General features: G+C 71.4%; 87 protein-coding genes, 2 tRNA genes and 1 pseudogene. 36 read left to right on the top strand and 54 right to left on the bottom strand.

From position 1 onward, the window contains the following. Nucleotides 1–171 precede the first annotated feature (171 nt). The 4 genes from DEJ25_RS11075 to DEJ25_RS11060 all read left to right on the top strand — a co-directional run bounded on the left by DEJ25_RS11075 (nucleotide 172) and on the right by DEJ25_RS11060 (nucleotide 3,924). A complete protein-coding gene (locus DEJ25_RS11075) occupies nucleotides 172–1,113 on the top strand; it encodes a hypothetical protein (protein ID WP_146240668.1) in 942 nt (313 codons plus the stop codon). 102 nt (nucleotides 1,114–1,215) lie between these two features. Beyond that, nucleotides 1,216–1,776 carry a YceI family protein gene (locus tag DEJ25_RS11070; RefSeq protein WP_110903219.1) on the top strand — a complete coding sequence of 187 codons (561 nt, stop codon included), beginning with the start codon at nucleotides 1,216–1,218 and terminating at the stop codon, nucleotides 1,774–1,776. Between the two features lie 476 nt (nucleotides 1,777–2,252). Beyond that, the gene (locus tag DEJ25_RS11065; protein ID WP_110903220.1) at nucleotides 2,253–2,819 is read left to right on the top strand and encodes a TIGR03086 family metal-binding protein; all 567 of its coding nucleotides are present in this window, start codon (nucleotides 2,253–2,255) and stop codon (nucleotides 2,817–2,819) included. A 103-nt stretch (nucleotides 2,820–2,922) separates the two neighbouring features. Next, nucleotides 2,923–3,924, top strand: a complete 1,002-nt coding sequence (locus tag DEJ25_RS11060; protein ID WP_111044687.1) for an aldo/keto reductase — start codon at nucleotides 2,923–2,925, stop codon at nucleotides 3,922–3,924. A 749-nt stretch (nucleotides 3,925–4,673) separates the two neighbouring features. Here DEJ25_RS11060 and DEJ25_RS11055 read toward each other — a convergent pair. Next, on the bottom strand, nucleotides 4,674–5,624 hold the full coding sequence (locus DEJ25_RS11055) for an oxygenase MpaB family protein (protein WP_111044686.1): 951 nt from the start codon (nucleotides 5,622–5,624) through the stop codon (nucleotides 4,674–4,676). Nucleotides 5,625–5,833: 209 nt separating this feature from the next. Here DEJ25_RS11055 and DEJ25_RS11050 point away from each other — a divergent pair, with 209 nt between their 5' ends. Further along, complete coding sequence (locus DEJ25_RS11050) at nucleotides 5,834–7,519, top strand: long-chain-fatty-acid--CoA ligase (protein ID WP_111044685.1); 1,686 nt, start codon at nucleotides 5,834–5,836, stop codon at nucleotides 7,517–7,519. Between the two features lie 37 nt (nucleotides 7,520–7,556). Here DEJ25_RS11050 and DEJ25_RS11045 read toward each other — a convergent pair whose 3' ends face one another. The 4 genes from DEJ25_RS11045 to DEJ25_RS11030 form a co-directional block, all read right to left on the bottom strand. Then, nucleotides 7,557–8,417 carry an ABC transporter permease gene (locus DEJ25_RS11045; RefSeq protein WP_110903224.1) on the bottom strand — a complete coding sequence of 287 codons (861 nt, stop codon included), beginning with the start codon at nucleotides 8,415–8,417 and terminating at the stop codon, nucleotides 7,557–7,559. Beyond that, nucleotides 8,414–9,460, bottom strand: a complete 1,047-nt coding sequence (locus DEJ25_RS11040; RefSeq protein ID WP_111044684.1) for an ATP-binding cassette domain-containing protein — start codon at nucleotides 9,458–9,460, stop codon at nucleotides 8,414–8,416. The genes DEJ25_RS11045 and DEJ25_RS11040 overlap by 4 nt, the downstream gene beginning before the upstream one ends. Before the next feature lie 86 nt (nucleotides 9,461–9,546). Continuing rightward, a complete protein-coding gene (locus DEJ25_RS11035) occupies nucleotides 9,547–10,335 on the bottom strand; it encodes a hypothetical protein (RefSeq protein WP_110903226.1) in 789 nt (262 codons plus the stop codon). A 124-nt stretch (nucleotides 10,336–10,459) separates the two neighbouring features. Next, nucleotides 10,460–12,046, bottom strand: coding sequence for an inositol monophosphatase family protein (locus DEJ25_RS11030; protein WP_110903227.1), 1,587 nt, complete (start codon nucleotides 12,044–12,046; stop codon nucleotides 10,460–10,462). Between the two features lie 90 nt (nucleotides 12,047–12,136). Between DEJ25_RS11030 and DEJ25_RS11025 the strand changes: the two genes are divergently transcribed. Next, nucleotides 12,137–12,562, top strand: a complete 426-nt coding sequence (locus DEJ25_RS11025) for a DUF3054 domain-containing protein (RefSeq protein ID WP_110903228.1) — start codon at nucleotides 12,137–12,139, stop codon at nucleotides 12,560–12,562. Here the strand turns inward: DEJ25_RS11025 and DEJ25_RS11020 are convergent. After that, nucleotides 12,559–13,212 carry a spermidine/putrescine ABC transporter substrate-binding protein gene (locus tag DEJ25_RS11020; protein ID WP_110903229.1) on the bottom strand — a complete coding sequence of 218 codons (654 nt, stop codon included), beginning with the start codon at nucleotides 13,210–13,212 and terminating at the stop codon, nucleotides 12,559–12,561. The genes DEJ25_RS11025 and DEJ25_RS11020 overlap by 4 nt on opposite strands. Nucleotides 13,213–13,279: 67 nt before the next feature. Further along, nucleotides 13,280–14,224, bottom strand: a complete 945-nt coding sequence (locus tag DEJ25_RS11015) for a DUF3097 domain-containing protein (protein ID WP_110903376.1) — start codon at nucleotides 14,222–14,224, stop codon at nucleotides 13,280–13,282. A 79-nt stretch (nucleotides 14,225–14,303) separates the two neighbouring features. On the opposite strand from DEJ25_RS11015, the gene DEJ25_RS11010 reads away from it, so the two are divergent. Next, nucleotides 14,304–15,356: a zinc-binding dehydrogenase gene (locus DEJ25_RS11010; protein WP_110903230.1), complete on the top strand. Its 1,053-nt coding sequence runs from the start codon at nucleotides 14,304–14,306 to the stop codon at nucleotides 15,354–15,356. Between the two features lie 14 nt (nucleotides 15,357–15,370). On the opposite strand, the gene DEJ25_RS11005 is transcribed toward DEJ25_RS11010, so the two are convergent. From DEJ25_RS11005 to mnmA, 9 genes are all read right to left on the bottom strand, one after another. Continuing rightward, on the bottom strand, nucleotides 15,371–16,060 hold the full coding sequence (locus DEJ25_RS11005; RefSeq protein ID WP_258366121.1) for a methyltransferase domain-containing protein: 690 nt from the start codon (nucleotides 16,058–16,060) through the stop codon (nucleotides 15,371–15,373). After that, nucleotides 16,057–17,226, bottom strand: coding sequence for a type III polyketide synthase (locus DEJ25_RS11000; protein WP_110903231.1), 1,170 nt, complete (start codon nucleotides 17,224–17,226; stop codon nucleotides 16,057–16,059). Before DEJ25_RS11000 ends, DEJ25_RS11005 begins: the two co-directional genes overlap by 4 nt. Before the next feature lie 120 nt (nucleotides 17,227–17,346). Then, complete coding sequence (gene gatB, locus DEJ25_RS10995) at nucleotides 17,347–18,849, bottom strand: Asp-tRNA(Asn)/Glu-tRNA(Gln) amidotransferase subunit GatB (RefSeq protein ID WP_111044682.1); 1,503 nt, start codon at nucleotides 18,847–18,849, stop codon at nucleotides 17,347–17,349. Then, nucleotides 18,849–20,396, bottom strand: coding sequence for an Asp-tRNA(Asn)/Glu-tRNA(Gln) amidotransferase subunit GatA (gatA, locus tag DEJ25_RS10990; RefSeq protein WP_111044681.1), 1,548 nt, complete (start codon nucleotides 20,394–20,396; stop codon nucleotides 18,849–18,851). Before gatA ends, gatB begins: the two co-directional genes overlap by 1 nt. 11 nt (nucleotides 20,397–20,407) lie before the next feature. After that, nucleotides 20,408–20,707, bottom strand: a complete 300-nt coding sequence (gene gatC / locus DEJ25_RS10985; RefSeq protein WP_110903234.1) for an Asp-tRNA(Asn)/Glu-tRNA(Gln) amidotransferase subunit GatC — start codon at nucleotides 20,705–20,707, stop codon at nucleotides 20,408–20,410. Nucleotides 20,708–20,818: 111 nt separating this feature from the next. Then, nucleotides 20,819–23,185: a transglycosylase domain-containing protein gene (locus tag DEJ25_RS10980; protein WP_111044680.1), complete on the bottom strand. Its 2,367-nt coding sequence runs from the start codon at nucleotides 23,183–23,185 to the stop codon at nucleotides 20,819–20,821. A 202-nt stretch (nucleotides 23,186–23,387) separates the two neighbouring features. Further along, nucleotides 23,388–24,731: an alpha/beta hydrolase gene (locus DEJ25_RS10975; protein ID WP_111044679.1), complete on the bottom strand. Its 1,344-nt coding sequence runs from the start codon at nucleotides 24,729–24,731 to the stop codon at nucleotides 23,388–23,390. A 179-nt stretch (nucleotides 24,732–24,910) separates the two neighbouring features. Then, entirely contained in the window at nucleotides 24,911–27,265 is a 2,355-nt protein-coding gene (gene ligA / locus DEJ25_RS10970) for an NAD-dependent DNA ligase LigA (protein WP_111044678.1), read from the bottom strand. 73 nt (nucleotides 27,266–27,338) lie between these two features. Beyond that, nucleotides 27,339–28,445 carry a tRNA 2-thiouridine(34) synthase MnmA gene (mnmA, locus tag DEJ25_RS10965; RefSeq protein ID WP_111044677.1) on the bottom strand — a complete coding sequence of 369 codons (1,107 nt, stop codon included), beginning with the start codon at nucleotides 28,443–28,445 and terminating at the stop codon, nucleotides 27,339–27,341. Nucleotides 28,446–28,486: 41 nt separating this feature from the next. Between mnmA and DEJ25_RS10960 the strand changes: the two genes are divergently transcribed. The 3 genes from DEJ25_RS10960 to DEJ25_RS10950 all read left to right on the top strand — a co-directional run bounded on the left by DEJ25_RS10960 (nucleotide 28,487) and on the right by DEJ25_RS10950 (nucleotide 30,752). Further along, nucleotides 28,487–29,794, top strand: coding sequence for an MFS transporter (locus DEJ25_RS10960; RefSeq protein ID WP_110903239.1), 1,308 nt, complete (start codon nucleotides 28,487–28,489; stop codon nucleotides 29,792–29,794). A gap of 67 nt (nucleotides 29,795–29,861) precedes the next feature. Then, a tRNA-Leu gene (locus DEJ25_RS10955) sits at nucleotides 29,862–29,941 on the top strand. Between the two features lie 133 nt (nucleotides 29,942–30,074). After that, entirely contained in the window at nucleotides 30,075–30,752 is a 678-nt protein-coding gene (locus DEJ25_RS10950) for a DedA family protein (RefSeq protein ID WP_110903240.1), read from the top strand. 134 nt (nucleotides 30,753–30,886) lie between these two features. On the opposite strand, the gene rdgB is transcribed toward DEJ25_RS10950, so the two are convergent. The 3 genes from rdgB to murI all read right to left on the bottom strand — a co-directional run bounded on the left by rdgB (nucleotide 30,887) and on the right by murI (nucleotide 33,182). Beyond that, nucleotides 30,887–31,516, bottom strand: coding sequence for an RdgB/HAM1 family non-canonical purine NTP pyrophosphatase (rdgB, locus tag DEJ25_RS10945; RefSeq protein WP_110903241.1), 630 nt, complete (start codon nucleotides 31,514–31,516; stop codon nucleotides 30,887–30,889). Further along, a complete protein-coding gene (gene rph / locus DEJ25_RS10940; RefSeq protein WP_110903242.1) occupies nucleotides 31,513–32,259 on the bottom strand; it encodes a ribonuclease PH in 747 nt (248 codons plus the stop codon). The genes rdgB and rph overlap by 4 nt, the downstream gene beginning before the upstream one ends. Nucleotides 32,260–32,342: 83 nt before the next feature. After that, nucleotides 32,343–33,182 carry a glutamate racemase gene (gene murI / locus DEJ25_RS10935; RefSeq protein WP_110903243.1) on the bottom strand — a complete coding sequence of 280 codons (840 nt, stop codon included), beginning with the start codon at nucleotides 33,180–33,182 and terminating at the stop codon, nucleotides 32,343–32,345. A gap of 131 nt (nucleotides 33,183–33,313) precedes the next feature. On the opposite strand from murI, the gene DEJ25_RS10930 reads away from it, so the two are divergent. Continuing rightward, on the top strand, nucleotides 33,314–34,600 hold the full coding sequence (locus tag DEJ25_RS10930) for a nicotinate phosphoribosyltransferase (RefSeq protein WP_110903244.1): 1,287 nt from the start codon (nucleotides 33,314–33,316) through the stop codon (nucleotides 34,598–34,600). A 16-nt stretch (nucleotides 34,601–34,616) separates the two neighbouring features. Here the strand turns inward: DEJ25_RS10930 and DEJ25_RS10925 are convergent, their stop codons facing one another. The 3 genes from DEJ25_RS10925 to DEJ25_RS10915 form a co-directional block, all read right to left on the bottom strand. Then, the gene (locus DEJ25_RS10925; protein ID WP_110823714.1) at nucleotides 34,617–34,880 is read right to left on the bottom strand and encodes a DUF3039 domain-containing protein; all 264 of its coding nucleotides are present in this window, start codon (nucleotides 34,878–34,880) and stop codon (nucleotides 34,617–34,619) included. A gap of 96 nt (nucleotides 34,881–34,976) precedes the next feature. After that, nucleotides 34,977–36,548, bottom strand: coding sequence for an ABC transporter permease (locus DEJ25_RS10920; RefSeq protein WP_146236698.1), 1,572 nt, complete (start codon nucleotides 36,546–36,548; stop codon nucleotides 34,977–34,979). After that, nucleotides 36,524–37,747 (bottom strand): ABC transporter ATP-binding protein, encoded by a 1,224-nt coding sequence (locus DEJ25_RS10915; RefSeq protein ID WP_258366125.1) that lies wholly within the window; start codon nucleotides 37,745–37,747, stop codon nucleotides 36,524–36,526. The genes DEJ25_RS10920 and DEJ25_RS10915 overlap by 25 nt, the downstream gene beginning before the upstream one ends. Nucleotides 37,748–38,109: 362 nt before the next feature. Here DEJ25_RS10915 and DEJ25_RS10910 point away from each other — a divergent pair, with 362 nt between their 5' ends. The 4 genes from DEJ25_RS10910 to DEJ25_RS10895 all read left to right on the top strand — a co-directional run bounded on the left by DEJ25_RS10910 (nucleotide 38,110) and on the right by DEJ25_RS10895 (nucleotide 40,889). Beyond that, nucleotides 38,110–38,805, top strand: coding sequence for an NTP transferase domain-containing protein (locus tag DEJ25_RS10910; protein ID WP_110903246.1), 696 nt, complete (start codon nucleotides 38,110–38,112; stop codon nucleotides 38,803–38,805). A gap of 78 nt (nucleotides 38,806–38,883) precedes the next feature. Beyond that, nucleotides 38,884–39,708 carry an ABC transporter permease gene (locus DEJ25_RS10905; RefSeq protein WP_111044676.1) on the top strand — a complete coding sequence of 275 codons (825 nt, stop codon included), beginning with the start codon at nucleotides 38,884–38,886 and terminating at the stop codon, nucleotides 39,706–39,708. After that, the gene (locus DEJ25_RS10900; protein ID WP_110903248.1) at nucleotides 39,708–40,478 is read left to right on the top strand and encodes an ABC transporter ATP-binding protein; all 771 of its coding nucleotides are present in this window, start codon (nucleotides 39,708–39,710) and stop codon (nucleotides 40,476–40,478) included. Before DEJ25_RS10905 ends, DEJ25_RS10900 begins: the two co-directional genes overlap by 1 nt. 108 nt (nucleotides 40,479–40,586) lie before the next feature. Beyond that, complete coding sequence (locus DEJ25_RS10895) at nucleotides 40,587–40,889, top strand: hypothetical protein (RefSeq protein ID WP_110903249.1); 303 nt, start codon at nucleotides 40,587–40,589, stop codon at nucleotides 40,887–40,889. An 87-nt stretch (nucleotides 40,890–40,976) separates the two neighbouring features. On the opposite strand, the gene DEJ25_RS10890 is transcribed toward DEJ25_RS10895, so the two are convergent. The 5 genes from DEJ25_RS10890 to DEJ25_RS10870 all read right to left on the bottom strand — a co-directional run bounded on the left by DEJ25_RS10890 (nucleotide 40,977) and on the right by DEJ25_RS10870 (nucleotide 47,226). Then, nucleotides 40,977–42,209: a CDP-glycerol glycerophosphotransferase family protein gene (locus DEJ25_RS10890; RefSeq protein WP_110903250.1), complete on the bottom strand. Its 1,233-nt coding sequence runs from the start codon at nucleotides 42,207–42,209 to the stop codon at nucleotides 40,977–40,979. A 78-nt stretch (nucleotides 42,210–42,287) separates the two neighbouring features. Continuing rightward, nucleotides 42,288–43,196 carry a glycosyltransferase family 2 protein gene (locus DEJ25_RS10885; RefSeq protein ID WP_258366475.1) on the bottom strand — a complete coding sequence of 303 codons (909 nt, stop codon included), beginning with the start codon at nucleotides 43,194–43,196 and terminating at the stop codon, nucleotides 42,288–42,290. Further along, entirely contained in the window at nucleotides 43,193–44,041 is an 849-nt protein-coding gene (locus DEJ25_RS10880) for a CDP-alcohol phosphatidyltransferase family protein (RefSeq protein ID WP_111044700.1), read from the bottom strand. The genes DEJ25_RS10885 and DEJ25_RS10880 overlap by 4 nt, the downstream gene beginning before the upstream one ends. A gap of 5 nt (nucleotides 44,042–44,046) precedes the next feature. After that, on the bottom strand, nucleotides 44,047–45,090 hold the full coding sequence (locus DEJ25_RS10875) for a glycosyltransferase family 2 protein (protein WP_110903251.1): 1,044 nt from the start codon (nucleotides 45,088–45,090) through the stop codon (nucleotides 44,047–44,049). 231 nt (nucleotides 45,091–45,321) lie between these two features. Further along, the gene (locus DEJ25_RS10870; RefSeq protein WP_111044674.1) at nucleotides 45,322–47,226 is read right to left on the bottom strand and encodes a S1C family serine protease; all 1,905 of its coding nucleotides are present in this window, start codon (nucleotides 47,224–47,226) and stop codon (nucleotides 45,322–45,324) included. Between the two features lie 220 nt (nucleotides 47,227–47,446). On the opposite strand from DEJ25_RS10870, the gene DEJ25_RS10865 reads away from it, so the two are divergent. After that, nucleotides 47,447–48,649: an aminotransferase class I/II-fold pyridoxal phosphate-dependent enzyme gene (locus DEJ25_RS10865; RefSeq protein ID WP_111044673.1), complete on the top strand. Its 1,203-nt coding sequence runs from the start codon at nucleotides 47,447–47,449 to the stop codon at nucleotides 48,647–48,649. A gap of 50 nt (nucleotides 48,650–48,699) precedes the next feature. On the opposite strand, the gene DEJ25_RS10860 is transcribed toward DEJ25_RS10865, so the two are convergent. Continuing rightward, entirely contained in the window at nucleotides 48,700–49,515 is an 816-nt protein-coding gene (locus DEJ25_RS10860; protein ID WP_111044672.1) for a carbon-nitrogen hydrolase family protein, read from the bottom strand. Nucleotides 49,516–49,606: 91 nt separating this feature from the next. After that, nucleotides 49,607–50,203: a TetR family transcriptional regulator gene (locus tag DEJ25_RS10855; protein ID WP_111044671.1), complete on the bottom strand. Its 597-nt coding sequence runs from the start codon at nucleotides 50,201–50,203 to the stop codon at nucleotides 49,607–49,609. A 99-nt stretch (nucleotides 50,204–50,302) separates the two neighbouring features. On the opposite strand from DEJ25_RS10855, the gene DEJ25_RS10850 reads away from it, so the two are divergent. Continuing rightward, nucleotides 50,303–51,244 (top strand): aldo/keto reductase, encoded by a 942-nt coding sequence (locus tag DEJ25_RS10850; RefSeq protein ID WP_111044670.1) that lies wholly within the window; start codon nucleotides 50,303–50,305, stop codon nucleotides 51,242–51,244. A 201-nt stretch (nucleotides 51,245–51,445) separates the two neighbouring features. On the opposite strand, the gene DEJ25_RS10845 is transcribed toward DEJ25_RS10850, so the two are convergent. The 3 genes from DEJ25_RS10845 to DEJ25_RS10835 form a co-directional block, all read right to left on the bottom strand. Then, nucleotides 51,446–51,522 (bottom strand) — tRNA-Met (locus tag DEJ25_RS10845). Nucleotides 51,523–51,585: 63 nt separating this feature from the next. Continuing rightward, nucleotides 51,586–54,642: a UPF0182 family protein gene (locus DEJ25_RS10840; RefSeq protein ID WP_258366127.1), complete on the bottom strand. Its 3,057-nt coding sequence runs from the start codon at nucleotides 54,640–54,642 to the stop codon at nucleotides 51,586–51,588. 163 nt (nucleotides 54,643–54,805) lie between these two features. Further along, nucleotides 54,806–55,915 carry a PDZ domain-containing protein gene (locus tag DEJ25_RS10835; protein ID WP_258366474.1) on the bottom strand — a complete coding sequence of 370 codons (1,110 nt, stop codon included), beginning with the start codon at nucleotides 55,913–55,915 and terminating at the stop codon, nucleotides 54,806–54,808. Between the two features lie 103 nt (nucleotides 55,916–56,018). Here DEJ25_RS10835 and DEJ25_RS10830 point away from each other — a divergent pair, with 103 nt between their 5' ends. After that, a complete protein-coding gene (locus tag DEJ25_RS10830) occupies nucleotides 56,019–57,443 on the top strand; it encodes a zinc-dependent metalloprotease (protein WP_111044668.1) in 1,425 nt (474 codons plus the stop codon). A 117-nt stretch (nucleotides 57,444–57,560) separates the two neighbouring features. Beyond that, nucleotides 57,561–58,358, top strand: a pseudogene (locus tag DEJ25_RS17150) (TOMM precursor leader peptide-binding protein); the annotation flags it as partial. Here DEJ25_RS17150 and DEJ25_RS10820 read toward each other — a convergent pair. Both DEJ25_RS10820 and nudC read right to left on the bottom strand, forming a co-directional pair. Next, a complete protein-coding gene (locus DEJ25_RS10820) occupies nucleotides 58,309–60,054 on the bottom strand; it encodes an ATP-dependent helicase (RefSeq protein ID WP_111044666.1) in 1,746 nt (581 codons plus the stop codon). The pseudogene DEJ25_RS17150 and the gene DEJ25_RS10820 overlap by 50 nt on opposite strands. Further along, nucleotides 60,051–60,986, bottom strand: coding sequence for an NAD(+) diphosphatase (nudC, locus tag DEJ25_RS10815; RefSeq protein ID WP_111044665.1), 936 nt, complete (start codon nucleotides 60,984–60,986; stop codon nucleotides 60,051–60,053). The genes DEJ25_RS10820 and nudC overlap by 4 nt, the downstream gene beginning before the upstream one ends. Before the next feature lie 81 nt (nucleotides 60,987–61,067). On the opposite strand from nudC, the gene DEJ25_RS10810 reads away from it, so the two are divergent. Further along, nucleotides 61,068–62,066: a phosphotransferase gene (locus tag DEJ25_RS10810; protein ID WP_110903384.1), complete on the top strand. Its 999-nt coding sequence runs from the start codon at nucleotides 61,068–61,070 to the stop codon at nucleotides 62,064–62,066. A 51-nt stretch (nucleotides 62,067–62,117) separates the two neighbouring features. On the opposite strand, the gene DEJ25_RS10805 is transcribed toward DEJ25_RS10810, so the two are convergent. Both DEJ25_RS10805 and DEJ25_RS10800 read right to left on the bottom strand, forming a co-directional pair. Further along, complete coding sequence (locus tag DEJ25_RS10805; RefSeq protein ID WP_111044664.1) at nucleotides 62,118–65,453, bottom strand: ATP-dependent DNA helicase; 3,336 nt, start codon at nucleotides 65,451–65,453, stop codon at nucleotides 62,118–62,120. Continuing rightward, on the bottom strand, nucleotides 65,450–68,617 hold the full coding sequence (locus tag DEJ25_RS10800) for a UrvD/REP family ATP-dependent DNA helicase (protein ID WP_146240667.1): 3,168 nt from the start codon (nucleotides 68,615–68,617) through the stop codon (nucleotides 65,450–65,452). The genes DEJ25_RS10805 and DEJ25_RS10800 overlap by 4 nt, the downstream gene beginning before the upstream one ends. Before the next feature lie 141 nt (nucleotides 68,618–68,758). Between DEJ25_RS10800 and DEJ25_RS10795 the strand changes: the two genes are divergently transcribed. Together DEJ25_RS10795 and DEJ25_RS10790 are read left to right on the top strand one after the other, a co-directional pair. Continuing rightward, nucleotides 68,759–68,983 (top strand): DUF3107 domain-containing protein, encoded by a 225-nt coding sequence (locus tag DEJ25_RS10795; RefSeq protein ID WP_110903262.1) that lies wholly within the window; start codon nucleotides 68,759–68,761, stop codon nucleotides 68,981–68,983. Between the two features lie 10 nt (nucleotides 68,984–68,993). Then, entirely contained in the window at nucleotides 68,994–69,290 is a 297-nt protein-coding gene (locus DEJ25_RS10790; protein WP_110903263.1) for a hypothetical protein, read from the top strand. Nucleotides 69,291–69,395: 105 nt separating this feature from the next. Here the strand turns inward: DEJ25_RS10790 and DEJ25_RS10785 are convergent, their stop codons facing one another. Further along, entirely contained in the window at nucleotides 69,396–70,109 is a 714-nt protein-coding gene (locus tag DEJ25_RS10785; protein ID WP_258366129.1) for a ferritin-like domain-containing protein, read from the bottom strand. Between the two features lie 84 nt (nucleotides 70,110–70,193). Here DEJ25_RS10785 and DEJ25_RS10780 point away from each other — a divergent pair, with 84 nt between their 5' ends. After that, nucleotides 70,194–71,762 (top strand): DEAD/DEAH box helicase, encoded by a 1,569-nt coding sequence (locus DEJ25_RS10780; RefSeq protein ID WP_111044699.1) that lies wholly within the window; start codon nucleotides 70,194–70,196, stop codon nucleotides 71,760–71,762. A gap of 212 nt (nucleotides 71,763–71,974) precedes the next feature. Here the strand turns inward: DEJ25_RS10780 and DEJ25_RS10775 are convergent, their stop codons facing one another. After that, complete coding sequence (locus DEJ25_RS10775) at nucleotides 71,975–72,847, bottom strand: PHP domain-containing protein (RefSeq protein WP_110903264.1); 873 nt, start codon at nucleotides 72,845–72,847, stop codon at nucleotides 71,975–71,977. Nucleotides 72,848–73,009: 162 nt separating this feature from the next. Here DEJ25_RS10775 and DEJ25_RS10770 point away from each other — a divergent pair, with 162 nt between their 5' ends. Continuing rightward, complete coding sequence (locus DEJ25_RS10770; protein ID WP_111044698.1) at nucleotides 73,010–74,494, top strand: aminopeptidase P family protein; 1,485 nt, start codon at nucleotides 73,010–73,012, stop codon at nucleotides 74,492–74,494. Nucleotides 74,495–74,504: 10 nt separating this feature from the next. Then, complete coding sequence (locus DEJ25_RS10765; RefSeq protein ID WP_220033207.1) at nucleotides 74,505–74,978, top strand: GNAT family N-acetyltransferase; 474 nt, start codon at nucleotides 74,505–74,507, stop codon at nucleotides 74,976–74,978. 148 nt (nucleotides 74,979–75,126) lie between these two features. On the opposite strand, the gene DEJ25_RS10760 is transcribed toward DEJ25_RS10765, so the two are convergent. Continuing rightward, a complete protein-coding gene (locus DEJ25_RS10760) occupies nucleotides 75,127–76,281 on the bottom strand; it encodes a general stress protein (protein WP_111044662.1) in 1,155 nt (384 codons plus the stop codon). Nucleotides 76,282–76,373: 92 nt separating this feature from the next. On the opposite strand from DEJ25_RS10760, the gene DEJ25_RS10755 reads away from it, so the two are divergent. Genes DEJ25_RS10755 through DEJ25_RS10745 form a run of 3 tightly spaced genes read left to right on the top strand, consistent with a single transcriptional unit; the run spans nucleotide 76,374 to nucleotide 79,453 of the window. Further along, nucleotides 76,374–77,705, top strand: a complete 1,332-nt coding sequence (locus DEJ25_RS10755; RefSeq protein WP_111044661.1) for a magnesium transporter MgtE N-terminal domain-containing protein — start codon at nucleotides 76,374–76,376, stop codon at nucleotides 77,703–77,705. Between the two features lie 46 nt (nucleotides 77,706–77,751). Next, nucleotides 77,752–78,300, top strand: a complete 549-nt coding sequence (locus DEJ25_RS10750) for a DUF1003 domain-containing protein (protein WP_111044697.1) — start codon at nucleotides 77,752–77,754, stop codon at nucleotides 78,298–78,300. Further along, nucleotides 78,293–79,453, top strand: coding sequence for an Mrp/NBP35 family ATP-binding protein (locus DEJ25_RS10745; RefSeq protein ID WP_111044660.1), 1,161 nt, complete (start codon nucleotides 78,293–78,295; stop codon nucleotides 79,451–79,453). Before DEJ25_RS10750 ends, DEJ25_RS10745 begins: the two co-directional genes overlap by 8 nt. A gap of 15 nt (nucleotides 79,454–79,468) precedes the next feature. Here the strand turns inward: DEJ25_RS10745 and DEJ25_RS10740 are convergent, their stop codons facing one another. Continuing rightward, entirely contained in the window at nucleotides 79,469–79,843 is a 375-nt protein-coding gene (locus tag DEJ25_RS10740) for a twin-arginine translocase TatA/TatE family subunit (RefSeq protein ID WP_110903269.1), read from the bottom strand. A gap of 63 nt (nucleotides 79,844–79,906) precedes the next feature. Here DEJ25_RS10740 and DEJ25_RS10735 point away from each other — a divergent pair, with 63 nt between their 5' ends. Next, nucleotides 79,907–80,539, top strand: a complete 633-nt coding sequence (locus DEJ25_RS10735) for an O-methyltransferase (protein ID WP_110903388.1) — start codon at nucleotides 79,907–79,909, stop codon at nucleotides 80,537–80,539. Nucleotides 80,540–80,693: 154 nt separating this feature from the next. Here DEJ25_RS10735 and DEJ25_RS10730 read toward each other — a convergent pair whose 3' ends face one another. The 4 genes from DEJ25_RS10730 to dapE all read right to left on the bottom strand — a co-directional run bounded on the left by DEJ25_RS10730 (nucleotide 80,694) and on the right by dapE (nucleotide 84,194). Beyond that, complete coding sequence (locus DEJ25_RS10730) at nucleotides 80,694–81,365, bottom strand: AAA family ATPase (protein WP_111044696.1); 672 nt, start codon at nucleotides 81,363–81,365, stop codon at nucleotides 80,694–80,696. A 225-nt stretch (nucleotides 81,366–81,590) separates the two neighbouring features. Further along, nucleotides 81,591–81,761, bottom strand: coding sequence for a DUF3117 domain-containing protein (locus DEJ25_RS10725; RefSeq protein ID WP_017887054.1), 171 nt, complete (start codon nucleotides 81,759–81,761; stop codon nucleotides 81,591–81,593). 106 nt (nucleotides 81,762–81,867) lie between these two features. Beyond that, on the bottom strand, nucleotides 81,868–83,115 hold the full coding sequence (locus tag DEJ25_RS10720; protein WP_258366473.1) for a hypothetical protein: 1,248 nt from the start codon (nucleotides 83,113–83,115) through the stop codon (nucleotides 81,868–81,870). Further along, the gene (gene dapE, locus DEJ25_RS10715; protein ID WP_110903271.1) at nucleotides 83,112–84,194 is read right to left on the bottom strand and encodes a succinyl-diaminopimelate desuccinylase; all 1,083 of its coding nucleotides are present in this window, start codon (nucleotides 84,192–84,194) and stop codon (nucleotides 83,112–83,114) included. Before dapE ends, DEJ25_RS10720 begins: the two co-directional genes overlap by 4 nt. Before the next feature lie 96 nt (nucleotides 84,195–84,290). Here dapE and dapD point away from each other — a divergent pair, with 96 nt between their 5' ends. Further along, the gene (gene dapD, locus DEJ25_RS10710; protein ID WP_110903272.1) at nucleotides 84,291–85,274 is read left to right on the top strand and encodes a 2,3,4,5-tetrahydropyridine-2,6-dicarboxylate N-succinyltransferase; all 984 of its coding nucleotides are present in this window, start codon (nucleotides 84,291–84,293) and stop codon (nucleotides 85,272–85,274) included. Nucleotides 85,275–86,301: 1,027 nt separating this feature from the next. Here the strand turns inward: dapD and DEJ25_RS10705 are convergent. The 7 genes from DEJ25_RS10705 to typA form a co-directional block, all read right to left on the bottom strand. Beyond that, nucleotides 86,302–87,600 carry a citrate synthase gene (locus DEJ25_RS10705; RefSeq protein WP_110903273.1) on the bottom strand — a complete coding sequence of 433 codons (1,299 nt, stop codon included), beginning with the start codon at nucleotides 87,598–87,600 and terminating at the stop codon, nucleotides 86,302–86,304. Nucleotides 87,601–87,779: 179 nt separating this feature from the next. Further along, nucleotides 87,780–88,898, bottom strand: a complete 1,119-nt coding sequence (gene dapC, locus DEJ25_RS10700; RefSeq protein WP_111044658.1) for a succinyldiaminopimelate transaminase — start codon at nucleotides 88,896–88,898, stop codon at nucleotides 87,780–87,782. Nucleotides 88,899–88,901: 3 nt separating this feature from the next. Next, the gene (gene fdxA, locus DEJ25_RS10695) at nucleotides 88,902–89,216 is read right to left on the bottom strand and encodes a ferredoxin (protein ID WP_110903275.1); all 315 of its coding nucleotides are present in this window, start codon (nucleotides 89,214–89,216) and stop codon (nucleotides 88,902–88,904) included. A 39-nt stretch (nucleotides 89,217–89,255) separates the two neighbouring features. Continuing rightward, nucleotides 89,256–90,548 carry a PIG-L family deacetylase gene (locus DEJ25_RS10690; protein ID WP_111044657.1) on the bottom strand — a complete coding sequence of 431 codons (1,293 nt, stop codon included), beginning with the start codon at nucleotides 90,546–90,548 and terminating at the stop codon, nucleotides 89,256–89,258. 39 nt (nucleotides 90,549–90,587) lie between these two features. Next, nucleotides 90,588–91,136, bottom strand: coding sequence for a hypothetical protein (locus DEJ25_RS10685; protein WP_111044656.1), 549 nt, complete (start codon nucleotides 91,134–91,136; stop codon nucleotides 90,588–90,590). Between the two features lie 147 nt (nucleotides 91,137–91,283). Then, nucleotides 91,284–92,477 carry an amidohydrolase gene (locus DEJ25_RS10680; RefSeq protein WP_111044655.1) on the bottom strand — a complete coding sequence of 398 codons (1,194 nt, stop codon included), beginning with the start codon at nucleotides 92,475–92,477 and terminating at the stop codon, nucleotides 91,284–91,286. Nucleotides 92,478–92,570: 93 nt separating this feature from the next. After that, complete coding sequence (gene typA / locus DEJ25_RS10675) at nucleotides 92,571–94,493, bottom strand: translational GTPase TypA (protein WP_110903279.1); 1,923 nt, start codon at nucleotides 94,491–94,493, stop codon at nucleotides 92,571–92,573. A gap of 193 nt (nucleotides 94,494–94,686) precedes the next feature. Between typA and DEJ25_RS10670 the strand changes: the two genes are divergently transcribed. From DEJ25_RS10670 to DEJ25_RS10655, 4 genes are all read left to right on the top strand, one after another. After that, the gene (locus DEJ25_RS10670; protein ID WP_111044654.1) at nucleotides 94,687–95,436 is read left to right on the top strand and encodes a CPBP family intramembrane glutamic endopeptidase; all 750 of its coding nucleotides are present in this window, start codon (nucleotides 94,687–94,689) and stop codon (nucleotides 95,434–95,436) included. Between the two features lie 109 nt (nucleotides 95,437–95,545). Beyond that, nucleotides 95,546–97,396 carry an alpha/beta hydrolase gene (locus tag DEJ25_RS10665; RefSeq protein ID WP_181427415.1) on the top strand — a complete coding sequence of 617 codons (1,851 nt, stop codon included), beginning with the start codon at nucleotides 95,546–95,548 and terminating at the stop codon, nucleotides 97,394–97,396. Between the two features lie 86 nt (nucleotides 97,397–97,482). After that, the gene (locus DEJ25_RS10660) at nucleotides 97,483–98,070 is read left to right on the top strand and encodes a hypothetical protein (RefSeq protein ID WP_111044652.1); all 588 of its coding nucleotides are present in this window, start codon (nucleotides 97,483–97,485) and stop codon (nucleotides 98,068–98,070) included. 83 nt (nucleotides 98,071–98,153) lie between these two features. Continuing rightward, nucleotides 98,154–98,741 carry a hypothetical protein gene (locus DEJ25_RS10655; protein ID WP_111044651.1) on the top strand — a complete coding sequence of 196 codons (588 nt, stop codon included), beginning with the start codon at nucleotides 98,154–98,156 and terminating at the stop codon, nucleotides 98,739–98,741. 735 nt (nucleotides 98,742–99,476) lie between these two features. Here the strand turns inward: DEJ25_RS10655 and DEJ25_RS10650 are convergent. Genes DEJ25_RS10650 through DEJ25_RS10640 form a run of 3 tightly spaced genes read right to left on the bottom strand, consistent with a single transcriptional unit; the run spans nucleotide 99,477 to nucleotide 103,747 of the window. Next, the gene (locus tag DEJ25_RS10650; protein WP_111044650.1) at nucleotides 99,477–101,723 is read right to left on the bottom strand and encodes an ABC transporter ATP-binding protein; all 2,247 of its coding nucleotides are present in this window, start codon (nucleotides 101,721–101,723) and stop codon (nucleotides 99,477–99,479) included. 28 nt (nucleotides 101,724–101,751) lie between these two features. Beyond that, nucleotides 101,752–102,762 carry an ABC transporter permease gene (locus tag DEJ25_RS10645; protein WP_110903287.1) on the bottom strand — a complete coding sequence of 337 codons (1,011 nt, stop codon included), beginning with the start codon at nucleotides 102,760–102,762 and terminating at the stop codon, nucleotides 101,752–101,754. 1 nt (nucleotide 102,763) lies between these two features. After that, entirely contained in the window at nucleotides 102,764–103,747 is a 984-nt protein-coding gene (locus DEJ25_RS10640; protein ID WP_110903390.1) for an ABC transporter permease, read from the bottom strand. Nucleotides 103,748–103,891: 144 nt separating this feature from the next. On the opposite strand from DEJ25_RS10640, the gene DEJ25_RS10635 reads away from it, so the two are divergent. Further along, nucleotides 103,892–105,574 (top strand): ABC transporter family substrate-binding protein, encoded by a 1,683-nt coding sequence (locus tag DEJ25_RS10635; RefSeq protein WP_111044649.1) that lies wholly within the window; start codon nucleotides 103,892–103,894, stop codon nucleotides 105,572–105,574. 141 nt (nucleotides 105,575–105,715) lie between these two features. Continuing rightward, nucleotides 105,716–106,195 carry a peroxiredoxin gene (locus DEJ25_RS10630; protein WP_110903289.1) on the top strand — a complete coding sequence of 160 codons (480 nt, stop codon included), beginning with the start codon at nucleotides 105,716–105,718 and terminating at the stop codon, nucleotides 106,193–106,195. Nucleotides 106,196–106,238 lie beyond the last annotated feature (43 nt).

Below are 106,238 nucleotides of genomic sequence, written 5' to 3'. Positions count from 1 at the left end.
CCCCCCCCCCCACGATCGGGCAGAACGCCGGGGCAGCCCATGCCGCACAACCGTGGTTCCGCCCGCTCGCGAGCTGCGTCCCGTCCTGCACATCCGGCCGACGGCCGGTCCTGTCCACACTGGAGCCTCGGTCTGGCCCCGGCGCTCCGGTGCGGCTCGCACCATGGACCCATGTCTCCGAGGACCCCGCTCCCCCCGGCCCTGCGTCAGACGCCGTTCCGAGTGCGTCGCGCGCTCCACATGGGCGTTCCACGCGGGCGGCTCGATGCCCGCGACCTGCGACGTCCGTTCCACGGCGTGCGATGTGCCGAGCAACCGCACACGCCGGACGCCTTCGCGCGGGCACTCGCTCCTCGGCTGCGCCATGACCAGGTCTTCAGCCACACGACCGCCGCGATGCTCCTCGGCGTGCCGTTGCCCCGCCGGATCGAACGTGATCCGCGGTTGCACGTCACCACGATCGGGACGGACCAGGCGCTGCGCGTCCGTGGGTCGGTGGGGCACCGGGCCAAGGCGGGTTCGGTCCGAGTCGTCCAGACCAGGGGTGTCGCGCTGACGCATCCGGCCGACACCTTCACCGCGCTCGCCTCGTTCCTGTCGCTGGACGAACTCATCGTGGCTGGGGACGCCTTGGTGGGATGGCTCGGTTGGTCGACGCTCCCCGAACTGGCCGCGGCCGTGCGTCGGCGGCGAGGCTGTCGCGGCGTCGTGAAGCTCCGGGCAGCCCTCGCCGAGATCCGGGCTGGATCACGGTCGCCTGGGGAGACGCGGATGCGGCTCCTCCTGACCCGCGCAGGTCTCCCGGAACCCGTCCTCAACCACGACGTGGTGGTGGACGGACGGTGGGTCGCCTGCGTCGACCTCGCATACCCCGATGCTCGTGTCGCGATCGAGTACGAGAGCGACCTCCATCGGACCGACCCGGCGACGTTCCGGAAGGACCTGACCAGGGGTGAACTGCTGAAGGACGACGATTGGTGGTTGGTGCGGGCGACCGCGGATGACGTCGGTCCGTCCGCCGACCGTTTCGTCGCGCGGATGCGTCGTCTCCTCATCGCCGGCCGAACGGGCCGGCACCGCCCGAAGAACAACACCTCGGTGAACAATGGTTGACGCTTCAACCAAAGCGGTGCAGAATGGGCTACCATCAGGTTCGATGCAGGTGCATGAAATCTCGCGCCCGCCCATGACTCATCGCTCGAAGAAGGACACACCATGGCTCTCAACGCCTCCGCCATCCCCGGTTACGTCACCGGCACTTGGAAGCTCGACCCGACCCACTCCGAGGTCAGCTTCTCCGTCCGTCACCTCGCGATCAGCAAGGTCAAGGGCAAGTTCGAGAAGTTCGACGCGACCCTCGTGACCGCCGAGAACCCCCTCGACACGACCCTCGAGGCCTCGATCGACGTCTCGAGCATCAACACCAACCAGGCGCAGCGTGACCAGCACCTCGCGACCGGTGACTTCTTCCTGACCGAGGAGCACCCGCACATGACGTTCCGCTCAACGGGTATCCGCGAGGACGGCGACGACATGCTCATCGACGGCGAACTCTCGCTCCGTGGCGTCACCAAGCCCGTCACGCTGAAGACCGAGTTCGGCGGCGTCATCACCGACGGCTACGGTCAGGTCAAGCTCGGTGCCGAGGCGACGACGAAGATCGACCGCACCGAGTTCGGCGTGAACTGGAACGCAGCCCTCGAGGCCGGCGGCTTCACGCTCGGCAACGACGTCACGATCAACCTCGACGTCCAGTTCGTCCTCCAGGCGGCCTGACCTCTCCGCCCTCTCGAAGCCCCGGCGCCCTCGGCGTCGGGGCTTCGTGCTGTCCGGGACCGGCTCGAGCGTTCGCTTTCGTGGTCGTGCCCGTGGGTGGATGGGTGCGTCTTCCCTGCCGACCGGGCGGAACACCAGGGCGTTCTCCCGGATCCAGCGGGGATTCCGCCCGCTCAGCGCTCAGCGCTCAGCGCGCACGCGGAACCGAGCGCTCAGCCGCCCGCTCAGCCGCCGGCTCGCCGCCGACGCGCCCCTCGCCCGCCACACCCGTCGCCCGCGCGCCCATCACGAGCAGGGAGCTCCGCGCCATCCGCCCCAGCGCCTCCCGACCGACCGGAGCGGTACCGTGAGGAACGCTCTGGCCCACCCGGGGGAATCCGCCCCTCGGTCCCAGGGTTGCACGCAACACCGCTGCACACGAAGCACGTCCGACGCGGTCGTCGGAATGTCGCTCGCCGACGAACAGGAGCACCCCGATGTCCACCGACTGGATCACGCTGCAGACACTCGCCGTGGCGGAGTTCGGCCGCCGCGTCGCCGCCGTCACCGACTGGGACGCTCCCACCCCCGACTCCGAGTGGACGACGCGCGATCTCGTCGCACACGTTGTGGATGAACAGCGCTGGATCCCCAAGCTCCTCACCGGTTGTGACTACGCCCAGGCCGAAGCGGACCTGGAGCCGATCGGTGATGACCTCCTCGCTGAGTGGGAACGGCACTCGAGCGCGGCGATCGAAGCCTGGCAGCGCGCACCGAAGGACACGCCCGTGCACCTGTCGACCGACGTGGTGCGGGCCGGCGAGTACCTCGCGGAGCAGACCAGCGACATCACGATCCACACGTGGGACCTGGCCCGCGCGACGGGGAGCGACGAGCGCCTGCCCGACGAGCTCGTCGACGCGGTGTGGACGCACTTCGAACCGCAGATCCAGTCCCTCGCGGCGACCGGGCTGTACGCGGCTCCAGTGCAGGTGGACGACGATGCTCCTCTGCAGGTGCGTCTGCTCGCGGTGACCGGGCGAGATGCCCGGGTCTCCGCCTGACACACCCGTCAGGAAAGCCCGCTCGCGGGCACACACGCATGCGCGCACGCACGCACGCAAGCAGGCACGACCCCACCAGCGCTCCGCTACGGAAGGACCCCGTATGTCCGACACCCCCACCGTCCCCACCGTCCGCCTCGGCAACACCGGCCTCGAGATCTCGAGTGTCATCCTCGGCATGATGTCCTACGGCGACCCGACGAAGGGCTCGCACGCGTGGAGCGTCGGCATCGACGACGCGCGCCCCTTCGTCCGCCGGGCGTTCGACGCCGGCATCACGACCTTCGACACCGCGAACGTCTACTCGGCGGGCAGCAGCGAGGAGATCACCGGCGAACTCCTCAAGGAGCTCGCTCCCCGTGAGGAGGTCCAGGTCTTCACGAAGGTCTTCAACCGCATGCGTCCGGGCCGCAACGGGGCAGGGCTGTCTCGTGTCGCGATCATGCACGAGATCGACGCCTCGCTGACACGACTCGGCACCGATTACGTCGACCTGTACCAGATCCACCGTTTCGACCCGCTCACCCCGGTCGAGGAGACGATGGAGGCCCTCCACGACGTCGTCAAGTCCGGCAAGGCCCGCTACATCGGTGCGTCGAGCATGTGGGCGTGGCAGTTCGCCAAGATGCAGCACGTCGCGGAGCGCAACGGCTGGACGAAGTTCGTCGCGATGCAGGACCAGTACAACCTCCTCGAACGTGAGGAGGAGCGCGAGATGCACCCGTTCTGTGCCCACACCGGCGTCGGCGTCATCCCGTGGAGCCCGCTCGCCCGCGGCAAGGTCACCCGCCCCTGGGACGCGCAGGGTTCCGGCTCACGGTCCGACACGGACGAGTTCGGCAAGACGCTGTACCGCCAGGACGAGGACGCGAACCGAGCGATCGTCGAAGCGGTCGGGCAGGTCGCGGAGGAGCGCGGCGCGAGCATGGCGCAGATCGCCCTCGCGTGGGTCGCTGGGAAGTCGGCCGTCTCGGCACCGATCATCGGCGCGACGAAGGAGCACCACATCGACGACGCGGTCGCCGCGACCACGATCGAACTGAACGACGACGAGGTCACACGACTCGAGCAGGCCTACACCCCGCGGGTGCCGTCCGGCTTCTGACCCACCCGACGGACGGGAGGCACGGTTCCATCTGGCACCGCGCCTCCCGTCCGCCGCGTCTCTCTTCCCCCCCCCCGCCCCAGGCCGGCGAGCGGGCGAAACATCTGGCGCACCATTCGAGCTGTCATGTGATTGCGCCCGCTCATCGAGGCGCACACCGTTTCCCCCGCCCGTCCGTTCCTTCCGGCGACGCGAGCGGGCCAGATGTCGCATGACTCGCGGGCGGCGCCGCTCAGGTCCGCCCGCTCGCCGACAGCAGGACCGTCCGGACACTCGCCCTCGCACCCGTGGCCCAGCACCTCGACTCGCAACCGAGACCATCGAGCGCGAGCGGGCCGAACACAGTGCGTCCCGGCGTCATACCCCGCAGGTTCGCCCACTCGCCGGCCCCGCCCGCAAGCTCGCCGGCCCCGCCCGCAAGCTCGCCGGCCCCGCCGCAAGCTCGCTTGCAGCCCGGACCACCGCGGAGTCGGCCCCGGTGCCCAGAGGCCCGTAGATCCGAGAAAGCCGAGCACGGAGCGTGAGTGGGCAGAATGCCCGGACTTCAGGCCGGGTGCGACGGCGATTCCGCCCGCTCGCCGGAGACGGACTGCGTGACCCCTTCATCGGTCCGTCCCCAGGGCGAGCGGGCGGAAAGCCCGGATGACGGGAGCGGCCTCCGCACAGATCCGCCCGCTCGCCGCAGGCGCAGGCGCTCGTCTCGCCGCAGCCGCAGGCGCAGCCGCGCCGAGCCCCCGCTCCCGCACCCCTCAGGCTGCGCCGAGCCCGCGCTCTCCGGGCCTCGCATCCGCGGCCTCACGCTCGAGCCGCTCGATGCGCCGCAGCGCCGCCCGCTCGCTGCCCGTCTGGTTGCCGAGCACGCCGGTGATGCCGTCGAGGACCAGCCCGGTCGCCCGGTCGACGGGCAGCTCGATCGGACCGATCATGGGTGCCCGGATCCCGAGCAGCGCCCGGTGTCGCGGGTCGAGGGTCGACACCGCGCCCTGGTAGATCGCGCGGTAGCCGGGTCGGAGCATCGCGGCGAGGGGCGGGTTCTTGATGAACCGCAGGACCTCACGGGTCCGGGGTGTGACGGCGAGCTCGCCGCGGTCGAGGTAGCCGTCCATCTGCGCGCGGAGTTCGGCCTCGGTCTCGGGGGCGTCGTGCACGCGCATCAGGCGTCCGGCGACGGCCCACTCGCGGACGTACGCGTCGGCGCCACCGGGGATCGGCTCGCCCCAGCGCTGGGCCGTGCGGAGGAACGCGTCGGTGAACGCGAGGTGCACCCAGCGGGCGAGGTCCGGGTCGTTCGCTGTGTACGGCCGTCCGATGCCGTGGCCGTCGACGTACAGGCCGCGCACCCGCTCGTGGAGCCGCAGCACCCATTCGCTGCCAGAGGTGGCGGTGGCGGTGTCGCCGTGGGTGACGGTGTAGATCCAGCGGATGGTGCCCGCGAGCCGGCCGAACGGGTCTTCCTTGTACCGGGAGTGGTCCGCGACCCCGGCGAGCGCCCCGGGGTGCAGGGCCTGGACGAGGAGCGCCCGGACGCCGGCGACGATGGTCTGGTTGCCGCCGTGCACGGACCAGGTGGCGGAGCCGGGGCCGAAGAAGCCGGCGTCGGTTCCCTTCTCGAGCTCGTCCACCCATTGCGGGCTGCCGTGGGTGTTGCCCGTGAACGTGGCCTGCAAGCGGGTGCGGAACGCATCGGTGACGAACGACATGCCGTCATGCTCCGTCGACCCCCTGACAGCGCACCGGACGCTCGCCGGAAACCGCGTCCGCGCCGAGGAACGTCCCGAGCAACGCCCCGAGCAACGTCCCGAGGCACCCGAGGCACCCGCGGCACCCGCGGCACCCGCGGCAGCTCCGCTGCAGACGCGCACCACGCGCGTCTGACAACCCCTCGGCTCCGCCCGCTAGGTTGGACGACGTGAGCATCGACACGCTTCGTCCCTGGCTTGCCTCCTACGCGTCAGGGGTGCCGCACGACATCGAAACGATGACGGGGTCCCTGCCGGACCTGGTTGAGCAGTCGGCACAGCGCTTCCCGAAGGCGGTCGCGCTCGAGTTCTTCACGCGGGAGACCACGTACGCCCAGCTGGAGGAGCAGATCGCCCGTGCAGCGAACGGGCTGCGCAAGCTCGGCGTGACGAAGGGCGATCGGGTGGCGCTGGTGCTGCCGAACTGTCCGCAGCACGTCGTGGCGTTCTACGCGGTGCTGCGGCTCGGCGGCATCGTCGTGGAGCACAACCCGCTGTACACACCGCGGGAGCTGCGGCACCAGTTCGAGGACCACGGCGCAAAGGTCGCGATCGCGTGGGACAAGTCGGTGGCGACGCTGCAGGACTTCCCGAAGGACGTCGCGCTGGACGCGATCGTCTCGGTGGACCTCACCCGGGCGATGCCGCGCAGCACGCGCCTGGCACTGTCGCTGCCGGTGGCGAAGGCCCGCGAGTCCCGCGCGAAGCTCACGACCTCGGTGTCCGGAACCACGCGGTGGGACGACCTGGTGTCGGCCCGGAAGCTGTCGAAGCGGCACCCGCGGCCGGAGACCGACGACGTCGCGCTCATCCAGTACACCTCCGGCACGACCGGCACCCCGAAGGGCGCGGTCCTGACGCACCGGAACCTGCTGGCGAACGCCGCGCAGGCCCGGGCCTGGATCCCCCAGATCAGCGCGGGTGACGGCAGCGTCGTGCACGCCGTCCTGCCGATGTTCCACGCGTACGGCCTGACACTGTGCCTCACGTTCGCGATGAGCATCGCCGGGAGGCTCGTCCTGTTCCCGGCGTTCGACCCTGCGTTGGTCCTCAAGGCGATCAAGAAGCGTCCGCCGACGTTCCTGCCGGCCGTACCGCCGATCTACGCCCGGCTGCAGCACGCCGCCGACTCGGCGAAGGTGTCGCTGGCGGGCATCGACATCGGCATCTCCGGCGCGATGCCGCTGTCGCAGGACGTCATCGAGCCCTGGGAGGCCCGCACCGGCGGCTTCCTGGTGGAGGGCTACGGCCTGTCCGAGTGCTCTCCCGTGCTGATGGCGAACCCGGTGTCGGACGCCCGTCGCCTCGGTGCGATCGGCCTGCCGCTGCCGTCGACCGAGTGCCGGGTGGTGGACCCCGACGACGAGTCCCGGGTGCTCGGCACCGACGAGTCCGGTGAGCTGCAGGTCCGCGGCCCGCAGGTCTTCGGCGGCTACTGGGGCAAGGCCGAGGCCACCGACGAGGTCTTCACCTCCGACGGCTGGTTCCGGACGGGCGACATCGTTGCGATCGACGCGGACGGGTTCGTGCGCATCGTCGACCGGCTCAAGGAGCTCATCATCACCGGCGGGTTCAACGTCGCGCCCTCCGAGGTGGAGGACACGCTGCTCAAGCACCCCAGCGTCAAGGAGGTCGCGGTCGTCGGCATCACGCAGGGCGGCAACGAGCAGGTCGTCGCCGCCGTGATCCCCACGGACCCAGCGGCGTTCGACCCGGAGGCGCTCCGGGCGTGGTCCCGCGATCACCTGGCCGCGTACAAGGTGCCGCGTCGCGTGGTGGTCGTCGAGGACCTCCCCCGTTCGATGATCGGCAAGGTCCTGCGCCGCAAGGTGCGCGACGCCATCCTGCACGACTAGCGACGGCTGACGAGCGACGAGCGACGGCAGCCCGCTCCTACTTGCTGCTGATCCGCGTGTACTTGTTCACCGCCCACGGCACGAACACCGCGAGCATCACCGCGATCCCGATCAACACCGTCGTGATCGGGTGCTGCATGGTCCAGATGTCCGGCACCGGCGCCGACCCGGCGTTGCCGAACAGCTCGCGCGCTGCCTGCACGAGCGAGGAGACCGGGTTCCACTCCGCGAACACCCGGAGCACGAGCGGCATCGTCTCGCTGGGTACGAAGGCGTTGGAGATGAACGTGAGCGGGAACAGGATCATGAACGAGGCGTTGTTGATCACCTCGGGCGTCTTGACGCTCATGCCGAGCAGGGCCATCACCCAGCTGAACGCGTAGCTGAACAGCAGGAGCAGTGCGAGCCCGCCGACGAACTCCACCGGTGACGATCCCACCCGCCAGCCGACCGCCAGCCCGGTGACCATCATGATCACCATCGAGATGCCGTTGAGCACGAGGTCGGAGTTCGTCCGTCCGACGAGCACGGCCGAGGCCGACATCGGCAGGGTCCGGAACCGGTCGATGAGTCCTTCCTTGAGGTCCTGCGCCATCGCCGACCCGGAGAACGTGGCGCCGAAGACGACGGTCTGCGCGAAGATCCCCGCCATCAGGAACTGCGTGTAGTCGGTCCCCTGCACGCTGATCGCGCCGCCGTAGACCTGACTGAACAGCAGGACGAACATGATCGGCTGCAGCACGGCGAACACGAGCATGTCCGGCGACCGCTTGATCTTGATCAGGTTCCGCTTCGTCACCGTCCAGCCGTCCTCGAACCAGACGGCGAGCGGGGCGGTGACGACGACGGGCAACTGCCGCCCGAGTGCGCTGCCGGTGCCGGTCGTGGTGGTGGTCATGGCACCAGCTCCTGTCGGGAGGCCCGCTCCCCGCCCGACGGACCGGTCCCCGCCGTCGCGTCCATGCGTCCACCCCCACCGCCGTCCTGGTCGTCCGTCGCGGCGTGACCGGTGAGCCGGAGGAACACGTCGTCCAGCGTCGGGCGGCGCATCCCGGCGTCGTGCAGCGCGATGCCGGCGGCGCCGAGGTCGGTGAGGACCCGTTGCAGCGCCGCGGGCCCGGCGTCGACGGTGACGGCCCGGGTGCGACCATCGCCGCTCGTCTCGACCTCCCCGCTGCCGTGCCGCCGGAGGACGGTGGCGGTGGCGTCCCCGTCAGCGGCGTCCACGAGGGTGACGACGACGCGGTGTCCGCCGACCTGGGCCTTGAGCTCGTCCGAGGTGCCTTCGGCGATGACCCGGCCGTCGTCGATGACGGCGATGTCGTCGGCCAACTGGTCGGCCTCCTCGAGGTACTGCGTGGTGAGGAGCACCGTGGCTCCGTCGGCGACGAGGTCCTCGATGATGCCCCAGAGCGCGAGCCGGCTGCGCGGGTCGAGGCCCGTCGTCGGCTCGTCCAGGAACAGCACGCGCGGGTTCATCACGAGCGCCCCGGCGAGGTCGATCCGACGGCGCATGCCGCCGGAGAACCCCTTGACGGGGCGGTCGCCCGCTTCGGAGAGCCCGAACACCTCGATGAGCTCGCGTGCCCGGTCGCGCGCTGCCCGACGTCCCAGGTGGTAGAGCCGCCCGATCATCTCGAGGTTCTCGAACCCGGTGAGGTTCTCGTCGACGGCGGCGTACTGCCCGGAGACGCCGATCGCGCGGCGGGTGCCCTGCCGGTCGGCGACGACGTCCATGCCGGCGACGGACGCTGACCCGGCGTCCGGTTCGACGAGGGTCGTGAGGACCTTCACGGTGGTGGTCTTCCCGGCCCCGTTCGGTCCGAGCAGTGCGGTGACGGTGCCCTCGGGCACCGAGAGGTCGAGGCCCGCCAGTGCGTGCACGGGCCCCGACTTGGATCGGTAGGTCTTGGTGAGGCCGGAGGCCTCGATGATGGCCATGTCGCTCCTTCGTGACCGGCTGCGTCCCTCGGGGCCGACCGGACACGCGGACCGGTCGACCGGGCGGCGGGAGCGACGGACGTCACTCAGACGTCGAAGCCACCACCGAAGTCGCTGGAGCCCTGGTCGAACCCGCCGTCGGACATGCCGCCGAAGTCGGAACCACCGTCACCCCAGGAGGCGTTGTCGTACCCGCCGCCGTCGGCCGCACCGCCGTCGCCGGATCCGTCACCAGTGTCCCCCGAACCGCCGTCATCCGCACCACTCGCATCGGTTCCACCGTCGAACGACCCGGGGTCCGGGAGGAAGGCGCTCATCAGGGCTGAACCGATCACGTAGCCGCCGACGGTGCCGAGCAGCGAGGCGCCGAGCATGCTGCCGAAGCCCGGGCCCTGCCGTCCGCCGAAGCCACCGCCCATGCCCCCGCCACCGATGCCGCCGAGCGAGCGCTCCATGTACCCGGGCTGCCGGAGCTCGGACCGGGTCGCACTCTGGGCGAGCGAGCGAGGATCGTCGCCACGTGGGGCCTCGCCGGCCGGAGCCGTGCGGGTGAACTCGTCGTAGACCATCCGGCGCTGCTCGGGCGTCAGGGTGGCGAACGCCTCGGCGTGCACCTCCTCTATCCGCTCCGGCGGCGCGGTCCGGAGCAGGTAGCGGTACCGCTCGACGGCCCGCTGGTCCTCGCCCCCGGGCTGCTGGCCGGGTCCTGACCGGTCGGGTGCACCGTACGGCGTGGCTGCACCGTACGGCGCGGCCGGCGCCTGCTGGTACGACTGCTGGCCGTACTGGTAGCCCGGCTGCGGTGCACCACCGGTCCCGCGTCGTGGCTGCTCCGGACGCTCCTCGCGGCCGAGCAGACGGTCGAGGAATCCCATGGTGTGCTCCTTCGTCGCGGGCACCGTGCCCGCTGGCGCCCACGCTAGGCACCGTCGGCCGGGTCTGACTGTGCGTGCGCTCAGAAGCCGCCGTGCGCCTCCCGTCCGGGAGGCCCGTCCACCGTCAGGACGTCGGCCCGGCCCCGGTGATCGCCGCGGTCCAGACCGCGAACAGCTCGTCGGCCGCGCCGGGGTGCGCCGCCAGGAACGGCACACCGGCGGGCGGGAAGTCCTGCACCGGCCCGTCGAGGGTCAGCACCACCCCGCCGGCTTCGTGCACGAGGAGCACGGCGGCACCGTGGTCGATCGGGTCGAACGCCGGCATGCACGCCCCGATCCCCCGGCCGGCGGCCACCTGGGCGATCGTCAGGGTGCCCGAGCCGGGGACGCGCACGGAGCAGGACCGGGCGGCGAGCGCGTCGACGAACACGCCGAAGCCGGGCCACGGGTGGGCACCGTCGAGCTCGGTCCCGACCACGGCGCCGGCGAGGGCGCGCGGTGCGTCGTCGAGGCGCAGCACCCGGTCGCGTTCGGTCGCTCCTCGGCCGCGGCGGGCCTCCAGGACCTCGCCGCGCCAGGGGTCCGCGACGACGCCGACCAGGGGGCGCCCGGACCGGGTCAGGCACAGCGAGGTGCTCGTCCACGGCACGCCGTTCGCCAGGTTCCGGCTGCCGTCGACGGGGTCCAGGTACCACCGGTGCTTGTCCCCGGGGGCGACGCCGTACTCCTCGCCGACGAAGCCGTGCTCGGGGAACGCCGCCCGGACGCGACCGCGGACGTGCTGCTCGATCGACCGGTCCAGCGCCGCGACCTGCCCTTCGGTGTCGCCGGTGTCCGGGTCGACGCGGTGTTCGCGGGTGAAGGCGATGACCTCGTGCGCGATCCGGTGTGCCAGGGTCTGGGCGCGGCCGGCGATCTCGGCTTCACCGGGCTCCCGGGCCGGCCGCGACCAGCCGTCCCGCTCCGCGGCGGCCAGGACGGCGTGCACCGTGGCGACGTCCTGGGTGAGGACCAGGTCCGCGCCGAGCCGGGTCGCCCAGCGCGTCGGCTCCGGGTCGTCGACGGTCCACACCGCGACGCACAGCCCGAGGGCGTGTGCCGCGCGGACGGTGGCGGGCGTGAGGAAGGCGACGTCGAGGTCGAGTGTCGAGGGCCCGAGCTCCTGCACCTCGGCGGCCGTCGGTGCTCGGAGGGTGTCCCAGGGCATCCAGACGTCGGCCTCGGGCAGCAGCGCCCGGACGGCCCGCATCGCAGCCAGCGTCCCGCGCCAGGCCACCCGCACGGCGTCGTCCACGCCGGTGCCGGCTCCCGCCACGGTGCGCACCGCGGCGTCGGCGTCAGCCGGGTCCGCGAGCCCGATCACCAGGGCGGCGGAGCACCCCTCGAGGCGCTCGAGCACGGCGTCGAGGCGTGGGATGCGGTCGAGCCCGTTGCCCAGCCGGGCGACGTCGCACCACGGCGTCGCGGAGACGCGGCGGCCGTCGCCCCACATCCGGCCGAGGGTCTCGTCGTGCAGCAGCACGGCGACCCCGTCGGCGGTGACCCGGACGTCGACCGCGACGACGTCGGCACCCAGGGCCTCGGCGACGGCGACGGCCGGCAGCGTGTTCTCACGGCGGACACCCGGGGCCCCACGCGAGGCGACGATCCGAGGCGGACGGAGGCCGGGCTTCCCGGTCGTCATCGGTGCCGGGGTCTCGAGCGTCGTCACCGTCCCATCGTGGGAGCGCGGCCCGAACACCACGTGACGCGTCGGTGAACAACCGGGGGCCACGCGGCCGGGGCCTGAGAGGATGGTGCCGTGGAGACTCGTACCTGGGGTTGGCTCGCGGCGGTCGTCGACGTCGTGCTCATCGTGGCGTTCGCCGTCATCGGACGCAGTTCGCACGGCGAGGCGTTCGCGCCACTCGGCCTGTGGACGACCGCGTACCCGTTCCTGGCGGGGTGGGCGATCGCGTACGTGACCTCCGGGGCGTGGTCGCGCCCGCTCGCGATCTGGCCGACCGGTGTCGTGGCGTGGATCCTGACGGTGTTCGTCGGGATGGCGATCCGGGTCGCGACCGGGCAGGGCGTGGTCGACGGCAACCCGCTGCCGATCTCGTTCCTCGTCGTGGCCACCGTCGTCCTCGGGGTGTTCCTGGTCGGCTGGCGGCTCCTCACCCGACTCGTGGTGCGCCTCCGGTCGGGCAGGCGTCCGGCGGGCGGCGACGCGCGGGCTGCCGGCTAGAAGAGGCCGCCCCGCGGACCCTCGTCCGGGCCGTCGAACCCGCGGAACATGTCCGACACCAGCGCGGCGATCTGGGGTTCGACGAGACGCTCGACGGCCTCGGCGATGCGCTCCCGGTGGTCCAGCAGCGCCAGGCACACGGCCGTACCGGTCGACCGGGCGCACTCGTCGGACAGCTCGATCTCGTGGCGGAGTGCGGCCTTCGCCTCGTCCGACAGCGGCTCGCGCGGCTCCTGTTCGCTCGCCCCGGTGCCCGCCAGCTCCCCGAGGGTGAACAGGAACGGCTCGCCCGGCTCGGGCTGCGGGTCCACGTCCAGGCCCTGGAACTCCGGCGACAACCCCTCGGCGGGCTGGTACCCCGAGCGTCGCTTGCGTGCTGCGGCCCGCTCGAGTTCACGCTGCAGCAGCGGCAGGTTCTTCGCCGTGTGGTCGTCGACCGCGTCCTCGACGATGGCGGACATCCGACCGATCAGCGCGTGCTGCACCGGGTGCGGAACGTCCGGCCCGAATCCCGCTGCGGCGGCGATCGGCGAGCCCGTGCAGCGTCGGCAGATGCGGGTGCGTGGACGGGCCGTCCCGATCTGCCACCGGGGCAGCCAGCGCAGCCAGACGTCGACGGCGTTCCGCACGCGTCCGTCGATGCCGTCCATCCTGCAAGCGTAGGCGGCGCGCCCGGGATCCGCCCCGAGGCGCGACGGGAGGCCCGGCGCACGACCGTCAGACCGGCTCGGTCACGAAGTCGATCAGCTCCTCGACCCGACCGAGCAGCTGCGGCTCGAGGTCGGCGAACGTCCGCACCTGCCCGAGGATCCGCTGCCACGCCCGGGCGATGTCGGCCTGCTCGGCGTGCGGCCACCCGAGCGCCTGGCAGATGCCGGCCTTCCACTCGATCGACCGTGGGATCGTCGGCCAGGCCTGCAGTCCGACACGTGCCGGCTTCACCGACTGCCAGACGTCGACGAACGGGTGTCCGACGACGAGCACGTGTGCGCCCCACTTCCCGCGCATCACGGCGTCGGCGAAACGGGACTCCTTCGAGCCCGGCACGAGGTGGTCCACGAGGACGCCGACCCGGCGCTCCCGGGTCGGGCGGAAGTCGTCCAGCACGTCAGCCAGGTTGTCCACGCCGGACAGCTCCTCGACGACGACCCCCTCGACCCGGAGATCGGCGCCCCACACCTTCTCGACGAGTTCGGCGTCGTGCTTGCCCTCGACCATGATCCGGCTCGGCAGGGCCACCCGGGCGCGCTGCTGCTCGACGGCGAACGACCCGGACGCGGTGCGGAGGCGACCACCGTCGGAGGCGTGCCGGACCGCCGGGGCCGCTCCGGGCCTCCCGGCCGCGGCGGTGCCGGCGGTGGCGGTGGAACGAGCCGGCGGCGCGGCCGCGGCGGACCGACCGACGGGTGCCTGCGGGCGCGTCAGGGTGACCAGTTCACCCTCGAGCAGGAACTGACCGACGAAGGGGAAGGCGCGGACCCGACCCTTCCAGTCCTCGAGCGAGACGTTGCCGGCCTCGAGGCCGACCACGGCGCCGGCCCACCCGGAGTCGGGGTCCTCGAGCACCATGTCGCGCTCGAGCGGCACCTGCCGCACCTTCTGCACACCCCGCGAGCGCCAGTCGCCCGAGAGCACGTCACTGCCGTACCGGTCCTCGTCCACCCGCACGAGCGTACTGTCGACTGGCGTCCGGACAACGTCGATCGGCCGTTCCCCGATCATCCCGACGGAAGGCACACCCGTGCGTGCAACAGTCATCCACGCTCCCCGCGACATCCGTGTCGAGGAGCGTGACGCCCCCACGATCCTCACCCCGTCCGATGCCGTCGTGCGCGTCGTCGCCGCGTGCGTCTGCGGCTCGGACCTCTGGCCCTACCGGGGTGTCCGCGACACGAAGGAACCGCGGGCGATCGGTCACGAGTTCGTCGGCGTCGTCGACCAGGTCGGCGACGACGTGACCGACCTGCGCGTCGGCGACTTCGTCATCGCACCGTTCACGACCAACGACGGCACCTGCCAGGCCTGCGCGCACGGCATGACGAGCGGCTGCGACCACGGCTCCACGTTCGGTGTCACGCCGGACGCCTACGGCCACCCGCTGGGCGGCGCCCAGGCCGAGTACATCCGTGTGCCGGACGCCGCCGCCAGCCTCGTCGTCGTGCCCGGGCCGGTCGACGAGGACCTCGTGCCGTCGCTCCTGACCCTGTCCGACGTGTTCTCCACCGGGCACCACGCCGCGGTCTCGGCCGGCGTCGGCCCGGGCAAGACCGTCGTCGTGGTCGGCGACGGTGCGGTCGGGCTGTCGGCGGTCCTCGCGGCGAAGCGTCTCGGCGCCGACCGGATCATCGCGATGAGCCGGCACGCGGACCGGCAGGCGCTGGCACGCGACTTCGGCGCGAGCGACATCGTCGAGACCCGCGGCGACGAGGGCGTCCAGGCTGTGCGGGACCTGCTGGACGGCGACCTCGCCGACTGCGCGCTCGAGGCCGTCGGCACCGCGGAGAGCATGGACCAGGCTCTGCGGGTCGTCCGTCCCGGCGGTGCGGTGGGCTACGTCGGCGTGCCGGCCGGTGACCCCGAGCTGCCGATGCCGTTCCTGTTCGCGAAGAACATCACGGTCGGCGGCGGCATGGCTCCGGCACGCGCGTACATCGAGGAGTTGTTGCCCGACGTGCTGTCGCGGACCATCGACCCGGGCAAGGTGTTCGATCTCGAACTGCCCCTGGACCAGGCTCCCGAGGCCTACGCCGCGATGGACGAGCGCCGGGCGATCAAGGTGCTGCTGCGCCCGTAGCTCCTCAGGGAAGGTCAGCGGACTGCGAGGACCCGGTGCGGGGACGCCGCCTCGGCACGCCAGCCCGGCGGCAGGGCGGCCGTGAGCTCGGGGACGGTGAAGCTCCGGCGGATGGAGCGGAGACCGTCCTCGCGGATGAACGTGCCTGCCGAGACGAACGGCGCCCCGATCGCGTACAGCCGGTAGGCGGACACCGAACGCCGGATGTCGGAGTGCACACTGCGGGTGACGGCCAGCTCCCCGGAGTCCCGGAGGAACGCCGCCCGCTCGGCGTCGTCGAGGTGGTGCAGCACGTGGTTCGACACGACGACGTCGAACCGCTCGCCCGCCGCGACCAGGTCGGCGCTCGACTCCGTGCGGAACGTCACCCCGGCCGTCGTCCGTCGCTCCGCCGCCGCGATCGCCCGCGGGTCCGGGTCCACCCCGACGACCTCGAGGTCGAAGCCGTCCCCCCGCGCCCACCGGAGCAGTGACCGGGCGAGGTCACCGCCACCGCAGCCGAGGTCGAGCACGCGGGCCCGACCGGTCGCCGGCAGCGCCGGGGCGACGTGGGTCCGCCAGACCGACCGCCAGCCGGACACCGCGGCGTTCACCAGGGCGAAGCGGCGGAAGGTCCGGTCTAGCATCGCCGGGTCGCAGTCCGGGTCGTCCATCAACTCGCGCAGGTCGACCGCGCGGGTGGAGAGGTCGACGGGTTCGGTCACGCCCCCACCCCGACCGGGGCGACAGCGTTGGCCGCGTCGACCACTGCGGGCGCACCGCTGGCGTCCGCCGCGGCGACTGCGCTCCCGACCACGGTCAGCGACGCCGCCTCGACGGTCAGCCCCGGCCCGAAGGCCAGCGCGACGACGGGCGTACCGTCCGCGGGACGTGCCTCGAGGGCCTCCCGGAGGACGAACAGCACCGTCGCACTCGACATGTTGCCGTGGTCGCGGAGGACCGCGCGGCTCGCAGTCAACGCGCTGTCCGGCAGGTGCAGGGCGTCCTGGGTGCGGTCCAGGATGGCCCGCCCGCCGGGATGCACGGCCCAGACCGGCACGTCGTCCGGGGTCCATCCGCGGGGACCGAGGAGCGGGGCGACCGCCTCGGCCGCGTGCACGCCGATCAGCTTCGGGACCTCGGTGCTCAGCACCATCTCGAAGCCCTCGTCACCGATGTTCCACGCCATCTCGCTCGCACCCTCGGGCAGGACCATGGTGGTGAAGGCGTCGAGACGGAGGCCCGGGCCGTCCGCCGTGACGACGGCCGCCGCGGCTCCGTCGCCGAAGACGCTGTTCGCGACGATCTGGTCCGGGTCCTCTGAGTGACGGACGTGCAACGTGCAGAGCTCAGCGCAGACGACGAGGACGACCGCCGTCGGGTCCGCGCCGACGAACGCGTCGGCGATGCGGAGGGCGGGGAACGCGGCGAAGCACCCCATGAACCCGACGTGCTGCCGGAAGACGTTGCGCGGCAACCCGAGTTCCTCGACGATCGCCAGGTCCGGCCCGGGCTGCGTGAAGCCGGTGCAGGACACGGTCACGACGTGTGTGACGGTCGCCGGGTCGACCGCGGCACGCTCGAGGGCGTCACGAGCGGCGCCGACGAAGAGCGGCGGAGCGAGCTCGCGGAAGCGGTCGTTCCGTGTCCCGGTGCTCGGCGAGCTGAGGATCCCGTCGGCGTCACGGAACGCACCGGGCGCGGCCGTCGCGTCGAGCTCCGGCAGGACGCTGTGGCGGTGCTCCACCTCGGAGGCGTTGAAGGCCGCGGGAACGAGCCGCGAGGCAAGCCTCCCGAGGCCGGGCTGGGCGGCGAACAGGTCACGGACCGACGCCTGCCCGAGGGTGGTCCGCGGGACGGCGGTACCGATGGCTCGGATCGTTGCTGACACGCTCCATCCTGTCACCGGATCGCTGACGTGTCCCCAGGATGGTGGAACGCGGCAGACGGGAGGCCCGTGGCGGATCCGCCACGGGCCTCCCGTCTACTGCGGGTCGCGCTCCCGCCGGTGCTACTGCTGCTGCGCGCGCTCCAGGACGAGCTCGCGCACACGAGCTGCGTCGGCTTGGCCCTTCATCGCCTTCATCACGGAGCCGATGATCGCCCCGGCGGCCTGCACCTTGCCGTCGCGGATCTTCTGCAGCACGTCCGGCTGCCCGGCCAGTGCCTCGTCGACCGCGGCGGTGAGGGCGGAGTCGTCGGAGACGACCTGCAGCCCACGGGACTCGACGACCTGCGCCGGCGAGCCCTCCCCGGCGATGACGCCCTCGAGGACCTGGCGTGCGAGACGGTCGGTCAGTTCACCGGACTCCACCAGCGCGATGACCTCGGCCACGTGCTGCGGCGACACCAGGTCGCCTGGGGCAGCGTCCTGCGCGTTCGCGACACGGCTGATCTCACCGGTCCACCACTTGCGTGCTGCCTGCGGACCGGCACCGGCGTCGACGGTCGCCTGGACCTCGTCGAGGAGCCCGCCGTTGACGACGTCCTGGAACTCGAGGTCTGCGAAGCCCCACTCGCCCTTCAGGCGACGACGTCGGGCCACCGGTGCCTCGGGCAGACCCGCGCGGAGTTCTTCGATCAGTGCCGGGTCGGGCACGACGGGCAGCAGGTCCGGCTCCGGGAAGTAGCGGTAGTCGTCGGCGTCCGACTTGGGACGGCCGGCCGAGGTGCGACCGGTGTCCTCGTGCCAGTGCCGGGTCTCCTGCGTGATGGTGCCGCCGGCCGCGAGGATCGCCGCCTGCCGCTGGATCTCGTAGCGGATGGCACGCTCGACTGCGCGGAAGGAGTTGACGTTCTTCGTCTCGGTGCGGGTCCCGAGCTTCTCCTGGCCCCACGGGCGCAGCGAGATGTTCGCGTCGCAGCGCAGGTTGCCGCGCTCCATGCGGGCCTCGGAGACGCCGAGCGCACGGACGAGGTCACGGATGACCTGCACGTACGCGGCACCGAGCTCGGGGGCGCGCTCCTTGGCACCGACGATCGGCTTCGTCACGATCTCGACCAGCGGGACACCCGCGCGGTTGTAGTCGACGAGCGAGTACTCGGCGCCCTGGATGCGGCCCGTGGCACCACCGACGTGGGTCAGCTTGCCCGCGTCCTCTTCCATGTGGGCGCGCTCGATCGGCACCTGGAAGATCGTGCCGTCGGCGAGTTCGACCTCGACCTCGCCCTCGAAGGCGATCGGCTCGTCGAACTGCGAGATCTGGTAGTTCTTCGGGTTGTCCGGGTAGAAGTAGTTCTTCCGTGCGAACCGCGAGCTCTCGGCGATCGAGCAGCCGAGCGCGAGCCCGAGCTGGATCGAGTAGCGAACGGCCTGCTCGTTGACGACCGGCAGGGACCCGGGCAGCCCGAGGTCGACCGGTGTCACGTTCGTGTTCGGTTCGCCACCGAAGAAGTTCGGCGCGTCCGAGAACATCTTCGTGGCCGTCGCGAGTTCGACGTGCACCTCGAAGCCGAGGACCGGCTCGAACCGCTCGAGCGCCTCGTCGAAGTCCATGAGTGCGTCCTTGGCCATCAGATGACACCTTCCTCTGCGGCGGACTGCTGCGTGGCGTCCAGGTTCGGGATCCGGGAGATGAGCGGGGCACCCCACTGCTGCTCGAGCAGACGCTCCAGCGCGGCACCGACCCGGTAGAGCCGGGCGTCCTCGCGCTGCGGGGCCATCAGCTGCACGCCGGTCGGCAGCGAGTCCTCGGGCGCCAGACCGTTCGGGATGCTCATGCCGGGGACGCCCGCCAGGTTCGCGGGGATCGTGGTGAGGTCGTTGAGGTACATCGCGAGCGGGTCATCGATGCGCTCCCCTATCTTGAACGCCGTCGTCGGAGCCGACGGGCTGATCAGCAGGTCGACCTGCTCGAACGCTGCGGTGAAGTCACGTTGGACGAGCGTGCGGACCTTCTGCGCACTGCCGTAGTAGGCGTCGTAGTACCCGGCGCTCAGGGCGTACGTGCCGAGGATGATGCGGCGCTTGACCTCGGGCCCGAAGCCGGCTTCACGCGTTGCGGCCATGACGTCCTCGACCGTGGCGCCGCCCTCGGGCGTGACGCGCAGGCCGAAGCGGACCGAGTCGAACTTCGCGAGGTTCGAGGACGCCTCCGCCGGGAGGATCAGGTAGTAGGCGCTGATCGCGTAGGCGAACGACGGCGCATCGATCTCGACGACGACGGCACCGGCCGACTCGAGCAGCGCGACGGTCTCCTGGAAGCGCTGCGTGACGCCGGCCTGGAAGCCCTCGCCACCGGCGAGTTCCTTGACGACGCCGATGCGGACGCCCTTGAGCGAGTCGGCCTGCAGACCGTCGCGTGCGGCGGCGGCGAACGAGGGCCACTCCTGCCGCAGCGAGGTGGAGTCCTTCGGGTCGTGCCCGCCGATGACGTCGTGCAGCAGTGCGGCGTCGAGCACGGTGCGGGACACCGGCCCGATCTGGTCGAGGCTCGACGCCAACGCGATCGCACCGTAACGGCTGACACCACCGTAGGTCGGCTTCACACCGACGGTGCCCGTGACGGCGCCGGGCTGACGGATCGACCCACCGGTGTCGGAGCCCAGGGCGAGCGGGGCTTCGTGCGCGGCCACCGCTGCCGCCGAGCCGCCGCCGGACCCGCCGGGGATCCGGTCCAGGTCCCACGGGTTGTGGGTCGGGCCGTACGCCGAGAACTCGGTCGACGAGCCCATCGCGAACTCGTCCATGTTCGTCTTGCCGAGCGGCACCAGGCCGGCACGGCGGAGCTTGGCGACCGGGGTGGCGTCGTACGGCGGCACCCAGCCCTCGAGGATCTTCGAGCCCGAGGTGGTCGGCATGTCCTGCGTGCACAGGACGTCCTTGACGGCGATCGGCACACCGGCCAGCGGACCGAGGTCGTTCCCGGCCGCGCGGCGGGAGTCGATGGCCTTCGCGGCGGCGATCGCGTTCTGGTTGACGTGCAGGAACGCGTGCACGTCCCCGTCGACGGCGGCGATCCGGTCGAGGTGGGCCTGCGTGGCCTCGACGCTCGAGACGTCGCGGGCCACCAGGGCGTCGGCGAGCGCGGCAGCGCTCAGCGTGGTGATGTCGTGGGTCACTGTTCGTCCGCCTACTGTTCTTCGCCGAGGATCGCGGTCACCCGGAAGCGCTCGCCGTCCGAGTCGGGGGCGCCGGAGAGCGCCTGCTCCTGGGTCAGCGTCGCGCCGACCACGTCGGGGCGGGACACGTTCTCGAGCGGGACCGGGTGGCTCGTCGCGGGGACGTCCGGGGTCGCGACCTCGGTGACCTTCGCGACGCTGTCGACGATGAGTGACAGCTCCTCGGTCATCTTCTCGATCTCGTCGGGCGTGAGTGCGATACGTGCGAGGTTCGCCAGGTGTGCGACCTGCTCGCTCGTGATGTCAGGCATGGTGCTCCGTCGATCGGTTCGTGGAATGCGCACCAGTCTATTGGGCACGCCACGCGGGGGTCGGACGGCTGCGCACGGCCGACGCCGAGCGCTCGCCTGTGCAGGACTGGGTCAGCCGGCCGGAGGCGCAGCTGCACCGCCGACCGCAGCCCCGCCGGTGACGGGAGCCTGCGCGGCCGGAGCCTGCGCCGCAGTGCCCGACGACGCCGGTGCTTGTGTGCCCGTGGTCCCCGTGCCCTGGGTCTGCGTGCCCTGGGTCTGTGTCCCCGCGGCCTGCTGCCCGGCCGCCTGCGTCCCCTGCTGCGCACCGGAGCCGGTCGACGGCGTCGCGGTCTTCGCCTTCGCGGTCGTCCCGATCATCGCCGGGTCCGGCGCTGGCAGCGCCCCGCCGCCGTACGCGCCGTCGAGGTAGGTCATCATCTGCTTGCCGACGCCGAACTTCGCGCTGTACCCGGTCGTGCCCTGCAGGAACGGCCAGTTCGCGAGGCGCACGTGGCCCTGTACGTTGCCGATCCAGGTGGCGTTCGTGTACTTCGTCGACGAGGTGATCAGCCAGTTCTGCTCGTCACCGTCGGTGGTGCCGGTCTTCGCGAACTTCGGCACCGTGTCGCCGGGGTTCGCACTGGCCGCCGTGCCCGACCCGCTCAGGACGCCCTGCAACGCGTAGTCGACCGTGCCGGCGACCTCGGCGCTGACCCCGCGGTTGCAGGTGGCCGGGGTCGGTCGGATGGTGCCGCCGCTGGCGGTCGTGACGGAGTCGATCGTGGTGGGCGTGCAGGCGACGCCGCCGTTGGCGAACCCGGCGTACGCCTCGGCCAGGTCGATCGGTGCCAGCGGGTTGGTGCCGAGCACGGAGGCGGGGTTCGAGTCCGGTGCGCTGCCGTCGGCCTGGTGGATGCCCATGCTCTCGGCGGTCTTCTGGATCCCGCACAGGTCGAGCTGCTTGGCCATCGCGCCGAACGCGGTGTTGATCGACTCGACCGTGGCCGCGAGGACCGTCATCGAGGACGGCACCTGCTCGGCGTTGGCCACCATCCACGGTGCGCCACCGACGGGCGTGCACGAGTTGGTGAACTCGGCTTGCGGGAAGGTGTGCTCGGTGGTCGAGACGGACTGCGACAGGGTGTGCCCGTTCGCCAACCAGTCGGCGAGGGTGAAGACCTTGTAGGTCGACCCGGTCGGGAAGCCACCGGAACTGCCGATGGCCTGGTCGGCGTTGTAGTTGACCGCGGTGGCGCCGGCAGTGGGCGCGTCGGACTGTGTGTAGGCCGTGTTCTGCACCATCGACAGCACACGTCCCGTGCCGGGTTCGACCGTGACGTTCGTGCCACCGGCGTCGACGCCCGCCATCGTGGTCGGCACGTAGGACGACAGGGCGTTCTGGGACGTCGCCTGCAGGTCCAGGTCGAGGGACGTGTGGATCGACAGTCCCTTCGTGTCGAGGGTGGCGATCCGGTCCGAGGCCGTCTTGCCGAACGCCGGGTCGGCGAGCAGCTGCGAGCGCACCATGTCGCAGAAGTAGCCCGCGTCGTACTTCGTGGCGGCGGTCGAGCAGCCGTTGGCGGTCGCGGTGATCTCCGGTGCGATGGGGGTCGCGACGGCCTTCGCCAGTTCGTCCCGGGTGATGGCTCCGTGGGCGTGCATGCGGCGGAGGACGTAGTCGCGGCGGACCTTCGTCAGGGCGTACCCGTTCGCCGCCCCGTTCGTCTTGTCCGCCGGCTGGTCGATGCGCAGGTTCGATGGGTTGTTGAGGATCGCCACCAGGGTCGCCGACTGCACGAGCGACAGGTCCTTCGCGTGCACGCCGAAGTAGTACTCGGCCCCCGCTTCGGCACCGTAGACACGACCGCCGAGCCCGACGATGTTCAGGTACCCGGTGAGGACCTGGTCCTTCGTGTACTTCTTGTCGACGGCGATCGCGTACCGGATCTCCTGCAGCTTGCGTGCCTTCGACTGACCGGCGACCTTCTCGTAGCAGGCATCCACCTTCTCCTTGGTGGAGGCCGCGTCCGTGCCGTTCAGCTGTTCGCACTGCTGCACGAGCACGTTCTTGACGTACTGCTGCGTGATGCTCGAGCCGCCCTGCACGCCCTGGTGGAGTGCGTCCGCGATGGTCGCGCGAAGGGTCCCGACCACGTCGATCCCGCCTTCGTCGTGGAAGCGCGGGTCCTCGGTGTCGATCGCCGCCTGCTTGAGCGTGTCGGCGATCTGGTCGGACGTGACGTTGACGCGGTTCTCGGCGTAGAAGGACGCGATCGGGACCTCGTGTCCGCCCTGCTTCGCGTAGACGGTGGACACCTGCTGCGGCGTCTGGATGTCCAGGTAGCTCGGCAGGTCCTCGAAGAACTCGGCCGCTCCGCTCGTGCCCTCCCCCGCGACCGCGACGGCCGGGGTGAGCGCGACCGCGACGAGCAGGCCGGCGAGGACCGACATGACGATGAACATCAGGAGGGCACCCGGCCACCGCACGATTCGCATGCCGAGCACGGTAAGGAGACGGGCTGGGTCCACTCTGGTGCGGGCGGTCGCGCGACTGCGCAGCCGCACAGGATGCTCTCGACCTCGCCTCCGCCACGTGCTCCGACCCGGCCTGGAGGCCCGGATCACCGGCCCCACATGTGTCCGGTCACGATCCGGTCACGTCTGACGGGCCTCCCGTCCGGCCTGCGGTGATCAGTACTCAGTCGCGCGGCTGGAGGTCCTGCGGACGGACGAGGTACATGTCCGGCGACGCCTGGACGACCCCGTCGTCCGGGGTGTCACCCGGCCCGTGCCCACTGCGGACCAGGTCGCCCCGTCCGACCGCGATGAGCGCCACGTCGTGCAGCGAGGCGGTGCCGGGCTTGAGGTAGTCGTTGTGCCCCCACGGCTGCCGGAAGACGTCACCGGCGTCCGCCGGGTCACTCCCGCCGACGAGGTCGAGCGCCGCAGCACCGAACGCCGCGCGCCCCGGGTCGGTGCCGAAGAAGCCCGTGCCCGCGATGGGGTCCCAGTGCGCCCCGCCGATGTACACCTCGCCGCGCGGCACGCCGAGCTCGTCGACGGAGGTGACCGCGCTCCCCGGCGACCCGAGCATGGTGAGGCTGTCGACCCGGGTACGCCCGGAGGACAGCGCGATCAGCGCGGTGGTCGAGCCGTACGAGTGTGCGACGACGCCCAGGCGCGGCTGGTGGTCGTTGCGGACCGAACGGATGCCGTCGAGGGTGCGCACGAGCCGGTCGGCACCGAGGTGAGCCAGATCGAGCGACATGAAGTCCGAGATGCCGGGCGTGCGGTAGCCCATCCACGCGAGGACCGCGTTGCCCGGTCCGTCCGCCGGGGCGGCCACGGGTGCCAGGGTGGCCTGCTCCCGGAACACGTCGCCGGCCGTCGCGGTGAAGTCCACCATCTGGCCGTTGACGGAGAAGAAGATACCGGGCACCACGACCGAGACGTCGCCCGCGGTGTCGAGGTCACCGACCGAGATCGCGCACCGGCCACTCCCCCGGGTGTCGAGGGTGACGAGGTACTTCCGCGGGTCGTCGGGGGCCTGCTCGAGTGACTCCCGCACCTGGCCGAGCATCGAGGCGAGCGCGGTCGGGGTGTCCGTGTCGGTGAGACCCGCAGCCAGGGCGGCCCGGTTCGCGACGTCCCGGACGGCGTACGGCACCCCGTCCAGGTTGCCGATCACGACGGGGGCGTCGTCCGTCAGGGACGTCCGGGACGCCGGCGACAGGGCACGCCACCAGTTCGCGACGAGGTTCGTGCTCGGCGGGTCGTCCATCGCGGTCGCGGTCACGCGGGAGTCGTCGTCGGCGGCTCGCAGCGTCACCGGCGCCGCCGCCTCGAGGGCGTCCAGCCAGCGCTGCCCGGAGGCTCCGGCGAGCGCGTCGACGGCCGGCTGCGTGCCCCGCTCGGGCCGTCCCGGTCCTGAGGTCCCCGCGGCGGCCGACGAGATGACGGCGGAAACGGGCACGGTCGGTGCCTCGACGACTCCCAGTGAGTGGATCGAGGCGGTCAGCAGCGCCGCGGCGATGAACAGCAAACGGGTCTCCCCCGGGAAGGCCGGCCTGTCGTTCCCCTGCAGACGACAGGTGATGCTCTGTCGAGTCTATGGAGATCCGGCCCTTCGGGGGTCATGCGGAGGGCGACTTGCCCCCCGTACTGGGGTCAATCCGGGGGCGCGTCGCGACAGCCGGATCCCGCACGGCCGTGCATCCGCCGCTACTGCGCTCCCGGCTCGGCGGCGGGCTCGTCGAGCTCCGTGGGTGCAGGGCCACCCAGGGCAGCCGGTCCCTCGCTCACCAGGAGGGCGAACTGCGCCGCGTCGATGATCCGCAACCCGAGCTGCTCCGCCTTCGTCAGCTTGGAGCCGGCGCCCGGGCCAGCGGCGACGAAGTCGGTCTTCTTGCTGACGCTCGACGCTGCCTTCCCCCCGGCGGCGATGATCGCCTCCTGCGCACCCTCGCGACTGAAGCCCTCGAGGGACCCGGTCGCGACGACCGTGATGCCGGCGAGCACACCACCTGCTTCGGTAGCCACTCCCGGCCCGGGGTGTCCGGGCGTCGTGAGCTGCACGCCCGCCGCCGTCCAGCGATCGATGATCTCGCGGTGCCAGTCGACCTCGAACCAGTCGAGCAGTGCGTCGGCGATGATCCCGCCGACGCCGTCGACCGCCGCCAGCTCGTCGCGCGAGGACGAGCGGATCGCGTCGAGCGACCCGAAGTGGTTCGCGAGCGCGCGGGCCGCGACGGGTCCGACGTGACGGATGTTCAGCCCGACGAGGATGCGCCACAGCGGCTTCGTCTTCGCGGCGTCGATGTTCGCGAGCATCTCGAACGCGTTCTTCGACGGGTACCGGCTGGGTTCGCCGGTGTAGTCCGCACCGCGGGCCTCCGGGTCGAACGGCGGGTCGGTCTTCTTCCGTGCCCGGCTGAACGGGGTCACGCGCTTCGGGGCGCCGCCGTCCTCGGTCTTCTCCATGCCCGTCTCGGCATCGCGGACGACGACCTCGATCGGCACGATGTCCTCCAGCGTCAGGTCGAACAGCCCCGCCTCGGTCACGAGTGGCGGGGTCTCAGGGAACACCGGCTGCGTGAGGGCGGCGGCGGCGACCTCGCCCAGGCCCTCGATGTCGAGCGACCCGCGGGAGGCGATGTGCTCGACCCGCCCACGCACCTGGGCGGGGCAGCTCTCGGCGTTCGGGCAACGGAGGTCGATGTCGCCCTCCTTCGCCGGGCGGAGCGGGGTGCCGCACTCCGGGCAGTCGGTCGGCATCACGAACTCGCGCTCGGTGCCGTCGCGCAGTTCGACGACCGGGCCGAGGACCTCGGGGATGACGTCGCCGGCCTTGCGGAGCACGACCGTGTCACCGATCAGGACGCCCTTCGCCTTCACCACCTGCTGGTTGTGCAGGGTGGCCTGCCGGACCACCGAGCCGGCGACCTCGGCGGGCTCCATCGCGGCGAACGGGGTGGCCCGACCGGTGCGGCCGACACTGACGACGATGTCGAGCAGCTTCGTGTGGACCTCCTCCGGCGGGTACTTGTAGGCGATCGCCCAGCGCGGGGCACGACTGGTCGACCCGAGTTCCTCGTGCAGCGCCAGGTCGTCGACCTTGATGACGATGCCGTCGATCTGGTGCTCGACCGAGGACCGGCGTTCCCCGTAGTCCTTGACGAAGCCCAGGACGTCCTCCACCGAGTCGAACACGCGGTGGTGCGTGCCGGTCGGCAGCCCCCACTCGTGCAGCAGCTCGTAGACCTCGGACTGGGCGCGGACGTCGGTGTCGCGCTCGAGTTCGGCGACCGGCCAGGCACCGATGCCGTGCACGAGCATCCGGAGTCGGCGCAGGCGGTCCACCATGAGCTCGCGCTTCGCGGCGGACTTGCCCTCCTCCTTCTGGCGGAGGGACCCGGCGGCGGCGTTCCGCGGGTTGGCGAACACCCGCTCGCCGGCGTCGCGCTGTCGGGCGTTCAGCTCGTCGAACTGCGCGACCGGGAAGAAGATCTCGCCACGGACCTCCACCAGGGGCGGGTGACCGCTGCCGGCGAGCCGGTCCGGGATCGTGCCCATGGTCCGGACGTTGCCGGTCACGTCCTCGCCCACCACACCGTCACCGCGGGTGGCCGCCGAGACGAGGCGACCGTGCTCGTAGCGGAGGTTGATCGCGAGGCCGTCGATCTTCAGCTCGGACAGGAAACGCACGCGCTCGGTGCCGGCGTCCCGCTGGACCTTGAGCGCCCAGTCGGTCAGTTCCTCCGGGCTGAACACGTTGTCCAGGCTCAGCATGCGCTCGGCGTGCTCCACCGGCGCGAACTGCGTCGTCTGCGCCTGCCCGCCGACGGTCTGCGTCGGGCTGTCCTCGGTCAGCAGTTCCGGGAAGCGCTGCTCGATCGCATCGAGTCGGCGCATCATCGTGTCGTACTCGGCATCGGCGACCGGCGAGCCGTTGCCCTCGTAGTACGCGTGCCGCAGTTCGTTGAGACGGAGGCGCAGCCGGTCGACCTCTCGAGCGGCCTGCGCGGCGTCGAGGCCCGCGGGGTCGATGGTCTCGAAGGTCGCGTCGGTGTCGCTCATGTGTCAGTTCTACCGTGCGCCACCGACCCCGGTCGCAGCGGCCTGAGGCACGTGCGAGGTCAGGCGCGTGCGCTCAGGCGGGGACGGGTGCCGCCGACACGGTGGTGTCGATCGTGCACTGCCCGAGCACGCGCGTGCCGACGTACACGACGGCTGTCTGTCCGGGCGCGACACCGGAGAGCGGCGCGTCCGGGACGATCACGAGCGCGCCGTCCTCGATCCGGGCCGTCGCGGGCTCCGGGTCGGCGTGCGCCCGGATCTGCACGTCGCAGCGGAACGGGGTGGACGGGTCCGCCGGTGCCGCGCCGGCCCAGGTGTATCGGGTGCCCGAGAGTGAGGCGACGTCGAGCGCCTCCTTTGGGCCGACGACGACGGTGTTGTCCTTCGGGCGGATCTCCAGCACGAAGCGGGGCTTGCCGTCCGCCGCCGGACGTCCGAGCGCCAGACCGCGGCGCTGCCCGACCGTGTAGCCGTGCGCGCCGTCGTGGCTGCCGACGACGGTGCCGTCGCGCTCGACGACGTCGCCGGTCTCGCTGCCCACGCGGTCGGCGAGCCACCCGCGGGTGTCACCGTCGGGGATGAAGCAGATGTCGTACGAGTCCGGCTTCTGCGCAACCGTCAGCCCGCGGGCGGCGGCCTCGGCCCGGACCTCGTCCTTCGACGGGGTGGCCCCGAGCGGGAACATGGCGTGGCGGAGCTGTTCGGCCGTCAGGACGCCGAGCACGTACGACTGGTCCTTGGCCCACGCCGCCGAGCGGTGCAGCTCCCGCGAGCCGTCCGGGCCGGTGACGATCGAGGCGTAGTGGCCCGTCGCGACGGCGTCGAACCCGAGGGCCAGTGCCTTCTCGAGCAGGGCCGCGAACTTGATCCGCTCGTTGCAGCGCATGCAGGGGTTCGGCGTGCGGCCAGCCTGGTACTCGGCCACGAAGTCGTCGACGACGTCCTCCTTGAACCGAGCCGAGAAGTCCCACACGTAGTACGGGATGCCGAGGGCCGCGGCGGCACGCTGGGCGTCCATCGAGTCCTCGATCGTGCAGCAGCCGCGGCTGCCGGTGCGCAGGGTGCCGGGCATCCGGCTGAGCGCCAGGTGCACCCCGACGACGTCGTGGCCGGCGTCCACCGCCCGGGCCGCGGCCACCGCCGAATCGACACCACCGCTCATCGCCGCCAGAACACGCATGCGTCCAGGGTAACTCCGACACGGCGTACCGTTGCTCGACGATGACGAGCACCACGAACGACGCCTTCGACCTCCGGGGCGTCCTGCTGTCCGGGTTCCTGCCCGCTGCGCTCTTCGCGATCGGCGAGGGCGCCATCATCCCGATCATCCCGATCGCGGCGGACTCCCTCGGGGCGACCCTGGCGGTCGCCGGGTTCGTCGCCTCGCTGATCCTGGTCGGCGAGCTCATCGGGGACGTCCCCTCGGGTGTCGTCGTGGCGAGGATCGGCGAACGCAACGCCATGATCGGCGCCGCGGTGGTCTCGGTCGTCGGGCTGCTGGTCTGCACCGTCGCCCCGAACCCCCTCGTCCTGGCCGTCGGCGTCTTCCTGGTGGGTCTGTCCACCGCCGTCTTCGCGCTGGCCCGGCACGCGTACATGACGACCGCGATCCCGTTGCGGATCCGGGCCCGGGCCCTGTCGAGCCTCGGCGGCGTCTTCCGCTTCGGCTACTTCGTCGGTCCGTTCCTGGCGGCCGGGGTCATCCACCTCACCGGCACGACCCAGAGCGCGTTCTGGGTGCACGTCGTCTGCTGCCTCGGCGCTGCCGTGGTGCTGCTCGTCATCCGCGACCCCGCGACGGGCGTGCGCGGCCTGCAGCGGCCGGCACGGGCCTCCCGGCCGACGGCGACCGACGCGGCGGCGACGACCGCCGGTACGACGCGACCGGGCGAGCTCGAGGGCGAACAGTTCGTCGAGGAGGAGTCCCACGGTCTCTTCCGGACCATCCGCGCGCACCACCGCGTGCTCGTGCGTCTCGGCAGCGGGGCGGCGCTGATCGGCGCTATGCGCGCCGGACGCCAGGTGATCCTGCCGCTCTGGGCGGTCAGCGTCGGCCTGGACGACTCCACCGCTGCTCTCGTCATCGGCATCGCCGGCGCCGTCGACTTCGCGCTCTTCTACACGAGCGGGCAGATCATGGACCGCTGGGGACGCCTGGCGAGCGCCCTGCCCTGCATGCTCGGCCTGAGCATCTGCTACTTCCTGCTGGCCTGGAGCGACCACCTCGACGCCCGTGTCGGCTGGTTCGTCGCGGTCGCGATGGCGATGTCACTGGCGAACGGCGTCGGCTCCGGGATCCTCATGACGCTCGGCGCGGACCTGGCACCCTCCGACCGGCCGGCGCCGTTCCTCGGGGCGTGGCGGTTCACCGGCGACCTCGGGTCCGCCGCGGCCCCGCTCGTGATCTCCGGCGTCACCGCGCTCGCGACGATCGCCGTCGCGAGCGGCGTGATGGGGGTGCTCGGCCTGGTCGGCGCGGGCATCCTGCTCCGGTACGTGCCGCGGTACCTGCCCCGCACGCTGCGCTGACCGGGGTCCGTCGCGCGGTCGCGCCCCAGCTCAGCCACCCGGCCCGCTGCGTACACTGGGTCGGCCAGCGGGAGTGGTGGAATTGGTAGACACGCAGGATTTAGGTTCCTGTGCTCCGGCGTGAGGGTTCGAGTCCCTCCTTCCGCACCGAGTGTCCCCGAGGACGGTGCTCGAGGCCGCTCCGCACGTCACCCTCCCGACGGACGGCCCGGACACGCCTGCACGGTAGCCTCGGTCCGGCGGGTGCTCCACCCGCCCTCGCCCGCCGACCGGAAGAACCATGCACTCCGTCGCACTCGCCCTGATCCCCTGGCTGGATCCGCAGTACATCCTCGACCACTTCGGGGCGTTCGCCGTGCTCATCGTCTGCGCGATCATCTTCGCCGAGACCGGGCTGCTGGTCGGCTTCATCTTCCCCGGCGACAGCCTGCTCGTCATCACGGGCCTGTTCGCCTTCGACCGCGACGGCCAGATCGGCGGGATCCCGATCTGGGTCGTCGCGCTGATGATCGGCGCAGCGGCGTTCCTCGGCGGCGAGCTCGGCTACTACATCGGCAAGAAGGCCGGTCCGCCGATCTTCGAGCGCAAGGACAGCGGTCTGTTCTCGAAGGCGAACGTCGACCGGACGAACGCGTTCTTCCACAGGTACGGCGCCCTCGCGGTGATCCTCGCGCGCTTCGTCCCCGTCGTCCGGACGTTCGCACCGATCGCGGCCGGTGTCGGCCGGATGAACTACAAGAAGTACTCGCTCTACAACGCGGTCGGAGCGGTCATCTGGGGCGTGGGCGTCACGTTCCTCGGCTACTTCCTCGGGTACATCCCGGCCGTGGCGTACCTCGTGCGCAACTACATCGACGTGATCCTGCTGGCGGCGGTCGTCGTCACCGTGGTCCCCGCCGCGATCACCTACTTCCGGAACGCCCGCAAGGCCAAGCAGCGCGAGCCCGAGCAGCCGTAGCCCGCAGCGCCCGCCCGGCGCGAGCGGGACCCGCACAACACGAACCGGCTCGAACCACGCAATCCCGTGGTTCGAGCCGGTTTCCGTAGTGCGCTGCCGATCGGCGCCAGCACCAGCGCCAGCGCCAGGCGCGCCTACGCCCGCGGCGTCTCGCCGTCGAACCACTCGCGGACGATCGGTGCGATGCCCCGGAAGGCCTTCGACCGGTGGCTCAGCGCGTTCTTCTCCGCCCGGGTCAGTTGCGCCGCCGAGCGGTCCGCGTCGTCCGGCTGGAACACCGGGTCGTAGCCGTGTCCGCCGTCCCCGATCGGCTCGGTGCGGACCTCGCCGTTCCAGACGGCCTCGAACACGTGCTCGACGCCGGAGGGCGTGACGAACGCGGCGGCGCAGACGAACGCCGCGGTGCGCTCGACCACACCGTCCAGGTTCTGCAGCAGCAGCGCGATGTTGTCGGCGTCCACCCGGGTGCCGGCGTACCGGGCGGAGTGGATGCCGGGTGCTCCGTCGAGCGCGTCGACCGCGATGCCGGAGTCGTCCGCCAGGGCCGGCAGTCCGGTGTGGGCGACCGCGGCCCGTGCCTTGATGAGCGCGTTCGCCGCGTAGGTGTCACCGTCCTCGACGGGTTCGGGCCCGTCGTAGGACGAGAGCGTCACGCCGTCGCCCAGGGCCGAACCGAGGATCTCACGCAGTTCGACGACCTTGCCCTGGTTGTGCGTGGCCAGCACGACGGTCCGGGCGGTGCCGTCCGCCGTCGCCGCGGTCATGCCAGCCCCAGTGCCGTGCGCTGCACCGCGGCGAGCGACGCGTTCCCAGCCAGCCCGAGTTCGAGCAACGCGTCCAACTCCTGGCGGTCGAACGGCGCGTGCTCGGCGGTGCCCTGCACCTCGATGAACTTGCCCGACCCGGTCGTGACGATGTTCATGTCGGTATCGGCGCGCGAGTCCTCTTCGTAGGCCAGGTCGAGCATCGGCACACCCCCGACGATGCCGACGGAGATCGCCTGCACGCTGTCGGTGAGCGGCGTCGCCTTCTTGCCGATGAAGCCACGCTCGCGACCCCACTCGATCGCGTCGACCATCGCCACGTAGGCGCCGGTGATCGACGCGGTGCGGGTGCCGCCGTCGGCCTGCAGCACGTCGCAGTCGAGCACGAGGGTGTTCTCGCCCAGCCCCTTCATGTCGACGACGGCGCGCAGCGAACGGCCGATCAGCCGGGAGATCTCGTGCGTGCGCCCGCCGACCTTGCCCTTGATCGACTCACGCTGCATGCGCTCGTTCGTGGACCGCGGGAGCATCGAGTACTCGGCGGTGACCCAGCCGGTGCCCTTGCCGGCCATCCAGCGTGGAACCCCGTTGGTGAACGAGGCGGTGCAGAGCACCCGGGTGTTGCCGAACGAGATGAGCGCGCTGCCCTCGGCCTGGGTGCTCCAGCCGCGTTCGATGGTGACGGGTCGGTGGTCGGTGGTGGTCCGGCCGTCGATGCGGACGGTGCCGTCGGTGGCGTTCATGGTGTTCCTCTCGGTCCGGCCTGGAGGCTCGGTGCGGGTGGTCCGGTCGTCGTGCGTCCGCCGGGCGGCGGCGTGGGGCATGGTCAGCGCAGGGTGCGCGGTAGCGTGATGGAGCCGGTCTCGAGGTGGCCGACGGTCGCGACCTCGGGGCCGAGGAACCGGCGGGCCAGGCGGACGAACCCGGCCTCGTCGGCACCGGTGGCCTCGAACGAGTACTCCGGCGGTTCGGTGCCGGTGCGTTCCAGACCGTGTTCGACCAGTCGGCGGTAGACGTCGTTCGCGGTTTCCTCGGCGCTCGAGACCAGCGTGACGTCCGGCCCCATGACGTACTGGATCGCGGCGGACATGAGCGGGTAGTGCGTGCAACCGAGGACCAGCGTGTCGACCCCGGCGGCCCGCACGGGTGCGAGGTAGCCCGCGGCGACCTCGCGGAGCCGGGCGGACGAGGTGTCCCCGGCCTCGACGAACTCGACGAAGCGGGGGCACGCGGCGGTGGTGAGGGTCACGTCCGCGGCCACCGCGAAGGCGTCCTCGTAGGCACGGGACGCGATGGTGCCGATGGTGCCGATGACCCCGATGCGGCCGGTGCGGGTCTGCTTGACGGCGGCCCGCGCGGCGGGCTGGATGACCTCGACGACGGGGATGCCGTACGCCTGCTCGTAGCGTTCACGGGCGTCGCGGAGGACGGCGGAACTCGCGGTGTTGCAGGCGATGACGAGCGCCTTGACGCCCTGGTCGACGAGGTCGTCCATGACCTCGAGTGCGTAGCGGCGGACGTCGGCGATGGGCTTCGGGCCGTACGGCGAGTGCAGCGTGTCCCCGACGTAGCGGATGCTCTCGCGGGGCAGCTGGTCGATGATCGCCCGGGCCACCGTCAGCCCGCCGACGCCGCTGTCGAAGACTCCGATCGGTGCATCCGTCACGGTGACCAGCGTACCGACGCGCGCCGACCCTGCGGGCGTGCTCCGGGCCTCCAGTCCGACACGGACCGCCGGGGACGCTCTCCTGCCCCGAGCCGTGCGTTCCGGTACCGGTCGTGACTATCGTCGGAGGGGTGACCACCGCGCTCCTGACGGACCAGTACGAACTCACCATGGTCGACGCCGCCTTGAAGGACGGCACCGCCGACCGCCGCTGCGTCTTCGAGGTCTTCGCGAGACGACTGCCGGACGGGCGCCGGTACGGCGTCGCCGCGGGCCTCGGACGCTTCCTCACCCAGCTGACCGAGTTCCGGTTCGGCGACGAGGAGATCGGGTTCCTCCGGGACCGCCGCGTCATCGACGAGGGCACCGCCCGGTGGCTCGCCGACTACCGGTTCAGCGGGCACGTCCGTGCGTACCGCGAGGGCGAGGTCTTCTTCCCGAACTCCCCCGTGCTGCAGATCGAGGGCACCTTCGCCGAGGCCGTGATGCTCGAGACCCTGGCGCTCAGCGTGTTCAACGCCGACTCCGCCATCGCCTCCGCCGCCGCGCGCATGGTGTCCGCCGCCGACCGGCGCCCGCTCGCCGAGATGGGCTCGCGTCGGACCGGTGAGTGGAACGCCGTCGCCGCCGCCCGGGCCGCCTACATCGCGGGCTTCGGTGCGACGAGCAACCTGGAGGCCGGCCGGACCTGGGGCATCCCGACGATGGGCACCGCGGCGCACGCGTTCACGCTCCTGCACGACTCGGAAGAGGCCGCGTTCCGGTCCCAGCTCGACGCGCTCGGCAGCGGTACGACCCTGCTCGTCGACACGTACGACATCGAGGCGGCGGTCGAGACGGCCGTCCGCCTGACCGACGGCAAGCTCGGCGCGGTCCGCATCGACAGCGGTGACCTGCCGTCGGTCGTCGCGTCGGTGCGCGCGCAGCTCGACCGGCTCGGCGCGACCGCGACGAAGATCACGGTGACCAACGACCTGGACGAGTACACGATCGCCGCACTCCGTGCCGCACCGGTCGACTCCTACGGCGTCGGCACGTCGGTCGTCTCCGGGTCGGGGCACCCGGCCGCGGGCATGGTCTTCAAGCTCGTCGCACACCACTCCCCCGCGGGCGAGTGGGTGCCGGTGGCGAAGAAGTCCGCCGACAAGGCGTCGGTCGGCGGACGGAAGGAGGCCGGCCGTCGTCTGCGGAACGGCATCGCGACGGCGGAGGTGGTGCTGACCTCCGGGTCCGTCGGCCCGGACGAGCGGGACCTGCTCGTCCCCGTCGTCACGCACGGCGAGGTCGATCCGGCGTTCCTCGGATCCGCCGGGGTCGAGGCCGCTCGGGCCCACCACAAGCGCGCGAAGGCGGAACTGCCGGCCGATGCCGAGCGGATCGGTCGGGGCGACCCGGCCATCCCGACGCTGCTCGTCTGAGCGGCGTCGGCGGGGGTCACTCGGACTTCATCTTCTCGTAGATCGCCTTGCAGTCCGGGCAGACCGGGAACTTCTCGGGGTCCCGGCCCGGGATCCACTTCTTGCCGCACAGGGCCTTGACGGCCTTGCCGGTCAGGGCAGACTCGAGGATCTTGTCCTTCTTGACGTAGTGCGAGAAGCGCTCGTGGTCGCCGGGCTCGATCGCCTCCTCTTCCAGGAGCTTCTCGAGTTCGCGGTCCATCACATCGAGGCCGCCACCACCGGGTTCCGTCGTGCTCATGTCACCAGGGTACGTCGTCACCGCCGGGTCCGTCGGCCGATCGGTCACGCTGTGGGCGGAGCGGCTGCAGTGCGCGGGCGGACCGGCTGCGGTGGGTCAGTTCCGCTGCGCGGCGGCCAGGAGGTCCGGGCCACGTCGGTCGAACACCGCGCCTCCGACGACGACGCCGAGCACCAGGACGACCACGCCGACGCCGATCCCGACACCGAGGACGAGCGTCAGCGACGGGTCCTCCGCGCCGATGAGCGCGCGCACGCCGAGCCACCCGGCCGGCACCATGCAGAGCACCGTGCCGATGACCATCAGGGTCTGCGCGACGGTCGCCGTCGCCCCCGCGGCCTGCGGCTGGTGGAACGGGTGGTCACCCGGTCGGACGGTCGGGTACGGCAGTGCGACCGAGACGATGCTCGACAAGCCGAGCCCGCCGAGCAACCCGCTGGCCGACACCGCCACGAGCAGCGGGAACGCGGCCATGTCGCCGTACAGCCAGGCGGACACCGCAGCCCCGGCGACCAGCAGTGGCACGCCGACGACGATGAGCGGCACCAGACGGCCGAGGCGGTCGGTCCAGCCCGGAGCGCCGGAGGCGACGTGCAACCACACCGCGGTGTTGTCGTAGGAGACGTCGTTGTGCGGCAGGAACCCGGCGATCAGGGCCATCAGCGGCAGCGGCACGAGGGCCGTCCACGCCCAGGGCACCCCGGCCACTCCGAGCGGCAGCACCACGATCGGCACGAACGCCAGGATCAGGTACGAGCTGCGGTACCGCGGGTCGCGGGTCCAGTACGTCAGCGCCCGGGCCGCGACGGCGCCGAACGGGGTCGAGCCGAGCCGGTCGAACCAGCCCAGCGCGCGGTGTCGGCGCGCACGGAGCGGACGCGGGACCGTGACGAGCACGCGACCGACCAGTGCCCACCAGGCCAGGCCGAGCAGCCCGACGACGACGAGCGCCACGAGCAGCCGGGCGACCGCCGTCCCGACGTGGCCGGTGGCGGCGTCGGCGGGCACGGCCCACGCTGCACCCCACGGCGTCCACCCGGCGATGTCGGCGAGTCGCTGCAGTCCGGGTCCGGCCGGGTCGAGCCGGTCGGTCCGGAGCAGGAGCGAGACGGACGGGACGAGCAGCACGAGTCCGACGAGCACCACGGGCCAGGTGGCCTCGCGGGCGCGGTGGCCGGCGAACGCCAGCGCGCCGAGCGTGCTGCCGACCCGGATGAGCAGGGCCGTGGTGGCGAGCACGAGCACCGCGGCGACGACGGCCAGGAGGGCCGGGCCGGCACCACGGCTCCAGGTGACGACCTGCGCGACGGCGAGCACGGCGACCGCGACGACCGGGACGCCCAGGAGCCCGGCGACACCGAGCCCGACGGCCAGGTCGCGCTGCCCGATCCCGAAGGCGGCGAAACGCCGCGGGTCGAACTGGTCGGCGACACCGACGGCGAACGGCACGAGGGTGCACCCGAGGGCCACCGCCGTGCCGACCAGGACCACGGTCGTCCGGGCGGCGACCGGGTCGCCGGCGCGGAGCCCGCCGAGGACGGTCGCTGCCCAGAGGACGACGACCAGGGCGGCCAGGCTGCCGACGACCACGGCGGCCGAACGACGCGCCCCACCGCGGACCTCGCCCGCGAGCAGGTCGGCCCTCAGCCGGAGAAGCTGTGCAACCATTCCATGCTCTCTGCGACGGGACGACCGCCGGCGAGTTCGACGAACTTGTCCTCGAGGCTCCGACGACCGCGGACCTGCGCCATGGTGCCGGCGGCCAGGACCTTGCCGCCGACGATGATCGCCACGGAGTCGCACGTGCGCTGGACGAGTTCCATCGAGTGACTGGAGAGCACGACGGTGCCGCCGCCCGCGGTGTAGCGCCGCAGGATGTCGGTGATGGTCGTCGCGCTGACCGGGTCGACGGACTCGAACGGTTCGTCGAGCACCAGCACGCGCGGCGAGTGGATGAGCGTGGCGGCGAGGGCGATCTTCTTCGCCATGCCCATCGAGTAGTCCGCGACCGGTCGACCGAGGGCGTCGCCGAGGCCGAACGCCTCGGCCAGGTCCGCACTGCGGCTCCGAGCGGTCTTGCCGTCGAGTCCGCGCAGCGTCGCCGAGTAGAAGAGCATCTGCGCGCCGGTCAGGCGGTCGAACAGGCGGAGCCGGTCCGGCAGGACGCCCATCGCCCGCTTGGCGGCGATCGGGTCGGCCCAGACGTCGTGGTCCAGCACGGTCACGGTGCCGGCGTCCGGGCGCAGGAGGCCCGTGAGGACCGAGAGCGTCGTCGTCTTGCCGGCGCCGTTCGGGCCGACGACCCCGAAGATCGAGCCCTTCCGGATCTCCAGGTCGACGTCGTCCACGGCGAGCGTCTGGCCGTACCGCTTGACGAGGCCGTCGGCGCGGAGCACGACGGGCTGCTGCGGCACGTTCGGCCGACCGGTGGGGCGCTTCGTCGTGGTCGAGCCGGGCGCGCCGCCCGTGCCAGCCGAGCCGCCCGTGCCGCCCCGGGATGCCGACGTGCCGGAACCACCCCGGGCCTCCCGGCCGTCCGGCTCGTCGCCCGTCCGGGCCGCGCCCTGCGGCCGGGTCGCCCGGCCGGAACGCTTGTCCCGCTTCTTCCCCTGGCGAGGCTGTGACGTCGTGCTCGACGGCGACCCGGCGGGCAGGACGCCCGCCCCCGCCGTCGTCTCCGAGCCGGTCCTGTCGTCCGTCATGTCGTCACCCGCGAGCGCGCCGTACGCACCCGTGTCCCCCGTGTCGTCGTGGTCGTCGTCGCCCGTCCCCAGGGCGACGGTCGTGCCGTCGTCGTCCGCGTCGGCCGTCCACGTCGCGTCCGACGTGCTGTAGACGTCGTCGTTTCCCGTTGTTCCTGCCGACACGAGGCCAACCGTACCAACGGTTCCGACCGCTCGCTGAGCCGTGTCCGACCGGGTCACGAATTGAACACGATGCTGCCCGGCCCGTACCCCGGCACCGGGTGGTTCCGTATCATTCACCGAGACACGACGGAGTGTTCACCACTCGGAAACCTGCCCGCAGCGCTCCCGGAGCGGTTGCTGGACCGGGCGTTCGTCGCTCCGGATCACGCGACTCCCGGCCAACTCGAACGCGGTGCGAGCAGTATTCAGGAAAGCCGTATCGAAGTGCCCGTCAGGACACGCTCGACGTGTCCCCCAGTGCGGACCGGAACCTCCACCCTCGCGGGCGGACCGGGCGCAGGCGGACACCGGAAGGGACAAGCATGACCACGCAGATCGTCATCCTCGCAGCGGGGATGGGCAGCCGCCTCGGGCGCAGCCTGCCGAAGCCGCTCACCGAGCTCAGCGACGGCCGCACCATCATGCAGCAGCAGTTCGACAACATCCGTGCCGCCTTCGGGTCCAGCGCGCGGGTCACGATCGTCGTCGGCTACAAGTCGGAGTACATCGTCGAGGCCTTCCCCGAGGCGAACTTCGTCTACAACGAGTCCTACGACTCCACGAACACCTCGAAGAGCCTGCTCCGGGCACTCAAGGCGACCGGCAAGAGCGGCGTCCTCTGGATGAACGGCGACGTGGTCTTCGACCCGATGGCCCTCGTCCGTGCCGCCGACATGATCGACGAGGGTCGGTCGTTCGTCAGCGTCAACACCGAGAAGGTCTCCGACGAAGAGGTCAAGTACACGGTCGACGCCGAGGGCTTCATCGCGAAGCTCTCGAAGAAGGTCGTCGGTGGCCTGGGTGAAGCCGTGGGCATCAACTACGTCTCCGCAGCCGACAAGCAGGCGCTGATCCGCCAGCTCGGCCGGGTCGACGACCAGGAGTACTTCGAGGGCGGCATCGAGGCTGCCATCGCCGAGGACGGGCTACGCTGGACGCCGATCGACATCTCCGACCTGTACGCGGTCGAGATCGACTTCGCCGAGGACCTGCAGCGCGCGAACGACCTGTTCGCCTGAGCCCGGTCAGGATCCCCCGGTCCGGCCCACCGGCCCGGGTGGCCCGCCCCTCGGCGCGGTCCCGGCCGGAGGGAACCCATGACTGACGCGCAGACGCAGACCACCGTCGTCGCCGCGACGCCGGTGGCTCAGCGTGGTTCCGGTCGTCGGTACCGCCAGGCCCTCTGGCTGCTGACGGTGCGCGACCTGCGTGTGCGGTACTCGACGTCGGCGCTCGGGTACTTCTGGTCGATCCTCGACCCGCTGGTGATGTCGGCCATCTACTGGTTCGTCTTCACCCAGGTGTTCCACCGCGGCAAGGTGGGCGAGGAGCCGTACATCGTCTTCCTGCTCACCGCGCTGCTGCCCTGGATGTGGTTCACCGGGGCCGTGTCGGACTCGACCCGGGCCTTCATCAAGGAAGCCAAGCTGATCCGCTCGACGACGATCCCGCGGAGCATCTGGGTCGCCCGGATCGACGCGTCGAAGGGCATCGAGTTCCTGCTGAGCATCCCGGTGCTCGCGGTGTTCGTCATCGCCACCGGTGCCCACCTGCACTGGCAGGTCGTGCTGTGGCCGCTCGCGATCGTCCTGCAGGTCGCGCTGGTCTACGGTCTCGGGCTCATCGTGGCACCGCTCGTGGTCTTCTTCCGCGACCTCGAACGCGCGGTCAAGCTCGTCCTGCGCTTCCTGTTCTACGCATCCCCGATCATCTACGGCACGCAGGCGTTGCCGGAGGCCCTGCACGACCTCGCGGCGATCAACCCGTTGAGCGGGATCTTCGGCATCTACCGCTCGGCGTTCTTCCCCGGGCAGCTGGACTGGAAGGAGGTGCTCGCGTCGGTCGTCGTCACGGGCATCGTCCTCGTCATCGGGCTCGTGGTGTTCCGTCGGAGCGAGCACCGCGTCCTCAAGGAGCTGTGATGGCCACGACCGAACCCGTGACGACCGCTCGCGCCACCGCGCCGGTGATCTCCGTGACCGACGCCGGGATCCGCTTCAAACGGAACCGCCGTGCCAGCCGGAGCTTCAAGGACCTCTTCGGCCGGGGACAGCGCCGGCGGAAGGCGGACGAGTTCTGGGCGCTCCGGAACGTGTCGTTCGACGTCCGTCCCGGCGAGGCCATCGGCGTCGTCGGACGGAACGGGCAGGGCAAGTCGACGCTCCTCAAGCTCGTCGCCCAGGTGATGCTGCCGGACGAGGGCCGTGTGCACGTCGGGGCCGGTGTCGCGCCGCTGATCGAGATCACCGGTGGGTTCGTCGGCGACCTGACGGTGCGGGACAACGTCTACCTGACCGCGGGGCTGCACGGCATGTCGCGGGCCGAGATCCGCGCTGCCTTCGACGAGATCATCGCGTTCGCCGAGATCGCGGACTTCGTCGACACCCCCTACAAGCACCTGTCGAGCGGCATGAAGGTGCGGATCGCCTTCGCCGTCATCTCCCGGCTGGACGAGCCGGTGATCCTGGTCGACGAGGTCCTGGCCGTGGGCGACAAGAAGTTCCGCGAGAAGTGCTACAAGCGGATCGAGGAGCTCCTGGCGGGCGGCCGGACGCTGTTCTTCGTCTCGCACAACGACAAGGACCTGCGCCGGTTCTGTGACCGGGGCCTGTACCTCGACGGTGGCCGACTGCAGTTCGACGGACCCATCGACGAGGCCCTCGAGCGGTACAACGCGGACCACGGCGTCTGACGCCCACTCCTCCACAACCGAGCACCTCCGCAGCACGCTCCACAGCCCCGGGTCCCCGAGGGCTCCCCGGGAGTCCCGACGTCGGACCCCACCCCTAACGTGCTCCCCATGCACCACCCCACCACCGCCTACCCGGTTCCCTTCTCCATCGACCGATCAGCCGCTCCACGCCGCTACGAACTGGTCAACACCAGTACCGAGACCCTCGACGGGATCTCCCTCACCCACCTCGGCACCGGCTACTCGCCACCGCTCGTCGTCCGACGCCTCGAGCCGGGGCGCGGCCTGTCCCTGGCCGTCTTCGGCGCCGGCGCGGACGAGACCGGTGTCGTCATCGTCCGGTGGCGCCGACCGGACCGCACGGAGTTCCTGTGGCGGATGTCGCTCGCCGGCCCCGGGCTCGCCCCGTGACCGGGTACCCGGCCCGGGGCACCCGAGCACCCGTGCGGCGCCGACACGGGCGACGCCGGCACGGGCGACGCCGCCGCACGCCAGTGGTCAGTCGGCCGATCGGGCGCGCGCGACCTCGTGCCAGCGTGCGACGAGCCGGTCGATCGCGTCGTGGAAACGCGCCGTGGCGACGCCCGGCGTGGTGTCCCCGAAGTACCGCTCCACCCAGTGACGGAGCCGGGCCAGTTCGTCCGCGTCCGTGGCGGCGCGGTCCACTCGCGCCACGACGTCCCCGGCGTCCTCCGCCCGCAGCCAGTTCGCGTCACCCAGGTAGCCGCGCTCGTCGACGTCGGCCTCGGGCGACACCGGTCGGGTGACGATCAGGGGCTTGCCCACGGCCAGGCGGTCGTAGATCATCGCGCTGATGTCGGTGATCGCCACGTCGGCCCCGGCGAGCTGCCAGCCCAGCGTCGGCCCGTCGTCGTACACGTGGTGCGCCGACGGGTCGGCGGCGTTCGCGGCCGTGATGGCGGCGACGATCCGCTGGTGGGCCGCCCGGTAGTCCGCGTCGAGCACACCGCTCCGAGGGTGCGGCCGGTACACCAGCCGGTGTCGTGCCGACGCCAGGACCTGCTCGGCGATCGTCGTGCCGTGGCTGGCAATCGACCCGTAGGCGGCCGCGGGACGGTCGCCCTCCCAGGTCGGTGCGTACAGCACGACGGTGCGGTCGTCCGCCGGGTACGGTGGCTCGCCGGCGAAGTGGTCCGCCTGGGGCCGACCGATCGCGATCGTCCGGGCGTCCAGGTCGTAGTCCCAGAGCGCGTCGGCGAGCCGGTCCCGGGCCGCGTCGCCGGCGATCAGCGCAGCGTCGTAGGCCTTGAACTGGTTCGTCGTCATGTACATCTTGTCGCTCTCGCCGTGGTTGACGAAGACGTGCCACATCCGCCCGTACCGCATCATCTGGAAGTTGCGGGCGTTCTGGTTGACGTAGAGCACCACCTTCGGCGCCTGCTCGGCGACGAAGCGCTCGAGGTCGACCACCTGCCGGGCGTAGACGACGGGGACGGGTGACTCGTCCGCCAACACCAGCATCGCTCCGGGGCTGCGGGACAGGATCGCCACCCCACGGTGCCGGGCCAGCTCGGCGAGCGGGCCGTACCACTGGCGGATCTGGTACATGTTCACCGGGCCGTCGGCGAAGTAGACCGCGATCTCGACGGTCCCCGGTGCCGGCATCGGCATCGAGGGCAACCGACCGGCCAGCTGCGACCGCGTCCGCCGCGACCGCCACAGCCGTTGCGCGAGCCGGATCGCGGTACGGGCGTCCTTGACGATGGCCATGCTGTGCTCCTGGGCGGTGGGTCGGACAGGTCGTTCGGTGCAGTCCGGGACGGACGGGAGGCGCGCCTCCCGTCCCTGTCAGACGACGGGTGGGCGGCCGGCCAGCGTCATCCGGCCGATCGTCAGCCAGCCCATCACGTGGACCGGCCCGCAGTCGGTGCGCCACCCCTCGGCGACGCCACCGAACCAGGTCGCGAGCCGCCGCGGCGACCGCCACCAGCGCAGCACCTGGATCGCGGCCCAGCTGCCGACGTACAGGGGCCGGAGCGCGGCGGGCAGGTTGCGCCGCGCCAGCCACACCCGGTTCCGGGCGTTGAGGCGGACGTACTCGCGGTGACGCGCCGGGTCGATCGCCGGGTGGTTCGCGACGAGCTCACCCGCGTACCAGGTGCGTCGTCCGGCGTCCCAGACCCGCCACGCGAGTTCGATGCCCTCGTGCGCGTAGAAGTACTCGGCTCCCCAACCGCCGACCGCCCGCCAGACGTCCATCGGCAGGACGACGGCGCCCTCCCAGACGGAGAACACCGGTGAGCTCTGCTCCGGGTCGCCCTTCCGGATCCGGGGCACCCAGCGTCGGGGGTTCGCCGACCCGGTCGGGTCGACCACCCGTGGCTGCACCAGCCCGAGCGACGGGTCGTGCTCGAACAGCGCGATGGCGTCGCGGAGGAACATCGGTGACGGGACCGAGGCGTCGTCGTCGAGGAAGAACACGTAGTCACCGTCGACCTCGGCGGCACCGGCGTTCCGGCCAGCGGGGATGCCGAGGTTCTCCGGCAGGGCGAGCGCCCGGACGCCCTCGGGAAGTCCGACCGGCTGCCACCCGTTGCCGACGCAGACCACGTCGAGCTCGACGCCCTGCTGCGCGAGCACGCTCTCGAGGCCCCGGCGCAGGTCCTCGGGTCGGTTGCCCTGTGACAGGCTCACCACGGCGACGCGCGGTCGGTCGCGGTGCGGCACCGCGCCCCGACGGAGCGTGCCGGGCCTCACGCGCGGACCCGCTTCGACGACATGATCGCCAGGAAGTGCCCGGCGGTCGCGAGGACGGCGAGCGGCAGGAGCGCCCCGACCAGGATCCGGTCGGCCAGCGGGTGTCCGATGACGAGCGCCAGCAGGGCGACGACGAACGTGATGATCGTCAGTTCGACCGAGTGGTACAGCCGGTGGAACGGCAGGAAGCGGGCGACGCGGCGGAGCGTCGCGAGCCGGGCGCCCGACGGCGCGGTGACCCCGTCGCGCCGGTCGGCGAGCTTCTCCATGCCGCCGTGCGCACGCGCCACGTGCACCATGTCGTTGAGGGCCTTGTTGAGGACGATGACCAGGCCGAGGGCGCAGCCGATCGTCGTCCACATCCAGTCGGCGCCGTGGATCGGCCACGTCGCCGCCCGGACGCCGAGTGCGATCGGGATGAGCCCCTCGGTCGTGTAGTGCCCGACCTTGTCGAGGAAGATGCCGGCCGGGGAACGGGTCCCGCGCCATCGGGCGACCTCGCCGTCGGAGCAGTCGACGAGCATCTGCAGCTGCCCGAGCGCGAGCGCGAGCAGCGCACCCCAGATGCCCGGGATGAGCAGCGCGGCCGCGGTGGACCACCCGACCAGGATCATCAGGCCGGTGACCTGGTTCGCGCTGACCCGGGTGTGCAGCAGCACCGACGTCAGGTACGGCGAGACGTCCCGCAGGTAGAGCGAGGCCGTCCAGTGCTCGGCGTTGGCTCGCGCACGGACCTCGTCCGGCTGGGCGACCGCCCGCAGTTCGGCGATCGAGGTCGGGCGGGTGAACCCGCGGGCGTCGCGGGGGTCCGGCTCGCCGCCGTTCCCGAGGTCGTCGTCGGCCATGTCGGTCACCGTCCCGTGTGCGTGGTCAGATCGGAGGTCCGCGTCAGGAACCCGATGATGAAGCCGACACCCCAGCCGACGTGGATGCACGGCAGCACGACGAGCAGCCACGCCCGCGTCGCCGGCACCGATCGCCGCGACACCGCGAGGGCACCGACGACGACGAAGAGCAGGTAGACCGCCGGGATCGCGAACCCGGTCATCGCCCACGCCAGCGGCGAGCCCAGGACCGCCCCGACGACACCGACGAGTCCGGCGACCAGCCCGAGGGCGACGGCCACGACCATCAGCGGCGGGACGAAGTAGCGCAGCCCGTTGCCGGCCGGGAACCGTCGTGCCAGTTCGCCGCGCCAGAGACCGGTGGCCACGAACTGACGCACCAGACGCTTCAGGCTCGGCCGCGGCCGGTAGGTGACGACGAGCTCCGGCGTGAACCAGACCGTGCCGCCCGTGGTCCGGAGGCGCCGGTTGAGCTCCCAGTCCTGCCCGCGCTTGATGCCCTCGTCGAAGAGACCGACCGCGAACAGGCGCTCACGTCGGAACACCCCGAGGTACGCCGTCTCAGCGGGGCCCGCCTGTCCACCGACGTGGTGCGGGGTCCCACCGAGGCCGACGCGGCTGCCGTAGGCGAGGGCCACGGCCTGCTCGAACGGCGTCCGCCCCTCGGCTCGCATGATGCCGCCGACGTTGTCGGCTCCGGACTCCTGCAGGGTCCGGACGGCGATGCGCGTGTAGTCGGGAGGAAGGACACTGTGCGCGTCGACCCGCACCACGATCGGGTGCTCGGAGGCACGGATCGCGACGTTGAGACCGGCGGGCGTCGACCCGACGGGGTTGTCGACCGCCCGGATCCGCGGGTCGGCGGCGCTCATCTCGGCGACGAGTTCGTTCGTGCCGTCGATCGACGGACCCAGGGCAAGGATGACCTCGAACGGCCCGGTGTAGTCCTGGTCGAGCAGGCTGCCCACCGCGGCGCGGACCTCGGTCACCTCGTTGAGGACGGGCATGACGTAGGAGACACCCGGCAGGGCCTGTCCGTCGTGCTGCATGTGATCCTCGGGGTCCGGCGGGCGCGACACGACCCGGTGGGGCCGCCCCGCAGAGCGGACCGAGCCTATCAAGCACCCGCGGCGGGCACCTGGCCGCCCCCTGGACCGAGGCCGCGGAGCCGGTCCCGTCGAGCCGGTCCGGCGGTGCTGCCCGGTCCCGTCCGTGCCCCGGACGGACGGGAGGCCCGCCACCGGACTGGTGGCGGGCCTCCCGTCATGGGATCGGCCGGGTCACTTCGAGCTGTCGTAGGTCCCCAGCTGGACGTCGGCGGTCCGGGTCTCCCCGTTGCGGACGTAGGTGACCTTCGTCGTGGCACCACCGGCGAAGAAGCGGACCTGGGCCGTGAGGTCCGTCGCGTCGGCGATCGTGGCGTCGCCGAGCTTCGTGACGACGTCGCCCTTCTGCAGCCCGGCGTCGGCGGCCGCACCACCGGAGACGACCGACTTGATGAGGGCGCCGACCTGCGAGGCGTTGGCGTCCTCCGTCGCGTCACCGACCGATGCACCGAGCAGGCCGTGCGTGGCCTTGCCGTTGTCGACGATCTCGGACGCGACGCGCTTCACCAGGTTCGACGGGATCGAGAACCCGACGCCGATGCTGCCCGACTGGGCGCTCGACGAGCTCGAGCTGCCGGCGCTGGCGATGGCGACGTTGATGCCGATCAGCCGGCCCTTGTCGTCGAGCAGCGCACCGCCCGAGTTGCCGGGGTTGATCGACGCGTCGGTCTGGATCACCGGCAGGGACACCGTGGTGCTCGCCGAGGAACTGCTGCCGTTGTCGCCGTTGCCCCAGAAGTCGAACGGGCCGTTGCCGTTGTTGCCCTGGCCCTCGTTCGAGTCGCCGCCCGCGTTCGGGTCGCTCGACGTCACCTGGATGCTGCGGTTCAAGGTCGAGACGATGCCGTCCGTGACGGTGTTCGACAGCCCCAGCGGAGCACCGATCGCAACGGCGGTGTCACCGACGTTGAGCTTCGACGAGTCGGCGAAGTCCATCGGGGTGAGGTCCGGCGCGTCGATCTTGATGACCGCGAGGTCCACCGTCGGATCGGTGCCGACGAGCTTGCCCTTGTAGACGCGGCCGTTCGAGGTCGTCACCGAGATGGTGCCGCTCGAGCTGTCGCCGTCGAGCGTCACCACGTGGGTGTTCGTGACGATGTAGCCGTCCTTGTTCAGGATGACGCCGGAACCGGTGCCGGCTTCGCTGCTCGCCGAGACGTTGATCGTGACGACGGAGGGAGTGGCCTTCGCGGCGACCGCGGTCACGACGGTGGCCGAGTCGTAGTCGTTGACGGTCAGGTTCCCGCCGCTCTGCGAGGTGCCGGAGCCACTCGAGGTGGCGTTGCCGTCGGTGGCCGAGTCGGCGGCCCAGACGATGCCGCCGCCGACGAGCCCGCCGACCAGAGCGATCGCCACGGCAGGCAGGAGGAGCCTGTTGCGGCCGGGACGCTCGCGGGTGGTGGTGCCGGTCGACGCCGGAGCGCCGGAGAAGTAGTGGCCGTTCGCACGCTGCTGGTCCGCGGCGTCACCGAACGAGCTCGTCGCGGAGGAGGGCGCCTGGTCGGACGACGGGGTCGGGGCCGCGGCGCCGGAGTACTCGCCGTAGCGTGGGCGGTCCTGGCCGTACTGGCTCTGCTGTCCGTACTGGCCCTGCTGGCCGTACTGGCCGTACTGCGACGTCTGGCCGTACTGACCCTGCTGGCCGTACTGCGACGCGTCGCCGTACTGGCCCTGGCCGTACTGGCCCTGGCCGTACTGGCCCTGGCCGTACTGCGCGTCCTGGCCGTACTGACCCTGCTGCCCGTACTGACCCTGCTGCGAGTACTGGCCGTACTGCCCGTACGTCGCGTCCTGAGCGTCGTAGCCGTTCTGGGCGTCGTGCCCGGCCCGGCCGTACTCGGCGGTCGCCGTGGCGTCCGAGGACGACCCGCCGCCGAAGGTCGGGTACGGGGTCGTGTACTGCTCGGTCGGGTGGTCGGAGGCGACCGTGTGCTCGCCCTCCGCTCCGGGAGTCGTCCCCACCACGTCCGTGTCGTCGGCGTCGCGGTGCCCGTGCTGGCTGCCGTTCGCCTCGTCCGGACCGGTGGTCTCGTCGCGACGGTCGTCGTCGCCGTGCCCGTTGGGCGTGGTGTCGCTCATGCTGGACGTGCTCCTTTCAAGCCCCTGCAGTCTCCACCACCGACCTGGGCGGTCATGATGGCGCACCTGCGAGGTGGCCAAGCCGATCGTATGCGTCCGCTGTGTGCGCGGTCCGCGCAGGAGGCCCGGGGCTCCCGGGCCGGTACGGGGCGGACGCTAGGTTGGTGCCAGCGTGCGCCGCGCCTCCCGGCCGGTGCCCCGACGTCGAGAGGGGTCGCTCATGCGGCAGACCGGTCCGTGGCTGCGAGCCGCCGAGGGCGCCATGCTCCTGGGAGCCGACGGGGTGCCGGCACCGACCGTCTTCGCCGAGATGAGCGCCCTGGCGGCGGCGACCGGGGCGATCAACCTGGGGCAGGGCTTCCCCGACGAGGACGGTCCGGTCGAGGTGCTGGAGGCCGCGGTCCGCGCGATCCGCACCGGTGCGAACCAGTACCCACCGGGCCGTGGCACGCCGGACCTGCGCGCTGCCGTCGCGGAACACCAGGCACGGTGGTACGGCCTGGACGTCGATCCCGACCGGGAGGTCCTGGTCACCGCTGGCGCGACCGAGGCCCTCGCCGCCACCCTGCTCGCCCTGGTCGAGCCCGGCGACGAGGTCATCACCTTCGAGCCGTTCTACGACGCCTACGGTGCCCTCATCCGCCTGGCCGGTGCGACGCACGTCACCGTCCCGCTCCGGGCCCCGGACTTCCTGCCGGACGAGGCGGACCTGCGTGCCGCGTTCTCCGACCGCACCCGCGTCGTCCTCGTGAACACCCCGCACAACCCCACCGGTCGGGTACTGCCGGTCGAGGTCCTCCGCACCGTGGTCGAGCTCGCCGAGCGGTCCGACGCGGTCATCGTCACCGACGAGGTCTACGAGCACCTGACGTTCGCCGGCACGCACGTCCCGCCGGTCACACTCCCCGGGGCACGCGAACGGACCGTGTCGATCTCCAGCGCCGGCAAGACCTTCAACACGACGGGGTGGAAGATCGGCTGGCTCACCGCTCCCCCGGCGCTGGTCCAGGCCATCACGACCGTCAAGCAGTACTTGACGTTCGTCAACGGGGCGCCGTTCCAACCGGCGATCGCCACCGGGCTGCGACTGCCCGACGCGGTGTTCGCCGGCATCGCGGCCGATCTCGGGGCGAAGCAGGAGATCCTGGCCGAGGGCCTCGCCGCCGCCGGCTTCGACGTCCTCCGGCCGGACGCCGGCTACTTCGTCATCGCGGACGCGGCACCCCTCGGGTACGACGACGCCCGGGCGCTCTGCCTGGAGCTCCCGGGGATCGCCGGCGTCGTCGGTGTGCCCGTGTCCGCGTTCGTCCGGCCCGACCACGTCGACGGGTACCGGTCCCTCATCCGGTTCGCCTTCTGCAAGCGGCGGTCGGTGCTCGAGGAGGCCGTGGCCCGGCTGGCGGGGCTCCCGGCGGCTGTCTGAGCGCCTCCCGGCGACCCGTCGGCGGCGGTCGCCCGGCTGCGCTGTCGCCCTCAGCCCCGCGCGCGCACGTCGTACCGGCGGAGTGACAGGGACGGGTTGACGGTCCGCACGCGCGCGGTGACCGCGGTGTCGACGGTCGTGACCAGCAGCCCGGGCTCGGCCCCGAGCGCGGCGACGGCGGTGCCGGTGGGGTCGAGTGCGACCGATCCCCCGATGCCGACGGGCGGCGCCTGCCCGACGCCGAGCACCCACACCGTGTTCTCGATCGCCCGCGCCGTGAGCAGCGTCCGCCAGTGGTGCTCCTTGCCCGGCCCGCGCACCCACTCCGCCGGGACGACCACCACGTCGGCAGCACCGTGCTCCGGCGTCGCCAGGCGGCGCGTGACCTCGGGGAAGCGCAGGTCGTAGCAGGTCTCCAGCCCGACCCGGACGCCGTCGAACGTGAACACCGGCAGCTGCTCCGGGTCGCCGGGCTCGATGTGGTCGGACTCGCGGGAGCCGAAGGCGTCGTAGAGGTGCACCTTCCGGTACGTGCTGACGAGCGAACCGTCCGGAGCGATCGCCACGAGGGTGTTGCGGAAGCGGTCCGCGGTCTCCCCCGCCTCGGCGACGCCGACCACGAGCGCGATCCCGGTGCTGCGCGCGATCCGGCGGAGTCCCGTCACGAAGGGACCGTCGAGTGGTTGGGCTGCCGCGACGAACCGGTCGTCGATCTCCGGGGTGAAGTACGACGTGTACTCGGGGGTGACCAGGAGCCGCGCGCCCCGGTCCACCGCGTCGATCGCGGCCGCCCGCACGGTCTCGAGGTTCGCCGCGGGGTCGTCCACGGGGGCGAACTGGGCTGCCGCGATCGTCAGGGTCGTCACGGTGTCAGGGTAACCGCACGTCCGCCCGACAGCCCCGGACGTCGGCCCGTCAGTGCTGAGCGTCGGCCCGTCGGCGCTGGGCGTCGGCCCGTCAGCACCGGACGTCGAGGACGTCGAACGAACGCCGCAGGATCGCGACCACGTCGTCGTCGCCCGTTGCCCAGGTCGTGATCGACACGTCGAAGCACGCGAGCGCCGCCTGCACGATCGTCCGCGCACGCAGGTCGGTGTCCGTCCCGCGGAGACGATCGGCGACCAGTGGTGTGAGCGCCTCGGCCCACGCCTGGTGCTTCTCCAGGTTCCGCGCACGGAGCGACGGTGTGCTCGTCATCACCCGGACGGAACGACGTCCGGTCTCCGGGTCGTCGCCGCCGTGCACGAGCATCGTCGCGAAGGACTCGCGCAGGGCCGTCCAGACGGGCCCCTCGTCCGGCTGGTCACGGAACGCCGCGGCGAGGGCGTCTCGGTGCCGTGCCGGATCGCCGATGACCGCGTCCTCCTTCGCCGGGAAGTACCGGTGGAAGCTCCGAGCCGAGATCCCTGCCTCGGCCGCCACCTGCTCGACGGTGACCCGGTCGAAGCCGTCCGCGTCGAAGCGGGCGATGGCCACCGCGGCGATGCGCGCCCGGACGGCGTCGCGCGTGATGTCGCGCAGCACGTTCCGCGTCGGCGTCGTCGTCTCGCTCATGGTGCGAGTCTACCGCGATGACAGGATGAGCCGCACTTGACACTCTCTGCCAGGATCGGCGTAGTCTGCCAACAGACATCCACTCGAGAGGAGAACGACATGCAGCAACGCACACTCGGACGACAGGGCCTCGTCGTCAGCGCGATCGGCTACGGCGCGATGGGGACGACCTTCGCGTACGGGCCCGGCGACGACACCGAGTCGATCACCGCGATCCGGCACGCCCACGAACTCGGTGTGACCCACTTCGACACCGCGGAGCTCTACGGGTGGGGAACGGGCGAACGCCTGCTCGGCGCCGCCCTCGCACCGATCCGCGACGAGGTCACCATCGCGACGAAGTTCGGCTTCACGCCCGACACCTTCGCCCCGAACTCGCAGCTCGACCACATCCGGCAGGTCGTCGACGCGAGCCTGCGCAACCTCGGTACCGACTCGATCGACGTGCTCTACCAGCACGTGCATGACCCCCGGGTACCGATCGAGGACGTCGTCGGCGTCATGCAGGAGTTCGTGCAGGCCGGCAAGGTCCGTTACCTCGGGCTGTCGAACACGGACGCGGGCAACATCCGCCGGGCACACTCGGTGCATCCGATCTCCGTGCTGCAGACGGAGTACTCGGTCTTCGCCCGCGAGTCCGAGGAGCTGTTCCCCGTCGTGGACGAGCTCGGCATCGGCCTCGTCGCCTACTCACCCCTGGCGCGCGGCTTCCTCAGCGGAGCCGTGCAGCCGCGGAGCGCGTACGCGGCGGACGACATCCGGCAGTGGCTGGAGTGGTGGGCACCCGAGCACTGGGACGCCAACACCGCGGTCGTCGACGGCCTGACCGAGCTCGCCGACGAGAAGGGCATCTCGCTCTCCCAGCTCGCGCTCGCGTGGATCCTCGCGCAACGCGACGACATCGTGCCCATCCCAGGGTCGCGCAACCCGCGGCGCGTCGCGGAGAACGTCGCCGCCGCCGAGGTGGCCCTGTCCGCGGACGAGCTCGCGCGCATCGACGTCCTCGGACGCGGCGTCCGTGGCGCACGCGCGACGAGCTGAGGAACAGCGCGAGGCCACGACTCGGCCCGGTGACGGACGGGAGGCCCGGTGCCAGCTGGCACCGGGCCTCCTGTCCGTCACCACAGCCATTTCGGCCCCGCCGGCGATCGCGCCGTATTGGACAGCGAACACGGCCAGCCAAGTCTGCGGTGAACGCGAAGAAGCCCCGGTCCGTGAGGACCGGGGCTTCTCGTGTCGCATTGGTTGCGGGGGCAGGATTTGAACCTACGACCTCTGGGTTATGAGCCCAGCGAGCTACCGAACTGCTCCACCCCGCGGCACATGGAAAACACTACACGGACCCGAGCGGGGTGCCAAATCGAGCACCCCGCTCGGCGTGTTCAGCCCTGCGGGGCGCTGCTGCCCTCCGCGGCGATGGCGGCCTCGATGGCCTCCTGCAGCTGCTTGTCGGCCTCGGCCGCCGCGACCAGGTCGTTGTCGGCGTACGCCTGCTCGCGAGCCCGGAGTGCCTTGTCGGCGTCGGAGAGCGCCTGCTGCACGTCGGGGTCCGTGCTGCCCGCGGACGAACCGCCCGTGGCGCCACCCGTCGCACCGCCGGTGGAGCTGCCACCGGTCGAGCTGCCACCGGTCGACGTGCCCGACCCGGTGTCCGCCGAGTCCGAACCGGAACCGGATGCGGCACCGGAGTCACCCGCGGCCGCCCCGGAGTTGCCGCCGAAGAGCTCGTCGAGTGCCTGGTCGAGGGTGTCCTCGAACGCGATCTTGTCGCCGAAGGCCACCAGGACCTTCTGCAGCAGCGGGTACGAACCACTCGAGGTGGACTGCACGTACACCGGCTGGACGTACAGGAAGCCGCCGCCCACCGGCAGGGTCAGCAGGTTGCCCTGCTTCACCGTGCTGTTCCCGCGCTTCAGGATGTTGAGCTCCTGCGACACGGTCGGGTCCGAGTTGAACAGGTTCTGCACCTGGGACGGTCCGGGGATGCTGTCGGTCTTCGGGATCGTCAGCAGCGTCAGCTTGCCGTAGCCCTTGCCCTTCTTGCCCTTGCCCGCCCCACTGGCGTCCGACCCGACGGCCAGGTAGCCGGTCAGGACGTTCCGGGCGTTCGACGACGAGTTCTGCTTCGGGATGTACGTGCTGTAGAGCGAGTACGCCGTGCCGGAGCCGGGGACCTTCATCGTCAGGTAGTACGGGTCCTGCTGATCCGGGTTCGTCGCGGTGGTCTGCGTCCCGAGCGCGTTCGTCGTGGTCGTGTTCGTCCCCGAGCCGGAGCCGGCCGAGTCGGAGTCACCCGCGCTCGTCGACGTCGAGGTCGGGTCGACCGGGGTCGTCCACGCGTCGTCGCCCGAGTAGAACGAGTTGGCGTTGGTGACGTGGTAGGTGCCGAGGATGCTGCGCTGGACCTTGAAGAGGTCCGTCGGGTAGCGGACGTGCGACAGCAGGTCGGCGCTCATCGAGGAGACCGGCTGCAGCGACGTCGGGAAGATCTTCTGCCAGGTCTTCAGCACCGGATCGGTGGTGTCCCAGGCGTAGAGCGTGACCTTGCCCGTGTAGGCGTCGACCGTGGCCTTGACCGAGTTCCGGATGTAGTTCACCTGGTCGGTGCGGAAGCTGCCGGTGTCGGTGCCGTTGATGCTGTCCGTCATGCTCTGGCTCTGCGAGTACGGGTACGCGTTGCTCGTGGTGTACCCGTCGACGACCCACTGGATGCGGTTGTCGACGATCGCCGGGTAGGCGTCCTTGTCGAGCTTCAGGTAGGGCGCGACCTTGCCGACGCGCTGCACCGGGTCACGGTCGTAGAGGATCTGCGAGTCCGCGTTCACGGCGTTCGAGAGCAGGATCTGCTCAGACTGGAACTTGGCTGCGTAGACCAGACGGTTGAAGAAGTTGCCGATCGTCGGACCACCGTCGGCCGCGTAGGTCGTGGTGGCGTTGCCGTCGTTGTCGTCCGATCCGGACGGGTAGTCCAGCTCGACGTCCTTGGTGCCCTTCGGCGCCCCGACGATCGAGTACGCGGGCGAGTTCTCACCGAAGTACACGCGCGGCTGGTACTTGCCGAGGTCGCCGCCGGCGGGGATGCCCGACTCGATGAAGACCGGCTTGCCGTCGCTGGCACGCTGGTTGCCGTACGCCGCGACGACGCCGTAGCCGTGGGTGTAGACGAACGTGCGGTTGTACTGCGTCGCCGACGAGCCGAGCCCGTCGAGGTCGATGTCGCGGACGGCCAGGACGGTGTCCTCGGTCTTCCCGTCGACCTGGTAGCGGTCGACGTCCAGCTGGTCCGGGAACTGGTAGTACTGCCGGTACTGCTGCAGCTGGCTGTACGTGTCAGCGACGATCTTCGGGTCGATGATGCGGATGTTCGCGGTGGTCTGGGCGTCCTCCGAGAGCGCACCCGACGTCGCCGTGGTGGTCGCGTCGTAGTCGCGTTCCTTGACACCCGCGACGTCGTAGGCGTCCCTGGTGGCGTCGATGTTCCGTTGGATGAACGCCGACTCGAACGACCGCTCACTCGGTGCGACCTGGAGGCGCTGGACGATCCACGGGTAGATGCCGCCGATGACGATCGCCGCGACCAGGAGCAGGCCCGTGCCGACGATCGAGATGCGCCAGCGGCCGATGACCGCCGTCACGATGAACAGGATCGCCACGATCGCGGCGATGCCGGCCATGATCTCGCGACCCGGGATGGTCGCGTTCACCTCGGTGTACTGCGCTCCGGTGATCAGCGAGTTGTCCTTGGTCAACGCGGCGTACTGGTCGAGCCACAGGCTGGCTGCCTGCAGGGCGATGTAGACGCCTGCCGTGACAGCGAGCTGGACACGGGCGGCACGCGAGATCCGGACCTCGCGGCCACCGAAGCGGAGCGCCCCGTACAGGTACGTGGCGGCCAGGGCGGCGAGCCCGGCGATCAGGACGACCGCGGACGAGTACGCCACGACGGCACGCCAGAACGGCAGCTCGAAGACGTAGAAGCCGATGTCGAGACCGAACTGCGGGTCCGTCTTGCCGAAGGGCGTGCGGTTGAAGTACTCCAGCACCATGCTCCAGCGCGGGGCCGTCGCGAGACCGGCGAAGACGCCGAGCACCGCGGGGATGCCGAGCATGACGACGCGGCGCAGCGGTTCGATGACCTGCTGGTAGCGGTCGAGCTGCGAGTTGAGCTTCGCGTAGACCGGACGGAACCGGAAGGCGAGCGTGATGCTCAGCCACACCGGGACCGCCATGCCCAGGAACCCGGCGACGAACATCGCCGTCCCGGCGAGCCACCTGGTGGTCAGGACCCGCTCGAACCCGAGCTGCGTGAACCACGCGTAGTCGGTGTAGAGGCTGGCGAAGATGAAGAAGCCGATCACCAGTGCGGCCAGCACGATGATCGTGACCACGATCGGGACTCGCGGCGAGCGCCGTCCCGCGGTGGTCGAGGGGTTCGTCACTTGTTGTGCTCCAGACGTGTCGGACCGGCGGCGCCGGCAGGCCGAGCCGTCAGTGCTGACGATCCTATTCGCCCCGGCCGACAGTGAACCTGTGCCGCGTCTCAGGAAGTCGCCACGTTCCTCCCGTCCGGCCGGGAGGCCCGTCCCCCGTCCGACCGGGCGCTCAGGTCGTGCAGCGCTCCAGACCGGCGGTGCTGCGGCCGGCGGCGATCGTCTGCAGGTCGGTGACGGCCTGGTCGAGGGTGGAGACGGCGTAGACGTCGAGGCCCGCCGGCACGTGTCCGACGACCTCGTCGCAGTTCGTCTTCGGCGCGAGGAACACGGTGGCGCCGGCCGCTTCGGCACCGTAGAGCTTCTGGCGGATCCCGCCGATGGGCCCGACCTCGCCGTCGGCCGTGATCGTGCCGGTGCCCGCAACGTGTCGGCCGCCGTTGAGCTTGCCCGGCGTGATCTCGTCGATGATCCCGAGCGCGAACATCATGCCGGCCGAGGGGCCGCCGACGTCCTGGAGCTCGATGTCGACGTCGAAGGGGAAGTCGTAGTGCTCGACGACCCCGACGCCGATGAGCGCCGTGCCCTGCTCGGAGCGGGGCGTCAGCGAGAGCTCGCGGGTCGCGCCGTCACGCTCGACCGTGACCGTCGCGGGCGACGAGGTGCCGTGCTCCGCGACGAGCTCGCGCAGCGTCGTCGCGTCGGCGTTGGTGCGGAGGGACTTCCCGTCGAAGGCGGTGACGACGTCCCCGGTCCGGACCACACCCTCGGCAGCGGAGCCGTCCTGGATGCTGCCGACCTCGAGCTCGGTCGGGATCCGGTACCCCTGGTGGATCAGGGCGGCGGCGACGGCGGACTGCTGCGAGTTCGTCATGTCTGCGGCGTCCTGCTTGTTGACCTGGTCGGTCGAGGTGCCGGGCGGGTAGATCGCGCTGGCCGGCACGACCGCCTGCGACTTCGTGAACAGTGCGCGGACGACGCTGGTCCACGAGGGCCGCTCGGTCGCGGTGCCCTGCACGCTCACCGTGAGCATGTCGAGCGCGCCGGAGGTCGGGTACGTGCGGTGTCCGTCGACCTGGATGAGTTCGACGTCCTTCGCGTCCTTGCCGGTCCCCTGCCGCTGGGTGCCGATCGTGTTGAACACCGGGCCGGGCATCTCGATGACGTACGGGCTCGGCAGCACGCTCGCGACCAGACCCAGCACGACGGCTCCGGCGACGAAGACCCACCCGACCGTCCGCGATCGCGAACGACGACGGGGAGCGGGGGCGAAGAGGGTCACGCAGGGTCCTTCCGGAGGCTGTTCGCCCACGGCGCAGCCGTCCGGGCGGATGCCCGGGCCGGTCCCAGGTCCGGGCCCGCGGGCAGCGGTTAGCGTAGTCGGCATGCCTGATGAACCGCAGCCGGGGCCGGACGACGACTTCCAGGAGATGCTCCGCAAGCTCCTGTCCGGCGAGGGGCAGATCGACCCGTCGCAGCTCGCCGGTGCCGCCGGCCTGCCGAACGACCCCGCCGCCGTCGCCGAACTGATGAGCCAACTCCAGCGTGCCGCGCAGACCGGGTCGGACGGCATCGACTTCACGGTGACGGCCGACCGTGCCGCCACCATCGCACGGGAGGGCGCCGAGCCGCTCGACCCCGCGACCGCCCAGGCGTCGGCTCAGGCGTTCCAGGTCGCCGCCCTCTGGCTCGACGAGGTCACCACGGTGGCGGAGCTGACCGCCACGCCGAGCGTCTACACCCGCGAGCAGTGGGCGAAGGCGACGGCCCCGGTGTGGTCGCAGATCGCCGAACCCGTCGCATCGAGCATCGCGACCGCCCTCACCGAGGCCATCGACCAGCGCGCGCCGGAGGAGCTCAAGGCGATGCTCGGCGACGTCTCGAAGGCGATGCGCGGTGTCGGTGGAGCGCTCTTCGCGATCCAGCTCGGCCAGGTGGTCGGACAGCTCGCGAAAGAGGTCGTGTCCGGCGGCGACGTCGGCGTGCCGCTGCTCGACGAACAGGTCGCCGCCCTGGTGCCGCAGAACGTCGCCGAGTTCGCCGACGGGCTCGACGTCCCGGTCGACGAGGTCCGCATCTACCTGGCGGTGCGCGAGCTCGCACACGCCCGGCTGTTCCGCTCGGCCCGCTGGCTCCGCCTGCACATCATCTCGTCGATCACCGAGTACGCGAAGGGCGTCCACATCCCGTTCGACCGGGTCGAGGAATCGCTGTCCGGCATCGACCCGACCGACCAGGAGCAGCTGCGTGACGCGCTGGCCTCCGGAGCGCTCATCCCGCCGCGGACGCCCGAGCAGGACGCCGCCCTCGCCCGGCTCGAGACGATGCTCGCCCTGGTCGAGGGCTGGGTCGACACCGTCACGGCCGCCGCCACCGCGCGTCTCCCCCGCGCCGGTGCGATCGCGGAGATGGTCCGGCGTCGCCGTGCCGCGGGTGGTCCCGCAGAGTCGGCGTTCGCCACGCTGGTCGGCCTGGAGCTCCGCCCCCGCCGACTGCGCGAGGCCGCCGCGATGTGGCAGCGCGTGACCGACGAGCTCGGCGCCGACCAGCGCGACGCGCTCTGGGCCGCGTTCGACCTGGTGCCCGGCTCGGACGACATCGACGCGCCGGAGTCGCTCGTCGCCCGGCTGCGGGATCCGTCGCAGTCCGCCGAGGACGACGCGTTCGACCGTGCGCTCGAGGACCTGCTCAACGACGCGACCGACGACCGTCCACACGAGGACGAGGCGGGCGGGATCGACGAGACCGGCGAGGACGGCAGCGCCGGTGGCCCGGCTGACGGCCCGGTCGGCGGCCCGCAGCAGCAGTAGTCGTCCCGGACGGGAGGCGCATCCCGCCTCCCGTCCACACCCGCCGGTACGCCGGGGTTCTCCACAGATCGCGCTGCCCGCCGCCGCCGGAGTCCGTGGTGCGCCAGCGTTGACGACATGGGCATCCGCATCGATCCGTCGCTCGAGTTCGTGTGGCGCGACCCGTGCACCGTGCAGCTCGGGGTCGACCCGCCCCGCGCCGTGGTGCCGGTCCCGACCACGGCCGAGGAACGGTTCCTCTGCGCGCTGCGACGCGAGACCGCCCGTGACGTGATGGCCGGGCTCGCTCGGAGCGTCGGGTGCGCACCGGCCGCCGCCGCACGCGTCCTGGGTGACGCTGCCGCCGCGGTCGTCGACATGCTGCCGGAACCCCTCGCCCGGGTCGAGGTCGCCGGGGCCGGGTCCCTCGCGGACGAACTCGACCGGATGCTCACCGGGGACGGTGTGACCGTCGTCCGGACCCTCACACCGCGGGGCGGGCCGGTGCCCGAGCCGGACCCGCCTCCGGCGCTGGCGGTCCTCGTCGCCGACCACGTCACCGATCCGACGGTCCGTGCAGCCTGGACCCGGCGCTCGGTGCCGCACCTGCCGGTCGTGGTCGGGGACGGTCGGGTGCGCGTCGGGCCGTTCCTGGTGCCGGGAGCCGGCCCGTGCCTCCAGTGCGTGGAGCTCGAGCGCACCGATGCGGACCCCGCGTGGCCGGCGATCGCGGCGCAGGTGTGGGGGCGGCCGGCGGCGGCGCTGTCACCGTGGCGCGCGGCGACCGTCGCGGCGACGGTGACCCGTTCGGTCCTCGACCGACTCCCCCTGGTGGTGCAGCGGCCGGACGCCGAGCAGCTGGTGTTCGACCGCACCGATCTGTCGGTCACGCGCCGGTGGGTCGCTCCGCATCCGCGGTGTGCGTGCCGATCGTTGCCAGGAACCGACTCGCCACCCGGGGTCCGCCCCGTGACGAGCCCTGCGCCGACCACGTCATGGTCAGGGAACGACGAGCACGGGTGATGCCGACGTAGAACAGACGACGCTCTTCGTCGATGCCGTCGTCGGTGGTGGCGTAGGAGATGGGCAGCAACCCCTCGGCGACGCCGGCGAGCACCACGTGCGGCCACTCCAGGCCCTTCGACGAGTGCAGCGTCGCGAGCGTGACGGCGTCGAGCTCCGGCTCGTGGTGGGTTGCCGCGCGGTCGACCAGGTCGGCGGTGAACTGCTGCATGGTCGTGCCGGCGGGCGCTGCCTCGGCGAGCTGCATGATCGCCTGCAGGGCCTCCCACTGCTCACGGACCGCTCCGGTGCCCTCGGGCGCGGTGCGGGTCCAGCCGCTGATCTGCAGGACGAGCTCCACACGTCGCAGCAGCTCGTCGTCGGTCTGCCGGACCGCCTCGCCGCGCATGTGGTGCACCGCGAGCTTGACCTCCGGCCGGTCGAAGAAGCGTTTGCCGCCCTGCACCCGGTACGGGATCCCGTTGCGGGCGAGCGCCGACTCGATCGCGGCGGACTGTGCGCCGACGCGGAACAGCACCGCACAGTCGCCGTACGCGGCACCGCCGGTCACCAGTTCGGCGATCCGGCGGGCGATGGTCGCGGCCTCGTCACCGTCGTGCACGCAGGGCAGCACGACCGGGTCGGGTCCGGGCGTGGTCTCCTGCGCGACGAGGTCCAGCGCTCCCGGCTGCCCGCGCATCAGGGCGTTCGCGGCGTGCACGACCTCCCGAGTGGACCGGTAGTTCCGCTCGAGCCGGAGGACGGACGCGCGTGGGAACTCCGACCCGAAACCGAGCAGGTAGCGGCTCGACGCTCCCGTGAACGAGTAGATCGTCTGGCTGGCGTCCCCGACGACGCACAGGTCGTCCCGACCGCCGAGCCAGGCCCGGAGCAGGTCGTGCTGCACGGGCGAGACGTCCTGGTACTCGTCCACCACGAAGAACCGGTACTGCTGCCGGACGTAGGACGCCACCCGGGGCTCGGACTCCACCATGCCGAGGGTCAGCAGGAGCACGTCCTCGAAGTCCATCTGTCGGCGGTCGTCCTTGAGCCGCTCGTAGGCGCGCATCAGGTCGACGACCCGCGACGGCGAGGTGTCCCGTGGCATGGTGCGCTCGGGTGCGGCCGCTTCGTACTCGTCGTAGGTGAGCCGCTGCACCTTCCGCCACTCGACCTCGCCGGCCAGGTCCCGCAGCGTCGGGGTGTCGACCCGTAGGCCGATCGTGTCGGCCGCGTGCGCGATCACCCGGCCCTTCGACTCTACGAGTCCGGGGGCGTGGCCGCCGACGGTGTCCGGCCAGAAGTACCCGAGCTGCGACATCGCCGCCGCGTGGAACGTCCGGGCCTGCACGGCTCCGGCGCCCAGGGCACGCAGCCGGGAGCGCAGTTCACCGGCCGCGCGGGTGGTGAAGGTCAGGGCCAGGACGTGGTTCGGCGAGTAGGTGCCGGTCGCGACGCCGTACGCGATCCGGTGGGTGATCGCTCGGGTCTTGCCCGTGCCGGCGCCGGCCAGGACCGCGACCGGCCCGAGGAGCGTCCGGGCGACGGTGCGCTGATCCGCGTCGAGCGCGGCGAGCAGGGCGTCCGGCGACGGGGTCGTCGGGTCGGCGGGACCGGCTGCGAGGGTCACGGCAGGTCGAGCGGCCCGCCGTACCACTCCTCGATGATCACGCGGGCGATGGAGGTCCGGCCGGGCAGCAGGACGGTCTTCCCGGCCTGGTCGCGGATCTCGTCCCGCGAGAACCAGCGGACGTCGATGATCTCCACCCCGTCGGGGCGGGCGGTGGACGGGTCGCCGTCGACCGCCCGGGCACGGAACCCGACCATGAGCGACGCGGGGAACGGCCACGGCTGCGAGCCGAGGTACTCGGGCTCCTCGATGCTGACGCCGGCCTCTTCGAAGACCTCGCGGCGGACGGCGTCCTCGAGGGACTCCCCCGGCTCGACGAACCCGGCGAGCAACGAGTACCGGTTCGCGTCCCAGGCGGCGTTCGAGCCGAGCAGGATCCGGTCCTGCCCGTCGGTGATCCCGACGATGATCGCGGCATCGGTGCGGGGGAAGTGCTGGTGACCCTCGGGGTCACGGCGGACCCAGCCGCCCACGGTGGACTCGGTCGGCGAACCGGTGCGCGGCGAGAACCCGTGCACGGCGTGCCAGTTCGCCATCGCGACGGCCTCGACCGCCAGACCCTGGTCGCGGGCGGAGAGTTCGGTGCCGAACATGCGGAGGTTCTCCCACACGTCGGTGTCCGGTTCGATCCGGGCGGCCGCCGCGTCGTCGACGAGCGCCGCGACGAAGCGGGTGCCCGCCGGGGCGTCCGGGGCATCGCTGACCGCACGACCGAGGTACAGCAGGGTGGCGTCGTCCGGCACCTGGTCGGCGTCGACGAACCGCAGCGTGCCGTCGGCGTTCCGCAGCATCGCGCCGCCGTGGACGGGCAGGAAGCGCGTGGTCGGGTCGGCGCGCAGCACCCGCTCGAGGTCGGGCGTGGAACGGTGCTCTGCGTCGCGGTCGAGCTCGTTGCGGGCGAGCGGCAGCCGGGCGGCGAACTCCACGGTCACACGGATCTCCTGGTGGTCGACACGTCCCGGGTCAGCGTGGCGCGCACCGATCGGATGCGCCGCGGACCTACCCTGTTGGGCATGGCGGGATCGCAGTTCACTCTAGCCGCGTTGGCGACCACGGCCGTGCCCGGACTGGTCCTGACCGGCACACGCACGCTCGGCTCGGTGGCCGGTGGCGACTACGAGTCGGCCGTCGTCCGCGACGTCGACGGACGGTCCTCGGCGATCCGCCGGCCCCGGAACCAGCGGGCTGAAGCGCGTCAGTCCGCCGACCTCGTCGCGATCCGCGCCCTGAGCGCCGGGATCCGCACGCGCCTCCCGTTCGCCGTCCCGGAGTACCGCGGCCAGGCACCCATCGGGTCGACCCGAGCCATCCTGACCTCCTACGTCGAGGGCGAGCACCCCGCGCTCCGTGACCTGACCGACCGGCCCGAGCTCGCCACCAGCGTCGGCCGGGCGATCGCCGCACTGCACGTCCTGCCGACGAGCTTCGTCACCGACGCCGGCCTACCGTCCCTCACCCCCTTCGAGGTGCTGCGGTCCGCGGTGTCCGTGATGGACCGCGCCGTCGCGACGAAGCTGGTGCCGGACGCGCTCCGGGAACGCTGGGAGGGCGCCGCCCGTGACCAGCAGCTGTGGCAGTTCACGCCCACGGTCGTGCACGGGTCGCTCGGCCTCGACTCGATCCTGGTCCGCGGCGACGACGTCACCGGGGTCCTCGGCTGGGGCGAGCTGCGTCTCGGCGACCCGGCGAAGGACCTGGCGTGGGTGCTCGCCGGACGCCGTGAGGCGTTCGATACCGTCCTCAGCGCCTACACCGCCGGTGGCGGCGGCCGTGACCGGCAGCTCGGGCAGCGTGCTCGCGTGCACCACGAACTCGAGACGGCGCAGTGGCTGCTGCACGGTGTGCAGGTCAAGAGCACCGAGGTCGTCGACGACGCCGTCGCGATGATGCACCGCCTCGCCGAGGCCGTGCACGCCCCGTCCGCCGCGCCGCTGCAGGCGGTGTCGCCGGAGACGATGGAGATCGGCGAGGTCGAGCAGCTGCTCTCGTCCACCGAGCGCCGCCACAGCTGACGCGGCGGGCGCAGGTCCGGCCCGTGGGACGGCCGGGAGGCCCGACCAGCGTCAGCCGATCGCCTCGCGCCAGGCGCGCTCCAGTCCGGCACGGTCGAGCAGCGACGACGGTCGGACCTCGAGGTCGTCGGCGACGAAGTAGAACACCGCGTCGACGTCCTCGATCGGCCGACCGGTGAACTCGGCGTACGCGACGCGGTACAGCGCGAGCTGCAACTGCCGACGGTCCAGGTCGTCGGCACCGCTCGGGGCCTTGCCGGTCTTCCAGTCGACGACCTCGATGCGTCCGTCGATCTCGTAGACGGCGTCGAGCTTGCAGACGACGCTGTGCCCGAGGAACGGGATGTGGATCTCGCGCTCGACCTCGACCGGGGTCAGCCCCGCCCACCGTGAGCGGGCGAAGGTGTCCTGGAAGTCGGCCAGCCGTCGGGCGTCGTCGTCGCTCACCGGGACCTCTCCAGCGGAGGCCGGACCGCCCGCGGTCGTCTCGTCCGGATCAGCGTCGAGTTCGCCGTCCCACGCGTCGAACCCGCCGTCCCATCCGCCGAGCGCCGCCGGCGCCCCACCCCGTGCGCGCTGCTCGACCCACTGGTGGAAGAGGGTGCCGAGGCGCGTCGCGCGGTACGGCCGCTCGGGCATCGGCCGACGCAGCCGCTCGGCCACCCGGTCCGGTTCGCCGAGGTAGTCCTTGAAGCCGGACGCCGGCACCCGGTGCGGGACGACGACCTGGTGCGCGCCCGACCGGGAGGCCCGGCGTTCCGCCAGCAGCAGCTCGATGTCCGCCGCGTAGCGACCGGCGGCACCGGGGTTCGCGTTCCGGACCCGGTCGGCGGCGGCGAGCACACGGGGCCCGCGGGAGCCGAAGGGCACGTGCGGCCACGTCTGCGACGCGCCCTGGTCCCCGAGCGGGTTCGTCTCGTGCGCGGTGCTGTCCGGGATGCGGCCCGCGTCGAGCACGCCGGCGTCGACCAGGTCGTGCAGGTACCGGCTCGGTGCGGTCGGCTTCACACCGGTCGACCACGACGACCCGCTGACGAGCAGCTCGTGCTTCGCCCGGGTCAGCGCGACGTAGGTGAGGCGGCGTTCCTCGTCCTCGTTCCGGGCCTTGACCTCGTCCTTGAAGGCGTCGATCGCGTCGACCACGTCCTTCTGGGTCTCCTGCCCGCGCCAGTGCAGGCGGGGCAGTTCGTCGGCGTCGCCGCGGAACTCGTACGGCAGCCGACCGAAGCCGAGCCAGCCGGTCGAGCCCTCCTGTGGCCGGGCCGGCAGTCCGCCCTCGACCATGCGGGGCACGGCGACGGCGTCCCACTCGAGCCCCTTCGACCCGTGGATGGTGAGGATCTGGACGGTGCCGCCCTCGGGTTCCTCGGACCGCGGCCCCATGTCGTCGCGGCGGGCGGCCGCGTCGATCCAGCCGAGGAAGGCCCCGAGGTCAGCCCGGTCGTCGGTCTGCACGAAGCCGCTGAGCTCGTCGACGAAGGCGTCGAGGTACGCCGAGCCGCCCTGCTCGTGCGCGGTGACCTCGATGTCCAGCCGCATCTCCTGCACGACGAGCGTGACGAAGTCGACCAGGTCGCCGCCGGCACGGGCTCGCAACGAGGACAGCTGCGCCCCGAGGGCCCGCATGCGCTCCCGTCCGGCCGGGCTGATGTCGGCGAGCGCGGAGTGGTCGTCCGGTGCGGTCGTGACGAAGTCGAGGGCGTCGACGACGGACCCGTGCTCCCCCGCCGCGACCGATGCCCGGAACGCCGCCGTGACCTCGTCGTCGAGCCGTCGGTGCGTGTGGTCGCGGCCAAACAGCCAGCGGGCCAGGCCGTGCAACGCGACGATGTCCGCTGCCCCGATCCGCCACCGGGCACCGGCGAGCAGCCGGATGAGGTCGTTGCCCGCGGCCGGGTCGTGCAGCACGCGGAGGCAGGCCACCAGGTCGACGATCTCCGGTCGCTGCAGCAGTCCGCCGGTCCCGAGCACGTGGTACGGCACGGCCCGGGCCCCGAGCGCCGCCGTGAAGGCGGACAGGTCCTTCCGGGCACGGAGCAGCAGCGCCATCGACCCGCCGGGGTTCCGTGCCCGGTGGTCCGCGAACCAGGCGGCCACCGCGTCGGCCTCTTCGGGCAGGGTCTCCGGGAACACCGCGCTGACCGTACCGTGATCCGCGCCGGGCCGCGGTGCGAGGCGTTCCACCTGGACCTCGGACGCGCTCGAGAGCGGCTCGACGACGGCGTTCGCGGCGGCGAGCACGTCGACCGGGTTCCGCCAGCTGGTCGACAGGGCGTAGGTGACGACCGGGTCGCCCGGAGCGTCCCCGAAGTCGGCGGGGAAGCGTGCGAGGTTCGCCGCACTCGCCCCGCGGAAGCCGTAGATGGACTGGTGCGGGTCCCCGACCGCCATCACCGGGTGGTCCCGGAACAGCCGTGCCAGGAACCGGGTCTGCACGACCGAGGTGTCCTGGTACTCGTCGAGCAGCACCACGGCGAACCGCGAGCGCAGGTCGTCGGCCACCCGAGGAGCAGCGTCCGCGGCGGCGAGCGCCAGGGCGATCTGGTCCGAGAACTCGACGAACCCGCGGTCGACCTTCTGGCGGCGGAACTCCTCGACCAGGTCGGCGAGCGGCTCCAGGGACCCGACCGCGGCGACGGCGTCCGTCACGGCCCGGTAGGGCGTGCCACGGCTCGAGCCGGGCAGCTCGAGCAGCTCCCCGAAGTCGATCGAGAAGCGGCGGAGGTCGGCCGGGTCGACGAGGTGCTCGGACGCCGCCCCGGCGAGCGCGACGACCGCGGCGGTGATCGTGTCGACGTTGCGGTCGAGGCCCGCCAGCCGGTCGTCCCGTGCACCGACGACGACCCGTCGGGCGAGCTGCCACGCGGAGGGTTCGGTGAGCACCTGGGACTCGCCGTCCCGCCCGACGAGCAGGGCGTTCTCGCGGAAGACGGCGTTCGCGAAGGCGTTGTAGGTGGACACGGTCGGCGCGAGGAAGGCGTCCCCGGCCTCGATGAGCCCGGCGTCCTCGAGCGCACCGATCCGGTCGTTGATGCGGACGCCGAGCTCCCCGGCGGCCTTCCGGGTGAAGGTCAGCCCGAGCACCTGGTCAGGCTGCACGAACCCGTTCGCGAGCAGCCAGACGACGCGGGAGGCCATCGTCTCGGTCTTCCCGCTGCCGGCACCCGCGACGACGAGGGCCGGGGCGAGCGGCGACTCGATCACGGCGCGCTGCTGCTCGGTCGGCCGGGGCTTGCCGAGGGCGTCGGCGATCTCGTCGGCCCCGTACCGGCGGCGGGCCGGGCGCGCATCCGGTACCGCGCCTCCGGTCGGTGCGGACGCGGGGGCCGCAGCCGGGGACGCTGCGACGGACGCAGCCGTCTCGTCCACCGTGGTCTCGTCGCTCACCAGGTGACCTCCCCCACCACGTGGATCCGGCACTCGGTGCCGGTGCGTGCCCGGTCGCAGTGGTCGTCGACGTTGGCCAGGAACGTCCGTCCCGCCATGCCGCGTGCCACGGTGTGCAGGCGTTCCCGGTAGGCCTCGCGTGACTCCGGGTCGAGGGCCCGCTGCGTCCGCTCGGAGTACGCGTGCACGCCCTTCGGGTTCTGCACGAAGACGAGCCGGGCGTCCGTGGTCTCCGCACCCTCCGGCACCCCCTCGACCGCCCCGTCCGCGACGGCGAGCTGGTAGGCAGCGAGCTGCGGGTGCCCGGGCATGTCGTTCTTCTCACTCGGCATGGACCGTCCGGTCTTCAGGTCGACGATGCTGATCCGGCCGTCGGGGTCGACCTCGATGCGGTCGATGCTCCCGCGGACCCGGGCCGGCCCGGTCACGAGCGCGAACGAGGCCTCGGCCCCGAGCACCCGTCGACCCGCGCTGGCGAAGGTGCGCAGGTAGTCGCTGAGGCCCTCGATCATCCGTCGGGTGCGGGCGCGCTCGCGGTCCGCGACCCACGGCGACTCGAAGACCAGCTCGTCCCAGCGTTCCTCGACCCGGTGCCACAGCGACTCGACGTCCACGTCGGTGGCGTGCTCCATCGCCTCGTGCACGATCGTGCCGATGCCCATCGCCGGGCTCGGCGCACCGCCGCCGAACGTCTGCGCGAACCAGTGCACCGGGCACTCCTCGAAGGTGCCGATCCGGGAGGGCGACACCGCCACCGTCGGCGGGACCGGCTCAGCGGCGTCCCCGTCGACGTCCTCGGGCACGACCGGCTCGGCCTCCAGGTCGACCAGGGGTGCGTCCGTGGACGGTTCGACGATGCCGTACCAGTCGTCGGGGGCCGCGCCGGGAACGTCCTCGGCCGCCAACCCGGCCAGCGCCGAAGCGGCCTCGTGGTCCCCGGTCGCCACGACACGGCGACGCAGCGACCCGGCGAGCCCGCGCAACGACAGCGGGTGCGCCGACGGTTGCCGGTCCGGCGGCACCGGCACCAGCCGCACGAAGGGCGAGGGTGACTCGTCGTCGTTCGCGACCGTGGCGATGACGACCTGCGTCGTCGCGCGGGACACCGCCCGCGCGAACAGGCGGAGTTCGTCGCCGATCACCGCGGCGCGGTCGTCCGTCGGCGAGTGCGGGATCCCCGCCGCCGCCCGCACCAGCCCGTCGGGGTCGAGCAGGCTGCCGCGGACGCGGGTGTTCGGCCAGACGCCGTCCTGGAGGCCCGTCACCACCACGACGTCGCACTCCAGTCCGACGGTGGCCGAGGGGGTCAGCACGCGGACCCGTCCGGCGGTCCGGTCCGGCCCGATGGAGTCCTCCGGCAGGTCCGCACCGAGGAGGTCGTCGACGAACACCCGGGCGGGGGCGTCCGGCGTCCGCTCGACGAAGCGCTTGGCGGCGGTGAACAGCCCGACGACCGCGTCGAGGTGCCGGTCCGCCTCGGCCGCGCCGACCCCGCCGGCGACGGACTGCGACCGCCACACGCCGGCCAGACCGCTGCGTTCCCAGAGGCCCCAGAGGATCTCCTCGATGCTCGCACCCGACTCGGCGTCCTGCCGTGCGGTCACGAAGCTCGTCGCGAGCCGCATCGCACGTCGGGCGAAGGCGGCGTCGATCGTGGCCAGGCGTTCCGGGGCGCCCAGCGCGTCAACGAGCAGTTCGTCGGCCGTGCGGGTCCCGCCACCGGCAAGCTCCTCACGGCGGAGCGCCAGGCGGAGCCGACGGATCGCCAGGGTGTCGAGCCCTCCCAGCGGCCCGGTCGCGAAGGACGTCGCCAGGTCGGCGTCGAGCGGCACGACCCCGAGCGCGACGGCGGCGGCGTCGACCAGCGTCCGGGACGCCGTGTCGTCACGCGGACGGGTCGGCGCGGCGCCGGCCGTGGCGGGGACCTCCGCCACCGAGAGCGCCCGGACCAGTTCGGGGATCGCCGCACCGCTGCGGGTGACGACGACCATCCGGTGCCACGGGACGCCGTCGAGCAGCCGGTGTTCGCGGAGGCGTCTCGCCACCGCGGCCACCATCGCGGAACGGCTGGGTGCTTCGAGGTGCAGGACCGCGTCGAAGCGGCCACGGGCCTCCCGGGCGAGGGCTGCACGCTGGCGACCGGCGGCGGCCGTGCCGATGCGCCCGGTGATGCCGGTGACCAGCGCGCGGACCGGCGCGGCGTGCCGGTGCACGGTGCCGAGCACGATCTCCTGCACGTGCGCGACCCCGAGGCGCGGGCCGAGCCGACCGAGCACGTCGGGCACGCCGCCGCGGAACGCGGAGGCGGCGATGTCCGGGTCACCGAACGCCACCACCTGCACACCGGAGCGGGCCAGGGCACCGAGCAGCGCGATCTCGCCCTCGACGAGTTCCTGCACGTCGTCGACGACCACCAGGCGCAGTGCGGCGACGGCCGGTGGCAGTTCGCCGCGGAGCACGGCTGCCGTGGCGAAGGCGACGAGTTCGGCGGCGTCGAGGCTCGTCGACCGGAACGCCGTGACGGCCGCCCGGTACTCGTCCACGAAGTCGCCAGCGGCGCGCCACTCGGGGTGTCCGGTGTCGTCGCCGAGCTCCCGCATGTCGTCGGGTTCGATGCCGGCGGCGACCGCGCGCATCATGAGGTCGCGGAGCGCGGTCCGGAAACCCGCACGCTCGCGGACCACCTCGGTGATCGGTGCCGGCCAGTCCGGACCCGTGCCGTCGAGTTCGTGACCGTCCAGGAGGTCCGCGATGATCCGGTCCTGTTCGCCGCCGGTCAGGAGGGTCGGTGCGTCCTGCCCCTGTGCGGCCGCCGCGTGCGCGACCACCTGGAAGGCGAGGGAGTTGACCGTGCGGGCCAGGGCGCCCGGCGTGACCCGGTCCACCGCGGCGGCCAGACGGTCGCGGAGCGCGGTCGCCGCGACGCGCGCCGACGTGAGTGCGAGGACGGTCGCGTGTCCTGCCGGGTCGACCGCACCGGGGCGGGAGTACCGATCGGCCACCAGTCGGGTCAACGTGCTCGTCTTGCCGGTCCCCGGGGCGCCGATGACCGCGGCGTGCACCCCGTCGGGCAGGGTCAGCACGGCCTGCTGCGCCGGGTCGTCGACCAGTGCGCGAGCGACCGAGCCGAGGTCCGGCGCGGGCATCAGGGTGGTCCGTGGCACGGTCGTACGGTACCCACCGCGGCCGACATCGCGGGCCGCCCGCGCCGGGCTGAGGATGCCCTCGTGGGCCCGCGGCGAACGCCTCGTGCGCCCGCGGCGAACGCTCGGGGCCGGCCGGTGGCGCTCGACTAGGGTGAGGTCGTGGACATCAAGATCGGCATCATCAACAGCCCCCGCGAGATCGGTTTCGAGACGGCACAGACCGCCGACGAGATCGAGACCGCCGTGTCGGACGCCCTCGCAGCCAAGGCGACGCACATCTCCCTCAAGGACGACAAGGGCCGCCGTTTCATCGTGCCGGTCGCATCGCTCGCGTACGTCGAGGTGGGCTCGGAAGAGTCCCGCCGCATCGGCTTCTTCGCCTGACGCTCCCCGCATGGAGCTCCTCTTCGCCGTCCTCGGCGGGATCCTCCTGGGGGCGGTCGCCCACGTCGTCGTGCCCTGGCGCACGACCCGCGGGGTGCTGATCGGCCCCGTGGTCGGCGGCATCGTCGCGGCCGTCCTATGGGAGGTCCTGACCTGGGCCGGTTGGTCGTACGGCGGGACGTGGATCTGGGTCGTCGCCCTGGTGGGCGCCGGCGTCGTCGCGCTCGTCGTCGAGGTCGTGTTCGGCCGTCGTCGCAGCGCAGCCGACGAGGCGCACTACGAGCGGATGGTCAAGCAGGGGGCCTGAGGCTCTCCTGCGTCGACCTGTCGCGGCGCTGGCAGATCGCTGTGTCGACCTGTTGCGGCGCTGGCGGATCGCTGTGGTGGGGCCGGACCGCTGCCACCGCGCCGCTCAGGCCGTCAGGCCGAGCGCGTCCATCCGTCGCGTGTGCGCGGCGATGAGCTCGGTCCAGACCGGCTCGAGCCGCTCCTGGTCCTCCCGAGCATGGGACGCCAGCGCCGACCGGGCGACCAGCAGCGTGTCACCCACGAGCCGCCGGCCCCACATCGCCAGACGGGACGCCACCACGGGGTCCTCGTCGATCCGGGCCGTGAGTTCCTCGACTACGGCTGGCTCTTCCCGGGTGTCGAACACCGTGCGCAGGCGCTGCCGGACGTCGATCGGCAGCGAGCGCAGCAGGTTCGCGAACAGGTCGTTGAGGATGCCGGCGGTGACGTACCCCGTGAGCATCGACTCGTACCAGTCCGCACCGCTCGTGCGCTCGAGGAAGCGGTCGATCGCGTCCCGGTGCGGGGCCATCAGATCGGCCGGCTCCTTGCCGCCGCGCTCGATCTCGGCCACGATGGCACGGTGCCGCTCGAGAGCGGTCGTCGCGAGCACCCCGGTGACCAGACGGCCCGAGAGCGTCGGCGCACCGGCGCCGGCACGGCCCATGGTCTCGTACAGCGACAGCTGCAGGTAGGCGGCCTGGCCGAGGTAGACGTCCAGCTCCGGGCTGACGTCGTCCAGCTGCAGACGCTCGACGGTCCCGCTGCGCGGGTTCCGCGACGCGAGCCAGGCTGCAGCGAGCTGCCCAGCACGCTTCCGGTTCCACCACGACACCACCCGCCCAGCATACGGGTCGGGTGATCCCCCTCCGGCACGTCGGTAGACTGGCCCGGACTCCTCCCCACGAACAGGGTGAACTTCTTGACTTTCTCAGAACTCCAGATCGAGCAGGACATCGTCGATGCGCTCGCGAGCAAGGGCATCATCGAGCCCTTCCCGATCCAGCAGCAGACGATCCCGCTCGCCCTGACCGGCCAGGACATCATCGGTCAGGCCAAGACCGGCACCGGCAAGACCTTCGGGTTCGGCCTGCCGCTGATCCAGCGCATCGGCGCCGACCCCGCACCGGGTGTGAAGGCGCTCGTCGTCGTCCCGACCCGTGAGCTCGCCGTGCAGGTGAGCGAGGACCTCGAGTCCGCGATGGTCAACCGTCCGACGAAGCTGGTCTCCATCTACGGCGGCAAGGCGTACGAGGGCCAGGTCGAGCAGCTCAAGGCCGGCGCGCAGATCGTCGTCGGCACGCCCGGGCGTCTCATCGACCTGCAGCGGCAGCGCCTGCTCGACCTCTCGCACGTGCAGGAGATCGTCCTCGACGAGGCCGACCGCATGCTCGACCTCGGGTTCCTGTCCGACATCGAGCGCATCTTCCAGGCGGTCCCCGAGGTCCGGCACACGATGCTCTTCTCGGCGACGATGCCGGCACCGATCGTCGCGCTCGCCCGCCGCTTCATGTCGCGTCCGGTGCACATCCGCGCGACGGACCCCGACGAGGGTCTGATGCAGGCGAACATCAAGCACGTCATCTACCGCGCCCACTCCCTGGACAAGGACGAGGTCATCGCCCGCATCCTGCAGGCCGAGGGTCGCGGCAAGACCGTCATCTTCACCCGCACCAAGCGTGCCGCAGCCCGCATCGTCGAGGAGCTGAAGGACCGCGGCTTCAACGCCGCCGCGGTCCACGGTGACCTCAACCAGGAGCAGCGCGAGCGCGCGATGGCCGCCTTCAAGGCCGGCAAGCGCGACGTCCTCATCGCGACGGACGTCGCCGCCCGCGGCATCGACGTGGACGACGTCACGCACGTCATCAACCACACGATCCCGGACGACCCGGACACGTACCTGCACCGCGCCGGCCGCACCGGTCGTGCGGGCAAGACCGGCATCGCGGTCACGTTCGTGGACTGGGACGACCTGCACAAGTGGACGCTGATCGACAAGGCACTCGAGTTCGGCATCCCCGAGCCCGTCGAGACCTACTCGTCGTCGCCGCACCTGTTCACCGACCTGGACATCCCGGCCGGCACCAAGGGCCGCCTGCCCGGCACCACGTCGCACGCGGCGACCGCCGGCACCGAGAAGTCGTCCGCCGGCTCGCGATCGGGCTCCGGCTCCGGCTCGCGTTCCGGCAGCGCCGGTGAGTCCCGGTCGCGCAACCGCAGCCGGTCCGCCGGTTCCGAGCAGTCCGGCTCACGTCGCACCTCGGGTGACCGTCCGGCGGCGGAGCGCTCTGCTCCCGCCGAGGACGCCACCGCCCAGGCTGCCACGGCGCATGCCGCCACCACCCCGGCCGACGGTGCGCCGTCCTCCCCCGCCGGTGACGAGTCGGGCGACGGCACGCAGAAGCGTCGCCGCCGTCGCCGCCGTCGTGGCGGCAGCGGCTCGTCCGAGGCGACCGCCTCGACCCCGCAGGGTTCCTCGGACGGCGAGTAGCGCCTCCAGACCGATCGGCCCCGTCACCCCGGTGACGGGGCCGTCGTCGTTCCCGGGCCCGCTGGCGGCTCGGCGGCAGTGTGGTGCGCGAAAGCGACAGATCTGCGCCGGATTCCTCGCGCGATCTGTCGCTTTCGCGTCTCCGTCGCGCACCGCGCCCCCGGACGGGAGGCCCGCGGCCGGTCCCGCAGGACCGCGTCAGGCCAGGCGCGTCAGAACAGGCGCGAGCCCGGGCCGACGACGGGCGCGCTGCCGGTCGCCTGCTCGACGATCGCGTCGAACGAACGACGTGCCGTGCGGTGCTCGCCGAGGCGGTTGGGTTTGCCCTCGCCGTGGTAGTCGCTCGACCCCGTGACGAAGAGCCCGAACTGCGCGGTCCAGTCCAGGAGCGTCCGCTTGCCGTGCGCCTGGTTCTCGCGGTGGTCGACCTCGAGACCTGCGAGACCCGCGTCGACGAGCTCGCGGAGCATCGGCTCGTCGATCACGATCCCGCGCGAGGACGCCGCCGGGTGTGCGATCACGGGGACACCACCCGCTGCACGGATCAGCTCCACGCCACGCAGCGGGGTCGGGGCCTCGTGCGGCTCGTAGTAGCCGGAGGACGGGTGCAGGATGCCGCGGAACGCCGCGCTCCGGTCGGTCTCGAGGCCGAGTCGGACCAGGGCGTCGGCGATGTGCGGGCGACCGATCGTCGCGCCCTCGCTCGACTCGGCCAGGACGTCGTCCCAGGTGATCGGGTGGTCGCGGCCGATGGCGTCGACCATGCTGCGAGCGCGGGTGAGGCGGCCGTCGCGGATCGCGGTGGTCTCGGCGACCAGGCCTGGGTCCTGCGGGTCGACCAGGTAGCCGAGGACGTGCACGCTGCGCCAGCCGATCCGGGTGCTGAGCTCGAGCCCTGGCACCAGCGTCATCGGGAGCTGCCGGACCGCTTCGGTCGCCTCGTGCCACCCCGCGGTGGTGTCGTGGTCGGTCAGGGCGACGCCGTCGAGGCCGCTGGCCGCCGCAGCCCGGACGAGGTCCGCCGGGCGCTCGGTGCCGTCGGAGACGCTCGAGTGAGCGTGCAGGTCGATGAACGGATCAGGCACGCCGCAATGCTATCCACAGGCCACCAGCCGGTCGGACGCCGTTCACAGAAGCGGGTCGTCCACGAGGGTCCGCCCGACATGAGCGCGGTCACCTCCGGCGTGGAGCACGTGCGGACGGCGGCGCCGGAGCCTGATCGGTGGAGCGGTGGGATGATGGGACGCATGGCCGACTCCACTCCCCGCGCGACGAGCAACCGCTCCACCACTCCCGGCTCGTCCGTCTTCAAGGACCACATCGCGTCGAACTGGGCGGAGCGCGAGCGTCCGCTCCCGGCGCCCCGTGAACAGTCCGCCTTCGCTGCCGAGCGTCGTGCTCGGCTCTCCGAGCTGCACACCGGCCGGACGCTCGTCATCCCCGCCGGGCAGGCGAAGGTCCGGTCGAACGACTGCGACTACCCGTTCCGCCCCCACTCCGCCTTCGCGCACCTGACCGGATGGGGCACGGACACCGTCGTCGGTTCCGTGCTGGTCCTCACGCCGAGCGGCAGCGGACACGACGCCACGCTCTACTTCCGTGCGACCGCCGGCCGCGACTCCGAGGAGTTCTACGCCAACCCCGAGATCGGCGAGTTCTGGGTCGGCCCGCGCCCCTCCCTGCCCGAGGTCGCCGCCGACCTCGGACTGGCGACGGCCGACCTCGGGGAGCTCGACGGCGTCCTCGACGGGCTCGACGCCTCGGTGCTGGTCGTCCGCGACGCAGACACCGACTTCACGCGTGCGCTCGACGAGCGTCTGGGTGCGACGGTCGGCGGCGCCGAGGAGCAGGACGACGCCCCGGCGACGACGGACGTGCTCTCCCGCGACCTGTCCGAGCTGCGCCTGGTGAAGGACGCGTACGAGGTCAACGAGCTGCGCAAGGCCGTCGACGCCACGCAGCACGGCTTCGACGACGTCATCGCCGACTTCGACGCCGTCCTGGCGCACCCCCGCGGGGAGCGCATCGTCGAGGGCACCTTCAACCGCCGTGCCCGCGCCGACGGCAACACGGTCGGCTACGACACGATCGCGGCTGCCGGCCACCACGCCTGCATCCTGCACTGGACGCGGAACGACGGTGCCGTGCAGCCGGGGGACCTCATCCTCATCGACGCCGGGGTCGAGGTCGACTCGTTCTACACGGCAGACATCACCCGCACGCTGCCGGTCAGCGGCACGTTCTCCCCCGTGCAGCGGATGGTCTACGAGGCCGTCCTGGAGGCTGCCGACGCGGCGTTCGCGATCGTCAAGCCCGGCATCACCTTCCGGGAGGTCCACGCGACCGCCATGCAGGTCATCGCCCGGAAGACGGCCGAGTGGGGCTTCCTGCCGGTCTCCGCCGACGAGTCGCTGCTGCCGGAGAACCAGTTCCACCGCCGCTACATGGTGCACGGCACGAGCCACCACCTCGGTCTCGACGTGCACGACTGTGCCAAGGCCCGGCGTGAGATGTACCTCGACGGCATCGTGCAGCCCGGCATGGTGTTCACGATCGAGCCCGGGCTGTACTTCCAGCAGGACGACCTGACCGTGCCGGAGGAGTTCCGCGGCATCGGTGTCCGCATCGAGGACGACGTCCTGGTGACCGAGGACGGGGCCGAGAACCTCTCGGCGCACATCCCCAGGACCCCCTCGGAAGTGGAGGGGTGGATCGCCCGCACTCCGCGCTAGCCTGGGGCTCGTGAGCGCTGAAGCCCCCTCGAGCACCTTCCTGATCGACGTCGAGCACTTCGACTCGCCCGACGCACAGCGGTTGCGTGCTGCCCAGCGCATCGAGATCGACAGCACGTACGGCGCGGACACCGAGCCCGGCCCGAAACCGACGGCGGACTCGATCGCGGTGTTCTTCGTGGCGCGTGACGGTGACGGCACCCCGGTGGGCTGCGGCGGCCTGCGGATCGTCGACGACGGCATCGCCGAGGTGAAGCGGATGTACGTGCGGACGGAGTCCCGCGGATCCGGTGTCGCGGCCGCCATGCTGCGTCGGCTGGAAGAGGCGGCGCTCGACCTCGGGTCGCCGGCGCTGGTCCTCGAGACCGGCAGCGAGCAGAAGCGGGCGATCGCCTTCTACGAGCGTGAGGGGTTCAGCCGCATCGCAGCCTTCGGCCCCTACGTCGGCGCCGACCGCTCGGTCTGCTACTCGAAGATCCTCTGACCGGCAGGCGCCGACCAGCGGGCGCCGAGCAGCAGGCACCGAACAGCAGGGGCCGGGCAGCGGGCCCTGCACTCGGCTCGCCCGGCAACGAGGAGGGGCTCCCGGACCATCTGGTCCGGGAGCCCCTCCTCGTCAGCGCGGGTGGTGGTCAGTCGCCGCGTTCGTCCTCGCGACGAGCCTGGTCGGTGTCGTCCGTCGCACGCTCGCCCGTCTGCTCCTCGGACTCGGGAGCGGCGGTCCGCTCGCCGTAGCGGGGGCCGTCGTTCGTGCCGTACTGCGCCGAACCCTCGGGGCGCTGTGGCGGGTTCGCGCCGCGGTCACCGGAGGCGTCGCGGGCGGCACCGTCGTTGGTGCCGTACCGCGGGCCTCCCGTCGAGTCGCGGCGAGCGTCGTCGGCGGGAGCCCGGCGAGCGGAGTCGTCGTCCGTCCCGTAGCGGGGACCGTCCTTGGTGCCGTAACGGGGACGGCCGTCCGGCGTCGGTGCCGCCTGCTGGCCGGTGCCCGGCTGCTGGTGCGGCGTGGCGTGGCCGCCGTAGGGCGAGCCCTGCTGGCCCTGCTGGCCCTGCTGGCCCTGCTGGCCGTACTCGCCGTACTGCGGAGCACGGCCCTGCGTCGGCACACCCTGGCCGGGACCGCCCTGCGGAGCACCACCCGGCCCGGCACCGGGACGCCACGGCTGCTGGCCGACCTGACCCTGCTGTCCGACCTGACCCTGCTGGCCGTACTGCCCCTGCTGGCCCTGTTGCCCGTACTGCCCCGGCTGTCCGCCTTGCTTCGGGTTCCCAGCACCCGGCTGGTCCCACGCCGTGTGCTGGATCGTGCCGGCCTGCCCGAGGATGCGCTGCGCCTGCCCGGAGAGCTCCGGCTCGACGACGATCTGGTAGTTCGTAGCGAGGACCTGGTGGACGCTCGTGAAGTCGCGCTGTCGCTTGGTGATGGCGAAGGAGACGATGCCGTAGAGCATGCCGAAGCCTGCACCGATGACCGCTGCGGCGGCGAAGAGCCCGCCGGCCGACGGTGAGAAGAGGGTGAGGACGATGCCGAAGAAGAACCCGAGCCAGAGCCCGGAGAGCGCTCCCGCGAGGGCGGCGCGGCCGTAGGTCATCTTGCCGGTGACCCGCTCGACCGTCTTGAGGTCGTTGCCGACGATGGCCAGCTTGGCGACCGGGAAGTCCGCTTCGGCGAGCTTCGCGACCACGCGCTGTGCTTCCGGGTAGCTGTCGTAGGTGCCGAGGACGTCACCGCGGGGCAGCGTGGGGAACGCCTGTGCCGTGCGGCCGCCGAAGGGGCTCTGAGTGCTCACACAGTCATCATCCACCGGGCTCCTTGCGATCGCACGAGAACCACCAGGGAAGGGGCGGCGAGCGCGCCGGGACGAGCGACTACGCTGGACGGGTGAGCGCCTCGAAGGTCTTCGTCGCCCGCTTGGCCGGGTGCTCCGTCTTCGACCCCGCGGGCGATCGGGTGGGTCGGGTCCGGGACGTCCTGGTCGTCTACCGCCGGGTCGACGCCCCGCAGGTCGTCGGGTTGATCGTCGAGGTCCCCGGCAAGCGCCGGATCTTCGTCAGCATCGGCCGGATCACGTCGATCGGCGCCGGGCAGGTCATCACGACGGGCCTGGTCAACATGCGCCGCTTCGAGCAGCGCGGTGGTGAGGTCCGGGTGATCGCGGAGATCCTCGGCCGCAAGGTGCTCATCAAGAAGGAGCAGATCCGCGCCACGATCGAGGACGTCGCGATCGAGGACCACGGGCAGGGCGACTGGTCGATCGCGCAGCTCTTCCTCCGCAAGCCGAAGACCACGCCGTCACCGTTCGGCAAGGGTCCGACGACGTTCGCCGCCTGGAACGAGGTCACCGAGGACGAGCTGCCGGGTGAGTCGCAGTCGGCCGAACACGTGATCGCCGCCTACTCAGACCTGGTGCCCGCCGACCTGGCCTCGACCCTGCTCGACCTGCCGTCCGAGCGACGCTTCGAGGTCGCCGAGGAACTGCCGGACAACCGTCTGGCCGACGTCCTCGAGGAGATGCCGGACCAGGAGCGGATCGAGATCCTCTCGGCGCTCCGTGACTCCCGTGCCGCCGACGTCCTCGACCAGATGCAGCCCGACGATGCCGCCGACCTGCTGGCGCAGCTGCCGGCGGAGCGCAGCGAAGCCCTCCTCGAGCTCATGGAGCCGGAAGAGGCGCAGGACGTCCGGATGCTGCTCGAGTACGAGCCGGACACCGCGGGCGGTCTGATGACCACCGAGCCGGTGATCCTGTCCGCCGACTCGACCGTCGCCGAGGGCCTCGCCCTGATCCGGCGCCACGAGCTGGCCCCGGTACTCGGGGCCGCGGTCTGCGTGACGCTGCCGCCGTACGAGCCGCCGACCGGCCGCTTCCTCGGCCTGGTGCACTTCCAGCGGATGCTCCGGTACCCGCCGAACGAACGCCTCGGCACCCTGATCGACCAGCAGACCGAGCCGGTCAAGGTCGACGCGAGTGCCGCTGAGGTGACTCGCGTGATGGCGACCTACAACCTCCTGTCCGTCCCAGTGGTCGACGACGCCCACCGACTCGTCGGGGTGGTGACCATCGACGACGTCCTCGACCACGTCCTGCCGGACGACTGGCGGAGTCAGGACGAGGCCGACGCCAACCCGGGCGCGGTCTCGCGCCCCCGCTCACTGACCCGCAGAGCACCGCTGGTCTCGGGAAGGAGGACGACTCGTGGCACGCACGGATGAGAACCGCAGGGAACGACCCGAGGAACGTCTCGACTCCCCCAAGGGCATGCGCACCCGCGTCCTGCCGACCCGGCGCCGTGGGCGCGGGGACGCCTTCGGTCGCGCCACCGAGGGAATCGCCCGCGCGATGGGCACCCCCTGGTTCCTCATCGGCCTGACGCTCTTCTGCGTGCTCTGGATGGGGTGGAACACGCTGTCGCCGAAGTCGTGGCAGTTCGACTCGGCGGCGATCGGCTTCACCGCCCTCACCCTCGTGCTCTCACTGCAGGCCTCGTACGCGGCGCCGCTGATCCTGCTCGCGCAGAACCGCCAGGACGACCGAGACCGTGTGCAGTTCGAGCAGGACCGGCAGCGGGCCGAGCGGAACCTGGCCGACACCGAGTACCTCGCCCGCGAGGTCGTGGCACTCCGCCTGGCGATGCGCGACATGGCGTCGAAGGACTTCATCCGCGCCGAGCTGCGGTCACTGCTCGAGGAGCTCGACCGCCGCGACGGCGACCCCGAGGACCTCGACGACCTGGACGACCGAGACCGGGACCGCGCGCGGAGCCAGGGGCACGACCGTGGCCACGACCGTTCGGCGACACGTGGCTGACGTCTCCCGGCCGGAGGACCAGCTCGGCACGGCGGTCCTGGCTGCCCTCGGCCGCGTCATCGACCCCGAGATCCGCCGCCCCGTGACCGAGCTGGACATGATCCGAGGGGTCGACGTGCAGCCGGGAGGCTCGGTGCGCGTCGACCTGCAACTCACGATCGTGGGGTGTCCGGCTGCCGACACCATCGAACGGGACGTGCACGACGCTGCGGCGTCCGTCCCTGGAGTGACGAGCGTCGCGGTCGACGTCGACGTGATGTCGCCGGCGCAGCGGGCCGCCCTGACCGACCGGCTGCGGGCGGGCCGACCGAAGGGCGTCCAGTTCACGCCGGACTCGCTGACGAGGGTGATCGCGGTGACGAGCGGCAAGGGCGGCGTCGGCAAGTCCACGGTGACGGCGAACCTGGCCGTCGCCCTCGCTCGTCGCGGGCAGCGGGTCGGCATCGTCGACGTCGACGTGCACGGCTTCAGCATCCCGGGCCTGATGGGCCTCACCGACGAGCACGGCGTCGCGCCTCGCCCGACCCGCGTGGACAGCATGATCCTGCCGCCGGTCGCCCACGAGGTGAAGGTCGTCTCGATCGGCATGTTCGTCGACGACGTCTCCACCGCGGTGTCCTGGCGCGGGCCGATGCTGCACCGGACGGTCAACCAGTTCCTGTCCGACGTGTGGTTCGGTGACCTCGACGTGCTCCTGCTCGACATGCCGCCCGGCACCGGTGACGTGGCGATCTCCGTCGGTCAGCTGCTGCCGCACGCCGAGGTCCTCGTCGTGACCACGCCACAGGCTGCTGCGGCGGACGTCGCCGAACGCAGCGGGATCGTCGCCCGGCAGACGGGTCAGCGGGTGATCGGCGTCGTCGAGAACATGGCGGGACTCGTGCAACCCGACGGCAGTGTGCTGCACCTCTTCGGCGAGGGCGGCGGCGACGAGACCGCACGACGGCTCTCCCGCGGGCAGGACGCCCCCGTGCCGGTGCTCGGCCGGGTGCCGCTCTCGGTGCCGCTGCGTGCCGGGGGTGATGCGGGCCTCCCGGTCGTCCTCGGCGACCCGACGGACGCCGCAGCGGTCGCGCTCGACGCGGTGGCCGACCGGCTCACCGCGATGGGGCGCGGCCTCGCCGGACGGAGGCTCGGCCTCTCGCTGTCGTGAGGCGGCCGGGCTGCGTCAGGTCGATTCGGCGTCGTACGGTGCCGCCTCGCCGGCTGCCAGCGGCACGATCGGCGCGGGCGCACGGACCTTCGACGCAGTCACCGTCGCCGCGGCCGCAGCCGCCTCGGCACCGGCGGACGGGGAGTCGAGCAGGGCGTCGCGGATGATCCGACGCGGGTCGTACTGACGCGGGTCCAGCTTCTGCCAGTCCACGTCGTCGAAGTCGGGGCCCATCTCCTCGCGCATCCGGTCCTTCGCGGTGTCCGCGAACCGGCGGACGGCCTTGACGAAGTCGGCGAGCTTCTGGGCGTAGACGGGCAACCGCTGCGGCCCCAACAACAGCACGGCGATGATCCCGATGAGCAGGATCTTGTCGAGCTGGATGTTCACGGGAGCGAGCCTAACGCGTGGAGTCGGCGAGTCACCCGTAGAGTTGACCGACGAGGAGTGTGCGTGTCAGAGAAAGACTCGAACTGGAAGTTCGCGGAGGACATCGTCTCCGAACCCGACGGTGTCGCCCGTGCCCGTGAGCGCTCCCTCGAGCTCGGGGTCGAAGCCGTCTCACCCGCCATCGGCGCGCAGATGAGCGTGATCGCCGCCGCCTCGCGGGCGACGAGCATCATCGAGATCGGCACTGGGCTCGGCGTCTCCGGGCTGTACCTGCTCGCGGGTGCACCCGACGCGACCCTGACGACGATCGACGTCGAGATCGACCACCAGCAGGACGCCCGGGACGCCTTCATCGCCGCCGGCACCGCGCCCGGACGGGTCCGGCTGATCCCGGGCCGCGCGGCGCAGGTGCTGCCGCGGATGAACGACGCCTCGTACGATGTCGTGCTCATCGACGCCGACCCGGAGCATGTCATCGAGTACGTCGAGCACGGCCTGCGGCTGGCGAAGACCGGTGGCACCGTGCTCGTCCCGCACGCCCTGTGGCGCGGCAAGGTCGCGGACCCCGTCAAACGGGACCGCGCGACGACCGACTTCCGGCTGCTCCTGACCGAGGTGTCGACCTCCGGTGCGGTCCGCAGCGCCCTGTCCCCCGCGGGCGACGGGCTGCTGCAGATGACGAAGCTCACCGACTGACCGCGGTCGCACGGCGTGCTGCCCGCGGTTCGCCGAGGTCGCACGGCGTGCCGCCCGCGGTTCGCCGAGGTCGCACGGCGTGCCGCCCGCCGCCCGGTTCGGCGGCGGTTCGTACGACGTCGGAGCGCGACCCGGGCCGGCCGGGAGGCACGACTCACGCCAGGTGCCGCAGGTACCGCTCCGGCGCCTCGAGGAACGCCCGCTGGTTCCGGACGAGATCCAGGTCTGCCCAGGCGCTCCGCCGGATGCCCCACTCCCCCACCTCGAGGACGGTCGCGTCCGGGAACGCGGCGAGCACCGGCGAGTGCGTCGACAGGATCACCTGACCGACACCGTCCTCGACGATGGACTGCAGGAGCGCGATCAGCGACAGGCAGCCCGAGAACGACAGCGCCGACTCCGGTTCGTCGAGCAGCCACAGCCCGGGCCACCGCGCCCGGTCGATGACGAAGTCCAGGAACGACTCGCCGTGGCTGCGCTCGTGGAACCGCGGCTCGGGGCGGCTCGGGTTCGGGTGCTGCTCCAGGTAGGTGAAGAAACCGTGCATGGTCTCGGCACGCAGGAAGAACCCACTGCGCGCTGCCCCGAAGTCGCGAACCAGGCGGATGTGTTCCCACAGGTCGGACTCGGACGGTCGTGTCGAGTGCCCGGACCCGGTCGATCCGCCCTCCGGCGCCATGCCGAACGCCAGTGCGATCGCCTCGGCCAGGGTCGACTTCCCGACGCCGTTCTCACCGACCAGCACCGTGACGGGACCGAGTTCGAGCCCCTCGTCGAGCAGCTGCCGGACCGGTGCCAGGGTCGCCGGCCAGTCGTCGCGCGGCATCGGGTCCGGGTCGAGGTACTCCTCGATGCGGCGGACCGGCAGGTTGCGGACGCGGTCCCGGGGCACGTGACCATCATGCCGGGCGGGACCGACAGCCTCCAGGTCGTGTCTCCGCGATCGAGTCTCGGCCGGCGAGTCATCCCCACCGGGTCTCCGCCGATGCCGGACGCACGGAAGGTCCGGGACGTACGCGTCCCGGACCTTCCGTGGTGGTGCGTCGACGAACTAGGCCGAGACGACCTCTGCCAGTGCGTCGTGGAGTTCCTTGGCCTCGGCGTCGTTGACCGAGACCACCAGGCGGCCTCCACCCTCGAGCGGAACCCGCACGATGATGAGTCGACCCTCCTTGACAGCCTCCATCGGCCCGTCGCCGGTCCTCGGCTTCATTGCTGCCATCAGATTGTCCCCTTTCGTGCAGTACGAACAGGGGCCATTATCCCGTAGACAGGCACGACTGCGAAACCGCCCAGGTCGGGGGTGCTCCCTGAGCGCACCCTGAGCGTCACGGCGGCGTCCAGTCGTACCCGTCCACCCACCAGCAGAAGTACAGCCAGGTCCACTGCAGGACGACCGCCAGGACCACCATCGCGACCCGGTAGACCCGCGATCGGGGCAACGCGACGACCCCGAGCAGCGGAGCGATCGGCAGCAGGATCCGCCACGTGCTGGACTGCGGGAAGAACACCGCCAGCAGGTACACCAGGTACGCGACACCCCAGAGTCGGAGCTCCAGGCCGATGCGCCGAGCGGCTGGCTGGAACACCACGGCGACGAAGCCGGCCAGCACCACGACCAGCAGGATCGTGCCCGCCGGCTGGTGGAACCACCACCCGAAGCCCTGCACCCAGGGGGTGAAGGGCACGAGTTCCCCCCAGCCGATGTACGACGACCGCCAGGCGAGCTCGGTGTCGGTGTACGCGCGGGGCACACCGGTGGCGGCCCAGGCGATCGCGGGCCAAGCCAGACCGACCAGTCCGGACACCACGGCGACGATCGCCGGGGCGACGGCCGTCCGCACCGTCAGCCGCTCGGGCATCCGGAGCCAGGCCGGACGGAGCACACCGACGACCACGAACAGGCTCATCAGGAGGGCGAACGCCAGGCCGGTCGGACGGGTGATCCCGAGGAGCAGGACCACGGGCAGCATCGCCCAGTACCGCCGCTGCACCAGGAGCAGCAACGCGACGAGCAGGAGCAGCAGGCCCATCGCCTCGGCGTAGGCGACCTGGAACATCACCGAGACCGGAGCGACGCAGAACAGGACCGTGGCGAAGGTCGCGCGGGCCGGGTCGAGGAAGCGCCCCATCAGACGCCGGAAGACCAGGGCCGCGCCCCAGCCGGCGAGCAGCGACACTCCGACGGCCACGAACTCGAACGATGCGCCGGTGACCGTCATGAGTGCCCGGACCGTGAACGGGTACGCGGGCATGAACGCCCACGCGTTCTCGGTCACGTGCCCGGCGGCGTCGATCGGCAGCGTCGACGGGTAGCCGGACGCGGCGATCACCCGGTACCAGGCGCCGTCCCAGATCGAGGCGAACGACAGGTACGACGGGTGCTGCACCGTGAACGAGTTCGCGGTCTGGATCCGCGCGAAGCCGGACATCAGCGCCGTCGTCAGGACGCGCGAGAGCGTGTAGACGACGGTGATCCGCAGCCACCACGGCAGCAGCCGCCACCGGACGACCACCCACGACCGCCCCGCTCGCGGCGACCGTGCGCGGGGCACGGCCGACGAGGCGGTGGTCACGCCGTCAGCCACCGCCGCAGCCCGTCCTCGACGGCCGTGATCTGGGCGACGGGGACCTGTTCGTCGTCGTGGTGCGCGAAGACCGGCTCGCCGGGGCCGTAGTTCACGGCCGGGACGCCGAGCGCGGAGAACCGGGCGACGTCGGTCCAGCCGTACTTCGGCCGCGGCGCCGGACCGCCGACGGCCGCGACGAACTGCTGCGCCAGCGGGGCGTCGAGGCCGGGGCGGGCGCCGGCTGCCAGGTCCACGATCGTGACGTCGTAGCCGTCGAAGAGCTCACGGATGTGCGCGACGGCCTCTTCCGCCGAGCGCGACGGCGCGAAGCGGTAGTTCACGTGCACCATCGCCTCGTCGGGGATCACGTTGCCGGCGATGCCGCCCGAGATGCCCACGGCGTTCAGACCCTCGCGGTACTCGAGCCCGTCCACCGTCACCGTGCGGGGCTCGTACGCGGCGAGGGTGGCCAGGATCGGGGCGGTCTTGTGGATCGCGTTGTCGCCGATCCAGCTGCGCGCACTGTGGGAGCGCTTGCCGGACGTGCGGACCTCGGCGCGCAGGTTGCCGTTGCAGCCACCCTCGATCTGCGCCCCCGACGGCTCCCCCAGGATCGCGAAGTCGCCGGCGAGCAGTTCGGGCCGCGTGCGGGCCAGACGACCGAGGCCGTTCAGCGCGTCGCTGACCTCTTCGTGGTCGTAGAAGACCCACGTCACGTCGACGTTCGGCGCGACGAGGTCGACCGCGAGCTTGAGCTGCACCGCGCAGCCGGCCTTCATGTCGACCGTCCCGCGCCCCCAGAGGATCTCGGTGCCGTCGTCGGCGGTGCGGAACTCCGTCGGCAGGTTGTCGTTGAGCGGCACGGTGTCGATGTGCCCGGCGATCACCACGCGACGTGCGCGACCGAGCTGCGTGCGGGCGACGACGGCGTCCCCGTCGCGGACCACGTCGAGGTGCTCGAGCGGGGCCAGGGCGGCTTCGATCGCGTCGGCGAGGGCACCTTCGTTGCCGGACACCGATTCGATGTCGCAGATCGCGCGGGTGATGTCGATGGACGAGGCGGAGAGGTCGAGCGGCTGCGGCATGCGGGCAGCCTACCGATCGTTCCCCGCAGGTCGGCAGTTCTCCACAGGAGTCCGGGTGGACGGTCTCCGGAGGTGGCTGCTCGCTACCCTCGGAGGGTGACCGAGACGACCCCGCAGCCCGACACCTCCGACAACTCCCGCGCCTCGCACGCGTGGGGCCACGGCCTCGCGACGATCGCCTCTGACGGCACCGTGCTCGACACCTGGTTCCCGACGACGCACCTCGGCCGGGTGCCCACCGACGCGACCGTCCCCGACGAGCTCGTCGCGGCCGCCGGTGACGACCCGCGCCGTGACGTCCGGATCGAGACCGTCACCGTCGAGATCGCCATCGACGACGCGCCCGCGAGCACCCCGGACGCCTACCTCCGCCTGCACCTGCTCAGCCACCTGCACGTGCGGCCGAACGAGATCTCCCTCGACGGCGTCTTCGGCCACCTGCCGATCGTCGCGTGGACGAACGCCGGCCCGGTGCTCCCCGAGACGCTCGCCCGGCTGCGGCCGACCCTGCAGCGCGCCGGGATCGCCGTGCACGCGATCGACAAGTTCCCGCGGCTGGTCGACTACGTCGTGCCGGACCGCGTCCGCATCGGCGACGCCAACCGGGTCCGACTCGGCGCCCACCTGGCACCGGGCACCACCGTCATGCACGAGGGCTTCGTCAACTTCAACGCCGGCACCCTCGGCGAGGCGATGATCGAGGGACGTGTCTCGCAGGGCGTCGTCGTCGGCGAGGGCACCGACATCGGCGGCGGCGCGTCGATCATGGGCACGCTCTCCGGCGGTGGCACCCACCGCGTGCGGCTCGGAGCACGTGCCCTGCTCGGCGCGAACGCCGGGCTCGGGATCTCGCTCGGTGACGACTCCGTGGTCGAGTCCGGACTCTACGTCACCGCCGGCACGAAGGTCGTCCTGGTCGGCGCCGCACCGAACCCGGACGGCACACCCCGCACCGTGAAGGCCGTCGAGCTCTCGGACGCGCCGAACGTCCTGTTCCGCCGCAACTCCCTGACCGGGGCGGTCGAGGCGCTGCAGCGGAAGGGCGAGGGGATCCAGCTGAACACCGCGCTGCACGCCTGACACGCGCGTACCGGCGCGACCAGCCAGGAGGCCCGTCACCCGTCCGTCGGACGGGTGACGGGCCTCCACTGCGTCGCAGGGAGCTGCAGGTCACCGCGGAGGCGGGACCGGGACCGGGACCGGGCCCGGGCTCGGGCTCCGCTCGCTCTGGTCCTCGGCTCCGGTCCGCCGCCCAGTCCGGTCGGGTCCGGTCCGGTCGGCTCCGCCGCCCAGTCCGGTCCGCGCCGGTCCGCCGCCCCGGCGGCCACGCACGCGATCAGCCCGACGAACGGCTGAGCGGGCGGAACACCAGGCTGCGGCGACGGACGTCCACGGAGATCCGCCCGCTCGCAACCGAGGCGCCGGGGGCCGGTGCCGGTCCACGAGCACCGCACCGGGCCTCCAGGCCGTCGCACCACCCACCTGCTGGACCCGCACGTCCGACGAGCGGGCGGAACACCAGGCTGCGGCGACGGACGTCCGCGGAGTTCCGCCCGCTCGCGACCGGGGCACCGGGGGCCGGTGCCGGTCCACGAGCACCGCACCGGGCCTCCACGCCGTCGCCCGACCCACCCGCTGGACCCGCACGTCCGACGAGCGGGCGGAAGACCAGGGTGCTCTCGCGGAACAACCGCGCGTTTGCGCCCGCTCGCGCTCGCCCGAGCGGTCGACCCCGCTCGAGGCGCGGCGAAGAACACTCCGGGGCGGCCGAGCGCGACGGGCCGAGCTCCGCCCGGGCGCGAACGGGCGGAACGCCAGGGTGGGCCGCCGCGTGACCGCACCGTTCCGCTCGCTCGGCGGCGGGAGGACGGGACGCGGACGGCGCGATCCACCCGGGCACGGCGCGGACACGCGCGTCGCCCGCGACACGCGGGACCCGCACGACGCGAGCGACCCGCCCGACCCGCTGGACCCGAAAGACCCGAACGCGGACGTGTGCGGACGTGTGCGGACATGCTTGGAGGCCCGGCGCCGGTCCACGAGACCGGCTCCGGGCCTCCAGGCGGTCACGCCCACCCCTCCGGAGGCGAGCGGACCGACGGGCGCGTCAGCGCTGCGGCACGTGCCGCTCCGGGTACCCCACGTACAGCTGCTGCGGGCGCCCGATCTTGTTCAGCGGGTCGTTGTTCAGTTCGCGCCACTGCGCGATCCAGCCGGGCAGCCGACCGATGGCGAACAGCACCGTGAACATCCGCGGCGGGAAGCCCATCGCCTTGTAGATGATGCCGGTGTAGAAGTCGACGTTCGGGTAGAGCTTGCGGCTGACGAAGTACTCGTCCTCGAGTGCGATCTGCTCGAGTTCCTTCGCGATGTCGAGCAGGTCGTCCTGCACGCCGAGTGCCTCGAGGACCTCGTCCGCGGACTCCTTGACGAGCTTCGCTCGGGGGTCGTAGTTCTTGTAGACGCGGTGTCCGAAGCCCATGAGCTTCACCCCGCGCTCCTTGTTCTTCACCCGCTCGACGAAGCGCGTCACGGGCTCGCCCGAGTCCTTGATCTGCTGGAGCATCTCGAGGACGGCTTCGTTCGCGCCGCCGTGCAGCGGACCGTAGAGGGCGTTGATGCCGGCCGAGATCGACGCGAACATGTTCGCCTTGGTCGAGCCGACCAGCCGGACGGTCGAGGTGGAGGCGTTCTGCTCGTGGTCCTCGTGCAGGATGAGCAGTCGGTCGAGGGCCTTCGAGAGCACCGGGTTCGGCTCGTACGGCTCGGCCATCGTGCCGAAGTTCAGCCGCAGGAAGTTGTCGACGAAGGACAGGCTGTTGTCCGGGTAGAGGAACGCCTGACCGATCGCCTTCTTGTGTGCGTACGCGGCGATGACCGGGAGCTTGGCGAGGAGCCGGACGGTCTGCAGTTCGACCTTCTCGGGATCGTCGACGTCCATGTCGTCCTCGTAGTACGTCGACAGGGCGCTGACCGCACTGGACAGCACGGACATCGGGTGCGCCGAGTGCGGCAGCGCGTCGAACAGGCGCCGGAGGTCCTCGTGCAACAGGGTGTGGCGGCGGATCCGGCTGTCGAACGCCTCGAGCTCACTCGGGGTCGGCAGCTCGCCGTAGATGAGGAGCCAGGCGACCTCGAGGAACGTGCAGTTCGCTGCGACCTCGGCGATCGGGTAGCCGCGGTAGCGGAGGATCCCCTGGTCGCCGTCGATGTACGTGATCGCGCTCTTGGTGGCCCCGGTGTTCACGAAGCCGTAGTCGAGCGTGTTCAGCCCGGTCTGCTTCTTGAGCGACGAGATGTCGATCGTGGAGGCGCCGTCGACGCTCTGCAGGATCGGGAACTCCGCCGTTCCCCCCGGGAACGTCAACGTGGCCGTCTCGGTCGCCTGTTCGGCACCGGGGCTCACGGGGACGGGCGTCGTGGGCGGTGTGGCCGTCTTCTGAGCGTCGTTGGCAGTGTCAGTCACGCTGGACAGCCTAATCGCGGCGACTGTCGCTCGGGTACATGCAGCGGCTCCGGAGTTGGTGTGGAACCACTGTTGCGCGGACGCGTCGCGGGTGGGCGGGTGTTCGTCCGGGAGGCCCGTCAGCCGTTCGCGACCCGGCCCGCGCTGGCGAGACGCTGGCCTGCGGCGGCGATCCGGTCGTCGGTCGCGGTCAGCGCGACGCGCACGTGTCGGGCGCCGGCCGCCCCGTAGAACGTGCCCGGGGCGACGAGGATGCCGTGCTCGGCGAGCCACGCGACGGTGTCGAGCGCGGGCTCGTCTCGGGTCGCCCAGAGGTACAGTCCGGCGCCGCTGGCGTCGATGCGGAAGCCGGCACGTTCGAATGCCGTCCGGAGCACGTTCCGCCGGTTGCGGTACCGGGTCTTCTGCTGTTGGACGTGCGTCTGGTCCTCGAGCGCGACGATCATCGCCTGCTGGACCGGCAGCGGCGGCATCATGCCGGTGTGCTTGCGGATCGCCAGGACGTCCGCGAGCAGGACCGGGTCGCCGGCGACGAAGGCTGCACGGTAGCCGGCGAGGTTCGACTGCTTCGACAGCGAGTAGACGCTGAGGACACCGTCGAAGGAGTCCCCCACCACACGCGGGTCCAGGATCGTCGGCGTCGGCGTGGTGTCGTACGGCGCGTCCCAGCCGAGTTCGGCGTAGCACTCGTCACCGACGATGACGGCGCCGAGTTCGCGGGCCCGGTCGACGGCGGCGCGGAGCTGCTCGATCGAGAGCACCCGCCCGTCCGGGTTGCCCGGGGAGTTCAGCCAGACGAGCTTCGTGCTGGACGGCCAGGTGGCGGGATCGTCGGCGGCCAGGGCGTCGGCACGCACGAGGGCTGCGCCGAGCTCGTAGGTCGGGTAGGCCGCTTCCGGGAACACGACCGTGTCACCGGGGCCGAGGCCCAGCCAGAGCGCCAGGCCCGCGATGAACTCCTTCGACCCGATGGTCGGCAGGACGTCGTCGGCGGTCAGCTGGACGCCCTGCCGCCGGCCGTACCAGGCGGCGATGGCCTCGCGGAGGGCCGGGGTGCCGGCGACCTGCGGGTAGGCGTGCGCATCGGTGGCGTCGGCCAGCGCGCGACGGACGACGTCAGGCGTCGGGTCGACCGGCGAACCGACACTGAGGTCGACGATCCCGCCGTCGTACGCTGTGGCACGCTGCTTGTACACCGCGAGCTGGTCCCAGGGGAAGTCGGGCAGGTCGAGCGGCACGGGTCAGGCCCGCGGCTGCGCCATGACGACCGGGTGGTCAGCGTGGATGACGCCGACCTTGGCCGCACCGCCGGGCGAACCGATCTCGGAGAAGAACTCGACGTTGGCCTTGTAGTAGTCGGCCCACTGCTCGGGGAGGTCGTCCTCGTAGTAGATGGCCTCGACCGGGCAGACCGGCTCGCAGGCACCGCAGTCGACGCACTCGTCCGGGTGGATGTACAGCGACCGGTCGCCCTCGTAGATGCAGTCCACGGGGCATTCGTCGATGCACGCGCGGTCCTTGACGTCGACACAGGGCTGGGCGATCACGTAGGTCACGAGCGAGTGCTCCCTTCCGGGGGTTGAGCGACTGCCAGCCTACTCGTGCGGGGCTGCGACCACGGACCGCTCGCCGTCCGTCGGTCGCTGCCCGTCCTTCGGTCGCTGCCCGTCCGTCGGCCGCTGCCCGTCCGTCGGCCGCTGCCCGTCCGTCGGTCCCTGCGCACGGAGCCCGGTCAGGTCGGGCCAGGCGAGCACGAGCATGGCGACGACCGCCGGCCCGAACGTCCAGACGTAGCCCGCGGGGTTCGCCAGGACCAGCGGGGAGGTCGCTCCGGCCACGGCGACGAGCACCTGGGTGGCCAGGATGATCCCGATGCCGGCCGCAGCGACGAGCAGTCGCGATCGGTACAGCAGGCGGACGCCGACGACGATGCCGATCACGATGAGGGTGGTCAGGACCATGCCGATCGGCGCAGTGCTCCACGAGCCGATCTCGACGGTCTGCTGGTGCGTGATCGTGCCGAGGGCACCGACGAGGACGCCGACCACGGCGGCCACGACGACCGCGGTGGCCTTCCCCTGACCGGACATCTCGGCGTAGGTCTGCGGGGCGACGGGGACCGGGGGCGCGTCGTGGCGGAAGGCCTCGAGCGCCGGCACCTGGTGCCGGACGCCGTGCGGCATGACGTACGACAGCGACGAGGGGTCCTGCGGGTCGGCGGGGTCGACCGCGACCTGGCTGCGGTACTGCTCGAGTGCTGCCCGGACCCGGCCGCGCACCGGGCGCACGTCGACGGTGAGGTCCACCAGCCCGGAGTCGGCGTCCACGATCATCGAGAACGGGACCTCCTCGGCCCTCGCCGCGTAGCGGGCGGCGGCGTGGATGCGGAGGTGGTCCGGGTGCCCGTAGCCGCCGTCGTCGCCGTAGCTGACCACCGCGTCGGCGCCGGTCGAGCGGATGGCGGCGCGGACGTCGTCGACGACCTCGCCCAGGTCCGCGCGGGTCAGCGAGTCCTCCGGAGCGTCACCGGCCGAGGTGGCCCGGCCGTCCGGACCCCACTGCATGCCCGAGTCCGTGTACCGCCGTGCCGGGAGGTCCGTGGGCCGGGCTCCTGGACCGCCGAGCCAGAGGTGCGCGGGGCCGCCCAGTGCTGCCAGCGCGGCGGCGATCTCGGTCTCACGGTGCGCGGCGACCCGGAGGCCGTCGCCGGCCATCGGGGCGAGCTCGCTCGTGAGCATCTCGCCTCGCTCCCCGCGGGTCGCCGTCAGGACGGTCACGTGGGCGCCGAGTTCGAGCAGCGTCGCGATGGTGCCGCCGGACGCGAGCGTCTCGTCGTCGGGGTGCGCGTGGACGAAGAGGACGCGCTCAGGGCGTGTGACCGTGGACATCGCCTGCAAGCGTACGGGACGCCGTCGGGCCGCCGGGTGTCAGCGGGGTGTGACGATGTAGGTCGCGGTGGCCCCGCCGCCGCTGTCGGTCGAGAACGTCACGACGACGCGGTGGTCGTCGCTCCGGAACAGGCCGAAGGCACTCGAGGAGTCGGCCCGCTCGGCCGACTTCGTGAAGCCGGCGTCCGCCAGCTGCTGCGCTGCCCGGGCGAAGTCGTCGACCGAGGACACCCGGACCTGCACGACCCACCCGGAGTCGGCGGGCCCCGCGCCACCGCCCAACACGGTGCCGTCGACGAGCGGGACGGACGAGGACGGGAAGCCCGCGGGCACCTGGCCGTCGCTCGTCACCTTCGTGCCCTTGAGCGCGGTGTCGAGCGCGCCGTCGATGCCACCCGCGACCTTGGCCATGCCCTGCTGGATCGCGGCACCGTCGATGCCGTGCACGGTCTCGGACACGCTCGACGCCACCGAGGAACCGAGGTCCGTCGCCTGCGCGAGGTGCTCGGACGAGCAGCCGCTCAGTCCGGCGAGGGCGACGCCGGCAGCGACGGCGGCGGTGAGGGAGGTGCGGATCGGGTGACGCATGCCGGTACCGTAACCGCCCCGATGCCGGACTGGTCGAGCATCGGCTGGGAGATCACCCGCACTGGGGGCACGAGCGCCGGGCACCCACGCCGGGCGAGCACGCCGGACAGGCGCACCGGGACGGGCACGCCGCGACAGGCGCGCTCGTCAGCCGAGCGACGCGCGGGCCGCGGCGACGAGGGCGTCGACCCCGACCGGGATCGCAGTGTCGGCCTGCGGGGCGTAGAACGGCGAGTGGTTGCTCGGGACGTCCTCACCGCGGCGGAACAGTTCCGGGTCGGTGATGCCCGTGAACCAGTACACGATCGGTGCTCCGGCGGCGGTGGCGAGCTGTCCGACGTCCTCCGAGGCCATCGCCAGTCCGGACTCCACGTCGACCGCGTGCGGCACGACGGCACGCACGGCCTCGAGGACGACCGCTGCCTGCTCGGCGTCGTTCACCAGGACGTCGGCACCCGGGGCGCGCTCGATCGTCGGGGCAGCCAGACCCCCGGCATCACTCTCGGCCCGGACGATCCGCTCGATCGAGGCGACGATCCGCGCCCGGGTCTCCTCGTTGCGCGCCCGTGTGGATATCTCGATGACCGCGGTGTCCGGGATGATGTTCGGTCGCGTCCCGGCGTGGAAGGAGCCCACCGTGACGACGCCTGCGTCGCTCGGCCCGACCTCGCGTGAGACGACCGTCTGCAGCCGGACCACCGCCGAGGCCGCCGTGACGATCGGGTCGAGGGACGCCTGGGGAGCGGAGCCGTGGGCGCCGCGACCGTTGAACGTCACGGTGAAGCGGTCGCTCGACGCCATCACGGCACCGGACCCCACGGCGACCACGCCGACCGGGGCCGGGGCCGAGTGCTGCCCGAGGACCACGGCGGGCGTCGGGAAGCGCTCCACGAGGCCGTCGTCGATCATCGCGCGGGCACCGGAGATGACCTCTTCCGCCGGCTGGAACACCGCGACGACGGTGCCGCTCCAGTCCGCGGTGGTCCCGACCAGACGCTCGAGTGCACCGAGCAGCCACGTCACGTGGATGTCGTGACCGCAGGCGTGCATGGTCGGCCCCTCGTTGCCGTCCTCGTCCGTCGCGCGGTCGGTGCTGGCGTAGGGCAGGCCGGTGCGCTCCTGCACGGGCAACCCGTCCATGTCAGCGCGGAGCCAGACGACCGGACCGTCACCGTTCTCGAGGACACCGACCACACCCGTCCCGCCGACGCCCGTGGTGACCGTGATGCCGCCGATCTCGGTCAGCCGGTCGACGACGACGCCCGCGGTGCGGTGCTCCTGGAAGCCGAGCTCCGGGTGGGCGTGCAGGTCCTGGTAGATCGAGAGCAGGTCGAGAGTCACCGGTCCACCGTATCTCCCGACGCCGACGGCCCGGCCACCTGCGAGCGGTGACCGGGCCGTGGGAGGGAGGACGGGCCTCCCGAGTGGTTCTGCTTACGCGTCCTGGCGCTTGAGGCGCGCGTAGGACCGCTGGCGAGCCGAAGCGTCCAGCTCGACCTTGCGGATGCGGACCGCGTCCGGGGTGACCTCGACGCACTCGTCCTCGCGGGCGAACTCGAGGCACTCCTCGAGCGACAGCTGCCGGGACGGCGTCATCGACTCGAAGGTGTCGGCGTTGGCCGACCGCATGTTGGTGAGCTTCTTCTCCTTGGTGATGTTCACGTCCATGTCGTCGGCGCGCGAGTTCTCACCGATGACCATGCCCTCGTAGACCTCTTCGGTCGGGTTGACGAAGAACGACATCCGTTCCTGGAGGTTCGTGATGGCGAACGGGGTGACCACACCGGAGCGGTCGGAGACGATCGAGCCGTTGATGCGGGTCTGGATCGCGCCGGCCCACTCGTCGTAGCCGTGGAAGATCGCGTTGGCGATGCCGGTGCCGCGGGTCTCCGTGAGGAAGGACGTGCGGAAGCCGATGAGGCCACGCGACGGCACGATGAACTCCATGCGGATCCAGCCGGTGCCGTGGTTCACCATGTTCTCCATGCGTCCCTTGCGGGCTGCCATGAGCTGGGTGATGGCGCCGAGGTGCTCCTCCGGCGTGTCGATCGTCATGTGCTCGTACGGCTCCTGCAGCTTGCCGTTCTCGTCACGCCTGGTGACGACCTGCGGCTTGCCGACGGTGAGCTCGAAGCCCTCACGACGCATCTGCTCGACCAGGATGGCGAGCGCGAGCTCACCACGGCCCTGGACTTCCCAGGCGTCCGGGCGGCCGATGTCGACGACCTTGAGCGAGACGTTGCCGACGAGTTCGCGGTCCAGGCGCTCCTTGACCATGCGGGCCGTGAGCTTGTGGCCCCTGACCTTGCCGACGAGCGGCGAGGTGTTGGTGCCGATCGTCATCGAGATCGCCGGGGCGTCGACCGTGATGGTCGGCAACGGACGGACGTCCTCGGGGTCGGACAGGGTCTCACCGATGGTGATCGTGTCGAACCCGGCGACGGCGACGATGTCACCGGGGCCTGCGGACTCGGCCGGGAACCGGCTGAGCGCCTTGGTGATGAGGAGCTCGGTGATGCGGGCGTTGACGACGGTGCCGTCGTGCTTGACCCACGCGACCGTCTGGCCCTTCTTCATCTCGCCGTGGAAGATGCGCAGGAGCGCGAGGCGACCGAGGAACGGCGACGCGTCGAGGTTCGTGACGTGCGCCTGCAGCGGGTGCTCGTCGTCGTACGTCGGGGCCGGGACGTGCTGGAGGATCGCTTCGAAGAGCGGCTCGAGGTCGTCGTTGTCGGGCAGCGTGCCGTCTTCGGGCTTGTTGCGCGACGCGGCACCGTTGCGGCCGGAGGCGTAGACCACCGGCACGTCGAGGATCGCGTCGAGGTCGAGGTCGTCGACCTCGTCCGACATGTCGGAGGCGAGACCGAGGAGCAGGTCCTGGCTCTCCGAGACGACCTCGTCGATGCGCGAGTCCGGGCGGTCCGTCTTGTTGACGAGCAGGATCACCGGGAGCTTGGCGGCGAGCGCCTTGCGGAGGACGAAGCGCGTCTGGGGCAGCGGGCCCTCGGACGCGTCGACCAGCAGGACGACACCGTCGACCATGGAGAGGCCGCGCTCGACCTCACCACCGAAGTCGGCGTGGCCCGGGGTGTCGATCACGTTGATCGTGATGCGGCCGCCCGGGTTGAACTCCTCGGCGTGCTTCCCGTTGTAGAGCACCGAGGTGTTCTTCGCGAGGATGGTGATGCCCTTCTCGCGCTCGAGGTCGTTCGAGTCCATCATGCGGTCTTCGCCCTCGAAGTGGGCGTCGAACGAGTTGGTCTGCGTCAGCATCGCGTCGACGAGGGTGGTCTTGCCGTGGTCGACGTGTGCCACGATGGCGACGTTGCGCAGGTCGGACCGAGTGGCGAGCGCCATACAGGACATCCTTTTGTGTTCGGAAGATGATCGGGCGAGTGCCCGGGGTTCGGGCCGGTCCCGAAGGGTTCTCAGGCTCGTCCCGAAGGGATTCGGGACCGGCCCGAGGGTGCGGGACGGTGCCCGACGGATTTCGGGACCATGCCCGACTCGCCAGTCTACCGGTAGTTGGCAAGCAGAGGGAGTACAGCGTATGAGCCGTCGGCGAACGTGGACCGAGATCACCGTCGTCCTCATGCTCTCACTGGGCGCCAGCGCGCTCTACTCGGTGCTGCAGATCATCGACGACCTGTCGCAGACGACGCCGCTGGGACAGCAGTCCACGGCGCTCAACACCTCGACGACGACCGTGCAGTACGTGGACCTCGCGCGTCAGCTCCTGGGGATCGCGGTCGACCTGGCGCCCGTGGCACTGGTCTGCATGCTGCTGTGGAGCAGCTCGCGTCCGCACCTCGGCCGGCTCGGCATCGACCGCTTCCGGGTCCGCCCTGACCTCGGCGGTGCGGCCCTGATCGCGCTCTGCATCGGCGTCCCGGGCCTCGCGCTGTACTTCACGGGCCGCGCCCTCGGGATCACCGTCGCCGTCGACCCGGCCGCCCTCGGGTCGTACTGGTGGACGATCCCGGTGCTCCTGCTGTCGGCCGTCCGATCGGGCCTGCAGGAAGAGGTGATCGTCGTCGGCTACCTGTACGCACGCCTCGGCGATCTCGAGTGGGGGCGGTGGCAGGTCATCCTGTCCACCGCGGTCCTCCGCGGGAGCTACCACCTGTACCAGGGCTTCGGCGCGTTCATCGGCAACGCGGTGATGGGCATCGTCTTCGGCTGGATCTACACGAGGTGGGGACGACTGCTCCCCCTCGTGATCACGCACGTGCTCCTCGACGCCACCGTGTTCGTCGGCTACCCGTTCGTCGTGCGGGCCTTCCCCGGGCTCTTCTCGTGATGCACAGCCAGGACGCTGTGGCCGGTCCTCCACAGGAACACGGAGAGCTTCGCCACTGATCTCCTGAAATGCTACGTTCCACACATTGCACCGAGCGATGTGGGGAACGATGGGGATCGAGTTCGACGACGTGGCCGCGTCACGGCTGCTCGCCTGCCTGACGGACGCGGCGCTGGGCCTCCGGGCGAGCGGTGCCGGCCGACGTGCCAGCGCCGAGACGGCGCTGCGCGACTTCCAGGGTGCGTACGCGCGCCTGTTCGAGGCGGCCCGGACGATCGAGTCGGAGGACCGGGTCCGGTTGACGAGGGCGCTCGAGGACCTCGCCGTCCAGCTGCACGTCGTCAACCGTCAGGCGGACGAGGAGCGCCGGCGACAGGAGGCTCGTGCCGCGTGGCAGGAGCGCGAACGGGAACGGGACCGGGCCCTCCTCACCGTCGGAGCCCCGCTGCGGCCGACACTGGACTGGTCCAGCTGTCTCTGGGACCCGGAGCCGGCGGACACCCCGGTCCGTCCGACACCGCTGACGGCGTCGTTCCGTGCGCGGACCCGGCCGCGGAGCAGCGGCGGCGGGAGTGGCGCGGGTGGTCCGAGCGGTACGGGCGGCCGGAGCGGTGCCGACCCGCGGCGCATCCGCGAGTTCAGCGACTCGGCTCATGTGCAGGACGCGGCCACCGAACAGGACCTGACACGGGTCCGGAACGCGTGGGCGGGCTTCATCAGTCGGTGCAGTTGGGTCCCGGTCGACGAGGCCACCCTGGTCGTCGGGTTCGGGGACTACCTGGCCGAGAACGCCGAGGACGCAGCATGGGCGGCACGCATCGCAGACGCGTTCGCCGCCGCGGGTGGTCGCGTGTCCCTGGCGAACGGGACCCTCGACGTCGCCGGCACGTCGACCATGCCCGCGGCACTCCGACGAGCACTGGACCCGTCGGCGACGCCGGCCGAGGTCGCAGCGGCCTGGCGGGGACTCGGGCTGTCGGAACACGACCTCCGCGCGCTCCCCCTGGCGACGAAGCTGCAGATCGCGAACCTCGACGGTGTCCCGGCTGCGGCGCGGGACATCGCCTCGCGCGCGGTCCTGACCGCCGCGCTGGCGAACCCGGAGCGGGTGTACCGGATGCTCGGGCTGCCGTACGCCTACGGGGCGGTGGGGATGGACGAGTTCCGTCGACAGGTGGCGGCGTTGTGGAAGGGGGTACGGCGGGCGGATCGACTGGCGCAGGGACTCGACGCACCGTCCGCGGCCGTGGCGCAACTCGTCGGGTTCGGAGCGTCGGACGGGGCACTCGTCGCTGCGGTGTCACTCGGGGACCTCGACACGGCGTCGAACGTCACGGTGAACGTACCGGGCGCAACGACCACGCTCGACAGCGCGGATGAGAAGGTCCGCGCCGCCAACGGCGTGGTACGCCGAGCGATGCGACTCACCCCCTCGTCGACCTTCGCCTTCGTCTCCTGGTTCGGTTACCGGGCACCGGCGGCCATCGAGGTGCCTTCCCAGCAGCGTGCGGTCGCGGGCGGGGCCGAGCTCACGTCCTTCCTCGATGGTGTCCGCGACAGCCGGAACGGCAACGGCCCTCGCCGTCTGACGGTGCTCGGACACTCCTACGGGTCTGCGGTCGCTGTCGAAGCGACCGCGCAGACGCGGTACCGGATCGATGCCGTCGTCACGTACGGGTCCGTGGGGCTCACCGACGACACGAAGCCCGAGCACCTCAACGTCGGCGAGGTCTTCGCCACGGAGGGTGAGCAGGACCACACGGCCCGCCTCGGGAGGATCGGTCGGACCGACCCGCGTGCACTGCCCAGCGTGCACGTCTTCTCGGCGGAGGCAGGGCCGGAAACGAACGCGGTCACTGGTCACGACATGTACCCGCCGCGGGGCGTGGGGTACCTGTCACCGGGAGCCACATCACAGCGGCACATCGCCGAGATCATCGCAACGGGGAGGCCGGAATGAAGACGTCGACCAGGACAGTCGGCACGATCGGTGCCGTCCTCCTGACAGTCGGGCTGACTGTCGGGTGCACGTCCGGAGAGGGGACCGTGGACGAAGACGCAGGAGCACGCACGCAGCAGGAGGTCGCCACGCTCTCCTTGCGTGAGGAGTTCGACCGCTACCGCGAGCAGTACCGGAAGATGCAGGAGGTGCTCGCCGATGCGCAGCGACAGCTGTACGAGGGAGCGTGGCGATGGAACGGCGGGGACGACATCCCGCAGATCGGCGGCGACGGGGCGCGCCCGCTGGCCGGCGCGGACACGCACAACACCTACGCCCTGACCTCGAGTCGCTCGTACGACCCTGAAGGCGCCGAGGGGGCCAGGTCTGACCTCGACCCCATGATCGACTACTTCACCGCGAACAGTTGGAGCTTCCACGTCGAACGGGTCGGTCGTACCTACTACCTCGACGGCTTCACCGATGACGGCTGGCGTATCGAGTACCTCGTTCAACAGAGCGGTCATTACTCGCTCACGGTCTACAGCGACCTGTTCTGGACGAACGACGCTGACGCCCTGTCCGAAGCTGTGGGCGGCCGCGCCGGAGGACGTCACCCCGCCTACTCCAGACCCGGCGAGTACCCCGATCCGCCGACATGGGACTCCCCGATCATCAGCCCTCCGAAGATCTGACGATGCGAGACCGGATTCGACTCGGGGTGATCGCCTCCACCGTTCTCGGGCTACTGGGCGGTTGCGCGTCGGGCGGAACAGAGATGCCGAAGGACGCCGCCGGACTCACCCAGGAACAGGTCCGAGAGCTGACACTCCACCAGGAGTACGACCGCTACCGCGACCACTACGAACACATGCAACGGCTGCTCGAGGGAGCGCAGCTCGCCGTCCACGATGGCGAATGGGAATGGGTCGCCGGCGACGGAATCCCTGGGATCGGAGGCGACGGGGTCGCTCCCCTGCCCGGAGCAGACACCAAGAACAGCTACTTCCTCACTTCTGGCCGCATCTGGATGCCACCTGGCGCCACCGGTGCGCAGCGCGACCTCGACCCCATGATCGAGTACTTCGAACACCAGGGGTGGGCGATCGACCAACGCGCGATCTCCGACAGCTACGAAGTCTGGGCCAACACAGGCGACGGATGGCAGATCAACTACAGCCTCCGCACCAACGGGCGGTACTCCCTCGACGTCTACAGCGAACTGTTCTGGACCAACGACGCGCTCGACCTGTCGACGGCTGTGTACGGCAGGTCTGCGCTGCAGTGGCCGGACGACTCCGTCCCGGGCGAACACCCCGTCCCGCCATCATGGGAGTCGCCCATCATCAACCAGCCCGAGATCTGACGATGCGCCACCGATCGGGGCTCGTAGCCGTCGCTCTGACCGTGCTCGGGTTGGCCGGTTGCGCGGCGAGGGGGCCAGAAATGCCGAAGGACGCCGCCGGACTCACCCAGGAACAGGTCCACGCGATGACACTCCATGAGGAGTTCGATCGGTACCGCGACCGCTACGACCACATGCAGCGATTGCTCGAGGGAGCGCAGCTCGCTGTCCACGGCGGCGAGTGGCACTGGAACGGCGGAGACGACATCCCCCAGATCGGCGGCGACGGCATGGCACCGTTGCCCGGTGCGGACACGCACAACACCTACGCACTGACCTCGAGTCGCTCGTACGACCCCGAAGGCGCAGAGGGAGCCAAGTCAGATCTCAACCCGATGCTCGACTACTTCACCGCGAACGACTGGAGCTCCCACGTCGAACGGGTCGGGCCTACCTACTACCTCGACGGTTTCACCAACGACGGCTGGCATGTCGAGTACCTCGTCCAACGGAGTGGTCATTACTCGCTGACGGTCTACAGCCACCTGTTCTGGACCAACGACGACGATGCCCTCTCGGAAGCAGTCGGGAGCCGTGCCGCCGGACTGCACCCCCGGGAGTTCGAGGCCCGGCGAGTACCCCGATCCGCCGACGTGGGACTCCCCCGTCATCAGCCCTCCGAAGATCTGAGCCGCACCACGAGACGGACGGGAGGCGGTTCGCACGTCGTGCGCACCGCCTCCCGTCATCCCACGGCTAAGCCGCGATCGACGGGACCTTCTCCGGGTAGTGGCACGCCGCGCGGTGGTCGACGTCCTCGCCGCGGCGGGGCGCCTTCTCGGGCGACTCCTGCTCGCAACGGCGGCGCTCCTCCTCCGGGAGGATCGCGTAGAGCGGGCAGCGTGACCGGAACCGGCAGCCGGTCGGTCGCTCGGTCGGGCTGGGTGGGTCACCCGGCAGCAGGATCGTCGTGCGGGACCGCTCGATGACGGGGTCCGGCACCGGCACGGCGGACATGAGTGCTGCCGTGTAGGGGTGCATCGGGCGTTCGAAGACCTCGTCGACGGCACCCTCCTCGACCGTGCGGCCGAGGTACATCACGCTGACCCGGTCGGCGACGTGCCGGATGACGGAGAGGTCGTGCGAGACGAACAGGTACGAGAGCCCAAGGCGTGCCTTGAGTTCGGCGAGCAGGTTGAGCACGCCAGCCTGGATCGACACGTCGAGGGCGGAGACCGGCTCGTCGAGGACGACGAGGTCCGGCTCCACCGCGAGCGCACGTGCGATGGAGATGCGCTGCCGCTGCCCGCCGGAGAACTCGTGCGGGTAACGGTCTGCCTCGGCGGCCTGCAGCCCGACCAGGCCGAGCAGTTCGGGCACCCGTTCGTCGATGCGGGACGCCGGCGCACCGATCGCTCGGAGCGGTTCCGCGACGACGTCGAACACCGACATGCGCGGGTCGAGGCTGGCGGACGGGTCCTGGAACACCATCGAGATGCGCTGACGCAGTGCCCGTGTGCCGGCTGCACCGCGGGCGGTGGCGTCGGCGAGTGATTCGCCGAACAGTTCGACGGTTCCCGCTTCGGGACGCTCGAGGTCCATCAGCTGGTGCAGGGTCGTCGACTTGCCGGAGCCGGACTCGCCGACGAGGCCGAGGGTCTCACCGCGGCGGATGTCGAGGTCCACTCCGTCGACGGCGTAGACGTCGCCGACCTTCCGACGGAACACGGCGCCCTTGACGAGCGGGAACGTCTTGGTGAGCCCTTCGACGTGCACGACGGGCTCACGGTCGGTGCGCGACGCCTCGACCGCGGCGGCGTGCTCGGGGACGACGGGCAGGGCGAAGATCCGGCCGGCATCCGCGTGGGCGGCGGCGACCTCGGCGGTGCGGTGGCATGCGGCGGTGTGACCGGAAGCGTGCAGTGGACGGGACGCGCTGGCAGCCGAGGGCGTGGCGGTGCTCGCGGTGGTCTCGTCCGCATCCGCCCGGGTACCGACGGCGGCGGCGTCGACGGCTGCGATGCCGATGCCCACCGGCGGAGCGAGGGCCGGCTCGGTCGACCGGCAGACCTCGCTGACCAGGGGGCAACGAGCCGCGAAGGGGCAGGCGTCCGGCAGGTCGATGAGCGAGGGCGGCGACCCGGGGATCGGCACGAGCGGCGACCGGTCGGTGGCGTCGAGCCGCGGGAGCGCCCCGATGAGTCCGATCGTGTACGGCATGCGCGGACGGGCGAACAGCTCTTCGGCGGTCGCTGTCTCGACGATCCGGCCGGCGTACATCACGGCGATCCGGTCGGCGATGCCCGCGATGACCCCGAGGTCGTGGCTGACGAACACCAGCGCCGCACCCGTCTCGCGCTGGGCGGTCCGGAGCACCTCGATGATCTGCGCCTGGATCGTGACGTCGAGCGCCGTGGTGGGCTCGTCCGCCAGGATCACGTCGGGGTCGTTCGCCATCGCCATCGCGATCATCGCGCGCTGCCGCATGCCGCCGGAGAACTCGTGCGGGAAGGCGTCGACGCGGCGGGCGGGCTCGGGGATCCCGACGAGTTCGAGGAGCTCGATCGCACGGGCACGGGCCTCCGCCTTCGAGGCACCGCGGTGCAGGCGGACGGTCTCGGCGATCTGGTCACCGATCGTGTACACCGGTGTGAACGCGGACAGCGGGTCCTGGAAGACCATCGCGACCTTGTCGCCACGAAGCCGGCTCATCTGCTTGTCCGAGCGGCCGAGGAGTTCCTCGCCGTCGAGTTCGACGGAGCCGGTCACCTTCGTCGTCTCGGGCAGCAGTCCGAGGACGGCCATGCTCGTCACCGACTTGCCGGACCCGGACTCCCCGACGATGCCGAGGACCTCGCCGCGTCGGAGTTCCAGGTCGACCCCGCGGACCGCGTGCACGGTCCCCCGCGGCGTCGGGAAGCGGACGTGCAGGTCACGGACCCGCAGGATCGGCTCAGTGGTGGTCGTCGGCGTCGCGGCCGACCCGTTCGTGATGGTGCTCATGCTGCTTCCCCGATGGTCAGTGCGGCGGTCATACGCCGGAGCCGGCCTGCGTGTTCAACGCGGCCACGTCCACGGCCGCCTGGTTCTGGTCACGACGGCGGTTGCGCTTCTCGCGCTTGCCGGTCGTCGAGGTGGGGTCGAGGGCGTCGCGGAGACCGTCACCGATCAGGTTCGCCGCGATCGCGAAGACCACGAGCGCGCCGGCTGCGAAGTAGAACAGCCACGGGCTGGTCAGCGCGTTGGCCTGGTTCTGCGCGATCAGGGTGCCCAGCGAGACGTCGGGTGCCTGCACGCCGAAGCCGAAGTAGCTCAGCGTCGTCTCGCCGAGCACCGCGGTGGCGACCTGGATCGTGCCGTCGATGATGAGGAAGGACGCCACGTTCGGCAGGATGTGCCGGAAGATGATCCGGAACGGGCCGATCCCCATGTAGCGGGCGGCCCGGACGAACTCGCGTTCCTTGACGGACAGCGTCATCGCCCGCACCACACGGGCGGTGATCATCCAGCCGAACAGCGTGATGAGCACGACCAGGACCAGCCAGCCGGCGTTCTGGATGCGCGGGCTGATGATCGCGATGATGAGGAACGACGGCAGCACGAGCAGCATGTCGACGAAGAACATCACGATGCGGTCGACCCAGCCGCCGAAGTACCCGGCGGCCGCACCCGTGATCGCCGCGATCGCGGTCGAGAACACGGCGACGAGCAGGCCGATCAGCAGGCTCTTCTGCATGCCGCGTGCGGTCTGCGCGAACACGTCCTGCCCGATGCCGTTCGTACCGAACCAGTGCGCTGCGCTGGGCGGTCGCGTGAACGACGTGTAGTCGATCGCCGAGTACTGCCAGGGGCTGACCAGCGGGCCGATGAACGCGAAGGCGAACAGCACCACGACGACGATGACGCCGATGCCGGCACCGCGGTTCATGAAGAGGCGCCGCGTGGTCTGCAGGAACCGGTTGCCCTGCCGCTTCGGACGGGCCGGGGTGTCGCTCCGCGCGATGAGCGACGGGTCGACGGGTTCGATCCGGGTGTCGGTCATGTCATGCCCTCCTGACGCGCGGGTCGAGCGCGGCGGTCGCGACGTCGGCGAGGAACCCGGCGATGAGCACCACCACCGCGGCGAACAGCGTGTACGCCGTCACGACGTTGACGTCGTTGCCGTTCACCGCGTCGATGAACCACGAACCGAGCCCGTTCCACGCGAAGATCTTCTCGGTCAGGGTGGCCCCGGTCAGGATGCCGAGGAACCCGTAGGCGAAGAGCGTGGTCATCGGGATGAGTGCGGTGCGCAGGCCGTGCTTGAACGTGGCGCGGCCGCGCGTGAGCCCCTTCGCCCGAGCGGTCCGGAGGAAGTCCGAGCCCAGGACGTCGAGCATGGTCGCGCGCTGGTAGCGGCTGTAGATGGCGATGAGGCCCACCGCGATCGAGATCGTCGGCAGCAGCAGGTGCGCGCCGCGGTCGACGAGCAGGGTCAACGCCGATCCGTCGAGTCCGGGCGTGGCTTCGCCGGTGAAGTTGATGAGTTGGCTGCCGGCGTCCTGGTTGAGCTTGGTCGCACCGATCTTCAGGAACACGGCGGTCAGGAACACGGGTGTCGAGAACAGCACGATCGAGATCGCGGCACTCACCCGGTCCGAGATCTGGTACTGCCGGATCGCGTTCCACACGCCGACGAGCACGCCGAGCACGATGCCGGCGATCGACCCGACGAGCAGCAGTCGGAGGCTCACCCCGAGCCGCGGGAAGAACTGTTCGTTCACGGAGCGGTCCTGGATCGTCTGGCCGAGGTCACCGTGCACCACGCCTTCGAGCCAGTGCCCGTAGCGGATCACGACGGGGGTCTTGTCGTTGACGCCGATGTCGTCGAGCTTGGCGTCGATGACCTGCGCTGACGGCGCGGGGTTCCGCTGCGCGTAGACGGAGCGGGGGCTGAACGTCGCTGACGCGAGGAAGTAGGTCAGCGAGGTCGCGAGGAACACGAGCACGACGTAGTACACGAATCGACGCGCCAGGAAGCGGATCATGGAGGCCACCATAGAGCCTCGTTTGTTTCCGGTACATGTCGCGCCACGGCCGGGCTCGTAACGAAAGTACGTCGGATGCAGAAAAAGCGCTCTACCCCCGCTGGGGGGCCCTAGGCTCAACGACAACTTCCAGAGGGGAACGAAATGAAGCACAGGAAAGTCATCGTGGTGACGGCGGCCCTCGCCGGCATCGCACTCGCCGTGACCGGTTGCTCGGGCGGCTCGGGTGGATCCGGCGGGTCCGCCTCGGACGACTCGGGCAAGAAGACGCTGCCGACCTCGGCACAGATCAACGCGAAGCCCGTCTCGGACCTGGAAGACGGCGGCACACTGCGTCTGCCGATCTCGCAGTGGGTCTCGCAGTGGAACTACAACCAGGTCGACGGTCCACTCGTCGACGCGTCGACGATCGAACAGGCGACGATGCCGTTCATCTACACGATCGACGGCAAGGGTGCCCCGACGCTCAACACCGACTACGTCTCGAAGGCGGAGGTCACGAGCGACGACCCGCTCACGATCTCGTACACGATCAACGACGACGCCCAGTGGAGCGACGGCTCGGAGATCACCTGGCGTGACTTCGAGAACGAGTGGAAGACCACCAACGGCGAGGACAAGGCCTACCTCATCGCCGGCTCGACCGGCTACGAGGACATCTCCTCCGTCACCAAGGGCGCGACCGACAAGGACGTCGTGGTCGAGTTCGCCACCCCGTTCTCGGACTGGAAGTCCCTGTTCAGTCCGCTGTACCCGGCCAGCCAGACCAGCACGCCTGACCAGTTCAACAACGGGTACAAGGGCAAGGTCCCGGTCTCGTCCGGTCCGTACGAGATCACCGACCTGAACGAGACCGCCGGCACCGTCACCATGAAGCCGGACGACAACTGGTGGGGCGACAAGCCGAAGCTCGACCAGGTGATCTTCCGGTCGCTGGACGGCAACGCCGACGTCGACGCGTACCTCAACAAGGAGATCGACTCCGTCCTCACGACGACGTCGGAGCGCTTCGACCGGGTGAAGAAGGTGAAGAACTCGAAGATCCTCGCCTCGACATCCGCGCAGTACACCCACGTGGACTTCTCGTCGCACGGTCTGCTCAAGGACAAGCAGCTCCGGCTGGCGATCCAGCACGGTGTGAACCGTGACGCCCTGGCCCAGGTCATCGGCGGCACCCTGCCCTACAAGCTCGGCACGCTCGACAACCACCTGTTCCTGTCCACGGACAAGGGCTACAAGTCGAACATCAAGCCGAACGGCGACTTCGACGTCGAGAAGGCGAAGAAGCTGCTGGACGACGACGGCTGGAAGACCGACGGCACCTACCGCTCGAAGGGCGGCAAGCAGCTCGCGATCGCCGTCACGATCCCGTCCGGTGCCCCGACCTCGCAGCAGCTGGCGCAGGTCATGCAGCAGCAGCTGAAGGAGATCGGCGTCAAGCTCACCCTGAAGTCGGTCGCCACCGACGACTTCTTCGAGCAGTACGTCACCCCCGGCAACTACGACATGACGATCTTCGTCTGGGGCGGCACCGGCTTCCACTCCAGCGCGGCGACGATCTACACCTCGGGTGCCACCGGCCAGAACTACGGCCGCGTCAGCTCGGGTGCGATCGACAAGCTGACGAAGCAGGCGCTGTCCGAGCCGGACTCGGACAAGGCCAACGTCATCTGGAACAAGATCGACAAGCAGGTCTGGTCGATCGGACACTCGATGCCGATCACCGCGAAGCCCGCGCTGGTCGCCCAGAACCCGAAGCTCGCCAACTACGGCGCGTTCGCGGGTGCGCAGAACATCGACTGGACGAAGGTCGGCTTCACCAAGTAGCCACCGACTGACGGTCAGCGAGGGGCCGGACGCACTGCGTCCGGCCCCTTCGTCGTCCCGGTTCCGTCCGGTGTGCGCTCTCGCAGGACATGCACGGTGCAGTCCCCGTCGCATCGACTGCCCGGACCGTACTGTTGCCCCATGGCCATCCCCGACACGGGCACCGCGGCGCCGGGCTTCGCGCTCCCCGGAATGATCGTCCGCGATGGTGTCCGCAACGACGCGGAGTACTCGCTCGCGGCCGAGGTCGGCCGCCCGGTCGTCCTCGCCTTCTACCCCGGTGACGCCACCCCCGTCTGCACCGCCCAACTCTGCTCCTACCAGCAGGAACTCGACGACTTCCGCGACCTCGGTGCCGTGGTCTGGGGCATCAGCCCGCAGGGGCTCGACTCGCACGAGGGCTTCGCCCGGAACGCGTCGCTCTCCTTCCCACTGCTCTCCGACGTCGCCGGTGACGTCGTCCGCGCCTACGGCGTCCACGTGCCCGGCCTCGGCCTCCGCCGCTCCGTCTTCGTCATCGGTCCGGACGGCCTGGTGCGCTGGCGGCACGTGGGCCTGGTCGGCCTCCGCTTCCCGCGCGCCGAGGTCATCCGTGACCAGATCGAGCAACTCGTCGAATGAGGCGTTGACAGGCGGGACCGACGGGGTGACGATGATTGCCCTG

This window comes from Curtobacterium sp. MCPF17_011 (genome assembly GCF_003234145.1).
In the GTDB taxonomy this organism is placed as follows: Bacteria; Actinomycetota; Actinomycetes; order Actinomycetales; family Microbacteriaceae; genus Curtobacterium.
Note: the sequence above shows the minus strand (reverse complement) of the source record. Positions and strands in the feature narration are given on the sequence as shown.

Coding starts and splice junctions, on each gene's coding strand:
- DEJ25_RS10730 (WP_111044696.1), bottom strand. CDS start 81,365: ATGCCGCGCGACGACTGGCCGGCGACCCTGGCACCGGTCCGGCAGCTG.
- DEJ25_RS10950 (WP_110903240.1), top strand. CDS start 30,075: ATGCACTCCGTCGCACTCGCCCTGATCCCCTGGCTGGATCCGCAGTAC.
- gatC (WP_110903234.1), bottom strand. CDS start 20,707: ATGCCTGACATCACGAGCGAGCAGGTCGCACACCTGGCGAACCTCGCA.
- DEJ25_RS11040 (WP_111044684.1), bottom strand. CDS start 9,460: ATGGCCATCATCGAGGCCTCCGGCCTCACCAAGACCTACCGATCCAAG.
- DEJ25_RS11075 (WP_146240668.1), top strand. CDS start 172: ATGTCTCCGAGGACCCCGCTCCCCCCGGCCCTGCGTCAGACGCCGTTC.
- dapE (WP_110903271.1), bottom strand. CDS start 84,194: ATGCCGCAGCCGCTCGACCTCTCCGCCTCGTCCATCGACATCACCCGC.
- DEJ25_RS11045 (WP_110903224.1), bottom strand. CDS start 8,417: ATGACCACCACCACGACCGGCACCGGCAGCGCACTCGGGCGGCAGTTG.
- DEJ25_RS10855 (WP_111044671.1), bottom strand. CDS start 50,203: ATGAGCGAGACGACGACGCCGACGCGGAACGTGCTGCGCGACATCACG.
- DEJ25_RS11020 (WP_110903229.1), bottom strand. CDS start 13,212: ATGGACGGCATCGACGGACGCGTGCGGAACGCCGTCGACGTCTGGCTG.
- ligA (WP_111044678.1), bottom strand. CDS start 27,265: ATGAGCGACACCGACGCGACCTTCGAGACCATCGACCCCGCGGGCCTC.
- mnmA (WP_111044677.1), bottom strand. CDS start 28,445: ATGCGTGTTCTGGCGGCGATGAGCGGTGGTGTCGATTCGGCGGTGGCC.
- DEJ25_RS10635 (WP_111044649.1), top strand. CDS start 103,892: ATGAAGCACAGGAAAGTCATCGTGGTGACGGCGGCCCTCGCCGGCATC.
- rdgB (WP_110903241.1), bottom strand. CDS start 31,516: ATGACCGCGGCGACGGCGGACGGCACCGCCCGGACCGTCGTGCTGGCC.
- DEJ25_RS10665 (WP_181427415.1), top strand. CDS start 95,546: ATGGGGATCGAGTTCGACGACGTGGCCGCGTCACGGCTGCTCGCCTGC.
- DEJ25_RS10790 (WP_110903263.1), top strand. CDS start 68,994: ATGGAGCTCCTCTTCGCCGTCCTCGGCGGGATCCTCCTGGGGGCGGTC.
- DEJ25_RS10725 (WP_017887054.1), bottom strand. CDS start 81,761: ATGGCAGCAATGAAGCCGAGGACCGGCGACGGGCCGATGGAGGCTGTC.
- DEJ25_RS10895 (WP_110903249.1), top strand. CDS start 40,587: ATGCACCACCCCACCACCGCCTACCCGGTTCCCTTCTCCATCGACCGA.
- DEJ25_RS10875 (WP_110903251.1), bottom strand. CDS start 45,090: ATGCAGCACGACGGACAGGCCCTGCCGGGTGTCTCCTACGTCATGCCC.
- DEJ25_RS10640 (WP_110903390.1), bottom strand. CDS start 103,747: ATGATCCGCTTCCTGGCGCGTCGATTCGTGTACTACGTCGTGCTCGTG.
- DEJ25_RS11035 (WP_110903226.1), bottom strand. CDS start 10,335: ATGGGATTCCTCGACCGTCTGCTCGGCCGCGAGGAGCGTCCGGAGCAG.
- DEJ25_RS10685 (WP_111044656.1), bottom strand. CDS start 91,136: ATGCGTCACCCGATCCGCACCTCCCTCACCGCCGCCGTCGCTGCCGGC.
- DEJ25_RS10670 (WP_111044654.1), top strand. CDS start 94,687: ATGAGCCGTCGGCGAACGTGGACCGAGATCACCGTCGTCCTCATGCTC.
- DEJ25_RS10810 (WP_110903384.1), top strand. CDS start 61,068: ATGGCGGGATCGCAGTTCACTCTAGCCGCGTTGGCGACCACGGCCGTG.
- DEJ25_RS10850 (WP_111044670.1), top strand. CDS start 50,303: ATGCAGCAACGCACACTCGGACGACAGGGCCTCGTCGTCAGCGCGATC.
- DEJ25_RS10630 (WP_110903289.1), top strand. CDS start 105,716: ATGGCCATCCCCGACACGGGCACCGCGGCGCCGGGCTTCGCGCTCCCC.
- DEJ25_RS10830 (WP_111044668.1), top strand. CDS start 56,019: ATGCCTGATGAACCGCAGCCGGGGCCGGACGACGACTTCCAGGAGATG.
- DEJ25_RS11070 (WP_110903219.1), top strand. CDS start 1,216: ATGGCTCTCAACGCCTCCGCCATCCCCGGTTACGTCACCGGCACTTGG.
- DEJ25_RS10870 (WP_111044674.1), bottom strand. CDS start 47,226: ATGAGCGACACCACGCCCAACGGGCACGGCGACGACGACCGTCGCGAC.
- DEJ25_RS10750 (WP_111044697.1), top strand. CDS start 77,752: ATGCGCACCCGCGTCCTGCCGACCCGGCGCCGTGGGCGCGGGGACGCC.
- rph (WP_110903242.1), bottom strand. CDS start 32,259: ATGAACGCCACCGACGGCACCGTCCGCATCGACGGCCGGACCACCACC.
- DEJ25_RS10865 (WP_111044673.1), top strand. CDS start 47,447: ATGCGGCAGACCGGTCCGTGGCTGCGAGCCGCCGAGGGCGCCATGCTC.
- DEJ25_RS10880 (WP_111044700.1), bottom strand. CDS start 44,041: ATGGCCGACGACGACCTCGGGAACGGCGGCGAGCCGGACCCCCGCGAC.
- typA (WP_110903279.1), bottom strand. CDS start 94,493: ATGGCGCTCGCCACTCGGTCCGACCTGCGCAACGTCGCCATCGTGGCA.
- DEJ25_RS10905 (WP_111044676.1), top strand. CDS start 38,884: ATGACTGACGCGCAGACGCAGACCACCGTCGTCGCCGCGACGCCGGTG.
- DEJ25_RS10650 (WP_111044650.1), bottom strand. CDS start 101,723: ATGAGCACCATCACGAACGGGTCGGCCGCGACGCCGACGACCACCACT.
- DEJ25_RS10910 (WP_110903246.1), top strand. CDS start 38,110: ATGACCACGCAGATCGTCATCCTCGCAGCGGGGATGGGCAGCCGCCTC.
- DEJ25_RS10980 (WP_111044680.1), bottom strand. CDS start 23,185: ATGCGAATCGTGCGGTGGCCGGGTGCCCTCCTGATGTTCATCGTCATG.
- DEJ25_RS10655 (WP_111044651.1), top strand. CDS start 98,154: ATGCCGAAGGACGCCGCCGGACTCACCCAGGAACAGGTCCGAGAGCTG.
- DEJ25_RS10920 (WP_146236698.1), bottom strand. CDS start 36,548: ATGGTTGCACAGCTTCTCCGGCTGAGGGCCGACCTGCTCGCGGGCGAG.
- DEJ25_RS11060 (WP_111044687.1), top strand. CDS start 2,923: ATGTCCGACACCCCCACCGTCCCCACCGTCCGCCTCGGCAACACCGGC.
- DEJ25_RS10690 (WP_111044657.1), bottom strand. CDS start 90,548: ATGTCCACGGTCACACGCCCTGAGCGCGTCCTCTTCGTCCACGCGCAC.
- DEJ25_RS11055 (WP_111044686.1), bottom strand. CDS start 5,624: ATGTCGTTCGTCACCGATGCGTTCCGCACCCGCTTGCAGGCCACGTTC.
- DEJ25_RS11065 (WP_110903220.1), top strand. CDS start 2,253: ATGTCCACCGACTGGATCACGCTGCAGACACTCGCCGTGGCGGAGTTC.
- DEJ25_RS10770 (WP_111044698.1), top strand. CDS start 73,010: ATGGCCGACTCCACTCCCCGCGCGACGAGCAACCGCTCCACCACTCCC.
- gatB (WP_111044682.1), bottom strand. CDS start 18,849: ATGGCCAAGGACGCACTCATGGACTTCGACGAGGCGCTCGAGCGGTTC.
- DEJ25_RS10925 (WP_110823714.1), bottom strand. CDS start 34,880: ATGAGCACGACGGAACCCGGTGGTGGCGGCCTCGATGTGATGGACCGC.
- DEJ25_RS10900 (WP_110903248.1), top strand. CDS start 39,708: ATGGCCACGACCGAACCCGTGACGACCGCTCGCGCCACCGCGCCGGTG.
- DEJ25_RS10960 (WP_110903239.1), top strand. CDS start 28,487: ATGACGAGCACCACGAACGACGCCTTCGACCTCCGGGGCGTCCTGCTG.
- DEJ25_RS10645 (WP_110903287.1), bottom strand. CDS start 102,762: ATGACCGACACCCGGATCGAACCCGTCGACCCGTCGCTCATCGCGCGG.
- DEJ25_RS10890 (WP_110903250.1), bottom strand. CDS start 42,209: ATGGCCATCGTCAAGGACGCCCGTACCGCGATCCGGCTCGCGCAACGG.